Raw genomic sequence first — 115,343 nt, forward strand, 5'->3', positions numbered from 1 at the left:
CCCCCCGCGCGCGTCCAGATCGCTGCTGATCCGGCTGTGCCGCCAGTCGTGAATCCGGAAGTCCCTGGTGAGCCTGCGCAGCCGGAAGGTGCTGCCCTCCTCCCCCACCCATTCCAACTCGATGGCACCCCGGTCCCAGCGGAGGACCATGGTGGCAGGGACCGCACTTGCTGCTGCCATACGGAGGCGACGAACCGTGACGTGTCGGTGTCGTCCACCCGCTCGGCCTCCGACGGCCGCATGGACGGCTCAGTCACACGTAAACGACATCCTTCACAAATAATCCGTGTACATCGCCAACACGCTGGACCTTGGATTCACTTTCTCTTGCCGTGTACGGTGGCGCTATGAAGGAGGACACTCGCCCTGCCACCGATCCGCTGATCACCGGAGCCGAGATCGCTCGACTGGCCGGCGTGACCAGGGCCGCGGTCTCCAATTGGCGGCGGCGCTACGAGGACTTCCCCGCGCCAGCCGGGGGCGGGGCAACCAGCCCACTGTTCGACCTCGCCGAGGTGCGGACCTGGCTCGCCAGACAGCACAAAGGGCAGGACGTGTCCGACGACGTCAGGCTGTGGCAATCCCTTCGGGGGACTTACGGGGACGACATAGTCAGCGGTCTCGTGGCGGTGGGTCGACTCCTCGCACACGGCGCGCCGCCAACGGGCCTCGCATCCGAAATCGTCGGTCAAGCTCTGGAGATCGTAGACCGGACCTCGAAGGCCGAGCTGATCACCGCTCTCACCGAGCGCTTTCTCGACGCCACCCGCCGCACCGGATCCGACCAGGTCTCCTCCCCTGCAGTCATCCGTGCAGTGCGGCATTTCGCGGGCTCCGTCCCCACGTCGGCGCGCATCCTGGACCCTGCCTGCGGAATTGGCGCCCTACTTCTCTCCATCGGCCCCACTGCCGGGCCAACCCGGCACGGCCAAGAGGTCGATGCGTCGATGGCGGAGTTCGCCCGGCTCCGTGCCGGTCTTACCAACCGCGTGCCCACCGACATCCGGAACGGCGACTCGCTCCGCGACGACCAGTGGAGCGACTTCAAAGCTGATCTGGTCATCTGCGACCCGCCCGTTGCCTCGCCCGACTGGGGGCGCGAGGACCTCCTCCTCGATGCGCGCTGGGAGCTCGGGACCCCATCGCGCGCGGAGGGCGAGCTGGCCTGGCTCCAGCACGCCTACTCGCACACGGCGCCCGGAGGCAAGGCCATCATGGTGATGCCGGCCTCCGTCGCCTACCGGAAGGCCGGTCGCCGCATCCGTGCGGAGCTCGTCCGGCGGGGCATCCTCGCCGAGGTCATCGCCCTTCCGGCCGGAACGGCGACGGCCCACGCGCTGCCGGTGCACCTGTGGGTGCTCAAGCGTCCCGACGGTGCCGCGCCGACGGTAGTCCGCATGGTGGATCTCACCGCGAACGCTCCGGACGCGCCCCTCGACCCCTCACCCGGGCAGGTCGTCGATGTCCCGCTCATCAACCTCCTCGACGACACCGTCGACCTCACCCCCGGCACTCATGTCGGTGCCGCACGGCGCGACTACATCGGCGACTACGTGGCGCTGCGCCGGCGGGTGCAGGAGCAACTTCGGGCGCTCAACGACCTGTTGCCCCCCCTACTTCCCGGTAACAGCCTCGGCGCGCTCGACACTGCGTCCGTCAGCATCGCCGACCTCGCCCGGGCCGGGCTCGTCGAGTACTCCGAGAGCGGGCCCCTCTCCGTCAGCGACCAGCTCGACACCGACTATCTGAAGGGCTTTCTGGTCGGCCCCGCCAATCGGCGCCGCTCCACCAGTGCCAGCGGCACCTACCGTCTCGACGCGCGCGGCTCCCGCATTCCGCAGATGGGCATCGAGGAGCAACGTCGTTACGGGACCGCGTTCCGCGCGCTTCAGGAGTTCGAGGACTGCACCAGGCAGCTCGCCGCACTCAGCGAACAAGCCGCCACACTCGCCCGTGAAGGGCTCACCAACGGCGGCCTGTACCCGAGGAGCAACGGCGACTGACCCTGCCGGTCACCCTCGCGCGGGCAGGAATCCGCTCGGCGCTCCGCTCCAGGAGACGGCGAGTGCCTCCCGAGCCCGCGTGCAGGCCACGAACAGCAGGCACCGCTCGCGCAGCAGATCCGTCTCGTACTGGAGCCTGTCCACCTCGACCGGAGTGATCTCGCGGGCGAAGGGCATCGCACTGGCCGTCGCCCCGAGGACTGCCACCGCCCGGAACTCCAGGCCCTTCATGGCGTGCATGGTCGCAAGCCGCACGCCGTCTGTGTGGGGAGCGGGGTTGTCCCGGACCCGTACTGCCGGCACACCGGCGGCGGACAGCCTGTCGTGGACCTTGTCGAGAAGCAGATTGAAGCGCGCGCAGACCCCGATCTCGGCCGGGCGGATACCCTGGGCGATCCAGCCCTGCACCCGCTCCACAAGGGCGACGACCTCGGCATGCTCGGAGCCATGACCGTCGACGTGCGGCCTACGACCGTGCAGCAGCGACCGGTAGCCGGCGAGGCTGTCGTTCCCGTCGCCGCCGAGGTCCTCGACCGGGGCCGGGCCGAGAATGCCGGTGGACCAGCCGAGGATCTCCTCCGTGCTGCGGTAGTTGATGCGCAGACGGCTGCTGCGGCCCTTGACGGTGATCCCGAGCGATCCCAGCGACACCCGGGAGTCGTAGATGCGCTGGTGCGGGTCACCGGCGATGAACAGGTCATCCGGGCCGGACGCGGCAGCCGCCCGCAACACCCTCCACTGCGCGGGGTGGAGGTCCTGCGCCTCGTCGACCACCACGTGGTCGTGGCGCGCCCCGGCCTCGTCGAGCAGTCGGGCCGCCTCTGCGCACACCTGAAGATGTGTCACGCCGCCATGTGCGTTCATCTCCGTGCCGAAGAGCTCCACGGCCGACCAGAGCAGCTTCCGCCGCAGTGGCATCAGCGGCGTTCCCCGCCCGCGCCGGTCGGTGGCGAGATAGTCCTCCAGGGTCCGCAGGTCGTGGGCGAGCACCACGTTCCGGTACTCCTGAGCGAGGAACTGCTCGGTCCACGGCAGGTCGAGGCGCTTCCTGACGCGCTGCCAGATTTGCCGCTCCTCCTGGTCGCCGATCGGGGCGGGCACCCGGCCACCAAGCTCGGTGGCAATCCGGTGCGCGTAGGCGTTTACCGTCGTCACGTCGACCCGGGCGAGCTGCCTGTCGTCACCATCGAGGAGCTGCGCCAGATTCTCGCGCAGGGTCGCGGCGAGCGCATTGGTGTAGGTGGTGAGCAGGACGCGGGTGTCAGGCGCGCGGGACAACAGGTGTTTGACGCGGTGCAGTGCCACGACGGTCTTACCCGTACCTGGCCCGCCGGTGACCTGGACAGGCCCGGCGTAGGAGGCCCGGTAGGCGACCCGCCGCTGCGAGGGGTGCAAGAAAACCCGCCAGGCGGCGAAGGGCTTGTCCAGGATGTCGGTCAGCTCGTCGGGCCCCGAGACGAGAGTGATCCGGCTGCTGGTATTGGCGATGGCCGCTGCCAAGTCCTCGGTCGGCTCCGGGCGGACGTCGGCGGGCCGCCGTTCGAGGACTACGTCCCGGTAGACGTCCTCCGGGCTGAAATCGTCGGCCAGGAACTGCAGGACCTCGAACTGGTCTTCAGGCAGCAGCGTCCCAAAGGCCTCCAGCTGCGGCTTGTCGATGACGGTCCGCACGGCCCGCAACACCTGGTCGTCGATGCCGAGCTCACGCAACACCGTGTCGGAGTGCTTGGCGAACAGCAACGCCGGAGCAGCCTCCGCGGCCTTCTCCAGCGCTGGTGTCAACTGCTCGATGGCGATTACGTTGCGGACTTCCAGGGCCCGCGTCGCCGTGTTGACGGTATAGAGCCGTTTGGCCGCCCAGGTGTAGGCGTCGTCGTGCGGCACCACGTTGATCAGGAGGAAGACGTCGCTGCCGTCGTCTGGGGCGAGGACGACGCCGCGCCAGAAGTCGTTGATCCTGATAGTGCGCATCCGCGGATCGCGCGCCTTCTCCACCGACTCCAGGTGCAGGCCCTTGTCGGCATGCAGCTCGGGCACGGTGAGTTGCTGGAACTTCGCCATCGCCTTGCGCACGCCAGATTTCACCGGCCTCTCCAGGATGTCGTAGCTCTCCCAGAAGCTGTTCGCGAACGCGAGCTGCGGCACCTGCGGACTCCCTACCCCCTGGCGGACGTTCCGATCGTGATCATACCGTCCCGTCAGGCGCCATCTGCCGTGCCAATGAACGAACTTCGCCCAGCAGCTCGGTCGGCGGCCGGTCGAGGTCCAGCGCATGTTGGTGGATGACGATGCCCGCGTGCCGGACCCGGTGAGCCGCGTGCGGGGCGTTCCCCTTCGCGTACACGAGGTGCCCCTCCGGCAAACCGAGGGCAGTGCAGTAGGCGAGTATCTGGTAGAGGTCGCTGTCCGGGTAGCCGTCGGATTTCTGGGCCTTGTACTTGGCGTCGGCCACCGCCTGCGGACTGCCCTCCACCCCGTACAGCACGAAGTCAGGCCTCATCCGAATCCGGGCCGCTTCGTCGAGATGGTGCGGGTCCTGAAGGCGGCAGGCACGGCCCGAGCCCCGGTACGCCTCGCGCAGGGCGACCGTCACGAAGTCCTCGAAGAGCTTGTTCATATTGAACAGGAAGCCGTCGATGCGCAGTTGACCGGCGAGGTGCTCGGGTGAGGAGCCATCCAGCACGACGCGGGCTAGGCGGAGCGCATGGTGGTACCGGGAGTTGAGCCGCGTGGGGTGCCAGGTCGGGAGCAGCTGGCCGCGTACGAGCGGAGTGATGTCGGCGAGGCGGGCGCGCTGGTGCAGCAGGCGGCGGCGTACGTCGCGCGGCACGCCGGGGAGGCGCAGCAGCCGGTCGACGGCGGCCCGCAGGATGCGGTTCTCTGCGATGTCGATGGTGAACTCGTCGTAGGCGATCTCGACCGGCAGGGTCGCGCCGAACCGGCGGCGGATCTGCTCCGCCTCCCGGATGCGGCCCCGGACGACGAGTGAACTGTCCTCGACGGCGCGGTAGCCCTGTAGGAGCCCCTGACGCAGCGCCATGTCGACCTGGCGCTCCACCGCGTGGGCGAGCGCCGGCAGGAGGTCGTCGTGTTCACCGACCTCTATCTGGCCGTCCCGCCAGCCATGCGGGTTGAGGCTGTAGCCGATCAGGAAGAAGAGCCGAGCGATGGGCACCTTGGGGGTAATCCGTACGGTCACATGGGCACCGCCCGACACGTCCAGGGCCACCGCGCCGACCTTGCTGCCCGCGCGGAGCATCCAACGACCCGGGACGTACGGGTCAGGGGCGGCTTCGACGATGCGGGAGGCGGCAAGGGCCCGGCCGACGGCGTCCGGGAGCGGACGGCTGACGGCCGGGGCGTGCTCGACCAGGTCGACGACGACGGCGTCCGTCACGCGAGGGAATCCCGGAGGGTGGCAAGGCCGTACTGCTGCTCGACGTCCATGCCCTCCCCGTAGTGGTACTCCTCCAGCAGCGGGAGGATCTTCGTCCGCCAGGTGCGCTCCAAGCCGCCCTCCCGGTAGACGCCCGGCTTCATCAGGTAGGAGGGCCCGATCCGGAAGTCGTGGTCGTCGATCCGGGAGTTGAGCGCGTCCAGCAGGTCGGCCGGCTCGGCATCGTGGCCCTTGGCGGCGAGCCAGCGCCGCAGCAGGCCGCTGGTCGGCTCGATGCGCGGCGACAGTTCGACGAACGCGAACCGGCGCCGCATCGCCGCGTCGACCAGGGCGATCGAGCGGTCGGCGGTGTTCATGGTGCCGATCACGAACAGGTTCGGCGGAAGCGCGAAGTCGTCGCCCGAGTAGGTGAGCCGCACCGACTTGTTGCGGTACTCCAGCAGGAAGTACAGCTCGCCGAAGACCTTCGCCAGGTTGGCCCGGTTGATCTCGTCGATGATCAGGAAGTGCGGGACGTGCCGGTTCCCTTCGCGGGAGGCGAGATCGGCCAACTCCCGCAATGGTCCGGCGGTCAGCCGGAAGGCGACCTCGCGCGTCTTCGGGTCTTCCTTGGGGCGGAAGCCCTCGAAGAAGTCCTCGTAGGCGTAGGAGGGATGGAACTGCACGAGCTTGACCCGCTCGGGCCCGCCACCGAGGAACTCCGCGAGCTTCAGCGCGAGGTGCGTCTTGCCCGTACCCGGCGGCCCGTAGAGCACCAACTGACGGTCGTCCCAGAGGAGATCGCGCACCTCCTGCAGCCAGTTCAGATCGTGGACGAGCAAGTCGTCGGCGAGTTCAGCGGTCGGTGCGGGGAGCTCCACCTCGCGGCGGGCCGCGATGGCCGGGATCTCCACGGACGGGTCGCGTTCGGTGACCTCGGCAGTGTCGGTGAGGTCCTCGTCGCTCAACCCGAGCCCGGCCAGTAGGGCCTGCACTGCCGTCAGATCGACGACATCGTGCTGCACGGAGAGCTTCTGCTGCAGCTCCTCGGGCAGCTCCTCGTACGCGTACCCGGAGCTCTGCCACTCGACCGGCCGACGCAGGTTGGCTCGCCCGTCCTCAGAGACCGTCTGCTCCACGGGCCCGGTCACCTCGCCCACGTACAGCTGCCCTGCCGAGATGGTGCACACGGTGTCCCCGGGCTTCATTCGGGACAGGAAGGCGTGCAACTCCTCCAGCATCTCCTGCTTCTGACTGTACGTCGCCGCGGACTCGTAGTCCTCATGGACGAAAGTGCGCAGCTCGTCCTTGCTCGTCCCCTGCTCGACCCCCTGTCGCAACCGGGACGCGGAGAGGGTGACCCGGTTCTCGGGCAGCCAGAGCCGCTGGACGAGATCGAGCCCGGAGACATTGGAGCCACGGACGAGCCAGGCGCGATTGGGGCCGGACCAGACTCCCGCCATGAAGTCCGACAGCGGCGCCCCGTCCTCCGTCTTCCACCACACCCAACCGTTGCGGGGAGCGCCCACCAGCAGCTCCGCAGCGAACGACGGCGACCCGCACTCCACGTCCTCCGACAGCTCCAGCCAACCCGGCCAGCGATCGGAGGGACGTAGTACGCCGGTGGCCTGGAGCTCCTCGCGCCGCCGGAAAGTGCCGCTGAAGTGCTTCTTGAACGAGGGCATCACATGGTTGCGAGCCGGCGAGCCAGCGCGGAGCAGGAACTTACGGCTCCCGTTGGTCCCCACCTCGTCCAACAGGACGCCACGCGCCCGGTCGACGTCGTCGCCGTTCGGCAGCCGCAGCTGGAACTCCTGGTGCTCATCGGACACCGGTCTCTGCTCCCATCACTTGCACTCGAAGACGCTGTGGGCACCGTAGCGTCCGGAACTGACGGCACCTCACCTCAGTGGATCTCGCCACTCGCCATGGGCGCCGAGGTCAGCTATCGCTCCCAGTGGTGAGCTTGACCTCATGGCGTGGGCCAAGGCCCGGGGGCGGAGTGAGGGTGGAGGTGAAGTTTTCGCCATCCACGAGGGGGACGGCGAGGGTGGCCCCGGCAGCGGCCATGCGGTCGTAGGCGAGGAGAACCAAGTCCTTCGTTCGGTAGATACCGTACTTAGCGATCTCGTTGTTCTTGAGACCACCACCCGAGTCGGACTGGAAGGTTTCCAGGATGTAGTCAGCGTCGTCGCGGCTGATGCCGTAGAGGCGGAAGAAGTACGCGTCCAGCTCGGCGCGGATATGGGCGCGGCGGGTCTCGTCCCAGCGGAAGGGCGCGCCAGTGTCACCGAGGTCGCGAGCGAGGGGGGCCATATCGCGGGCGGTGTAGACGAGTTCAAGGACGCGCGAGGAAACGAACGGCGTATGTGGTGCGAGTGCTTCGGGGGTGGGGACGGGGAGCTGCTTCCAGATGAAGAGTCCCATGCTTGTGCTGCCAATCTTCTGGCGACTGACGTAGTCGAAGACCAGCGAGCTTTGGGCAGCAACGAGAGCCGCAGTGAGGGCAGGTGCGACGCGCGGCAACATCAGGGGAAACTTGTGTCCGACCGCTGCGCGTGGGAGAAAGGCCGGAATAGCCGTACGCTGATTGGTCGATGCGGTGACATCGCACCAGCCGCAGAGCCAATCGTTGTCCCAATTCGTGTCGTCGAGGCGCAGAGAGACACCAGGAACATCGACATCCTTACCGTTCCTACGCGTCGCAATGGTGCCGCTCTCAGCGATCCAGTTAAGGGGGATGGCGAGCCGCTCCGAGTTTTGGAGATCATCTTCCGTCAGATACCGGGGCTGGTTTTGACGGTTAACCGCCGTCGCGCTCTTAACGACATCGGCAGCTCGATGGTTGAAGAAATCGGCCATCTTTGCCTCATACAGCGGCAGCATTCGCTGCCCGCCCCGCATGAAGACGTTTCCGTGGAGCTCCCATCCCTCAGATTCCAACTCCTCCCACTTACGGAAGAGGTCGGAGTCGTCGGTCATGTCGAAGAGACGCTTGAAGCTGATACCCCAGGGATTTCCGTGCTTCTCGCCCTCATTCCATAGGACTGGGATGCGGCGATAGATCGCAGCCGTGAGGTCGGCGTCGCGGCGGGTACGGAAGATCGGGAGGGTCCCGGTATTTGGGTTGATAAAGATAATCTCGTCGGGGCTCAACGCAAAGACGCGATCGGTATCGTCGAGGTCAGTGGTTTCTTCGAGGAAGAAGGCAAACTTCGCTGCGGGTTCATGCAGATCCCGCCCAGCCAAGGAGAAGAGGCAGAACTTGTAGCTAGAGTGCACCCCAACAAAGAGCGGCTTGCGGTTCTCAAAGTCGTACAGGGAGGTGATAGCACCACGCCTAGTGAAGTCACTGAAGAGATGTTGCGCACCCGCGCCGGTCGCAATTGCAGTGGGGATGATGCATCCGAACCGACCCTCAGGCCCGGCAATGGAGGCAAAGCGCTCAGCGAAGAGCTGGTCGGTCTGGAGCGAGTTGACGCCCTTGACCGTAAGGCCCTTGCCACACAGCGGAAATGCGCCTGACCCGCCCGCGAAGAGGAAAGTGGACTTCACCTTCCTCCGCTCAGCACGGTAGCGCTCACCAGCCTCGGGATCCTCCGTCTCCCACTCGGAGATGCGATTGCGTCGCGCCGTACCGGCGATCGCGGCGATCGACGGCTCCACAATGCTGAAGTACTTCTTGTCCTCGAAGTCGACCTTGTCCCATGGTGGGTTGCCGACCACACAGGAGAATCCGCCTGCCCAGCCAGTCACCCCGACCACGTCACCACCCGTACCGTTGTCACCTTCCGGAACGCTGAAGACCTCGGGGAACTCCAGGTGCCAGTGGAAAAAGCGGTACTCGGCACTAAGCCGCACGATCTCGTCGTGGGTCGCCGTTGAGGCGGCGGTCGCCTGCGGATCCTCAAGGGCGCGGAACAGGTCGTGAGTGATGGCAGGCGGCGCGTCCTTCGCCTTGTGCCACATGAACGCGGCGCACCAAGCGTCCGCCACGTGCAGCGCCTGCACATATGCCGCCGAGGTCTCCCAAGCGCGATACGCAGAAGCCTGACGATGAACGTCCGACAGTGTGTCAGCACGGGCACCCGTGATTCGACGCAGGTCGGACGCGAAAGCCATGTTCGCCACCTTCGTCTCGACCGCCAGATCGAAGAGCCCACCCTGCCCCTTGCGCTCCTCGGTGTTCTGCTTCTCCAGGAAGGCGGCGTACTTGGGGTCGTCCCCCTCCACCGCCTTGAACGCCTTGCTCGGGATTCCGTCCCGCATCAGAGCGGGCGTCGCCCCGATCAGCCCGTTGCCGAGCTTGACGTGTGCGTCGAGGAAGCCCAGCGGCTTGCCCGGCTCCAATGCCTCCAACCACAGCGAGACCTTGGCCAGTTCGACGGCCATCGGGTTGAGGTCCACACCGTAGACGCACCGCGCGATGACCTCGTGCAGAGCATGCCGGACCGCGACCGGTGTGGGCTCCGGGTTGCTCTCCCGCACGGCCGCGACCCGCTTGGCGATCCGGCGAGCAGCCGCAACAAGAAAGTGGCCGGAGCCGCAGGCCGGGTCACAGACCGTCAGGGACAGCAGCTCACCGACGATCGCCTCAGTGGCGTCCGACTGCCCGGCTGCTGCGGCCCGTTGCTCGCCGCGCTTCTGTGCGTCGTCGATTACCGGGTCGAGGGTGGAGTCGAGCAGGGTGTCGATGAGCGAACGGGGTGTGTAGTACGAGCCGGTCTTCTTGCGGTCGTTGCCCAACCGGTTGACCAGCTCGAAGGTGCTCTCGGTAGCGCTGTGCTTGGGGACGAGCTCCAACAGCGACTCGTAGATGGAGCCGAGCTCCTCGGAGCCCATGTTGCGGTAGTCGACCGGACGCCAGCGGGCCGAGTTCGTGTCCCGTACGCGCGAGAGGTGACGCACTGCCTCCAGCAGGTAGGTGTTGGAGAGCGACAGTCCCCGAAGCGGGCTGTCAGCATCGGTGTCGTCAAAGAGGCCGCCCAAGCCCGGCAGCCCGAGCTCCGGACGCCCACTCTCGTCGCCGAGGGCGTCGAGCACCAACTTCAGAGACTGGTAGAGATCGGCGTGCGCCGTACCTCGCCGACGGCCGGCCTGACGTCGCAATCGGCCGGAGGAGAAGTAGGTGGCATAGCGTCGGCGGGCTTCCTCAGTAGCCGTGGGCGGGTGCAGAGCATCCCTGTCCTCGGCCACGAACAGGAAGATCAACCGATAGGCAAGGCGCAGCAGCGCGGCATGGAGAGCCTTGACGTTCACGTCCTTGCGCAGCACCGCATTGTCGCGATGCTTGAGGAAACCGGTCCCGAGGGTCGTGATGGCCCGCTGGACACCATCGCGGTGATGGTCCAGGGCTCGCGTCCCCGACACGATGGCCTCGGTGCGCCACTTCTCCAGCCAGCACCCGGACGGCGCCGCACCCTCCCCCACCTCGAGGCGGGAGACGTGTAGCAGCCGGTACAGCAGCACGAACTCACTGAACAGCTCGCCGTCAAAGATGGCCTCAAGATCGAACTCCACGTACGAGGCCGTGGCCAGCGCACTGGAGTCCCGGAGCAACCGGAGCTGCCGACCATTCGTCAGAACCGCCCACAGGTGGGCCTCGGCACGGTTCAGGCACTCCTGGACCATCGACTGTGGCGGTACAGTGCCAGCACCGCCCGGGCGCTTGTCGAGATCCGCATTCCAGGCCGTCAGCTGGACGAGCGCGTGCTGCCAGCGGTGGCTGATCGGGAAGAGCTTCCCGGGGTCACTGTCGGCAGGGATGCCGGCCCTACCGACAGCGGTGAGGCGTCCAAACCCCAGCTCCGCGAAGAGTGGCTCCAACCACTGGGCGACAGCGAGGCCGGTCGGGTCGGCGGCCGGAGCTCCCGTCGCCTCGTCCTCAGGGAGGCGGACGCGCAGCTCACGCCAGATGGCCTTGAGGTAGTCCCAGTGGCGTTCGGCGTCGTCGCGCACCGAGCGGGAACCGATGACGCCGTAGTCGGCGGGCTTGGAGCCGGAGACGTCCTTGCCCTCGGAGATCCGGAGCAGTATGTCGACGGGTAGCAGGGCACCGACGGTGTGGACGGCGGAGAAGACCTGGTTGCGGGTGGTAGCGGACATCAGGCGGCTTCTCCGGTCGGCGTGGTCGCGGGCAGATAGACGTAGGCGCCGAGGACGTCGGCCGGCTTCTGTGCACTCACGCGCAGGCCTCGGACGATCTCGCCGGAAGCAGAGCGGACCCGCCGGTGGGATTCGTCGAGATCAGCCGCAAGCTGATCACCGAACTCCTCCAAGTGACCCACCACATCGCTGAGTTGACCGAGAATTCGGGTCATCGTGCGCTCGCCGAAGTGCGAGTCGGTGTTCCTGGAGGCCTCGGCGTCGAGCAGACCGATCGCCTCCTCCTGGGGCAGCCAGACGGCGTTCTTCGGGGCCCCCTGGAAGGCCACCAGCCGGGCGTCCTCGGCGACGAGCTGCTTGTCCCCGGTACGGGAGGGGAGCGTCAGATGGAAGCGGTAGCGCACCAGCAGCAGCGTCGTCCGGACCTGGACGGCGTCGGTGGTGATGACGCCACAGCGGCGGGCCGGACGGTTGCCGTCGGCCTGCAGGTCGAGCGCCGCGTCGAGGACGTGTCCGGCCAGCGCGCCGACAACCGGGTCAGTGCGGACCAGGGCGGCCTCGCCGCGTGCAACTGCCGGGTCGGTGCGGAACGGGATCGGCTTGCCGGTCTCGACGGCGTCACCGCCGACGACCGGTGCGAGGGCGTCGCGCAGGCCGGCTGGGGTGCCGCTCACCTCTGCGGTGAAGTCACCGTCCGAGGAGTCGCGCAGCACCCCGCCGAGCGCGTTCAGTGAGTCCCGCACGAAAGTGCGGATCTCACCGGCGCTGCCCAAGGCGTCCCGGATGGCGCCGACTTCGCGTGCCACCTCCTGCGGATGGATGGATCGCTGGGCGAACCGGGAGCGGGACTCCTTCTCGCGTTCGGCCGCGGAGTTCCAGTCGTTCTCCAGTTGGGCGGCCTTGGCGTCGACGATGTCGTCGACCGCGAACAGGCCCTCCTGCTGGCTTTCCCTCCCCCGCATCAGCAGCCACTCGACGATTGCGTCCGTCACACCTGCTGACATCTCGTCAGGGATCGAGACCGAGACCCCGAGGTCCTTGCGAATCTGACGGTGCTTCTTGATCAGGACTTCGAGGACCTTGCCGTCGATGCCGTTGTCCGCGCCGTACAGGGTGATGACCCGGACTTCGTCCTTCTTCTGACCGTAGCGGTCGACCCGGCCCTCGCGCTGGTCATGGCGGGTCGGGTTCCAAGCGAGGTCGTAGTGGACAACGGCATCGAAATGGTGCTGGAGGTTGACGCCCTCCGACAGGCAGTCGGTGGCAATCAGGACCCGGCGAGCGGCCTGGTCGACCCCGGCCTCCTCTGCGAGCCTCTCGATTCGCTCGATCCGCTGCTGCGGGGAGATGGTGCCGGTGACGGCGGCGATCTTCGTCTTGGCACCGAGCTTGCCCTCCAGCTGCTCGGCGATGTACTCCGCGGTCGGGATGTAGCGGCAGAAGACGATCGGACTGTATCCGTCGGCGAGGAGTCCCTTGAGGTGCTTGGTGAGGTCCTTGAGCTTGAGGTCACCTGCCGGTCCCTCAAGCGCTGTGGCACGCTCGGCGAGTGCGGCCAGCCGAGCACCCGCGCCGTCCGTCTCCGCTCCGGGGGCCACGTCCATGCCCTCCAGGATGTCGCTGTCGGCCGCGTCGCTGTTGAGCGGCGCGCCGAGCCGGTCGGCCTCCTCCGCGCTCGCGGCGACCGCAGCGGCCGAACGGGTCGTCAGCGTCTGGGCGGCGGCACGCGGTGAGGAGACCAAGGAGCGCAGCAGGGCGATCGCGGACCACCAGGCGATCCTGGCCTCGCGCTTGCCCTGGGTGCCCGCGGCCTCGACGCGGTCGCTCGCGTAGGCGATGGCGTCGTCGAGCAGCGCGCGGTAGGCCGGGGAGAGCTTGTAGGTCTCGTCCTTGAAGTAGCGATCCGAGGGGAACGCGGTCTTCTCCGTGAGGCTGTCGTCGCTGAGACCGTCCTCCTTGGTGAGGTACTGCCGCACGTCGGCCCGCTTGCGCTGTACGAAATGCTGGGCGAGCAGCTTCCGGCCGCTCTCCGCGTCGAGGTTGACGGTGGCCAGCTCGGGCTTGACCAGGCCGAGGAGGTTGCGGAAGGCAGACTCCTTGCCGCTGTGCGGGGTCGCGGTCACCAGCAGCAGGTGCCGGTCGGCGTCCTTGGCAACGCGGCGCAGCAGCTCGTACCGCAGCTGGCTCTGCGAGGACGTACTGGTGTCGTCGGCCGCGACGCAGGTGTGCGCCTCGTCGACGATGACCAGGTCGGGGCAGTGACGGACGAAGTCGTCGCGGTGGCGCGGGGACTTGATGAAGTCGGTGGAGACGATGACGTTCGGGTACTTGTCGAAGATCGACTGGCCGAGGTCGAGGCCACGCTCCAGACGCGAGATGGTGGAGGAGAGGACGAGTTCGGCGTCGAGGCCGAACTTGGTACGCAACTCCTCCTGCCACTGCTCGGCGAGCGCGGGCGAGCAGAGCACCGCGAGGCCGGTCGCCTCGCCCTGGGCGAGGAGTTCGCTCGCAATCAGGCCGGCCTCGATGGTCTTGCCGATGCCGACGTCGTCGGAGATCAGCAGCCGGACAGTCTTCTGACGCAGCGCCATCATCAACGGCACGAACTGGTAGGCGCGCGGCTCGACCGCGATTCCGGCCAGGGAGCGGAACGGACCGGCACCGGAACGGAACCCGATCCGCAGGGCCGAGCGGAGCAGACCCGCAGCTCGCTGGTCACCGAGATCGGTCGGCGAAGGGGGTGCGAACTCGGCACCCTTAACCTCCTCGAAAGCGGGGAAGACGGCGGCGATGTCGTCGTCGGAACCGCCGAGGGGACGCAGCACGAGCATGTCCGCGGCGCTCTCGGGCAGTACGACCCATTCACGGCCGCGGGCGGTGACCAGGGAACCGGCGGAGTAGCTGAGTGTCATCAGATGAGGTCCTCGTCGAGTGGTTCGTCGGTTCCGTCGGTCAGCTGGTCGGGTGCGCGGTGCCGAAGTAGCGGGCATGGCCGGCCACGACGGCGTCCCAGTCGCCACCGTACGGGAAGCGGATCACGTCCCAGGTGGCGTCGAGCAGACGCTCCTCGGCGTCCTCGTCCCGCAGGGCGGAAACCTCGTTATCGGCGTTGTCGACGAAGACGGCGAGCTTCACACCGGGCATGCGGTAAATGAAATCGGGCATGGCGTTCGCCTCGGTGACCAGGGTCTGCGTCTCGTCGGGGAGCCGGAGGCCACGGTCCTTGAGCCAAGTCAGCAGCTCGCGTTCCCGCGGGGGCTCCTCCTGATCGGCCGGCACGGCTGGCGCGGCCCGTGTGGGCTCCGGGGGTGAGCTGGTTGCCGTACGTCAGCAGGCACTCGTAGCAGCCCCGCTCGCACTGGCGGTCCGGGTGCGGCCCGCCCAGGTCGACGCCGTGCTCGTCGAAGTGACAGATCGCCAGTGCCTGGCGGGCGGCCTTGGCGAGCGCGTCGGGCTCGGACTGGAGGCGGCGGAGCACGCCCGCCCCGCCTTCGGCCGCCTCCGTGAAGAGGATGCGGTTGCGCGGGCCGTCGTTCGGCGGGAGGAGTTCGCTGCTGAGCTCGGAGTCCTCCAGTTCGAACGCGGCCTCGACACCGCGTTCCAGGGCGTACATCAGTGAGAGGGCGATCGGTTCGGGCAGCGGCTCATCGAGGGTGACGACGAGGATGTTGCGACTGTCCTGCACGTAGGGGATGACGCGCTTCTTGCGACGCTTCTCGTTGCCGTCGGAATCGACCACGGGCAGCTCGCCGGAGTCGCCGGAGGCATCGGAGGCATCGCGGTCGTTCATCCAGCGGCCGTCGGCGACGTCGAGCCAGTAGCCGGCCGGGTCGTCCTTCTTCGCCCGCAGTCGGCCGACGTTGGTGATCCGGACAGTCGCCGAGTCGCCGTACGCCAGCAGGGCGAGCGGACCGGAGTCGTCTGAGAGCCTGGCATCCTGGCGGCCCTTGCGAGTGCCGTGGTCCTGGAAGGCGTACGAGGTCTCCAGCTTGAAGCCGGCCCTGCGCCGCTCCTCCTCGTCGGAGGAGATCCGCTCACGGCGCTGGGTGTAGACGGTGTGCAGCTGGAGCAGGCCGTAGGTGGCCGAACCGAGCCGTTCGCCACACATCTCACAGCGGTCGGCCCGCTCACGCGGGTCGTGGTGGTACCCGCAGTGATCGCAGCGGCGGGCCTCACTGGTCGTCACATCACCGGCGGTGTCCGGCGGTAGCTGGATGCGGGTGACCTGATAGCGGGCGCCCTCGTGGTAGATCAGCGCGCCCGGGCCGAACTCGCGGATGGCGAGGAAGCGAGGGCGCTGCAGGTAGTCGCCCTCGCCCTGGCGACGGCCGGTCGTCGGGATGTAGGCGGCGAGCGGCAGCCGGGGGAAGGAGTAGCCGGGCAGGAAGCCCTCGGACGCGAGGTAGCGGTACGGGTTGAAGTCGGAGAGGACGGATCTGTTCTCCACACTCTCGTTCTTCAGCAGATTGAGCTGGGTCTCGGCCTCCCGGCGGCGGCCCACCGCACGCTTGTGGTCGCCGTCGGTGAGGCTGTGGTCCAGGACGCGCTTGTTCTGGACGTACTGGTCGTCGAGAGCCGCGCGGAAGAGGTCGCGCCAGCGGTCGAAGGCTTCGTTGAACCGCACGGGGGCGGTCCGCACCCGGTCCTCGATCCACCGCTCGTCCCACCAGGTGGTGCCAGCGAAGTCGGACAGCAGCGGACCGAGGACCTGGTAGGCGGCGGCGATCGTCCGGGTCTGCGCATCGGCGTCCCACGAGGCGGCATGGATGCCGGGGTGCAGCTCCAGGGCCGGCTTGGGGCGGTCGCCGGTCGCCGGATACGAGACGTCGAGGACCTCGGTGACCGCCCGGCCGAGCTTGAGCCCGGCCTCGGCCAGCCAGATGCCCTGGAGGTGCGAGAGGACGAGGTCCTCGTTGGCGAGGTCGAGACGGGGCGGGGCGACCGCTCCTGCGACCATCCGCTCGGAGCGGCGGAAGTAGTACTGGTCATGACTGTTGCCGGTGGCGCAGTACGTGGTGACGAGAGCGGGCTGGCCGCTGCGGCCCGCTCGGCCGGAGCGCTGCGCGTAGTTGGCGGGCGTCGGCGGGACGTTGCGCATCATGACGGCGTTGAGCGAGGAGATGTCGACGCCGAGTTCCATCGTCGGCGAGCAGTACAGCAGCTTCAACTCAGCCTTACGGAAGGCCTCTTCACGCTTCTCCCGCTCCTTAGGATCCACCTGGGCGGTGTGCTCGCGGGCGAACAGCCCGGCGAGCGCTCCGGCCGCGTTCTGGTAGAGGTCACGGAAGAAGGTGTTCACCCGGGGACCGTCACCGCTGGCGTAGGTGCGGGTGAGCGGGTCGTGGGCACCACGCTCACCCTTGCCCGCGCGCCAGATCAGCGACTGGGCAGCCACCCGGTACCCGGTGACGGCCGGCCCGGAGGGACCGCGGAAACGGCCGGAGCGCTGCGGCGCCGCCGAGACCTCCTTGACCAGGCCGGCCTTGCTGAGCACCTTCAGCAGCTCCTCGATGACGAGCTGCAGATCGGCCTTGTCGAGCTCCTGGAACACCCGGTCGGTACGCCGCAGGTACTTGCCGAACTTGCCCGCGGCCGACAGGAACAGGCCGGACCGGTCCAGACCGGGGCGCGACGGCTGAGGGTAGGCGGTGCCGACCTTGGGGCTGTCGGTCTTCGTCAGCACCCACGGGTCGATGAGGCGTTCCTCACTGGCCCGTTGCAACGAGTCGAAGTCGTCGCGGAAGTACTGGACGTCGATGGCAAGAGAGCGGCGCATCTCGTCGAGGAGCGCCTTCATGATCTCGGCGCGCAGCGCCGGGTCGGCGTCGCGCAGCGCCCGGTGGGTGCGGTCCCAACGCTCCTGACGCTCCGCCACCCAGACGAGGTCCGCGTAGTCGATCTCCAGAAGGCCGGTCTGCTCCAGATTGGGCATGGTGATACGCCAGCCCCGCTCCAGGTCGAGATAGAGCCGGAAGGCGATCACGTCGCGCAGTGTCTTGGCCGCGTTCCGGGCCAGCGCCGGCGGCAGGTCCACCGCATCGCCGGCGTACTCGGTCGGATCCAGCGCGAGCGCGTTCGCGACCGCGGAGGCCAGCTGCTCGTGGTTGACACCGTCCTCGCCCGCTTCGGAGGCCGCCCTGAAGAGGGCTCCGCGCAGCTGGGTGATCTGCACGAAGTCGTTGAAGTGACCGGCCTGGAGGGAGGCGTCCTGACGGTTGTCGACAAACGTGAGGAGCTTGCGCGCCTCCTTCTCCAATGCCTCCTCGGGCACCGATTTCAGCGAACGGACCACTGAAGCCGAGATCAGCGAGGTCGCCGACGACCGGCCCTCCTGGTCAAGGGTCGCCAGCTTGGCGAAGTCCTTGCCGCGCGTCTGCTCGTAGGCGACGCCACAGTGCAAACAGAACAGGAACGGGGACGGGATGAAGGCCGCCTGCAACTCGCCGTAGCCCTCGGTCCCGTACGGGTCGACCGTGACGGCACGCGGCACCCGGTCACGGTGCGACTTCCTGACGACCTCTTGCCCCTTGTCGTCGATCTCCAGCCAGGACTCCGGAAGTCGACGGTCCGCGATCGCCACCTCGGGGCTGAAGGGCCAGGGGCGGTCATGATCCACGTAGAGGTAGCCATCGCCCTGGCGACCGCCGGTGGCCGCGGTGTCACGGCGCGCCTCGTAGCGGACCTCGCCGTCCTTCTCCGTCCGCCATACCGTCAGATACTCCTGCCCGCACTCACGGCAGAACGCGAGCGGCATCAGCAACTTGCCACCGGATCCGGGCTGTTCGAGCTGGTAGGCCCGAGTACGGTGCCGGGAGAGCTTGTCCTCCAGGGTGACGTACACGGTGTCGCCCTTGGAGAGGAACTGATGCAGCCGGAACGCGAACAACGGCCGCTCGGTGACGGGATGAAGAGCCCGCGAGCCGGCCTCCAAGGTGGCCCGGATCGCGGCTGCGCACTGCTCGGCGGGGACTCCGCTCTGCTCGGCCAGGTCGGCGGCGGCTTCCTCGATCTTGGCGGGCCGCTGACGGACGAGCCGGCCGGTGGCCTCGTCGGTGGCCAGACCGAAGCGGGTCTCGACCCAACGTGCGAGCGGGTCGCCGGTGAGCTCGGTGTACGCGCGCGGAGCCGCCGGGGCCGTCAGCCGCTCGGGGGCGACCGTCTGCGGAGCCTCACCGGTGGCCCGGACCAGGGTCTCGCCGATGACGTGTGCCGGATCGACCCTGATACCGAAGAGGGTGGAAGCGACATGCGCGACGACCTTCTTCTGATCCTCCGACGTGCCCTCGGTGGACATGGTCGCGGAGGTACCCACACACTGCAGCTGGTCGGCCTGGCAGGCCTCGCGGACGCGGCGGATGAGCAGCGCGACATCAGCGCCCTGACGCCCGCGGTAAGTGTGCAGCTCGTCGAAGACCAGGAACTCCAGGCCCTTGGCCATCGCGACCAGGCTCCTGCGATCATCGGGCCGCGTGAGCATCAGCTCCAGCATCACGTAGTTGGTCAGCAGGATGTCCGGCGGGTTGTCCCGGATCTCCTTGCGGCGGACATCGTCCTCCTGCCCGGTGTAGCGGGCGAAGGTGACGGGCTCGCGGCCCTCGCCGTAGCCGTCCCGCAGGTACTTCTCCAGTTCCTTGAGCTGACTGTTGGCCAGGGCGTTCATCGGGTAGACGATGATCGCCCGCACTCGCTTGGCGACGCTCCGACCCTCGGCCTGACGGTCCTTCAGGACCTTGTCGACGATCGGCACGATGTACCCGAGCGACTTGCCGGAGCCGGTACCGGTGGTCAGCACGTACGAGGCCCCGGCCTGGGCCGCATCCACTGCTTCACGCTGGTGCTGATGCAGCGTCAGCGGGCGGCCGTCGCAGACCGTACCGCCCTCGGTCTTCCGTGCCTGGAAGATCCGCGCGCACTCCTCGTGCAGCACCCCCTGGCCGGCGAGCTCCAGGACGGTGCCCCCGCCGGCGAAGAACGGGTTCAGCGAGAGCCACGGGTCAGGCCACTGCGACTTGGCGTTCAGGTCCTCCTCGACGAACTCGGCGATCCGATCGTCGCGAATGACCGTCCCTCCCTCGGTGAAGGAGCGATAATCCTCGATGAGCTTGCGGTGGACACCGAAGACGTCCATTCCGCCGGTGACGGCAGGCCTGCTGCCTTCATCGCGGGCGGGCAACCCGACGGGACCGACAGGTCCGGCGGGCTGGGCCGTGCGCAGCACGCGGACGGGGTCGAACGCGCTCCAAGAGGGCAGCTGCGAGATTTCGCCTTCCGGACCGACCAGCGGCAGGAGAGCGTCACGGACATCGATGGCATCGGCAGGACGGTCGACCGGCTGCTTGGCGAGCAGGCGCTCGACAAGTCGCGCCAGCTCGGTGGGGACGTCCTGCCGGATCAGCCGTACCGGGGTCGGCGCATCCTCGATGTGCTTGCGCATCAGCTCGTACGCCGCCTCGCCGACGAACGGCGCAACACCGGTGAGCATCTCGAAGAGCAGGCAGCCCAGGGCGTAGAGGTCGGCGGCCTGGGTGACCTGCTCGGCCTTGAATTGCTCGGGGGCCATGTAGCGGGCGGTGCCGACGGCGACGCCCGTGCTGGTCAGCCGGGCATCCTCGGGGTCGTCGACGATACGGCCCATGCCGAAGTCCAGAACCTTGACGACACCGCCCCTGGTCAGCATGACGTTGGCGGGCTTCAGATCCCGGTGGACGACGCCGGCCGCGTGGGCGGCGGACAGCCCGTCGGCGATCTGGGCACCGATCGCGGCCACCCAGGCGACCGGCAGCCGGCGCTCCTCCTCGATGAGGTCCCGGAGGACCTCACCGTCCAGGAGCTCCATCGCAAGATAGGGCAGGCCACCGTGGGAGTCGTCCACACCGCCATCGATCAGGCGAGACAGGTGCGGGTGGTCCAGGCGGCGCATGATGCGCACTTCCCGGGCGAAACGCTCGACAGCCTTCAGGTCGCCACGGGTGTCGACGGCGACACCGGAACGGCGGCGAAGGATCGTCTTGACGGCGACCACACGTTCCGGGGCTCCCTCGGGGAACCGAAGGTCCTCGGCTCTGTGCACTTCCCCCATGTTGCCGGAGCCGATCACCCCTACCAGGCGAAACCGGCCGCCGATCAACTCCACGTCCACTGCCGCTCCTCCGTACGTATGCCCACCGGATCCACGCCGCACCGCTCGCCGCACACCCGCGGCGGCCGGAGAGCACTCACGGCGGGACGGCGACACGACGAACCGTACACGAGCATGGGGTGCGCACACCAGGAGTTCAATCCGTTGACGCCGTCAACGGATAATGAGTAGGGTTCCCGTGTACTCCTTGAGGACAATGTCCCTGGATGCACTTGACCTACCGGGCCGCCGGCCTGGGCCGCCGCCGTGCGAGAGGCAGAAGAATGGATCGCCAGGTCCCGAGCCTGAAGGCTGCCCTCGGCCGGCTGTACGTCGATCTTCAGGCGAAGCAGGTGGGCGGGGCCGTGCCGTACCAGGTCTTCCGCGACGAGACCGAGAAGCTCGGCCTGAGCCAAGAAGAGCGCGCCCGTCTGGCTACCGCGCTCACCGGAATGAACCTCCGAATCAGTGAGCCGCCCAGGCCCGTCAGTCCTCCCGCACCCGCCCAGGAGCAGGCTTCGTCGTCCCGCCTCGACACCGCGCGCCGCCTGCTCGACCGCTATGCCGACGGCCAAGGGCAGGCGTCCGCTCGGGCAGTTGAAGGCGTCGCCAGGTTGGCCGGGCTCTCCGCACAGGAGACCGCCGAGCTGCAAGCCGGAGGGCCTGCCACCCGGCCGTCCGGGGGGCCTGCCTTGTCTCGGCCCACGCGTGAGATGCCGACGGTGGCGCCGGCAGCGGCCGTACCGCTCACACCCGGCGACCTCCGGGCCGCCATGGACGCCGCTCGGGCCGTGCTCACGGACGACTACTTCACCCGTCGCCCGGCGAAGCGCATCCTCACCGCAGCGGAGGAGATCGGGCTGAGCGTGCTGTTGCGTGGCGGAACGAAGCAGGCACACCGGGAACCGACGGACGCGGAGTTGGCCGAGCTCCGGCCGACGGACGAGCGCCGACGGGCACGCGACTGCCTGGTCACGCACAACCAGGGCCTCGTCCATTCGATGGCACGGCAGTTCCCTGATCAGGGCCTGGACTACGAGGACGTCGTCCAGCACGGGATGCTCGGTCTGCTGCGCGCAGCACGGAAGTTCGACCCACTCATGGGCTACAAGTTCTCCACCTATGCCACCCAGTGGGTCCGCCAGATGATCAGCCGAGGTGTCGCCGACGAGGGCAGCATCATCCGCATCCCCGTACACATGCACGAGTTGATGCAGAAGGTGGCTCGCACGGAGCGTACTCGTCTCTCCAGCGGGCTCTCGGTACGAGCCGCCGACGTGGCGGTAGCCTGCGATCTCAGCGTCGCGAAGGTGGAGCAGATCCGGCGGCTCAGCCGCCGCACGGACTCACTGGACCGGATCGTCGGCGACGGCGTGCACCTCGGTGATCTCATCGAGGCCCGTACCGCGATTCCGAGCGTTGAACACACCGTCATCGACGCGCTGAGCAACGGAGAAATGCGGGAGGCCGTCGCCGCACTGCCCGAGCGCTACGCCCACATCATGACCAGACGCTACGGCCTGGACGGCCAGGACCCCGCCACGTTGGACGAGATCGGCAAGGACTTCGAGGTCACCCGGGAGCGGGTCCGCCAACTGGAGCTGCGGCTCAAGCCCTTACTGCAGATCGCATTCGCGGACCCGACCGGCGATCCGTACCGCACGCTCCGGACGATGCTGACAGACCGGCGGCTCGACGCCACCGGTTCCAACCCGGTGCACGCCATCTCGAAGGACCTCGCGGCCAAGGACTGGAGCGCCGGCCTGGGTGCGCTGCAGGCATTCCGCCGACGCGAGGGCGCATGTCTCCCGCCGCCCGATCACGTGGAAGCGACGGTCCGGCTCGGTGAGTGGATCGAGCACCAGCGCCGGGTCGGTGGCGTCAACGGCGCCGGGCTGCTCACCCATCGCCGGGTCCTCCTCGAGTCGCTGGGTCTGCGCTGGGAGCGCGGGCCGCGGGCCGCGCGGCCCTCCCTTCGTCGGCGCTCGCTGCGCCGAGTAGTCCATCCGCAGCCCGTGACGCCACCATCGCTGCCAACCGCGATCCCCTCGCCCCGACCTCCGGTCCCGACAGCTGCGGTGGGCGACACCCAGCTCAGCCTCTGGTAGCAGCGCACCTGACCAAGACCCTCCGGCAATCGAGAACGGACAGCAGCGTGGAACCCAGAGACGAACTCGTCGACTACCTCCGGCGCCAGCTCGTCGGCCCTGCCCACGGGCCCGACGAGGTCCTCGACGCACCACCCGACCGCCAGTACCTCATGGGCACGCTCTACGCCCAGGATGCCGATCTCCACAGGCAGTTGACCGTCTCCGCCGAGGAGACGGACGCCCCCGGCGCGGAGTCCGCCAGCACGGACACGAACCCGGCCACCGATCCGGTGCCCGAGTCGAACGCATGGCTGCCCTCCTCGCTCGGCCTCAGCTTCTACACCGACGCCTCGGTCATCGAGGTCAGCTGCGTCGGCGCCCGCTACGTGACCCAACAGGGCGAACGGGGCCGACGCTGGCAGCGGGTGGCGCTGCCGGAGGAGTCGCACCTGCTCGGGCCGGACCGCGACCAGATCACCGTCCTCGACGGCCGGGCCGAGATCCGGCTGCGCCGGCGCGCCTTCGGTTCCGGGCAGTTGGTGACCGTCGCCCTGGTGAACACGGCCCACGCCGAGCAGGCACTCGGCCGCGCGGCTCAGTGGGACCGGATGCTCTTCCAGGTCGGGCTGCACGCCAAGCCGCTGGACGGCTCGGTACTGCAGTACCCGAGTGTGCGCCTCGCCAGTCGGGACCTGGAGGAGCAGGAGCTCCGCCTCCAGTACCGCCACGTGCGCACCTACGCGGTCGGTCACGGCTGTGCGGTCGACGAGGAGTCGGACGGGAGCGGGCTGATCACCGGACTGCGGGCTGCGGTGATGCCGGAGGCAGACGTACCGGCCACCCGGGCGGCCGGTCTGACGGAGACACCGGTCCTGAACGTCCTGCATCTCGCAGACCCCGAGCTGCCCGCAGAGCAACTGCGGACCGACCTCACCGCGTTCACGGCGGACTACCGCTCGTGGTACGAGCAACAGTGCCGCACCACTCTCCCCGACTGGGGGCGCGAGGCAGCAGACCGCATCCTGAACCGCGTCGGTGCGGCAGTCTCCCGGATGGAAGCCGGGGTGCAAACCCTCTGCGATCCGTCCCGCCCCGAGCTGCTCCACGCGTTCCGGACCGCCAACCGCGCGATGGCCCTCCAGATGCGCCACTCCGCCAGGGATCTGGCCGGGGAGCGCCGCAGCCGCCGCGACCCCGTGCCTCTCGATCCGGAGCCGGCGAAGGAGACCTCCTGGCGCCCCTTCCAGCTGGCGTTCTTCCTGCTGTCGCTGGACGGTGTCGCCGACCCCCGGCACCCCGACCGGCGGATCACCGACCTGATCTGGTTTCCCACCGGCGGTGGAAAGACGGAGGCCTACCTCCTCCTCGCCGCATTCACGATGGTGCTGCGCCGCCGCGAACCCGACGGGGGCGGCACAGCGGTGCTGAGCCGGTACACGCTGAGCCTCCTGACAACCCAACAGTTCCAGCGCGCGGCCACCACGGTGTGCGCGCTGGAGTCGCTGCGCCGAACCGCCCCGGACGTCTACGGCCGGGAGCCGTTCTCCGTCGGACTGTGGGTCGGTGAAGCCACCTCGCCGAACTCGTACGAGGCCGCGTGCAGCGCCTTCAATGACGTGCGCGGCTCCGCCCGTCCGGAGGACGTGTTCATCCTGGACCGCTGCCCCTGGTGCGGCACCCGCATCCTGCCGTCCCACCGGTCGCCGGACAACGGCGACTACGGTGTGCGGGCCGCCCCCGACTCCTTCGCCTTCTACTGCCCCCGCGACGAGTGCACCTTCCACGACGAGCTGCCGATCGCCGTGGTGGACCAGCAGCTGTACGACCGCCCTCCGACGTTCGTACTCGGCACCGTCGACAAGTTCGCGCGCCTCGCCTGGGAGGCCCGCGCCGGCCGGCTCTTCGGCGCGGACAGTCGGTGTCAGCCGCCCTCGCTGGTCATCCAGGACGAGCTGCACCTGCTCACCGGGCCGCTCGGCACGACGGTGGGACTGTACGAGTCGGCCGTGCTCGGCCTGTGCACCGACGCCGACGGCATCGGTCCCAAGGTGGTCGCATCCACCGCGACCATCCGCCGCTCGGGCGAACAGGTCCGCGCCCTGTACGGGGGCGAGGTCCAACTCTTCCCCCCGGCCGGGCTCGATGCCCGCCACTCCTACTTTGCCGAGCCCGACACCTCCCGCCCCGGACGCCGGTACGTCGGCGTGATGGCACAGGGGCACACCGCCGGCCGGGCAGCCGTGACCACCGCTGCCGCCATGCTCCAAGGCGCGTGGGAGCTTCCCGACGAACACCGGGACGAGTACTGGACACTCGTCGCCTACCACCACAGCCTTCGCGAGCTGGGCCGTACGGTCACCGCGGCGGCCGACGACATCCCTGCTCAGCTCGCCGGACTCGATGCCGGCTTCGGCACCCGAAAGCTGACTGATCATCAGGTTCAGGAGCTGACCAGCAACCTGCCACGCGCCGAGCAACCCGTCCTGCTCGACCGGCTGGAGAAACCCTGGGACGACCCGCAGGCGGTTTCCTTTTTGCCGTGCACCAACATGCTGTCGGTCGGCGTGGACGTGAAGCGGCTCTCGCTGATGCTCATGCAGGGGCAGCCCAAGACGACAGCCGAGTACATCCAGGCCACCAGTCGCGTCGGGCGTCACGCCGTGCCCGGTCTGGTCGTCGCCTTCTTCAACGCGACCCGGCCCCGCGACCGGTCGCACTACGAGACCTTCGACGTCTACCACCGTTCCCTGTACCGGCACGTCGAACCGACCAGCGTCACACCGTGGTCCGTCCCCTCACGGCGACGTGCCCTGCACGCCGCACTGGTGATTCTCGTACGCCATCAGCTCGGCCTCTCCGCCGAGAATCAGGCCGGACGCATCCTGGACGTATTGCCGGCGACGGAGACCCTTACCGAGGTGCTGGTGGCACGGGCCGCCGCGTGCGATCCGGACGCAGCGGCTGGCATCCGCGAAGAGCTCGCCCACCTGCTCGCCGAATGGGAACAGGCGGCGCACACGGCACGGGCGGACGGCAGAGAGCTGTACTACAGCAGTCAGGGCAAGGGCCAGACCAATCTGCTGAAGAGTTTCGAACAGTACGGCGGTCTGTGGGAGACCCCGAACTCCATGCGCAGTGTCGACCGGGAGTGCCAGGTGACAGTGAAGGGAACCGACCAGTGAGCAGGCGCCTGAGGGTCCGTCAGTCACAGACAGTGCTGCCGTTCGGGGTGGGCGCGGTCCTGGACGTCCAAGGCGAGTCGTTCGTCGCCGCCGGGATCGGCGACTGGCCCAGGCAGCGCCAGATCGTCGAGTCGCCCCGGCTCGCTGCCAGGCTCGGCGTGACCGGCTTCTACGCGGCCCCACCCACGCTGAACGACCGCTACGACCGACCGGACGCACCCGGTGCGCCGTACATCCGCTTCCCCACCTGGCTGTTCTGCGGGTCGTGCCGGCGTATGGTGCGCTGGCGCATCGCCAACGAGAAAGCCGGCACCCCACCGCGCTGTCCCGCGTGCTCACCGGTACGTCAGCTGGCTCCCATGCGCTTCGTGCAGATCTGCGCGGGAGGGCACCTCGGGGATGTGGACTGGTGGTTCTGGGCGCACTCGCGCCGCACCCCGACCGAGCGTCAGACCTGCACCTCCCGCGAGCAGTTGCGGTTCCGGGTGTCCGAGCGGGCGGCCGGACTGGAGGCGCTGTCCGTCGAGTGCACGGCGAAGGGATGTGACGGCGCCTCACAGGACCTGCTGGACATCCTGGGGACTCATGGGATGCGCTGCTCAGGACGCAACCCGTGGCAGCGGGTCGGGGAGGCGGTGTCGTGTGTCCAACCGGTGCAGATCGTGCAGCGCACGGCGGGCAACCTCTACTACCCGGTAGTGCATTCCGCCCTCGACATTCCGGAGACCGACACCTCCGCCAGCACGGACCAGACCCTCGCCGCCCGCGTACGCGACAACGACCTGTGGATCCCCCTGTGCCGTGCATCGCAGGGCCCTCGGTCCGGCACCTACCGCGACATCATCAAGGAGGAGACGGGAGCCGATGACGCGCTCCTTGACGCGCTCCTCGCCGAGGAGACGGGAAGTGTGCCAACGCCCGCCGACCAGGTCGCGACTCCGGCCGCCCGCCCCGATCTCAGCCGCGAGGAGTGGGAGGCGTTCACCTCCCCCGCCCCACCAGTCACCCGGGACTTCGCGATCCGGGACACCACGCTCGGCCTGGCCCACGAGAACGCCGAGCCCTGGTCCGGTCTGCACCGCCGGATCGGCCGAATCGTGCTCGCCGACCGGCTGCGTGAGGTCCGGGCACTCTCCGGCTTCAGCCGTGTGTCGCCGGACGCTGCCTTCGTACCGGCTGACACCGCGCGGCGACTCAAGTGGCTGCCTGCTGTGGAGGTGTTCGGGGAAGGTCTCTTCCTCACCCTCGACAAGGTCCAGCTCAACGGCTGGGAAGGAAACGACCACGTGCGTCGACGGGTCGCCGGGATGCGCGACGACCTGCATGGCTCGTTCCAGCAGGACCGGTTGGCAAGCCTGACCGGCAACGAACTCTCGCCTCGGTTCGTCCTGCTCCATACCCTGGCCCATCTCCTCATCCGCCAGCTGGCGTTCGAGTCGGGATACACGACCGCCAGCCTGCGCGAGCGGGTCTACGCACGACCCGAGCACGACCAGTACGGGATTCTCGTCTACACCGCTGCAGGCGACGCCGAGGGCACTCTCGGCGGACTCGTCCAGCAGGGAGAACCTCCCCGACTGGCCGAGACCCTTCTGCGGACGATCGAAGCCGCCGCCTGGTGCTCCGCCGACCCGCTCTGTGCCGAACACACCGGTCAGGGCTTCGGCAACCTCAACCGAGCCGCCTGCCATGCCTGTGCCCTCCTGCCGGAGACCAGCTGCGAGACCGGCAACACTCTCCTGGACCGGGTACTCGTCGTCGGCGGCGAACACGTACCCGGCTACTTCGAATCCGTCATCTCCGCCGCCCGCGTCGCGGCGGCCGCCACCTTGGAGTGACCGCCGTCATGACCATCACGTACCTCGACCTCACCAGCGCCCAGCGCGCTTCGCTGGACTCCCTTCCCTTCCACGGCAACCACCTGCTCAGCGGCCCGCCCGGCAGCGGCAAGAGCCTGCTGGCAGTCCAACGCGCGGTCATGCTCGCCCTCAACGGCGCGAACCCCGTCCTCCTCACCCGCTCCAACCTGCTGCGCCAGTCCCTTGCGCCGACCGTCTCCGCCCTGGGCCCGAAGGATGAGGGAGTGGAGGTCTCAACCACGCACTCGTGGTTGGCCCAGTGGTACGGCTCAGACGCACCGCGCGCGGAGAACGGCTGGTACGACTGGCCGGCCTTCTACGAACGGGCCGCGCTCACTCCACCGGATGAGGCTCTCGCCTTCGTCGTGGACGAGGGTCAGGACATGCCACCCGGCTTCTACCGACTGTGCCGCGTCCTCGGCATCCCCACGACGGTCTACGCCGACGAATGCCAGCGGCTCACCACGACTCACTCCACGCTCGCCGAAATCGGCAGCGGCCTCGGAGACTGCACGCGCCACGAGCTCGGCGGCAACCACCGCAACACCCGCCAGATCGCGGAGCTCGCCTCGGTCTTCCACACAGGCGCCCACCCACCCCCACTCCCCGACCGGAATGGGCCCCTCCCGCGCTTGCACCACCTCACCCGTCCCGGCAGCCTCACTGATCTGCTCGTCACCCTCGCCGAACGCCACCCCCGGCACAGCATCGGTGTCATCCTCGACTCCACTCAGGCCCAGTTCGACCTGCTGACGCGCCTGGAGCGCCGGGCTCCCAGCTTGAAGCCGCAGCTCTACACTTCCCGGGCCACGGGCGGCCGCTACCGCAACCTCGACCTCACCCGACCCGGCATTGTCATCATCAACCGCGCCAGCGCAAAGGGCCTCGGCTTCGACACCGTCGTCATCCCCGACATCCACACCGACGCCGCCGTCGACCCCACCTCCGCAGCGCTCAGGATGACCTACTACGTTCTGGCCACGCGAGCTCGGCAGGAGCTGCACTTCGGTTATGAGGGTGCAGTAGAAACGCCGTTGTTCGCGGGGGTGTCCCCAGGCAAGCTGCTCCGCCCATAGGACGTCAGGCGTACTGGGTCAGGTCGATCGCGTGGATGCTCAGCCGGTGGCCGGTGACCGGGTCGGTGGTCTCGTGGTCGAGCTCCATGCCGAGCTTGCGCATCACGTTCTCGGAGGCGTCGTTGCCGACCCGGGCGATGCTGATCACCCGGTCCAGGCCACGGTCCTCGAGGGCGAACTCCAGTGCGGCGTGGGCTGCTTCGGAGGCATAGCCCTGACCCCAGAACTGTCGGCCGAGCCGCCAGCCGATCTCCACGGCGGGGAGCACCTCGGGCAGGAACCACGGCACCGAGAGCCCGGCGAAACCCGCCAGCTCGCCCGAGCTGAGCAGCTCGACGGCGAACAGGCCGAAGCCCTCGTCGTCCCAGCCGTCCTCCCAGCGCTCGATCGCCTCCGCCGTCTGCTCCAGGTCCAGTACGGAGCCGTCGCCGATCCACTCCATGACCACCGGGTCCGCGTTGATCTCGGCCATCGGCGCGAGGTCGTACTCGGTCCAGCGGCGGAGCAGGAGTCGGGGGGTGCGAATCTCGGTCATACCCCCATCCTGTCGAACCCGGGCCCGATGCGGTAATCGGCCGTGTTTCAGCCGACCACTGCGGGTACGACCCGGCAGACCGGGCAGCGCTCCCGGCCGTCCCAGGCCTCCCAGCCGAAGGCCGCCGGGGTCAGCGCCCTGCCCTCCAACTCCGCCCGGACCGCGACCCGGTAGGCCCAGACCGCCTCGATGTAGGGGTGGTAGGCGTCGTGGAAGGCCGCCGAGGACTGCGGCGCACCGGTGGCCACCACCCGGCGCAGCCCGCGCAGTTGCTCGAACATCCGCTGGCCCGCACCGGCCACGGGTTCACTGGCGTCGATGTACAGCCGCTCGCGGACGTCGTAGATCCCGGAGTCCACCAGTACGGCCCGGCTGGCCGCCTCGGCCTGACCCGCCAGTACGGAGTCGGCCGAGTCCTGGGCGAGCTGGACCAGCTGCGCGTGTGCGGTGCCCGCGGCGGCGATGAAGGCGGTGTACACCTCCCGGCGGCGGGCGCCGAGACCACGGTCGTCCTCGTGCCGATTGCGCAGCCGGTCGGCCAGCACCGTGCCGGATATCGCGATCACGGCGCCGCCCAGCGTCGCGACCAACGTCCCCCACTCCACCCGTACTCCCCCTGCCGGCCGACGGTGCTGGCACCGTAGCACCCGGGCAGACCGGGTCGGCCAGGAAGCCTGGCGCACCGTCACCGACCTGCGGATCGACCCGATCGAGCGCACCGTCCGGGCCCTGACCATTCGAGGACTGACGGGTTGTCACCGGGGGCTTCGGCCCGGCCGATGCGCAGTTGATACCTGCCGGACTCTTTCGCAGGAAGTGTGATGTGTGCCATTTTACATGTCACACATCAAGTGACCGCGCCCCAAGCACGCGGCCACCAACCGGCCCGGAGGCCCCCACCGTGCGACCCTCCCGGATACCGATGGCCCATCTGGGCCGTCTGCTCACCCTCGCGTTCGCGTTCCTGCTCACGCTCGGCTTCTTCGCGCCGCAGAGCAGCGCCGCCGCCGGAAACACCCCCGCCACCCCGGCCGCCCCGGCCGCCCCCACCGGCCAGCCCTCGTCCCGGGCCATCCCGGTACCCAAGTCCTCCGAGGTGCCGAAGGACAGCCGCCCGACCCCGGGCGACGCGACCGCCGCCGCCGACGCGCCGAAGGCCGCCGCCACGCTGCCCGCCGTCGCGCAGAAGAAGTCCAAGCAGCTGTTCTCGGCTCCAGGCGCCGCCGACGCGGTCGCCGCCGCCTGCAACTTCACCACCAGCACCGGCAGCGCACTGGTCCAGCAGGTCAAGGCCGCGAGCCTGGACTGCGTGAACTCGCTGTTCACCCTCACCGGCACCGACGCCCAGAGCACCTTCCGCGAGTCGCAGATGGTGACCGTGGCCAACGCCCTGCGGGACAGCGCCGCCTCGTACAACGGCACCAACTCCGGCTCGGCCGGCCAGCTGGTGCTGTTCCTGCGTGCGGGCTACTACGTGCAGTGGAAGTACCCGGACGCCGTCGGCACCTACAACTCCCCGCTGCAGACCGCGATCCGCGGCGGCCTGGACGCGTTCTTCGCCGCTCCCCGCTCCAAGGACGTCACCCAGGCCAACGGTGAGACGCTGGCCGAGGCCGTCACCCTGATCGACAGCGCCCAGGAGAACGCCCGCTACACCGGCGTGGTCAAGGGCCTGCTGAACAGCTACAACAGCAGCTACACCGGCGCCATGTACGACGCGGTGAACAACACCAAGACGGTGATCGAGCGCGGCACCGAGCTGCCCGCCTTCATCGCCGCCCTGCAGGCCGACGCCGGCTTCGCCGGTGCGATGTCCGGTTTCGTCACCCGCAACAGCGCGATGATCAACGGCGGCGACCTGGCCACCGACATCGGCATCCAGCTCGGCAGCCTGCTCTCCTTCCCGGAGCTCAAGGCGCAGGCCCGGCCGCTGGTCAAGGACCTGGTCAACCGCTACTCGCCGGTCGGCGCGACCGGGCCGCTCACCATGAACCTGGCCTGGTTCACCGAGAAGCGCGACACCGGCAACTGCTCGTACTACGGCCTCTGCGACCTGCCCACCCGGCTGGTCCCGCTGGTCCTGACGATCAACCACACCTGCAGCCCGAGCCTGAAGATCCGCGCGCAGCAGATGACCGCCACCGAGCTGGCCGACACCTGCACCAGCCTGGCCAACCAGGACGCGTTCTTCCACCAGCTGGTCAAGGACAGCGGCCCGGTCGCGGGTGACGTGAACACCGCCCTGGAGGTGGTGGTCTTCGACGCCTACTACGACTACAGCCTCTACGCCTGGTCGATCTACGACATCGAGGTCGACAACGGCGGCATGTACCTGGAGGGCGACCCGTCCAAGGTCGGCAACCAGGCCCGCTTCATCGCCCACGAGGCCAGCTGGCTGCGCCCGGCGTTCTCGATCTGGAACCTCAACCACGAGTACACCCACTACCTCGACGGCCGCTACAACATGCTCGGCGACTTCGACGCCGGCATCTCCACCCCGACCATCATGTGGGTCGAGGGCATCGCCGAGTACGTCTCGTACAGCTACCGCAACGTCCGCTACGACGACGCGATCGCCCAGGCGGCCCAGGGCACGTACAAGCTGAGCCAGCTGTTCGACACCACCTACGACAACGCGGACTCCACCCGGATCTACAACTGGGGCTACCTGGCGGTCCGTTACATGCTCCAGTCGCACCCGCAGGACATGACCACGCTGCTCGGTTACTACCGCACCGGCAACTGGGCAGCCGCCCGCACCCTGCTGACCTCCACCATCGGCACCCGCTACGACGCCGACTTCACCACCTGGCTGACCGCCTGCGGCGCCGGCAACTGCGGCACCCTGCCGCCGGTCCAGGCTCCGCTGTGCACCAACGCCGACGCCCGTCAGTTCGACAAGAACTGCCGCCGCGACAACGCGACCGCCGCCACCGGGAACTACAGCTACAGCTTCCTGTACCTGCCCGCCGGGGTGCAGAGCCTGACCATCACCACCGCCGGTGGCACCGGCAACGCCGACCTCTACTACAACGGCGGAAGCTGGGCCACCACCGGCTCGTACCTGCAGAAGTCCACCAACAGCGGCAACAGCGAGACGCTGACCATCAGCAACCCGCCGGCCGGCTGGGTCTTCTTCAGCCTGTACGCCCAGCAGGGCTTCTCCGGCACCACGGTCACCACGCAGTACTAGACCGGTAGTTCACACGAAGACAGCAGAGCCCCGCAGGCCGTCACCGGTCTGCGGGGCTCTCTGCCTGCTACTCCACGGCGCGGGCCACCGCCGGGCTGCCCAGGGTGCCGGTGGGGTTCAGGTCGACGCCCAACTGGCTGATCAGGAAGCCCGCGTGCAGTCTGCTGCGGGCGCCGAGCTTGTCCATGATGTCGGAGACGTGGCGCTGGCAGGTGCGCAGCGACATCCCCATCCGGCGGGCGATCGCCCGGTCCTCCAGACCCTGGACCAGCATCCGGACGATGGACAGCTTCATGTCCTCGGAGATCGCCAGCACCCGCTCCTGGCTGTAGTTCTCCGGGAAGGGCGTGGCGCTGGTCCAGGCGCGCTCGAAGGCGCCGATGGCGAAGTCGACCAGGCTCGGGTCGCGGAGCAGCAGGCAGCCCGCGTCGCTGTCGCGCAGCGCGATCACGGCGGCCGACTGGTCGAAGGCCAGCATTCGCATGAATCCGTCGCCGAGGGTGCGGATCTCGGCGCCGATCCGGGACACGTGGTCGACGTACTCCACCGTCACCGTGCTGAACTGGGCGGTGTGTTGGTACAGCGTGCGCATCCGGACGCCTCGCCGCAGCACCCGCTCGGTCTTCTCCAGCGACTCCTTGAGCACGTCGTCCTTGCGGGCGCCGCCCGGCTGCGAGGTGAGGATCTCGTGCTCGGCCCGGGCGGCCAGCTCGGTGATGGTGGCCCGGACGACGTCCAGGTCGGTCAGCCGCTGTACGCCGCCGGCGTCGCCCGGGGTGAACCTGGCCTGCTCGTAGACGGCCTGAAAGACCGTCAGCCGCTCCCTGGTCGCCTCGACCGCGCGGCGGCGCTCCTCGATCTCCTGCAGGGCCGGGGCCAGCAGCTCGCTCGCCGCCGCCTCCGGCAAGCCGGCCACCACCATGCCGGGCCGGGTGGCCGAGCGTTTGAGCAGCCTGAGCTCCAGCAGCCGGTCGACCCGCGCCGGGCCGGCCGGGCCGGCCCGCAGCTCGTCGCCGTCCACCTGCTGCCGCTCGACCACGTACTGGAACAACTCCAGTTCCTCCTGGCCGAGTTGGCCAACTAACGAGGAGATACCAGGTGCTACGGAGGCCAAGATCACAGTCCCATCCCGGTCGAATGTGCATGCGAGGAAGCGTCCGCAATCGTAACGTGCGCCGGGCGCACGAGCACCTGATGAACCCTCGATTCCTTCACTGCGCAAGCACATCGGGACCACTCTGTCCGACTATGTCAGGTATGGACCCCTCGTGTCTGCGTCATGGCGTACTCACGACCCCTGGAGGGGCCTTACCGGCCATTCTCCGGGGCGCCAGACTCCAGGTGTCGGGATAACCCGGAGAGCACCCGGATTCTGGAGGGGAAACCATGGACCGCAAGATTCTCACCACCGCCGCCGTATTCGTCGCCGCGACTGTCGCCGCCCTCGCCGCCACCCTGACGGTGGGCTCGGCCGCCGCCGACTCGGTCGCCGGCAGCGACACCCAGACCCCCGCCGTCACCGGCCTGCCTTCGCCCAGCCCGACCGCCGCTGACCTGGGCTGGGGCTGACCCGTCCGCCGGAGTCGGACCACGCCGGACGGCCACCCGACCCGGGCGGCCCCGGCGGCGCAGGACGGCTCGGGACACCCCACCCGAGCGGCGGCAGGGGCCCACCCCTAGCACCCCACTATTACCGCCGGACCCGCAGGACACCATCATTCCGGACAGAGAGACGTGGTGAACGGAAACCGTGGACGAAACGATGATTTCCGTCCGATTCTCCGGGCTGCTCCGGGAATTCCGCAGGAACTCCGGACTGACCCAGCAGGAACTGGCCGACCTCTCCGCGCTGAGCGTGCGCGCGGTACGGGACCTGGAGTCCGGCCGGGTGCACCGGCCGCGCCGGGAGACCGTCCGGCTGCTGGTCACCACCCTGCGCCTGGAGGGCGCCCGCCGGGCCGCCTTCGAGGAGGCCGCGGCGGCCGAGCCCGCCGAACCCGCCCCTCCCAACAGCCCGTTCACCATGCTCGGCCGGGCCGACGAGGTCCGCACGCTGCTGGAACTGCTGCGCTCCGGCGGGCAGCGGCTGATCTCGCTCACCGGACTCCCCGGCGTCGGCAAGACCCGGCTCGCCACCGAGGTGGCCGATCGGCTGCGGGCGAGCGGCTGGCAGATCTGCTGGAGCCCGGACAGCCGGCCCCCCGTCGGCGATGCCCTGCTGGTGCTCGACGGCGCACCGCCGAGCGACCCAGGAATCGGTGAACTCCTGCGCAGGCACCCGGGGTTACGCGTACTGGCGACCGCCACCGGACCGCTCAGGCTGCCGGGGGAACGGGTGATGCCGCTGGCCCCGCTGGCAGCTCCCCGGCCGGCGCCCGGCGCGGACCCGGCGGCGCTGCTCCGGCAGGACGCCGTACAGCTCTTCCTCTCTCATGTCCGCCGGGTCCGGCCCGGCTACCGGTTCGCCGCGGGTGAGGTGGCCGTGGTGGCCGAGCTCTGCAGGCGGCTCGACGGGCTGCCGGCCGCGATCGAGCACGCCGCCGACTGGTGCCTGATCCACTCGCCGCACCGGCTGCTCGCCTGGGCCAGGGAGGACCCGCTCGCGGTGGCCTGCTCCCCGGTCGCCGACGGCACCGGGCCCGACCTGCGCACCGCCGTCCGCGCGGCGGCCGAGGAACTCGGTTCAGGACCCGGACAGTTGCTCCGCCTGCTCGCCGTCAGCGGTCGTCCCCGTACCTTCGAGGAGATCGTCGGGTACGTCGGCAGGCCGGCCGCCGAGGTGGCCAGGAGTGTGCACGCGCTGCTGCTGCGCGGGCTGGTCCGCAGCACCCCCGGGGGCGGCACCGAGTGCTTCACCGTGCCGCGCCTGGTCCGTCGCGCGCTCGCCGAACTCCCGCTGCCGGGCGTCCGGTTGCTCGCCGCGGTCTGAACCTCGCCGCAGTCTGAGCCTCGGACCGAGCTGCCGCCCGAGCGGCAGAGTCCGAACCGCCGCTCTGCTGCCGGTCCCAACTGCCTGGCCCGCCCCGCTCCGCTGCCTAGCGTCTGCTGCTGGCGCCACCACCGGAGCGCCTCCGCCGACCAGGCCGGTGCCCTGCGCCCCGCATCCCGCACCCCGCCGCTCGGCGAGCCCACCATCACCCCTGTGAGAGTCGATCATGGAGCTGGACAATCACCCCTGCCCACCCGCCCTCGGACCGGGCACCCAAGGCCTGGACGTCGTGGTCACCAGCGTGGCCTCCGACGCGCACACCTGGAACCTGATCTACCTTCAGCTGCTGCTGGAGGAGCTCGGCCACCGGGTGACCAACCTCGGCTCCTGCGTGCCGGACCAGCTGATGGTCGACGAGTGCCGGTCCCGCCGCCCCGACCTGATCGTGCTCTCCACCGTCAACGGCCACGGCCTGAACGACGGCCGCCGGGTGATCGGGCAGCTCAGGGACTGCGCCGAGCTGCGCACCACCCCGATCGTGATCGGCGGCAAGCTCGGCATCTCCGGTGCCGAACAGGGTTCGCACGTCGGTGAGTTGGTGGACGCCGGCTTCGACGCGGTGTTCGAGGACAGCGCGGGCATCGTCGGCTTCCACGAATTCGTCCGGGCGCTGCCGGGCGCCCGCCGGGCCCTGCCGGCCGGGGGTGTCCGATGACCCCGCCCGTGCTGCCCGCAGGATCGTTCGGCGGCTTCGTGCAGGCCGCCCGCCGCTCCGGCCACCTGGTGGTGCAGCCCCGGATGGGGATGAGCGACCCGTACCTGATGCGCGAGGGCCTGCTGGCCACCCGGCGGGCCGACGCCAGCACCGTCGGCACCATCACGCTGGACAGCTACACCCGGGTCGGCGACCACGAGGCGGCCCGCCGGGCGCTGGCCGACGGCGTACCGCTGAACGGCTACCCGATCGTGGCGTACAGCACCGCCACCACCCGGGCCGTCACGGACGGGATCGCCGGTACCGGCTTCCCGGTCCAGGTCCGGCACGGCTCGGCCGCGCCGCAGGACATCCTGGAGGCGGTGGTGGCGGCCGGTCTGACGGCCAGTGAGGGCGGGCCGATCTCCTACTGCCTGCCCTACAGCCGGACCCCGATCGAGCAGTCGGTGGCGAACTGGGAGGCCAGCTGCGCCATCCTGGCCCGGCTGCGCGAGCACGGCGCCGAGCCGCACCTGGAGACCTTCGGCGGCTGCATGATGGGCCAACTCGCCCCGCCCGGGCTGCTGGTGGCGATCAGCGTGCTGGAGGCGCTGTTCTTCCGCCAGCACGGGCTGCGCAGCGTCTCGCTGAGCTACGCCCAGCAGACCCACCCGGAGCAGGACGAGGAGGCGGTCACCGCCCTCGGCCGGATCGCCGCCGCCCTGCTCGGCGACCTTGACTGGCACCTCGTCATCTACGCCTACATGGGCGTCTACCCGCGCACCCCGGGCGGCGCCCGGCTGCTGCTCGAGGAGGCGGCCAGGCTCGCGGTGCGCACCGGCGCGGCCCGGCTGATCGTGAAGACCTCCGCCGAGGCGCACCGGATTCCCACCATCGCCGAGAACGTCACCGCCCTGGAGGCCGCCGCCCGTGCCTCCGAGCAGGTCAGGCCCACCGCGAGCGTCCAGGACACCGGCATCCACCAGGAGGCCCTGGGCCTGGTCCAGGCCGTGCTCGACCTGGACCGGGATCTCGGCCGGGCACTCACCAAGGCGTTCGCGCTCGGGGTGCTGGACGTCCCGTACTGCCTGCACCCCGACAACGCCGGCCGGGCCCGCAGCTACCTCGACTCGGCCGGGCGGCTGCACTGGTCCGACACCGGCGCGATGCCGGTGCGCGGCACCGGGCGCGGCGTCGGCCGGATGACCTCGGCCGGCCTGCTCGGCTCGCTCTCCTACGTCCAGCAGCGGTTCGACCGGCTCGCGGTCGAGACCGCCGGCCTCCGCCAACTCACCACCCCCGCCCCGCAGAAGGAGTACGCCCGATGACCACCACCGCCGACGCCCCGACCACCCGGGGGCTGCTGCTCCCGCCGGCCGACCCCCGGCAGCACCTCACCTCGCCGACCACCCGCACCGTGCTCCGGCTCCAGCAGCACATGCTGGCGGCGGCCCGCGAGTACCTGACCGGCGCCGGGTTCGCCGAGATGCTGCCGCCGATCATCGGCCCGGTCACCGACCCGGGCGGGCGCGGCTCCAAGCAGGTGGACGTCGACTTCTACGGCCACAAGTACAAGCTGATGACCAGTGCGATCCTCTACAAGCAGGCTTCGCTGCTGGCCTTCCCGAAGATCTTCTGCATCGCGCCGAACGTCCGCCTGGAGCCGCTGGAGACCGCCAACACCAGCCGCCACCTGGCCGAGTTCCACCAGATCGACGTGGAGATGGCCGGGGCCTCCCGGGACCAGATCACCGCCGTGCTGGAGGAGTTGGTCCGGCACATCGTCTCCCGGGTGGTCACCGACCTGCCCGCCGAGTTCGCGGCGCTGGGCCGGGACACCTCGGTCTTCACCGCCCTGCTGAACCAGGCCTTCGGCCGCCGCACGCATGCCGAGGCGGTGGCCGAGCTGATCGGCCTCGGGCACCCGCAGAACCCGGACGCCGAGATCGACTGGGAGGGCGAGGCACTGCTCTCCGGCCGGGCCGCCCAGCCGTTCTTCGTCACCGACTACCCGAAGGGCTCGCGCGGCTTCTACGACCGGGAGAGCGCCCAGGACCCGGGCGTGCTGCGGAACTTCGACCTGCTGGCGCCCGAGGGCTACGGCGAGCTGTGCAGCGGCAGCGAGCGCGAGTACGACTACGCCCGGATCGTCACCCGGATGCGGGAGACCGGCGAGAACCCGGCCAAGTACGGCTGGTACCTCAAGCTGGTCCGCGAGGGCATCCCGGCCAGCGCGGGCTTCGGCATCGGGGTCGAGCGGTTCACCCGCTACCTGGCCGGTCTGGACTGTGCCTGGCAGGCCAACGCCTTCCCCAAGCTGCCCGGGGTGGTGTCGCCGTGACCGGCCTGAGCAGCAGGGGCTTCCCGGAGCGGGCGGTCCGCGAGCGGGCCAGGCTCGGTGCGGCCGCCGCCTTCCCGGCAGACGCCCACTACGGCCACACCCTGTTCGGCGCCGATCCCGCCCGCTCGGACGACCCGCTGGACCAACTGCGGATCACCCCACCGGTGTTCATGCCGCAGCGGCTGGAGAAGCTGATCGAGCTGGGCCGCGAGCCGCTGCACACCGACGTCGCACTGGCGACCGTGATCGGCGGCCTGCGCTCCACCCTGCCGCTCTACCTCTCCGCCTTCGGCTCCACCCGGGCGGCCGGCACCGGCCAGGTGCTGGCCGCCAGCCGGCAGGCCGGGCGGCTGGGCATCCCGATGGTGATCGGCGAGAACATCGTGCCGATGAGCGGCTACGGCCGGGGCGGCGAGCAGACCCGGCGTACCGCGCTCGGCCGGATCGCCGCCTACCTGGACGAACTCCCGGACGGGCTGGGCGGGGTGGCGGTGCAGCAGAGCACCGAGGACGCCGACGCCGAGGTCTGGAACCTGGTCTACAGCGACCCCGCCGCCCAGCCGCTGCTGGACAGCGGCCGGCTGGCCTTCGAGCTGAAGGTGGGTCAGGGCGCCAAGCCGGGTCTGGGCGGGATGACCGTGCTGGACCGGTCCGCCGCCGCCCGGGTGGACGAACAGTTCGCGCTGGACGAGGTGTTCGGCCCGGACGCCGACCGGGTGCTGCGGTGCAGCAGCCCGGGCACCTTCACCGAGGAGATCCTGCGTCAGCAGATCCGGCTGATGCGCAACAACTACCCCCGGGTCAAGGTCTGGGTGAAGCTGCACCCCGGCCGCGACGTCGCGCTCGCCGCCGACATCGCCTGGACCGCCGGAGCCGACTCGGTCACCGTGGACGGCGCCGAGGGCGGCACCGGCTGGGCGCCGGTCGCCACCATCGCGCACTCCGGGCTGCCGCTCGGCGAGTGCCTGGCCCGGATCGGCCCGCGGGCCGACTGCCTGCTCACCTCGGGCCGGTTCTGGGAGGGCAGCCGGGTGGTGAAGAGCCTGGCCCTGGGCGCCACCGCCGCCGGTCTCGGCCGGGCCGCCCTGCTGGCCACCGACGAGGACCCGGAGGCGGGCCTGACCAGGCTGGTGGACTGCCTGGCCCTCGAACTGCGGCTGCTGATCAGCTCGCTCGGCAAGTACGCCCCCGCCGCCCTCGGTCCCGAGGACGTCTGGCCGACCCCCGCGCCGTTGGCCGAGGCCCCGGCCCACCGAATCCCGGAGGTACTCCGCCATGGCTGACACCCTGCCCCGCACCGAGAACGAACCGGTGCCCAAGCGCGCCGACGGGCCGCTCGGCCTGAACTACCTGTCCTTCACCGGGGCGATGAGCCTGTCCCAACTCGGCGACTCCGCCTGGTACGTGGCACTGACCTGGACCCTGATCCGGGACGTCAGCCCGGCAATGACCGGCACCGTGCTGATGCTGGCCAGCCTGCCCCGGCTGATCGGACTGCTCGGCGGCGGCGTGATCGCCGACCGGAGCGGGCCGCGCCGGGTGATGGTGATCACCGACCTGCTGCGCGGCGTGGTGATGCTGGCCGCCGCGCTCGCCGTCGGCCTGAGCACACCGTCGGTGCCGATCCTGCTCGGCGCCGCACTGCTGCTGGCCTTCATCAGCGCCTTCTTCATCCCCGCCTCGGGCTCGGTGAAGCCGCTCATCCTGGCCGACAAGGACCTGGTCCGGGGCAACGCGCTGTTCGTCTTCGGCATCCGGGGCGGACAGGCGGCCGGCGGCCCGATCGGCGCCTGGCTGATCGCCCTCGGCGGCGTCCCACTGGTGGCCGTGGCCAACGCGGCCAGCTTCCTGCTCTCCGCCTTCGCCTCCTCCCGGGTGCGGTACACCCGCGAGCCGGTCGCACCGGCGGCACCCGCCGGGGAGAAGCCGCCGTTCAAGGAGATGCTCCTGGACGGGCTGCGCTACCTGGGCAAGGAGCGCCGGATCCGGCTGGTGATCCTGGTGATCGCGCTGACCGAGCTGGCCTGCGCCCCGCCGGTCAACATCGGCCTGGTGCTGCTCTCCAACCGGCTCGAGGCGGGCGCCACCGGCGCGGGCCTGCTGCTCACCGGCTACACGGTCGGCGCGGTGGCCAGCTCGGTGGTCACCATGGCCTGGCCGCCCGGCCGGCGCGGCGGGCTGGTGCTGACCCTCGGGGTCTCCGCCTCGGCGGTCTGCCTGACCGCGATGGCCTTCATCGACTCGCTCCCGCTCGGCATGCTGCTGTACGGCATCCTCGGCCTGGTGACCGGTCAGTTCGGCCTGGTGCTGGTGTCGATGGCGCAGCGTTGGACCGAGCCCGCGATGCGCGGCCGGGTGATGTCGGTGCTCTCGCTGGCCATCTTCGCCTGCGCCCCACTGGCCAACGTGGCGGTCGGCACCATGGTGACGCTGCTCGGCTTCAGCACCGCGATGACGGTCTTCGCCGCCTTCGCGGTCGCCGCCGCCCTGATCGTGGTCGGCGCCCCCAGCCTGCGGGGTGTCCGCCTTGACTGACACCGAACACCTGGACCGCAGCACCTCGACCTTCCCCGAACTCCCCGATCTGCACCGGAAGTTGCGCGCCGGAGAGCTGACCAGCGTGTCGCTCACCCGGCGCTGCCTGGACCGGATCGAGCTGGTCGACCCGCTGGTGCGGGCGGTCCTCGCGGTGGACGACAGCGCCCTGGAGCAGGCGGCCCAGGCCGACCGCAGATACGCCGCCGGGACCGAACGCGGCCCGCTGGACGGTATCCCGGTCCTGGTCAAGGACAACATCGACACCGCCGGTCTGGCGGGCACGGCGGGCTCCCGGCTGCTGGCCGGGAACCCGCCCCGCCGGGACGCCGGGATCGTCAACCGCCTGCGGGCGGCGGGCGCGGTGGTGCTCGGCAAGACCAACCTCTCCGAGTGGTCCAACTTCCGCTCCACCCAGGCCACCGAGGGCTGGTCCGGAGCCGGCGGCCAGACCCGCAACCCGTACCGGCTGGACCGCAGCCCCGGCGGTTCCTCGGCCGGCTCGGCGGTGGCGGTCGCCACCGGAATGGCGCCGTTGGCGCTCGGCACCGAGACCGACGGGTCGATCGTCGGCCCGGCCGGACTGTGCGGGGTGGTCGGGGTGAAACCCGAGACCGGACTGCTGCCACTGGACGGCATCGTGCCGATCTCACCGGTCCAGGACACCGTCGGGGTGCTGGCCGCCCGGCTCGGCGACGCCGCCCTCGCGCTGGCGGCGCTGACCGGGCGGCCCCCCGCCGAGCCCGACCGGGCGATGCTCCGGGTCGGCCTCTGGCGGGTGCCCCGGATGCCCGGCGCGGTGGACGCCGTACTCGACTCCGCGGTACAGGCGCTGCGTTCGGCCGGGGTCGCGGTGGTGCCGATCGACCTGGCCCTGGAGCGGCAGACCGTCGAGGACGGGCTGCTGGCGATGTACGCGGAGTTCCGCCCCGGCCTGGAGGCGTACCTGCGCGGCCGTCCCGGCTGCCCGCAGACCCTGGCCGAGCTGATCGAGGGCAACCGGGCCGACCCCGTGGAGCTCTCGCTCTTCGACCAGGACCTGTTCGAGCAGGCCCAGTTGATCGGCGAGGCGGAACGGGCCAAGGCCGGACAGGCCCGGCAGAGCTCGCGTGAACAGGCCAGGAAACTGCTCGACCGCACCATGCGCCGGTACGGCGTCCAGGCCGTGCTGGCGGCCACCAACGAACCGGCACCCGTCCTCGACTACGAGCTCGGCGACCCCGGCACCCCCGGCAGCTCCACCCCCGCCGCACTGGCCGGCTATCCGAACATCTCGCTGCCGGTCGGCCACTTCCGTGAACTCCCGGTCGGCCTCTCGGTGTTCGGCCCGCCCACGCTGGACCGGCTGCTGCCGGTGGCGCTCCGGCTGGCCGAGACCTGCGCCGTCCGGCGCACCCCCGCGCTGCGCTGAGACGGCCGGCGGAACTGCCGGTCAACTGCCCTGCGCTACTTCCCCGAACGGCCCGGAAACGCTCATAGCGTTTTCCCCGTCAGCGAATTCGACAAGTCCCAGGAGGACGAGATGAGCAACCCCTTCGAGAACGAGGACGGGCAGTTCCTGGTCCTGGTCAACCACGAGAACCAGCACTCCCTGTGGCCCGCCACCATCGAGGTCCCGGCCGGCTGGAACACCGTGCAGGACGCCGCTCCCCGGGCCGCCTGCCTCGCCTACATCGAGGAGCACTGGACCGACCTGCGGCCCGCCAGCCTGATCGCCGGCAGCCCGTACGCCAAGAGTTCCTGACCTTCACTCATCCGCACGAGGGCGGGACCGCGTGAGGTCGAATGCCCTGGCTCCGGGAGGCCCGATGATTCCGCTGTCCTTTGCCCAGGCCCGCCTCTGGTTCCTCAACCAGCTCGAGGGTCCGAGCCCGACCTACAACGTCCCGCTCACCGTCCGACTGCGCGGCCCGCTCGACCAGGAGGCGCTGCGGGCCGCGGTCACCGATCTGACCGACCGGCACGAGGCGCTGCGCACCGTGTACGTGGAGCGGGACGGCAGCCCCTGGCAGCAGGTGCTGGACCGGCCCACGCCGGTCTGGTCGGTCGCCGCCCACACGCCGGAGGCGGTCCGCACCGCCGCCGCGCACGGGTTCGACCTGGCGACCGAACTGCCGCTCCGGGCCCACCTGTTCCGGGCCGGGCCGACCGATCACACGCTCCTGCTGGTGCTGCACCACATCGCGGCCGACGGCTGGTCGCTGGGCCCGCTGGTCCGGGACCTGGCGACCGCCTACCGGGCCCGCAGCGCCGGCGGGGCGGCACCGGAGTGGGAGCCGCTGCCGGTGCAGTACTCCGACTACACGCTCTGGCAGCAGGAGCTGCTCGGCTCGGCCGACGACCCGGAGAGCCTGCTCGCCCAGCAACTCACCTACTGGCGCTCGGCGCTGGCCGAGCTGCCGGAGGAGCTGACCGTCCCGGCCGACCGGGCCAGGCCCGCCTCGCCCTCGTACCACGGTGACGTGCTGGCCACCCGGATCGGCCCCGAACTGCACGGCCGGCTCGCCGAGTTCGCCCGAGGCAGCGAGGCCACCCTGTTCATGGTGGTGCAGGCCGCGCTGTCCGCCCTGCTCTCCCGGCTGACCGGGAGCACCGACGTGCCGCTCGGCACGCCGGTGGCGGGGCGGACGGACCGTGAACTGGAGGACCTGGTCGGGTTCTTCGTCAACACCCTGGTGCTGCGCACCGACCTGTCGGGAGCGCCCAGCTTCCGGGAGCTGGTGGCCCGGGTCCGCGCCTCCGACCTGGAGGCGTTCGCCCACCAGGACCTGCCGTTCGAGCGGCTGGTGGAGGAGCTCAACCCGACCCGCAGCCTGGCCAGGCACCCACTGTTCCAGGTGATGCTGGTGCTCCAGAACAGCCCCGAGGCGGCGGCCGACTTCCCCGGTCTGACCGTCGATACCGAGGTCATCGACCTCGACGTGGCCAAGTTCGACCTGATCGTGGAGCTGGCCGAGGGCTCGGCGGGCGAGGGCATCAGCCTGCTGATGAAGTACGCCACCGACCTGCTCGACCGCGAGTCGGTGGTCGCGCTGACGGACCGGCTGCTCCGGCTGCTCGACGCGGCCCTGGCGGCACCGGACCTGCCGGTGGGTCAGTTGGACCTGCTGTCGGCGGCGGAGCGGCAGACGCTGGAGTCGGACTGGGCCGGTGCGCCCTCGCGGGTGTCGGCGGAGCGGACGGTGCACGAGCTGTTCGCCGAGCAGGCTTCCCGTACTCCGGACGCGACTGCGCTGGTCTTCGGTGACGAGCGGGTCAGCTACCGCGAGTTGAACGAACGCTCCACCCAACTCGCCCACCACCTGGTCGCCGCAGGGCTCCAGCGCGGCGACGTCGCCGGGATCTACCTGGAACGCTCCAGCCAGCTCGTCACCACCGTACTGGCCGTCCTCAAAGCCGGCGGCGCCTACACCATGCTCGACCCCGAGTTCCCCGTCGAACGCATCAACTCCCTGGTGGCGAGCACCCGGCTGGTGGTCACCCGCGCCGCACTCGCCGGCCGCCTGGCCGCCGACGAGATCCTGATCGAGCCCGCCGGCCTGTTCCCCGCCACCCCGCTGCCGCCGATCGCCGGACCGCTGGACGCCGCCTGCCTGATGTTCACCTCCGGCTCCACCGGCACCCCGAAAGGAGTCCTCTCCCCGCACCGAGCCGTCGTCGGCACCCTGCTCGGCCAGGACTTCGCCACCCTCGATCCTCAGCAGACCTGGCTCCAGTGCTCCCCGGTCTCCTGGGACGCCTTCGCCCTCGAACTCTTCAGCCCCCTGCTCTCCGGCGGCACCTGCGTCCTCCAGTCCGGCCAGCGCCCCGAACCGGCCGTCGTCGCCGAGCTGGTGACCCGCCATCAGGTCACCTCCCTGCACGTCTCCGCGAGCCTGCTCAACTTCCTCCTGGACGAGTACCCGCAGACCTTCACCGGCCTCCAGCAGGTGATGACCGGCGGCGAAGCCGCCTCCCTCCCGCACATCACTCGGCTGCTCACCGACCACCCCGAGATCCACCTCGTCAACGGCTACTCCCCCGCCGAGTCGATGATCTTCACCGTCGCCCACCACGTCACCCCCGCCGACACCACCCGCACCAGCGTCCCCGTCGGCCGCGCCCTCCACGGCAAACAACTCTGGGTCCTGGACGACCGGTTGGCCCTGCTCCCGCCCGGCGTCACCGGCGAGCTCTACATGTCCGGCCTCGGCCTGGCCCACGGCTACACCGCCCAGACGGCCCTCACCGCCGAACGCTTCGTCGCCTGCCCCCACGGCAACCCCGGCGAACGCATGTACCGCACCGGCGACCTCGTCCGCTGGCTCCCCGACGGCACCCTCGAATTCCTCGGCCGCGCCGACGACCAGGTCAAGATCCGCGGCTTCCGCGTCGAACCCGGCGAGGTGCAGGCCGCGTTGACGGCCCACCAAGCCGTCCGCCAGGCCGCCGCCGTGGTCCGCGAGGACACTCCGGGCGACAGGCGGCTGGTCGCCTACGTCGTCACCGACCATCCCGTCGACCCGACCACGCTGCGCGCCTTCGTCGCCGCCCGCCTGCCCGAGCACCTGGTCCCGTCGGCCGTGGTCGTGCTGGACGCCCTCCCGCTCACCCCGACCGGCAAGCTCGACCGCCGCGCACTGCCCGCCCCCGACCACACACCGCGCGAGACCGGGCGCCCGCCCCGGACTCCGCAGGAGGCCCAACTCTGCGATCTGTTCGCCGAGATCCTGGGCTTCGACCGGGCCGGGATCGAGGACGACTTCTTCGAACTCGGCGGCCACTCCCTGCTGGCCGCCCGCCTGATCGCCCGAATCCGCTCCGCCGCAGGCGTCGAGCTGACTGTCCGAGACCTGTTCGAGGCGCCGACCGTGTCGCGCCTCGCCGAGCGAATCCGTGGCGCCCACAGGGCGCGAAAGGGGTCCTACGTCATGGAGCGTCCCGAAGAGATCCCGCTGTCGTACGCGCAGCGCAGGCTCTGGTTCCTGAACAAGCTGGAGGGGCCGAACAGCACGTACAACGTGGCGCACACCATCCGGCTGCGCGGCCGCCTCGACGTGGACGCGCTGCACAGCGCGGTGTCCGACGTGGTCGGCCGGCACGAGGCGCTGCGCACCGTCTTCCTGGAGGTGGACGGCGAGCCGTACCAGCGGGTGGTGGCGCCCGGTGTGGCCCGGCCGATGGTGACGGTGCTGGACACCGACCCGGACGAGCTGCCGCTCGAACTCGACATGGCCTCCCGGCACTCCTTCGACCTGATGGTCGAACTCCCCATCCGCGCCCACATCTTCGCGGTCGGCCCGGAGGAGCACGTGCTGCTGCTGGTGATGCACCACATCGCCAGCGACGGCTGGTCGCTCGGCCCGGTGATGCGCGACCTGGCCACCGCGTACGGCGCGCGCTGCGACGGCGCAGCCCCGTACTGGGAGCCGCTGCCGGTGCAGTACGTCGACTACACGCTCTGGCAGCAGGACCTGCTCGGCTCGGCCGACGACCCGGACAGCCTGCTCTCCCAGCAACTCGCCTTCTGGCGGCAGGCGCTGGCCGACCTGCCGGAGGAGATCGCGCTCCCCGCCGACCGTAGCCGTCCCGCGCTGCCGACCAACCAGGGCCAGGTCACCACCGCCCGGCTCGGCGAGGGACTGCACCGCCGGCTGCTGGCCTTCGCCCGGGAGAACAACGCCACCCTCTTCATGGTGATGCAGGCGGCGCTGGCCGGGCTGCTCACCCGGCTCGGCGCGGGCACCGACATCCCGCTCGGCACCCCGACGGCCGGCCGTACCGACGACGCGCTGGAGGAGTTGGTCGGCTTCTTCGTCAACACCCTGGTGCTGCGCACCGACCTCTCCGGCGACCCGAGCTTCCGTCAGCTGGTGGCCAGGGTGAAGGAGGCCGACCTGGACGCCTACGCCCACCAGGACGTCCCGTTCGAGCGCCTGGTCGAGGAGCTCAACCCGGTCCGCACGCTCTCCCGGCACCCGCTGTTCCAGGTCATGCTGGTGGTGCAGAACAACGCCGAGGCCAAGCTCCGGCTGCCCGGTCTGGACACCGAGATCGCGCCGGTCACCACCGACACCGCCAAGTTCGACCTGACCCTCGGCTTCACCGAGACCTTCGGCCCCGACCGCGAGCCGGCCGGCATCCGGGCGATGGCGGAGTACGCCACGGACCTGTTCGACCGGAGCTCGGTGGAGGTGATCCTGGACCGGCTGGTCCGCCTGCTGGAGGGTCAGCTCACCGAACCGGACGTCCCGGTGGGCCGGTTGGAGATCCTCTCCGGCGACGAGCGGCAGGCGCTGCTGGTGGACTGGAACGACACGGCCATCGAGTTCCCCGCCGACCGCTGCGTGCACGAGCTGTTCGAGCAGCAGGCCGCCAGGCAGCCGGACGCCACCGCGCTGGTGTTCGGCGAGGACCGGGTGAGCTACCGCGAGCTGAACGAACGCTCCACCCAGCTCGCCCATCACCTGATCGCCGGTGGCTTCCGGCGCGGTGACGTGGCCGGGATCTATCTGGAACGCTCTGTCCAGCTGGTCGCCGCCGTACTGGCCGTCCTCAAGGCCGGTGGCACCTACACCATGCTCGACCCGGACTTCCCGGTCGAGCGGATCTCCACCGTGCTGACCCACACCGACGCCCGGCTGCTGCTCACCGTCGAGGAGCTGTCCGGCCGGCTGCCGGGCCCGCACCGCGAACTCGCCCTGGACACCGAGGCCGAGCTGATCGCCCGGCACCCCGTCACCGGCCTGCACGGACTGGCCGACCCGGGCGACGCCGCCTGCGTGATGTTCACCTCCGGCTCCACCGGCGTGCCGAAGGGCGTGGTCTCCCCGCACCGCGCGATCGTCGGCACCCTGGTCGGCCAGGGCTTCGTGGACTTCGACCGGGCCCAGATCTGGCTGCAGTGCGCCCCGGTCTCCTGGGACGCCTTCGCGCTGGAGCTGTTCGGCCCGCTGATGTCCGGCGGGATCTGCGTCCTGCAGCCCGGCCAGCGCCCCGAGCCGGCCGTCATCGCCGAGCTGGTGACCCGCCATCAGGTCACCTCGCTGCACGTCTCCGCCAGCCTGCTGAACTTCCTGCTCGACGAGTACCCGCAGACCTTCGCCGGCCTCCAGCAGGTGATGACCGGCGGCGAAGCAGCCTCCATCCCGCACGTGATGCGCCTGGTGCACAGCTTCCCGAAGATCCGCCTGGTGAACGGCTACTCCCCCGCCGAGTCGATGATCTTCACGGTCTCGCACGAGATCACCCCGGCCGACGGCACCCGCCCGTCCATCCCGGTCGGCCGCCCGCTCGGCAACAAGCGGCTGTACGTGCTGGACGAGGGCCTCGGCCTGGTCGCCCCCGGCGTCACCGGCGAGCTCTACATGTCCGGCGTCGGTCTGGCCCACGGCTACGCGGGCCAGGCGGCGCTGACCGCCGAGCGGTTCGTGGCCTGCCCGTACGGCGAGCCCGGCGAGCGGATGTACCGCACCGGCGACCTGGTGCGCTGGCGTGGCGACGGCATCCTGGAGTTCCTCGGCCGGGCCGACGACCAGGTGAAGATCCGCGGCTTCCGGGTCGAGCCGGGCGAGGTGCGGGCCGCCCTGGCCGGCTTCCCCGGGGTCGGCCAGGCCGCCGTCCTGGTCCGGGAGGACCGGCCCGGCGACAAGCGGCTGGTCGCCTACGTGGTCACCGACGGCTCACCCGAGGCCCTGGCGGTCGACGCCTCCGCCCTGCGGTCCCACGTGGCCGAGCGGCTGCCCGAGTACATGGTGCCCTCCGCGGTCGTCTTCCTGGACGCGCTGCCGATGACCCCGACCGGCAAGCTGGACCGCAGGGCGCTGCCCGCCCCCGACCACCTGCACCGGCCGCAGGGCCGCGAACCCCGGAACGCCCAGGAGGAGTTGCTCTGCGGTCTGTTCGCCGAGATCCTCGGCCTGGAGTCGGTCGGCATAGACGACGACTTCTTCGACCTCGGCGGCCACTCGCTGCTGGTCACCCGCCTGGTCAGCCGGCTCCGCTCGGTGCTCGGCGTCGAGATCGGCATCCGTGACCTGTTCCAGGCGCCGACGGTGGCCCGGCTCGGCAAGCGGGTGGATCGCGCCCAGCACGCCCGCCCGGCGCTCCGCGCGGTAATCAGGCCGGACCGGCTGCCGCTCTCCTTCGCCCAGCAACGGCTCTGGTTCCTCGGCCAGTTGGAGGAGCAGGGGTCGGCGTACAACGTCCCGGTCACCATCCGGCTGCGCGGTGCGCTGGACACCCGGGCACTGCGGGCGGCCGTCGCGGACGTGGTGGCCCGGCACGAGGTGCTGCGGACCGTCTTCCAGGAGTGGGCCGGCGAGCCGTACCAGCGGGTGCTAGCGCCGGAGCAGGCCGAGATCCCGTGGAGCGAACTGACCGTCGACGAGGCCGGGCTGCCCGGGCTGATCGCCGGGGCCGCCAACCAGGGCTTCGACCTGTCGGCCCAACCACCGCTCCGGGTACACCTCTTCGAACTCGACCCCGAGCAGCACGTGTTGCTGCTGGTGATGCACCACATCGCCAGCGACGGCTGGTCGATGGGCCCGCTGGTCCGCGACCTGGGGGCCGCGTACGCGGCCCGGAGCACCACCGGCGAGGCACCCGACTGGCAGCCACTGCCGGTCCAGTACGCCGACTACACGATCTGGCAGCAGGAGCTGCTCGGTGCGGCCGACGATCCGGGCAGCCTGATCTCCCAGCAACTCGCCTTCTGGCGCTCGGCGCTGGCCGAGCTGCCGGAGGAGCTGACCGTCCCGTCGGACCGCCCGCGCCCGGCCGCACCGACCAACCTCGGCGACGCGGTCAACGTCACCGTCGGCGCCGAGCTGCACGGCAGACTGCTCAGCTTCGCCCGGGAGAACCAGGCCACGCTCTTCATGGTCCTGCAGGCCGGTCTTGCCGCCCTGCTCTCCCGGCTCGGCGGCGGGACCGACATCCCGCTCGGCACCCCGGTCGCGGGCCGGGTGGACGAGGCCGCCGACGACCTGGTGGGCTTCTTCGTCAACACCCTGCTGCTGCGCACCGACCTCTCCGGCGACCCCGGCTTCCGCGAACTGGTGGCCCGGGTACGGGAATCCGACCTGGACGCGTACGCCAACCAGGACGTGCCGTTCGAGCGGCTGGTGGAGGAGCTCAACCCGGTCCGTACGCTGGCCAGGCACCCGCTGTTCCAGATCATGCTGGTGGTGCAGAACAACAGCGCCGCCGAGCTGGTGATCCCCGGCCTGGCCGCCGAGATCGTCCCGGCCGGGGTCGACACGGTGAAGTTCGACCTGACGGTGGCCGTCACCGAGCGCCGCGAGGACGGTGTGCCGGCCGGGCTGCGGATCAACGTGGACTACGCCTCCGACCTCTACGACCGGGACACGGTCGAGGAGTTGGCGGCCCGGCTGGTCCGCCTGCTGGAGGGGGCGCTGGCCGCGCCGGAACTTCCGGTCGGCCTGGTCGACGTCCTGTCGGGGGCGGAGCGGCGGACGCTGGAGTTGGACTGGGCCGGTGCGCCCTCGCGGGTGTCGGCGGAGCGGACGGTGCACGAGCTGTTCGCCGAGCAGGCTTCCCGTACTCCGGACGCGACCGCGCTGGTCTTCGGTGACGAGCGGGTGAGCTACCGCGAGTTGAACGAACGCTCCACCCAACTCGCCCACCACCTGGTCGCCGAAGGGCTCCAGCGCGGCGATGTCGCCGGGATCTATCTGGAACGCTCCAGCCAGCTCGTCACCGCCGTACTCGCCGTACTCAAGGCCGGCGGCGCCTACACCATGCTCGACCCCGAGTTCCCCGTCGAACGCATCAATGCGGTGCTCGCCCACACCGGGGCCCGACTGGTCGTCACCCGCTCCACCCTGGCCGGGAAGCTCGACGCACCCGAGGTGCTGACCGACCGGCTGCCCGCCCTGCCCACCACCCCGCTGCCGCCGATCGCCGGACCGCTGGACGCCGCCTGCCTGATGTTCACCTCCGGCTCCACCGGCACCCCCAAGGGCGTGGTCTCCCCGCACCGCGCGATCGTCGGCACCCTGCTCGGCCAGGACTTCGCCACCCTCGACCCCGAGCAGGTCTGGCTCCAGTGCTCCCCGGTCTCCTGGGACGCCTTCGCCCTCGAACTCTTCAGCCCCCTGCTCTCCGGCGGGGTCTGCGTCCTCCAGCCCGGCCAGCGCCCCGAACCCACCGTGATCGCCGCCCTGGTCCGCGAACACGCCGTCACCACCCTGCACGTCTCCGCCAGCCTGCTCAACTTCCTCCTGGACGAGTACCCGCAGGTCTTCACCGACCTCCAGCAGGTGATGACCGGTGGCGAAGCAGCCTCCCTCCCGCACGTACAGCGCCTGGTGACGGACTTCCCGAAGATCCGCCTGGTGAACGGCTACTCGCCGGCCGAGTCGATGATCTTCACCGTCGCCCACCACATCACCCCCGCCGACACCGGCCGCACCAGCATCCCGGTCGGCCGCGCCCTGCACGGCAAGCAACTCTGGGTCCTGGACGCCCACCTCAACCTCGTCGCCCCCGGCGTCACCGGCGAGCTCTACATGTCCGGCCTCGGGCTGGCCCACGGCTACACCGCCCAGACCGCCCTCACCGCCGAACGCTTCGTCGCCTGCCCCCACGGCAACCCCGGCGAACGCATGTACCGCACCGGCGACCTCGTCCGCTGGCTCCCCGACGGCACCCTCGAATTCCTCGGCCGCGCCGACGACCAGGTCAAAATCCGCGGCTTCCGCGTCGAACCCGGCGAAGTCCGCACCGCCATCGGCAAGTTCCCCGGCATCGGCCAGTCGGCGGTCGTGGTCCGCGAGGACCAGCCCGGTGACAAACGGCTGGTCGCGTACGTGGTCACGGACCGCCCGGTCGACCCGGCCGCCGTCCGCGCCTTCGTCGCCGAGCGGCTCCCGGAGTACATGGTCCCCTCGGCCGTCGTCCTGCTGGACGCGCTGCCGATGACCCCGACCGGCAAGCTCGACCGCCGCGCACTGCCCGCCCCCGACCACACCGCCCGAGCCGTCGGCCGAGGCCCGCGCGACGAGCGGGAGGAGAAGCTCTGCGGCCTGTACGCCGAGATCCTCTGCCTGGACACCGTCGGCATCGACGACAACTTCTTCGACCTCGGCGGCCACTCGCTGCTGGTCACCCGCCTGATCAGCCGGGTCCGCTCGGTGATGAGCGCCGAACTCACCATCAAGGCCGTCTTCGAGGCGCCCACCGTCGCCGATCTGACCAGCCGTCTGACCACCGCCACCCGGGCCCGGCCGGCCCTGCGGGCCCGCACCAAGGAGGTCTCCTCGTGATCCCGCTCTCCTACGCGCAGACCCGGCTCTGGTTCTACGAGCAGATCGCGGGCACCAGCTCGGCCTACAACCTGCCCTACGCGCTGCGCCTGACCGGCAAGTTGGACACCGAGGCACTGCACCTCGCGCTGACCGACGTGCTCGACCGCCACGAGGCACTGCGCACCACCTACGGCGAGGCCGACGGACAGCCGTACCAGCGGGTGCTGCCGATCGAGGACGTCGTCCCGGTCTGGACCGTCACCCCCTGCACCGAGCAGAGCCTCACCGCCGTACTGGCCGAGGCCTGCAACCTGGCCTTCGACCTGACCACCGATCTGCCGATCCGGCCCTTCCTGTTCCAGATCACCGAGCAGGAGCACGTGTTGCTGCTGGTGATGCACCACATCGCCACCGACGGCTGGTCGCTGGGCCCGCTGGTCCGCGACCTGGCCACCGCCTACCGGGCCCGCCGCCGGAGCAGCGCACCCGACTGGGAGCCGCTGCCGGTCCAGTACGCCGACTACACCCTCTGGCAGCACGAACTCCTCGGCACCGACGAGGACCCCGAGAGCCTGCTCAGCCAGCAACTCGCTCACTGGCGCGAGGCCCTGGCCGGTCTCCCGGACGAGGTCGCGCTGCCGCTGGACCGTCCCCGCCCGGCCGTCCCCTCGCACAAGGGCACCGCCGTCTCGACCGTCAGCACGCCCGAGCTGCACACCCGGCTGCTCGCCTTCGCCCGGGAGCGGAACGCCACCGTCTTCATGGTGGTGCAGGCCGCGCTGGCCACCCTGATGTCCCGACTCGGTGCGGGGACCGACATCCCGCTCGGGTCCGCCACGGCCGGCCGCACCGACGAGGCACTGGACGACCTGGTCGGCTTCTTCGTCAACACCCTGGTGCTGCGCACCGACCTCTCCGGCGACCCCGGCTTCGGCGAACTGATCGGCCGGGTAAGGGAGTCCGACCTCGCCGCCTTCGCCCACCAGGACGTCCCGTTCGAGCGCCTGGTGGAGGAACTCAACCCCACCCGCAGCCTGGCCAGACACCCGCTGTTCCAGATCATGCTGCTCGCCCAGCAGGCGGGCGAGGGCACCGGCTCGGGACCGGACTTCGCCGAACTCGCCACCGCCCCCCTGCCGGTGGGCACCGACGCGGTCAAGTTCGACCTCACCCTGGCGGTCGGCGAGTCACACCGCGACGGCCGCCCGGCCGGGCTGCGCCTCAACGCCGACTACGCCACCGAGGTACTGGACGGTGACTCGGTCCGCCGGCTGCTGGCCCAGCTGCTCCGACTGCTGGGCTCCGCGCTGGCCGCCCCCGAGCTACCCGTCAGCCGCCTCGACCTGCTCTCCGAGGCCGAGCGGCACACCGTCCTGGTGGAGTGGAACGACACCGCCGTCCCGCTCCCGGACGGCCGCCCGCTGCCCGAACTGATCGCCGAGCACGCCCGTCGCACCCCGACGGCAATCGCACTGGAGCACGGCACCGAGCGCCTCACGTACGCCGAACTCGACACCCGGGCCAACCGGTTGGCCCACCATCTGATCACCCAGGGTGCCGCACCCGGGGTCCTGGTCGGGCTCTGCCTGGAGCGCGGCATCGACCGGATCGTCACCCTGCTGGCCATCCTCAAGACCGGCGCCGCATACGTCACCCTGGACGCCTCGTACCCGGCCGACCGCCTCGCCTTCATCGCCGAGGACGCCGCGCTCCCCCTGCTGGTCACCGAGCCCGCCCTGCTCGACCGGCTGCCCGTCACCTCCGCCGCCCTGGTCCTCCTCGACAGCGTGCCCGACGGCCCGGACACCGCACCCGCCGTCACCATCCGGCCCGGGGACGCCGCGTACGTCATCTACACCTCCGGCTCCACCGGCCGCCCCAAGGGCGTGGTCTGCGCACACGCCGGGCTGAGCGACCTGTGCGCCTGGGCGGTCCGGGAGTTCGGCCTCGGTGCGGCCGACCGGGCGAGCCAGCTCTCCACCCCGGGCTTCGACTCCTCGGTCATCGAGCTCTGGCCGGTGCTCACCGCCGGCGGCACCGCCGTCCTGCCCGACAGCCGTCTGCTGGAGGACGCCGAGGCACTCACCCACTGGGTCGCCGACTCCGGCACCACGGTCTGCTTCATGCCGACTCCCCGCCTGGAGGCCGCACTTGACGACCTGACGGCGAAGCCGGGTGCCCTGCGCCAGGTCTACGTCGGCGGTGACACGCTGCGCCGCTGGCCCGCGCCGGACTCGCAGTTCCGCCTCTCCAACCAGTACGGGCCGACCGAGTTCACCGTCGGCGCCACCGCCGCCGACCTCGGCCCCGAGCCCACCCCGGGCGCCCTGCCGCCGATCGGCGGCCCGAACGACAACACCCGGCTGTACGTGCTCGACCAGCACCTCGCACCGGTCCCGGCCGGTGCCACCGGCGAGCTCTACCTGGCCGGGGCCGGACTGGCCCGGGGTTACCTCAACCGCCCCGACCTGACCGCCGAGCGCTTCGTCGCCTGCCCCTACGGCGCACCGGGCGAGCGGATGTACCGCACCGGCGACCTGGTCCGCCGCCGCCCCGACGGACAGCTCGCCTTCGCCGGACGGGCCGACCAACAGGTCAAGATCCGTGGCCTGCGGATCGAACTCGGCGAGATCGAGGCCATGCTCACCCGCCACCCCGACGTCACCCAGGCCGCCCTGGACCTCTACCAGGGCCCCGGCGATCGCAAGGAACTGGTCGCCTACCTGACCGGCAGTCAGCCGCTCGACCCGGCGGAGCTCCGCCGGCACGCGGCCCAGTGGCTGCCCGACTACATGGTCCCGACCGTGTTCGTGCAGCTCGACGCGCTGCCGCTGACCCCGAACGGCAAGCTCGACCGGCGCGCCCTGCCCGCTCCCGAGCTCCCCGAGCGGCAGGCCGGACGAGGCCCCCGGAACGCCCGGGAGGAGCTGCTCTGCGGCATCTTCGCGGACCTGCTCGGCCTGGAGACAGTCGGCATCGACGAGAACTTCTTCGACCTCGGCGGCCACTCCCTGCTGGTCACCCGCCTGATCAGCCGGGTCCGGACGGTGATGAGCGCCGAACTCACCATCAAGGCCGTCTTCGAGTCACCCACCATCGCCGAGCTGGTCAACCAGCTGGTCACCGACGGCGGCCGGCGTCCCGGTCTGCGCCGCACCGACCGGGACACCGCGATTCCGCTCTCCCCCGCCCAGGCCAGACTCTGGTTCTACGAGCAGGCCCAGGGCGCCGACAGCACGGCGTACAACTTCCCGTACGCGATCCGGCTCCAGGGCGAACTGGACGGCCCGGCCCTGCAGTTGGCCCTGGACGATGTGATCGCCCGGCACGAGACGCTGCGCACCACCTACCAGGAGGTCGACGGCGAGCCCCGGCAGCGGATCGTACCGGTTGAGGCGGCGCACCCCGCCTGGACCTTCGGCCGCTGCGCCGAACCGGATCTGAGCGCCGAGCTGGCCCGCGCCTGCAACGTCCCCTTCGACCTCGCCACCGACCTGCCGATCCGGCCGCACCTGCTCCAGATCACCGAGCAGGAGCACGTGTTGCTGCTGGTGCTCCATCACATCGCCACCGACGGCTGGTCGCTCGGCCCGTTCACCCGGGACCTGGCCACCGCCTACCGGGCCCGCCGGGACGGCGCCGCGCCCGACTGGCAGCCGCTGCCGGTCCAGTACGCCGACTACACCCGCTGGCAGCACGAGCTGCTCGGCACCGACGACGACCCGGAGACCCTGCTCTCCCGTCAACTCGCCCACTGGCGCGAGGCGCTGGCCGGTCTTCCGGACGAGGTCACGCTCCCGCTGGACCGCCCCCGGCCGGCCAAGCCCACCCACCAGGGCGCAGCGGTCACCCTGACCAGCTCGCCCGAGCTGCACGCCCGGCTGCTCGCCTTCACCCGCGAGCAGCATGCCACCCTCTACATGGTCGCCCAGGCCACGCTGGCCGCACTGCTCAGCCGGCTCGGTGCGGGCACCGACATCCCACTCGGCTCCGCCACGGCAGGCCGCACCGACGAAGCACTGGACGACCTGGTCGGCTTCTTCGTCAACACCCTGGTGCTGCGCACCGACGTCTCCGGCGACCCCGGCTTCGGCGAACTGGTGGCCCGGGTACGGGAGTCAGACCTCGCGGCCTTCGCCCACCAGGACGTCCCGTTCGAGCGGATCGTCGAGGAACTCAACCCGACCCGCAGCCTGGCCAGACACCCGCTGTTCCAGATCATGCTGCTCGCCCAGCCACCCGGCGACAGCCAGGGGTCCGGCAGCGGCCAGGGGCCCGAGTTCATCGGCCTGGCCACCGAGCCCGTCCCGGTCGGCACCGACGCGGTGAAGTTCGACCTGACCCTGGCCGTCGCCGAGACCCGACTGGACGGTGCCCCCGCCGGGTTGCGACTGAACGCCGACTACGCCACCGAGCTGCTCGACCAGGACACCGTGACCCGGCTGCTCGGCCAGTTCCTCCGGCTGCTGGAGGCCGCGCTCGACGACCCCACCCGGCCCGTCAGCAGCCTCGACCTGCTCTCCGAGGCCGAGCGGCACACCGTGCTGGTGGAGTGGAACGACACCGCGGTGGCGTTCCCGACCGACCGCCGGGTGCACGAGGTGATCGCCCGGCACGCCCGGCTGACCCCGACCGCGACCGCCCTCGAGTGTGGTCCCGAGCGGCTCAGCTATGCCGAACTCGACGCCCGTGCCAACCAGTTGGCACACCACCTGATCGACCACGGGGTCACCCCCGGCGCCCTGGTCGGCGTCTGCCTGGACCGGGGCACCGCCCAGGTGGTCACCCTGCTGGCGATCCTCAAGTCCGGCGCCGCGTACGTCCCGCTGGACGCCTCCTACCCCGCCGAGCGGCTCGCCTTCATCGTCGAGGACGCCGCGCTGACCCTGGTGGTCACCCAGGCCGAGCTGGCCGACCGGCTGCCCGGCACCACCGCCGTCCTGTTCGGCAGCCAGCACGGCCCGGACACCGCACCGCCGGTGACCGTGCAGCCGAGGGACGCCGCGTACGTCATCTACACCTCCGGCTCCACCGGCCGCCCGAAGGGCGTGGTCTGCGAACACGCCGGGCTCGGCAACCTGGCCGCCTGGATGATCCACGAGTACGGGCTGACCGCCGCCGACCGCTCCAGCCAGCTCGCCACCCCGGGGTTCGACTCCTCGGTGATGGAGCTCTGGTCGATCCTCTGTGCGGGTGGCACCGCCTGTCTGCCGACGCCTCATCTGCTGGACGACGCCGAGGCGTTGACCCAGTGGGTGGCCGACAGCGGGATCACCGCCTGCTACATGCCGACCCCCCGGATGGAGGCCGCCCTCGACGACCTGACCGCCAACCCGGGTGCGCTGCGGCTGATCTACCTCGGCGGCGACACGCTCCGCCGCTGGCCCGCCCCCGGGGTCCCGTTCCGGATGTCGAACCAGTACGGGCCGACCGAGTTCACCGTCACCACCACCGCCGCCGACCTCGGCCCGGAGCCGAGCCCGGGCGCCCTGCCGCCGATCGGCCGGCCCGCCGCCAACACCCGGGTCTACGTCCTGGACGGCCACCTCAACCCCGTCCCGGTCGGCGCGGTCGGCGAGCTCTACCTCGCCGGGGCCGGTCTGGCCCGGGGCTATCTGAACCGGACCGGACTGACCGCCGAGCGGTTCGTCGCCTGCCCGTACGGCGAGCCCGGCGAGCGGATGTACTGCACCGGCGACCTGGTCCGGCTCCGCCCCGACGGTCAGCTCGCCTTCGGCGGACGGGCCGACCAGCAGGTCAAGATCCGTGGCCTGCGGATCGAGCTCGGCGAGATCGAGGCCCTGCTCACCCGCCACCCCGAGATCACCCAGGTCGCCCTGCTGGTCCGCGAGGACCGCCCCGGCGACCGCCGCCTGGTCGCCTATCTGACCGCCGGTCAGCAGCTCGACCCGGACGGGCTGGCCCGGTACTCCGCCCAGTGGCTGCCGCAGTACATGGTCCCGTCCGCCTTCGTCCAGCTCGACCGGCTGCCGCTGACCCCGAACGGCAAACTCGACCGCCGTGCCCTGCCCGCCCCCGAACTGCCCACCGGTGAGACCGGCCGGGAGCCCAGGGACGAGCGGGAGCGGGTGCTCTGCGCGATCTTCGCGGAGGTGCTCGGACAGCCGGCCGTCTCCATCGACGACAGCTTCTTCGACCTCGGCGGCCACTCCCTGCTGGTCACCCGGCTGATCAGCCGGGTCCGCACCACGCTGGGCGCCGAACTCACCATCCAGGCCGTGTTCGAGGCACCCACCATCGCCGAGCTGGCCGGCCGGCTGACCGGCGAGACTCGCCCCGCGCTCCGCCCGGTCGAGCGCGACGCGGCCGTCCCGCTGTCGCACGCGCAGCACCGGCTCTGGTTCCACGAGCAGATCCAGGGGCCGGGCCCGGCCTACAACCTGCCCTATGCGCTGCGCCTGACCGGCGAGTTGGACACCGAGGCGCTCCGCCTCGCGCTGACCGACGTGCTCGACCGCCACGAGGCGCTGCGCACCACCTACGGCGAGATCGACGGCGAGCCCCGGCAGCGGGTGCTGCCCGTCGGCGCCACTCCGCACTGGACCTACGCGGACTGCGCCGAACCGGCCCTGGACGCCCTGCTGGCCGAGGCCTGCGGCCACGTCTTCGACCTGACCGCCGACCTGCCGATCCGGCCCTTCCTGTTCCAAGTCACCGGACAGGAGCACGTGTTGCTGCTGGTGATGCACCACATCGCCACCGACGGCTGGTCCCTCGGCCCACTGCTCAGCGACCTGGCCACCGCCTACCGGGCCCGCTGCACCGCCGCCGCACCCGACTGGCAGCCGCTGCCGGTCCAGTACGCCGACTACACCCTCTGGCAGCACGAACTGCTCGGCACCGACGAGGACCCCGAGAGCCTGCTCAGCCGCCAACTCGCCCACTGGCGCGAGGCTCTGGCCGGCCTCCCGGACGAGGTACCGCTGCCGCTGGACCGCCCCCGCCCGGCCAAGCCGTCCTTCCGCGGCGCAGCGGCCACCGTCACCAGCAGCCCCGAGCTGCACGCCCGGTTGCTCGCCTTCACCCGCGAGCAGCACGCCACCCTCTACATGGTCGCCCAGGCCGCCCTCGGCGCCCTGCTCTGCCGCCTCGGCGTGGGCACGGACATCCCGGTCGGCTCGGCCACGGCGGGCCGCACCGACGAAGCCCTGGACGACCTGGTCGGCTTCTTCGTCAACACCCTGGTGCTCCGCACCGACGTCTCCGGCGACCCGACGTTCCGTGAACTGGTCACCCGGGTACGGGAGTCGGACCTCGCCGGGTACGCCAACCAGGACGTACCGTTCGAGCGGATCGTCGAGGAGCTCAACCCGACCCGCAGCCTGGCCAGACACCCGCTGTTCCAGATCATGCTGCTCGCCCAGCCACCCAGCGAGGGCCACGGCGCGGCCTTCCACGGGCTGACCACCACCCCGCTGACGATCGGCACCGGCGCCGCCAAGTTCGACCTCACGCTGGCCGTCGCCGAGACCCGGCAGGACGGCGCCCCGGCCGGGTTGCGACTGAACGCCGACTACGCCACCGACCTGCTCGACCACGACACGGTCACCCGCCTGCTCGGCCAGTTCCTCCGAGTGCTGGAAACCGCGCTCGCCGACCCGGAGCTGCCGGTCAGCCGGCTCGACCTGCTCACCGAGGCCGAGCGGCACACCGCCCTGGTGGAGTGGAACGACACCGCCGTCCCGGCCGTCACCGACCGGCCGGTACCCGAACTGATCGCCGAGCACGCCCGCCGCACCCCGGCCGCGACCGCCCTGGAGCACGGCACCGAGCGCCTCACCTACGCCGAACTCGACACCCGGGCCAACCGCCTGGCCCATCACCTGATCGAGCGGGGCGTCACGCCGGGCGCGCTGGTCGGAGTCTGCCTGGACCGGGGCACCGAGCTGATCACCACCCTGCTCGCGGTCCTGAAGGCCGGCGCCGCGTACGTCCCGCTGGACTCCTCCTACCCCACCGAACGGCTCGCCTTCCTGATCCAGGACGCCGCACTGACCCTGGTGGTCACCCGGCCCGAACTGGCCGACCGGCTACCGGACATCCCCCTCGTCCTGCCCGGCCACCCCGACGGACCCGACACCGCACCCGCGGTCACCGTCCGGCCCAGGGACGCCGCGTACGTCATCTACACCTCCGGCTCCACCGGCCGCCCCAAGGGCGTGATCTGCGAACACGCCGGACTGACCGACCTGTGCGCCTGGATCACCGGCGAGTACGGCGTCACCGCCGCCGACCGCGCCAGCCAGCTCGCCACCCCGGGCTTCGACGCCTCGGTGATGGAGCTCTGGCCGGTGCTGACCGCCGGTGGCACCGCCGTCCTGCCGGACACCCGACTGCTGGACGACGCCGAGGCGTTGACCCGCTGGGTGGCCGAGGCCGGGATCACCGCCTGCTTCATGCCGACCCCCCGCCTGGAGGCCTCGCTCGACGACCTGACCGCCGACCCCGGCGCCCTGCGTCTGCTCTACCTGGGCGGTGACACGCTGCGCCGCTGGCCCGCCCCCGGGGTCCCGTTCCGGATGGTCAACATGTACGGGCCGACCGAGTTCACCGTCGCGGCCACCGCCGCCGACCTCGGTCCCGAGCCGAGCCCCGGCGCCCTGCCGCCGATCGGCGGGCCGGTGCACAACACCCGCGTCTACGTACTCGACCAGCACCTCGCACCCGTCCCGGTCGGCGCGACCGGCGAGCTCTACCTCGCCGGGGCGGGCCTGACCCGGGGTTACCTCAACCGCCCCGGTCTCACCGCCGAGCGCTTCACCGCCAACCCCTACGGCGCGCCGGGCGAGCGGATGTACCGCACCGGCGACCTGGTCCGCCGCCGCCCCGACGGACAGCTCGCCTTCGCCGGACGGGCCGACCAGCAGGTCAAGATCCGCGGCCTGCGGATCGAACTCGGGGAGATCGAGGCCCAGTTGGCCCGGCACCTGGAGGTGGCCCAGGTCGCCCTGGACGTCCGGGAGGACCAGCCGGGCAGCCGACGCCTGGTCGCCTACCTGACCGCCGCTCACCCGCTCGACCCGCTGGACCTGGCCGGGCTGCGGGCCTTCGCCGCCGAGCAGCTGCCCGACTACATGGTCCCGGCCGCCTTCGTCCAGCTGGACGCACTGCCGCTGACCCCGAACGGCAAGCTCGACCGCCGCGCCCTGCCCGCCCCCGACCTCCCCACCCGGCAGGCGAGCCGGGGCCCGCGCGACGAGCGGGACCGGACGCTCTGCGGGATCTTCGCCCAGGTGCTCGGGCAGCCGGAGGTGGGCATCGACGACAACTTCTTCGACCTCGGCGGCCACTCCCTGCTGGCCACCCGCCTGGTCAGCCGGATCCGCTCCGCACTCGGCGCCCGGCTCAGCCTGCGGGCCCTGTTCGAGGCTCCGACCGTGGCTGAACTGGCCGAACACCTGGACTCCGGCGAGGAGTCGGACTCGCTGTCCGTCCTGCTGCCGCTCCGGCCGCGCGGCTCGCGGACCCCACTGTTCTGCGTCCACCCGGCCGCCGGGGTGAGCTGGGTGTTCTCCGGCCTGATCGGCACGCTCGATCCGGAGCAGCCGGTCTACGGCCTCCAGTCCCGGGCCTTCGCCGACCCGGAGGCGGCGCCCGCGAGCATCGAGGAGATGGCCAAGGACTACCTGGAGCAGATCCGGCAGGTCCAGCCCACCGGCCCGTACCAGCTGCTCGGCTGGTCGTACGGCGGCGCGGTCGCCCACTCGATGGCGGTCCAGCTGCAAGCGGCGGGCGAACAGGTCGCGCTGCTGGCGATGCTGGACGGCTACCCGCCGATCCCGGCCCAACTCCGGGACTGGTCCCCGGAGGACGGCGAGACGCTGGCCGCCCTGCTCAACACCCTCGGCTACCCGCTGGACGGTTACCGCGACGGCCGGCCGACCCCGGACGAGTACCGGACGGCGGTGCAGCAAGCCGACGGCCCGCTGGCCGGGCTCGAACCCGAACTGCTGGCCGCCCTGCCCCGGGTGTTCGCGGGCAACCTCAACCTGCTGGCCGACCACGAACCGGGCCACTTCGACGGCGAGTTGCTGTTCTACCTGGCCACCGCCGACCGCCCGGCCGACGCCCCCGAACCCACCGTCTGGCAGCCGTACGTCGGCGGCGGGCTCACCGTGCACCCGATCGACTGCGCCCACGCCTGGATGACCGGGCCCGCACCACTCGCCGCGATCCGCCCGACCCTGACCGCCGCCCTGCTTTCTGGAGACCCCCGATGACCACTGCCCCGCCCGCCACCGAGAGCGCCTTCGCCGTCCAGGTGGTCCGCCACTTCTACGAGTTGGTCGACCGCGGCGACGCCCCCGGCCTGGCCGCGCTGTTCGCGCCGGACGCCGAGTACCGCCGCCCCGGCTACGGGCTGATGACCGGCCCCGAGGGCCTGCTCGGCTTCTACGGGCGGGACCGCACCATCCGCGAGGGCAACCACACCCTCACCACCGTGCTCGCGGACGGCCCGACGGTCGGCGTCTTCGGTGAGTTCCACGGCGTGCTGCACTCCGGCGAGCCGGTCGACCTGCGCTTCGCCGACAGCTTCACCGTCCGCCCCGACGGGCTGTTCGCCACCCGCGACACCTACTTCTTCGCTCCGCTCGTCTGACCGTCCGTCCACCCCTCTTGCATCCCTCCCAGAAGGAGAGTCCCACCATGACCACCACCCTCGAGCCCACCACCCAGGTCGTCGCCAACCCCGGCCACGGCGAGTCCTTCACCGAGCACATGATCAGCATGGAGTGGAACGAGCAAGACGGCTGGTCCGCCCCGGAGCTGACCTCCCTTCAGAACCTCTCGATCCACCCCGGCATGATCGGCCTGCACTACGGCCAGGTCGCCTTCGAGGGCCTCAAGGCGCACCGCCGGGCCGACGGCGCGATGGGCGTCTGGCGCTCCGCCGACCACGCGCTGCGGTTCCAGCGCTCCTGCGCCCGGCTGGCCATGCCGGAGCTCCCGGCGGACGTCTTCGTCTCGGTGATAGACCAGCTGATCAACGCCGACCAGGGCAGCCTCTCCGACGACCCGTCACACAGCATCTACCTGCGGCCGATGATGTTCGGCACCGACACCTCGCTGATGCTGCGGCCCTCCCGCACGTACCGCTTCCTGCTGATGGCCTTCGTCGCCGGCGGCTTCTTCGGCGAGAACACCGAGTCGGTCTCGGTCTTCGTCAGCCACGACTACGTCCGGGCCTTCCCGGGCGGCACCGGCAACGTGAAGATCGCGGGCAACTACGCCCCGTCCTTCCTGGCCCAGCGCGAGGCCGAGGCGGCCGGCTGCCAGCAGGTGGTCTGGCTGGACGCGGTGGAGCGGCGCTACCTGGAGGAGATGGGCGGGATGAACATGTTCCTGGTCCGCGGCCAGGGCGCCGACGCCCAGGTGATCACCCCTCAGCTCACCGGCACCCTGCTGCCCGGCGTCACCCGTAACACCATCCTGACCCTGGCCGAGCGGCTCGGGCACCGGGTCGGCGAGGAGCGGATCACCCTGGAGCAGTGGCGCCGCGAGTGCGCCGACGGCACCATCTCGGAGGTCTTCGCCTGCGGCACCGCCGCCGTGGTCACCCCGGTCGGCCGGGTCCGCGACCGGGACGGCGACTGGACCATCGGCAACGGCACCCCGGGCCCGGTGACCCGCTCCCTCCGCACCGCCCTCACCGACCTGCACCACGGCCTCGCCGCCGACCCCGAGGGCTGGCTGCACCCCACCCGCTGACGACCCGAAAACAGGTGGGCCAGGGCATGCCCTGGCCCACCTGTTTTCGTTCGGACACTACCTTGAGCAGAAAACTCCGGACTTGCACAGGACATGCACATTCTTCACCTGATCAGGCGAGCGGACGACCGGACCGAGGCTTCCGGACGCCCTGACGATCTAGTGTCGTCAGTGACCGGGGAACAGGGTCGGCGCGACTGCTGACATCATCAACCCCGGTTTCTTCACGCATATTTGACGACCTGTCAGGACGACAGGCGGTCGCTGTGACCATATGAAGGAGACCCGGCAGATGTCCGTCGACGCAAGCCTGGAGAGCACCCAGGCCCAGGAGAAGCAGCTGAGCCTCGGCACAGCCGCTGCGCGCAATCTCGCCACCACGACCAAGTCCGCCCCGCAGATGCAGGAGATCACCTCCCGCTGGCTGCTCAAGGTGCTTCCCTGGGTGCAGACCGCCGGTGGGGCCTACCGGGTCAACCGCCGCCTGACGTACACGGTCGGCGACGGCCGGATCGACTTCGTGAAGACCGGCTCCGAGGTCCGGGTGATCCCGGCCGAGCTGGGTGAGCTGGCGCTGCTGCGCGGCTTCGACGACCCGGACGTGCTGCTTGCGCTGGCCGGCCGGTGCGTCCAGCGCGAGTTCCGGGCCGGTGAGGTGCTGGCCGAGCTCGGCGAGCCGATCGACCAGCTGCACCTGCTGGCGCACGGCAAGGTCAGCCGGGCCGGTCTGGACGCGTACGACGCGCCCACCCAGCTCGGTGTGCTGGCCGACGGCGACCGGTTCGGCGAGCAGAGCCTGACCGACGACACCGCGCTGTGGGACTACACCGTCAAGGCCGTCACCAACGGCACCGTCCTCTCGCTCTCCCGGGCCGACTTCCAGACCATCCTGGACGCCTCGCCCACCCTCCAGGCGCACGTGCAGGAGTTCCTGACCCTCCCCCAGCAGCGGCAGAACGAGCTGGGCGAGGCGGAGATCGCCCTCTCGGCCGGCCACTGGGGCGAGGTCCAGCTGCCCGGGACCTTCGTCGACTACGACGCCGCGCCGCGCGAGTACGAGCTGAGCGTCGCGCAGACCGTGCTCCGGGTGCACACCCGGGTCGCCGACCTGTACAACCAGCCGATGAACCAGACCGAGCACCAGCTCCGGCTGACCGTCGAGGCGCTGCGCGAGCGCCAGGAGCACGAGCTCATCAACAACCCCGAGTTCGGCCTGCTGAACAACACCGACTTCAAGCAGCGCCTGCAGACCCACTCGGGCCCGCCCACCCCGGACGACCTGGACGAGCTGCTCAGCCGCCGCCGGGACACCGACTTCCTGCTGGCCCACCCGCGCACCATCGCCGCCATCGGCCGGGAGTTCAACTCCCGTGGCCTGTACCCGGACCACGTGGACCTGCACGGCTCCAAGGTGCCGTCCTGGCGCGGCGTGCCGATCCTGCCCTGCAACAAGATCCCGGTCAGCAAGGACCGGACCAGCTCGATCATCGCGATGCGGACCGGCGAGGACAACCAGGGTGTGATCGGCCTGCACCAGACCGGCATCCCGGACGAGTACCAGCCGAGCCTGTCGGTCCGGTTCATGGGCATCGACGAGAAGGCGATCATCTCCTACCTGGTCACCGCCTACTACTCCGCCGCCGTCCTGGTGCCGGACGCGCTGGGTGTGCTGGAGAACGTCCAGATCGCCAACGGACGCGACTAGTCCATCGGTTGAGCAGGCATCGGGCGGTCCGGCCGCATGGCCGGGCCGCCCSGTGCCATGACCCACGAAAGGCTTGGCACACCGATGGCGCCGCAACCCTTCCAACTGCCGGACTTCTACATGCCGTACCCGGCCCGGCTGAACCCCCATCTGGAGAGCGCCCGCGAGCACTCCAAGGCCTGGGCCCGCGAGATGGTGATGATCGAGGGCTCCGGGATCTGGGACGAGGACGACTTCGACCGGCACGACTACGCGCTGCTCTGCTCGTACACCCACCCGGACTGTGACGCCGCCGAGTTGGCGCTGATCACCGACTGGTACGTCTGGGTGTTCTTCTTCGACGACCACTTCCTGGACATCTTCAAGCGCAGCGGCGACCTGGTCGGCGGCAAGGCCTACCTGGACCGGCTGCCCGCCTACATGCCGCTGGACGACAGCCGGGGCTATCCGGAGCCGACCAACGCGGTCGAGGCCGGCCTGGCCGACCTCTGGGCCCGGTCCGTGCCGACCATGTCGATGGACTGGCGGGAACGTTTCGCCGTGGCCACCAAGGCGCTGCTGGACGAGTCCATGTGGGAGCTCGCCAACATCAACGAGGGCCGGGTCTCCAACCCGATCGAGTACATCGCGATGCGCCGCAAGGTCGGCGGCGCGCCGTGGTCGGCCGGTCTGGTGGAGCACGCGGCGGGCGCCGAGGTGCCGGCCGTGATCGCCGCCAGCCGCCCGATGGAGGTGCTGCGGGACAGCTTCTCGGACGGGGTGCACCTGCGCAACGACCTGTTCTCCTACCAGCGCGAGGTCGAGGGCGAGGGCGAACTCTCCAACGGCATCCTGGTGTTGGAGCGGTTCCTGAACTGCTCCACCCAGGAGGCCGCCGAGCGGGTCAACGACCTGCTGACCTCCCGGCTCCAGCAGTTCGAGCACACCGCGCTGACCGAAGTCCCGATGCTCCTGATCGAGAACGGGCTGGACGCCAAGGCCGCCGCCGACGTCTTCGCCTACGTCAAGGGCCTGCAGGACTGGCAGTCCGGCGGCCACGAGTGGCACCTGCGCTCCAGCCGGTACATGAACGAGTCCGCCAACGCCGGGTCCGCGCTGCCCGGCTTCCTGAGCGGGCCTTCCGGGCTCGGCACCTCGGCCGTCCGGTTGTTCGGCTCGGTCGCCCGGACCATGCCCGCCCGGCTGCGCAGCTTCACCCGGACACCGTTCGAGCAGGTCGGCCCGACCGAACTGCCGGACTTCTACATGCCGTTCAAGAACGCCCTGAGCCCGCACCTGGACCAGGCCAGGGAGAACGTGATCGGCTGGGCGCACCGGATGGGCCTGCTCGACCTGGTCCCCGGCGTGCCCGGCTCCGGGCTGTGGACCGAGGAGAAGCTGCGCGCGTACGACTTCGCGCTCTGCTCGGCCGGCATCCACCCGGACGCCACCCTGGAGCAGCTGGACCTCACCACGGCCTGGCTGTCCTGGGGCACCTGGGGCGACGACCTCTATCCGCTGGTCTACGGCCGCACCGGGGACATGCTCGGCGCCAAGCACCTGCACCAGCGGATGCTCGGCCTGATGCCGGTCGAGGGGGCGTCCGCGATCACCCCGCTGCACCCGATCGAGATCTCACTGGCCGACCTGTGGCAGCGTACGGCGGGCCCGATGCCGGTCGAGTCCCGCCGGGCCTTCCGGGGCGCGGTCGAGCGGATGCTGGAGAGCTGGCTCTGGGAGCTGGCGAACCAGATCCAGAACCACATCCCGGATCCGGTGGACTACATCGAGATGCGCCGGCAGACCTTCGGCTCGGACCTCACCATGGCCCTGGCCCGGCTGGCCCGGGGCAACAGCATCCCGCCGGAGGTGTTCGCCTCCACCCCGATCGTCGAGCTGGAGGCCGCGGCCGCCGACTACGCCGCGATGATGAACGACGTCTTCTCCTACCAGAAGGAGATCCAGTTCGAGGGTGAGCTGCACAACGCGGTGCTGGTGGTGCAGAACTTCCTCGACTGCGACCGGCACCAGGCGCTGGACATCGTGAGTGATCTGATGACCAGCCGGATGAAGCAGTTCGAGCACCTCACCGAGATCGAACTCCCAGCACTCCTCGACGAGTTCAACCTCGAAGCGGAGGCCAGGCGGGAGCTGGAGGGTTACGTCCAGGAGCTCCGGCACTGGCTGTACGGAATCCTGGTCTGGCACTCCGAGTGCGACCGCTACAACGAGGCCGCGCTGCAGCGGCACTTCGCCCCGACCACCACTCCGGTCCGGCAGCCGCTCGGCGGACCGACCGGTCTCGGTACGTCGGCCGCGAGGGTGCTGGAGCTGATCGGCGGCAGCTGATCGTGATCTGGGGGTGGGGGGGGGGGGGCCCTGGCTGACGATCGGTTAGCCCTTTCGAGGTATTCAGTGCCCAACTGGAGAACCTATCCACCCGGTCGCTCGGTGATCATCCACGTGAGCGACAACTCCCCTTCGACAGCGCGCCGATGGCTCTGGCGAGCCGTCACGGTCGCGGGCGCGACCGCGCTCTGCTCCGCTCTGGCCGGGGCCGCTCCCAGCGCCCCACAGGACCACGGGAACGACGGGAACCACTACGGGTGGTGCGTACGGGTCGAGTTGGACCTCGCACCGGTCTCGGTGGAGGTCACGACCGAGTTCGCGCTCGGCAGCGGCGGCGACAAGGGACACGGCCACGACCACTGGCCCTTGCCGTGGCCCTGGCCCCCGCACCACCACCCGTGCCCGCCGAAGCCCACTCCCACGCCTACCCCTTCGCCTACGCCGAAGCCGACGCCCAAGCCGTCCCCGTCGGCGAGCCCCAAGCCCTCGCCGACCCCGACCCCGTCTCCGACACCGCCACCGCCCGCCGCACCCACGCCGAAGGTGACGCCGCGTCCGACCCCGTCGCCGACGCCGCCTCGCGCGGTGATCCCGCCCCCGGTGGCCACCCCGACTCCGACGCCCACACCGACGCCGACGCCCGCCGTGACGCCGCCACGCCCGCTACCCGCACCTGCCGTAACGTTCCGCCACCCGGCCCGCGTGGCGGCGGTCGACCCGCCCAAGCGGACCACCATGCCGACGACCAGGACCGTGCTGCTGGTGACCGTCCCGGCCGTGCTCGCGGCCGGCGCCCTTCGGCCACGCGGCCGCTCGTCCGGTGGCGGCCGTGGCCGCTCCTGAACTCCCGCTCACGGCAAGCCCCCTGAACGCATCTCCCCTTCACCGGAAAACCGAATTGGAGCTCTCTCATGTCTGAGTGGGTGGCACTCCTCATCGCCATGGTCGCGGTCTGCGCCGTGGTGCTGGCGGTCGTCGTACTACGACAACGTCGGGTCGGTGAGGACGACGACCCGTCGGAGACGCCGGATGTCATCGAGTACATGACCATGATGATCGGCGTGGTCTATGCGATCGTTCTCGGCCTCGCCATCGCCGGCGTCTGGGAGGGCATGGGGGCGGCGCAGGCCGACACCCTCCGCGAGGCCCAGGCCCTGCACGAGGTGAGCGCCCGGGCCGAGGTGCTCCCGCCCGACGCCCGCGACAAGGTCCGCAGCCAGGTCGACGCCTACGTCTCGTACGTGGTCGACACCGAGTGGGCCTACATGGCGACGAACGAGGAACTCTCCCCCAAGGGCACCGAGTTGCTCGACCAGCTGCGCCGCACGGTGACCGAAAGGGCCCCGGAGAACGAGCTGGAGAACCAGGCCTACCAGCCGATGCTCGAGCGCATCGCCACCGCCGACGAGGCCCGCAACTCCCGTGGCCAGAGCGTCGGCCCGACCATGCCGGGCGTGGTCTGGTTCGGCCTGCTGACCGGCGGTGCGGTCACCGTCGGCATGCTCTTCGCCCTCCAGATCCGCCGCTCCACCCGCGAGTTGCTGCTGGCCGCCGCCTTCTCCGCCCTGATCGCCTTCCTGCTCTTCCTGATCTGGGACTTCGACAACCCCTTCGGCCGGGGCATCTCGGTCACCGCCCAACCCTTCCTCGACCTCTTCCCCCACCTCGGCTGACACGTGCGTCCCGGGTCCGTCACAGGAAGCGCCACCAGTCGTCCTGCCCACGGCTCCACGGATCCGGACGGACCCGGGCCAGGTAGACCAGGTCCACCTTGCCCACCACCGAACGGAGTTCCCGGGCGGCCCGCAACGGCAGTGCACGGATGGCCCGTTCGAGCAGGATCCGACTGTCGAGGTCCGCCTCCTCGCAGCACGGGCAGAGGGCCTGCTCGCGGTTGTCGTACGGCTCATGCCGAGGTCTGCCCCGGACGAAGCGTTCCCAGCTCTCGACAGCGGCCGCGACGCCGCCGGGCCGGTCCCGCGCGAGCTCGAAGGCGGCGACCGCCCGTTGTGCGGCCCCCGAGAGGCCGGGCACCACCCGGCGCGGGTTGCGGTTGTGGGGGTTGGCCCCCCGGGCGAGGCCCGCGCGGACGCGGGCGGGCGGCTTACGCGCCATGGGCCTTTCGTCGGCTGTTCATGCCAGCATTCTGTCCACCCGCCCCACCCTCGGCCACCGAATTTCCGGGGCGTGTCGGTGCAGCGGTGCAGGATGCCGCTATGACGATCACCAACCAGCAGGTGGCTGCGTACCCGTTCCTGCGCGTGCTCTACCAGGACGACTACTACCCGGACCCGGTCCTCGATCAGGGCAAGGCGATCCTGCTGCGGCTCTGCGAGCGGATCGAGGCCGAGCGGCCGGCGGATCTGCCCGCGCTGTACGTCCTCACCGGAGCCGCGACCGAGGAGTTCAACGCCCTGGAGGCCGAGTTCGAGGCGGCGGACAGCGAGATCGAGACGGTGGCCCGGGAGGAGATCGGCGGCGACTTCTGGTTCGTGGCCAACGCCTACGGATTCACCGACGCGGACGCAGAGGAACTGATCTCCGGCCGGAACTGGTGACACCGGGCCCGACACGGCTGGATCGACAGACACCCTCAAACTCCGCCGCCCCGCCGAGTGAGGCACCGACAGGCGCTGCGGGTGCCTCGGAAGGGCCCGGGTAGGCTGCCGGGTGCCCCTTCCGACCTGCGTGTTCCCCGCCGAGGAGTCCGTGTTGAGCAGCGTCCTGCCCGTTCTGCCGCCCGGGCCGCCGATTGTGGTGGCGGGGATCGGGGCCGACGGCTGGGCCGGGCTCGGGGAGCAGGCCAGGGCGGCGTTGCGGGCGGCCCGGGTGGTGCTCGGTGGGCCGCGCCAACTCGAGCTGCTGCCTGCCGAGGTGACGGCGGTCCGGATCGCCTGGCCCACGCCGCTGCGGCCCGCCGTCCCCTCGCTGCTGGCCGAGCATGCCGGGCAGGGCCTGGCGGTGCTGGCCAGCGGCGACCCGATGTTCTTCGGGATCGGCCGGGCCCTCGCCGAGGTGGCGGGCGCCGAACGGCTGAACGTCCTGCCGCATCCCTCCTCTCTCTCGTACGCCTGCGCCCGGCTGGGCTGGCCGCTGGAGTCCACCGAGGTGGTCAGCCTGGTCGGCCGGCCGCTGGAGACGCTGAACCTGGCGCTGAACCCCGGCCGCCGGGTCCTGGTACTCAGTGCGGACGCCGCCACCCCCGCCGCCGTTGCCGGTCTGCTGACCCGTCAGGGCTGGGGCGCGTCCCGGCTCCGGGTGCTGGAGCAGCTCGGCGGCCCTGCTGAGCACCAGGTGACAGGCACCGCCGCCGACTGGCCGCACCCACCCGGCGACCCGCTCAACGTGATCGCCCTGGACTGCGCCGAGGACGGACCCCGCAGCTCCGTGGTGCCCGGCCTGCCCGACGACGCGTACGAGTCGGACGGCCAGCTGACCAAGCGTCACGTCCGGGCCGCCACCCTGGCCACCCTCGCCCCCGCACCCGGCGAACTGCTCTGGGACATCGGCGGCGGCTCCGGCTCGATCGCGATCGAGTGGCTGCGCGCACACCGCGACTGTCAGGCCGTCAGCGTCGAACGCTCCCCCGTCCGGGCCGAGCGGATCACCCGCAACGCCGCCGCCCTCGGCGTGCCCCGGCTCCGGGTGGTCACCGGCCCCGCGCCTGCCGCGCTGGACGGCCTGCCGACCCCGGACGCGATCTTCGTCGGCGGCGGCCTCACCGCCCCCGGCCTGCTGGACGCCTGCTGGGCAGCGCTGCCGCCCGGCGGACGGCTGGTCGCCAACACCGTGACGCTGGAGTCCGAGGCGCTGCTCACCGAGTGGTACCGACGGCACGGCGGCGAACTGCTCCGGCTGGCGGTGTCGCACGCCGTCCCGGTCGGCGGCTTCACCGGCTGGCGCCAGGCAATGCCGGTCACCCAGTGGTCGGTGGTCAAGGAAAGGACCAACACAACGTGACCGTCTACTTCATCGGCGCGGGCCCCGGCGCCGCCGACCTGATCACCCTGCGCGGCCAGCGCCGGATCGCCGCCAGCCCGGTCTGCCTGTACGCGGGCAGCCTGGTGCCGCGCGAGCTGCTCGCCGAGGCCCCGCCCGGCGCCCGCCTGATCGACACCGCCGACCTGAACCTCGATCAGATCGTCACCGAACTGGTCCGCGCCCACCAGGCCGGCCAGGACGTGGCCCGGCTGCACTCCGGCGACCCCTCCGTGTTCAGCGCGGTCGCCGAGCAGATGCGACGCCTCGACGCGGCGGGCGTCCCGTACGAGGTGATCCCCGGCGTCCCCGCCTTCGCCGCCGCAGCAGCCGCGCTCAAGCGCGAACTGACCGTGCCGACGGTGGGTCAGACCGTCATCCTCACCCGGGTCTCCCGCCAGGCCACCCCGATGCCCGAGGGCGAGGACCTGGCCACCCTGGGGCGCAGCGGCGCCCTGCTGGTACTGCACCTGGCGACCCGCTACGTGGAGAGCGTGGTCGAGGAACTGCTCCCGCACTACGGCGCGGACTGCCCCGCCGCCGTGGTGGCGATGGCCAGCCGCCCCGACGAGCTGGTACTGCGCGGCACCCTCGGCGACATCGCGGCCCAGGTCAAGGAGGCAGGCGTGCTCCGCACCGCCGTCATCCTGGTCGGCCGCACCCTGGGCGCCTCGCAGTTCCCCGACAGCCACCTCTACTCGGCCGACCGCGACCGCAACCACGTCTGCGACTGAGCTCGGGCACTCCGCCCAGGGCGTCTGCCGGTCCGATGACGCCCCGCCACCCTCTCCGCAGGAGTAGCGAATTCTCGGGGGCAGCTATGCGGCAAGACGGGTCGGGACTAGCGACCGGGCTCGCTCGTACAGGTCACGCGCTTCGCCGTTGGTGGGGTGGCTGCTCAAGAGGCCAAGCATGTTCCGAATCTTGGCGTCTGCCCGCCCAGACTGAACCAGAGGATAGTCGTCAAGCACCGAATGCCAGGTAGACCACGCACCTTCGAACTGCCCTGCCTTTAGCTGCCATTCGGCGAGCAACGCCCCGTATCGAACGCGAGTCCTGCGGTACACGTCGTGACGTAGCCTGCCCGACAGCGCGAGAGACTCGACGGCACCGGGCAAGTCTCCCAGCTCGTAGCGGACTTGGCCGATGTGGTAGCTGAGCGAGGAGGGGTCATACGAGCCAAATGCTCGGCTTTCGGACTCCGCTTGGTCCATCGCACGCTCTGCCTCGCTGATCAGGCGGTGAGCGCTTGCAGCGTCCCCAATTTGAGCCGCCGAGTGCGCTTGTTGGCCAGCAAGGAACGCCCGCATGCGAGGCCCTGCCAGGGGCGAGGCTGCCGCAGCAGCGTCGGCGAGCTGCATTGCCCGCCGACCGTGTCCGAGGTCGACGGCCTGAACACTCATGCCTCGGAGCGTGGTGCAGTAGGTCAAGTGGTCCTCTGCAATCCCTGCCAACTCCAACGCCTTGACGTAGTAGCGCTGCGCGAGCCCGTGCAGCCCTTCGTCCACCGCCATGTACCCAGTGAGATAGCAGAGATCCGAGGCGGCCGACATCAGCGCCCTTCGCACGCTCTCTGGAGCCTCGGCCCGCAGGTAGGGGCCTACGGTGTTCACCAGATAACTAGCTGACATGGGGCGGGCAGCCCGCCCGCCGAACTCATCATCAATACTGGACAGCCGCCCAGTCATGGCAACCACGGATGCTACTTCGGGCAGCCCTATCCGAATGGTTTGGCCCCGCTGGATCGACTCGGCGCGCGCTAGTACGTCCTGCCACCCCGGGACGGTCAGTGCAACAGCGAAGAGAGACGCGCCGAGCACGCTCCGCCGCGAGGGGTCCATATCTTGCCTCCCCAACTCCATCAACCCTTCGACCGTACCTGTCGGGGTTGCGGGCTGGTCGCGCGGCGGCGGGAAGCCCGCTTCGGAGTGGGTCACCAGGCGGCCGAGCCGGCGGGCAAGCACTTCGAGGATCGCAGCTTGGGCCGGGGCCTCGGGTTCCGTCCCAGTAAGCCATTGCGACACAGACGGCTGGCTGTAGGTCGACGGTCTGTTGTTCTCGGTCCCAACGGCGTTGACGGCCCGCGCGAACGACCCTTGCGTGAACTGAGCTTCCGTCAGGAGTGCAGCTAGGGAACCGTTCGGCTGCCGCTTGGCCATGATTGGAACTCCCCGCTCCGCTCTTATGGGTCTTATATCCCCTCGGTGTTGCGAGACTACCGCTCTCCGTGTTGGTGCGGTTGCGTAGAGGTAGGTCGGAAGCGGCCCGCCGAACCACCGACTACGGCGGCTCGACTACCGGCCCCATGCGTTGCCATGCCCCGAGGAGGCATTGTGTCCACCAAGTTGGCCGTACCGCCCCCGCCGAGGCTCCGCCCCCGTTCGAAGGTGTCCACCGCCTCCGAGGCGGACCCCGGCCAACCGTTCCCGAAGTCGGCCCCGCCGGCGATCAGCCGGCGCAGCGTGACGTGCAGTTTGGGTTCATGTGGCTGCCCGAACCCCGCATGCGGTGCTGGGAGCACGGCGTGAGCCGGCCGAGCTTCGCACAGGTTGCAGCGGTCGGCCTGGTCGTCGCAGCCGGGGTCAGTGCGGCGTTCGCCGCTCAGACGGTGGTCACCCCCGGACAGGTCGGAGTGCGCGGGCTGGTCTGGTGGCTGGTCGCCGGGACGGTGTGCGCCGGTATCCCGTACGCCTACGACGGGGTGACCAGGTGGGAACGCCGAAGACGAGCGACCGTCCGGGTTCGCCGCATCCTCGCCAATCCGCCCTCGGGGCAAGTCGAGCCGTGAACGTGTTCGGTCCCGATGCCCAGCGTCCTGACTGGCGCGTCCCGCACGGACTGCGTTGGGTGCTCGGCTGGTGCTACCCCTGCGGTGCACCGCAGGACGTGACTTCGATCGAATCGTTCGGCATGCGGCCGTGGATCACTGTCTGCCACATGCACTACCGCCAGTGCCAGAAACTCCCTCCACGGGCAGCACAGTTGGGGACGTGGTCCCAAGCCCCTTCCCGCGCATGCCAGGCGACATTGCCCGCCCTCTCATCTCCCGTCCCGACCGACCTTCCGTGGAGTGGTCAGGGCGGGCTTGCCTGGAACTCTGCTCTCCCGCAGGGTGGTTGAACCTACTTGGCACCACCGCGACAAGGAGGAACAGCACAGATGACGACGACACCCGCACCGTGGGGTACGCAGCGAATGGCGCCGTACGCGCCGACCGCCATCGTTCCGCAGTACACGCCCGTGATCGACCCCGAAACCCAAATCGCGGTGATCGTGGATAAGCACGGCCGCACAGTCGAGATGGGCGCGCACGGAACCAGCACCAACACCAGCACGCCCACCAACACGGGCGGTGGTGACGGTCAGGGCGGCGGGCAGAACGCTCCCACGGACATGGACAGCATGCCCGCGAACGACCAGGACCAGGGCACGGGCTGACATGGCCGCTCGGCACCGGGCCGTACTGGTCCTGACCAACCCGTACGACGCGACAGCGGACGTGGTGCTACGCGTCTTGGCTGACCGCCGAGTACCTGTCGTCCGTGTGGACCCCGGCGCCGATCTGCACACGGGTGCCTCACTGACTACCCGGTACAGCACGGGTATGCAGTGGGGCACCCTCCGCACGTCAAGCCGGATGCTCGACCTGTCAAAGGTTCGGGCGGTGTGGGTCCGCAGGCCCTCGCCCTACGATGCGCTCCCCGGCATGGCGGAGCGTGACGGCAAGTTCGCCGCCGCACAGGCGTTCTGGGGTACCGGGGGCATCCTGGCCTCGCTGACCGGCGCCCATTACGTGAACCACCCGTGGCATATCCGCAATGCCGAGTACAAGCCGGCACAGCTCGCCGTGGCGAGCCGTAGCGGGTTCCTGGTGCCGAACACGGTCATCACCACGGACCCGCAGGAGGCCCGGGAGTTCTGCGCCTACCAACCCGGCGGCGCCGTCTACAAGCCGTTGTGGGACAGCCGGTACCGTGACGCCGAGGGAACGGCGCAGCAGGTATGGGTGCGGGGTGTCGACCCTGCCGAGATCACCGACGCCGTGTCCCTGTGCCCGCACCTTTTCCAGGCGAAGGTACCGAAACTGTTCGACGTGAGGGTGACCGCCGTGGGCGACCGCCTGTTCGGGGTCCGCATTGACAGCCCCGATCTCGACTGGCGCCACCGGCAGGACCTGATGACGTGCGCGCCGGTTGAGGTCCCCGAGCCGGTCGCGCGTTCGGTCGCCGCCTACCTCTCCGAACTCCGTTTGGTGTACGGCGCGTTCGACTTCGCCGTGACCGCCGACGGTTCCTGGTACTTCCTTGAGTGCAACGCAAACGGGCAATGGGCCTGGCAGCCGGCGGAGACCACCGCAGCAATCGCCGCAGCCCTCGCCGACCAGCTAGAGAAAGGCCCCGAGACGTGAGTACATCGGCCGAACTCCGCGCCGCCCTGGTGGAACAGCTCACCAAGGACGGCACACTCACCGAACCCGAGTGGCGCAGCGCTGCCGAGAACGTCCCCCGGGAACTGTTCGTCGGGTCGTTCTTCCTGCCGGTCCCCGGAAGCAACCCGACCGCCTATCGGCCTGTGCACAAGGACGAGCCCGGATGGCTCGAACAGATCTACTCGAACGAAACGTTGGTCACCCAACTCGACGGCCGTATCCGGCCCGAGGACGTGACCGAGGGCACCGTGACCGGTTCCCCGTCGTCGTCGTCCACTCTGCCGTCGCTGGTGCTGAATATGTGGCAACAACTCGACGCCCAACCAGGGCACCAGGTCATCGAGATCGGCACGGGCACCGGTCTCTCCACCGGCTTCGGCTCGCACCGCCTCGGGGACGCCCACATCACCAGCATCGAATACGACCCGGTGGTGGCCAGGGCCGCCTCCGCCGCACTCAGGGCAGCCGGGTACGCACCCCGCCTGATCATCGGTGACGGACTGCTCGGCGACCCGGACGGGGGCGAGTACGACCGGCTGATCGCCACCTGCTCGGTTCGCCACATCCCGCAACCGTGGCTCTACCAGGTCAAGCCGGGAGGCAAGATCCTCGCCACCCTCTCCGGCTGGTCGTTCGCGTTCGGCCTTGCGCTGCTCACCGTGACCGAGCCCGGAAGTGCCTCGGGCCGCTTCCTGCCGGGGTACGTCAGTTTCATGATCGCCCGACCGCACGACCGGCCGCCCCGTCAGAGTCTCGCCCTGCTGCCCGGTGACGAGCGGCCGACCAGGATCGACCCCGAGATCATCAGCACCTGGACCGGCAGTTGGGTCGCGCAACTCGCTGCGCCCTCGGCCGAGCGGATGGGGGCTGGCGGGCAACAGATTCTCTCGGACGTGGCCACCGGTTCGCAGGCCCGGACTATGCCCAACCCCGACGGAGGGTGGACCGTGGTTCAGCGCGGACCGCTCCGGCTCTGGGACCAGGTGGAGAGCGCCGTTGAAGCCTGGCAGGCAGCCGGCGAGCCGCACCAAGAGGGTTTCGGCATCACGGTGTCGCCCGCAGGTCAGCGCGTCTGGATCGGCACCGAAGACGGTCCGAGCTGGAACCTGCCGATCTAAGGCCGACCGGAAACAGGCAGCCGCTGCCGAGTGCTGGGGCGGGGTGGATGGTCAGTGCCAGTCCGGGTGTTCGCGGGTGGCCCAGGCCCGGTCCACGCTGCCGGTGCGCATGCCGCGTCGGGCCTCCGGGTCCTTGACGGCCAGCCGGATGTGCCCGGCCACCGCGATCGCCACGGCCACCGCGAGCCAGTCGTGCACGAAGGTGGCGCCGGTCCGCCAGAGCAGCGGGGCGAGGTGGGTGAACCACATCAGCAGACCGGTGCCGAGCATCACCAGCACCGCCCCGGCCGTGAACGCCGCGTACAGCTTCTGGCCCGCGTTGAACTTGCCCGCCGGGCGACGGTACGAGCGCTGCCGGACCGCCCGCAGCCAGTCCCGGTCGACGGCCGTGAAGCGGTTCAGCCGGGTCAGGTCGGCGCGCAGTGCGCGGGAGACCAGACCGAGCAGCAGCGGCACCGGCAGCAGCAGCCCGGACCACTCGTGCACCAGCACCACCAGCCTTCGGCGGCCGACCAGTTGGGACAGCGGCGGGTAGTACAGGAAAGCCGCCGTCACCAGACAGCTCAGCATCAGCGCGGCCGTGGCCCGGTGGACCCGCCGCTGTGCCGGGCCGAACCGGGGGACTCGATCGGTCTCAGGTGGTCGGGGCATCATCACGTCCGTTCGACTTGCCGACCCAGGCGTCGACGTCGTAGCCGAGCCGCTCCCAGTAGCCGGGCTCGACCTCGGAGGTCACGGTGATCCCCGAGAGCCACTTCGCGGACTTGTAGAAGTACATCGGCGCCACGTAGAGCCGAACCGGCCCGCCGTGGTCGTGGCTCACCGGGGCGTCCTGCATCCGCAGCGCCACCAGGACGTCGTCCCGGCGGGCCTGATCGAGTGTCAGGCTCTCGGTGTACGCCCCGTCGAAGCAGCTGAAGCGGACCGCAGTGGCACCGGACCGGACACCGGCGGCGTCCAGCAGATCCGCCAGCCGGACACCCTCGAACGGGGTGGCGGGCACCCGCCAGCCGGTCACGCACTGCACGTCGCGGACGATCCGGCGCTGCGGCAGCGCCTGCAGCTCGGGCAGCCGGTAGCTCGCCGGACGGTCCACCAGGCCGTCGACGGTCAGGGTGTAGTCGGCCGCCGTCCGGGGCCGCACCGAGCTGACCACCGAGTAGTAGCGGAAGCCGCCGCCCCCGGGCAGCAGGTCGGTCAGTCCGGTCGGGTCCTTGCTGGTCACGGCCTCCACGCCGCGCTGCAGGTACGGCCCGGCCGCCACCCCGGCCACGCCGAGCCCGAGCATGGCGAGCACCACCCGCCGCCCGACCGGCGCACCTCGGCCCGATGTCCCACCGTCATCCGTCACGCCCCCGATTCGACCAGCTCCGGAGCCCCCTGACCAGGGCCGGCGGCCGGACGTCAGACTCTCGTCATCTCTCCCGAGTACCCGAGCGCCGCGCCCCGCCMCCGGCGGCCGGCTCGGTCAGCCCGCGGTACTGACCGGCAGCAGGGCCGGGCGACGGGCGGTGCGGCCGTCGCCGGAGGAGCGGCCGCGGATGCGGCGGGCGAGCCAGGGACCGAGGAAGGCGCCGGCCCAGCGGAGTTCGGCGGCGGTGGCCCGCAGGGCTCCGGGCACGGGCTGCGGGGGCAGCCCTCGGGTCCAGCTGTCGTCGCTGCCGGGGAGGCCGAGGGCCTCGGCCACGGCGTCGGCGATCCGCTGGTGGCCGAGCGGGGAGGCGTGCAGTCGGTCGGTGCTCCACATCCGGGGATCGGTGGTGGCCTCCGGGAGGGCGGTCTCGGCCACCGCGACGCCGTGCCGGGCGGCGGCGGCCCGGATCCGGTCGTTCAGCTCCAGGACCCGGGGGCGCAGCGGCTTGGCCAGGCTGACGATCCGTCCGACGTCGGGGAAGGTCACCGTCGCGACCTGCGCCCCCGCCCCGGTGAGGGCGGCGAACATCTCCTCCAGCTCGCCCGCCACCCGTGCCGGGTCGAAACCGGGCCGGAGCAGGTCGTTGACGCCGGCCACCACGGTGGCCAGGTCGGGGCGGAGCGCGAGCGCGGGGCCGAGCTGTTCGGCCCGGACCTGCCCGGCGAGCCGGCCCCGGACGGCCAGGTTGGCGTACTGCACGGCGGGGTCGGCGGCGGCCAGCTGCTCGGCCAGGCGGTCCGCCCAGCCACGCAGGCCGACGGTGTCGTCCCCGTCGCCGACGCCCTCGGTCTGACTGTCGCCGAGGGCGACGTAGCGAAGGTAGGTACGGGGCCGGGGGTCAGGCGTGCTCGGCATGGTTCTCCTGTCGCGCTGTCAGGACGGCCGCGATCCGCAGGCACCAGTCCCGGGTCTCCTGTTCGAACGCCACGCCGCGCAGGCAGGTCAGGTACGGCCCGATCCGCTCGCCGTGACGCAGGTACTCGTCCTCCTCCGCGCCGCCGCGCAGCGTCCGGAGCAGCTCGGTCAGGAACTCGACCTTGCCCTTGCACACCTCCGCCCGCTCCAGCAACTGCGCGATCACCGCCGCGGTGCCGATCCGGTCGGCGGCCTGCACCTTCACCATCAGGTCGTCCCGGATGAACGAGGGCTTCGCCACCGTCTCCGCGAACGCCTCCAGTTCGGCCCGGCCGGCCTCGGTGACCTGGAAGAGGCGCTTGTTCGGCCGCCCCTCCTGGAGCACCTGACGCCCCGACAGCAGGCCCTCCTTCTCCAGCTTGGCCAGCTCGGCGTAGAGCTGCTGGGGCAGCGCGTGCCAGAAGTTGGCCACGCCGATGTCGAACGCCTTCGCCAGCTGGTAACCGCTGTACTCGCCGTCCAGCAGCGCGGCCAGTACGGCGTGCCGCAGTGCCATCTCCGTCGCCCCTTCCTTTCCGAGGTCCGTGGCTGCATCATACTCAAGAAAGTGACTAGTCAGATTGATGACTATCGAGGAGGACCCGTGGGGTCGACCGCCGACCGTTTCCGCACCGCCGTCGAGAAGGGCGACCACACCGCCCTGGAGGACCTGTTCAGCGAGGACATCCGCTTCTACAGCCCGGTGAAGTTCACCCCGTTCGAAGGCCGCCCGCTGGTGCTCGGGCTGTTCGGCGTCCTGCTGCGCACCTTCGAGGACTTCCGCTACCTGGGCGAGTTCGAGGGCACCGCCGAGACCACCGGCGGCGGACCCACCGCCCCCTCCGTGATCCTGCCGTTCCGCACCACGATCGACGGCCGGCAGATCCACGGCATCGACCAGCTCCACTTCGACGCGGACGGCCGGATCAACGAGTTCACCGTCATGGTCCGGCCCCTGACGGCCGTTCAGACCCTCTCGGAGGCGGTCCTGCGCGGCCTGGTCGCCGACGGCCTGATCCCCGCCCCGTTCCCTGCCCCGTCCCCCGAGCGGTAGCCGCCGGCGGCGCTCAGGCCCGGCCCACGATGACCCCGGCCCGGTCGATACAGATCACGTCGACGGCGACCGGGGCGCCGCGCAGCACGTCCAGCGCCGTGGCCCGGGCGCCCGCCGCGACCAGGTCACCGAGCGGCACGCCGGCGGCGGAGCAGAGCTGGATCGCCTCCAGCGCGGTGTTCGCCGACGCCACCGCCGCCGTCAGCTCCACGGAGGCGCCGCCCTGCCGGGCCAGCGAGGCGAGGTAGCCCTTGTCGACCTGGGAACGGGCCGAGTGCAGGTCGAGGTGCCCGGCCGCGAGCTTGGAGAGTTTGGCGAAGCCGCCCGCGATGGTGAGGCGGTCGACCGGGTGGCGCTTGACGTACTTGAGCACCGCGCCCGCGAAGTCGCCCATGTCGAGCAGGGCGTCCTCCGGCAGGCCGTGCACCGCGACGGCGACCTTCTCCGAGGTCGAGCCGGTGCACCCGGCGACATGGGTACGGCCGGCCGCCCGGGCGACGTCCACGCCGCGCCGGATGCTGTCGATCCAGGCCGAGCAGGAGTACGGCACCACGATGCCGGTGGTCCCCAGGATGGAGAGTCCGCCGAGGATGCCGAGCCGGGGGTTCCAGGTGGAGCGGGCGATCTCCTCGCCGTGGTCGACCGAGATCTCCACCTCGACGTCCCCGGCGCCGCCGTGCCGGCCGGCCACCTCGGCGATGTGATCACGCATCAGCTGCCGGGGCACCGGGTTGATCGCAGGTTCGCCGACCGGGATCGGCAGTCCGGCCTTGGTGACCGTGCCGACCCCGGGACCGGCCCGGAAGACCACGCCGCTGCCGGGCGGGCCGAGCCGTACGGTGGAGCGGATCAGGGCCCCGTGCGTGACGTCCGGGTCGTCCCCGGCATCCTTGACCACTGCGGCCATCGCCCGGCCGTCGGCGAGCAGTTCGGCGGCCAGCGCGAAGGCGGGCTGCTGCCCCTTGGGCAGCGTGATGGTCACCGGGTCGGGGAACTCGCCGGTCAGCAGGGCGGTGTAGGCCGCCGTGGTGGCGGCGGTCGCGCAGGCGCCGGTCGTCCAGCCGTGCCGCAGGCCGCTGCTCTTCAGCTGCCCGGCCCGGCCTCCCGTAGTCTCACCAGCCACGTACGTCCCCTGGAGTTCCGTTGCACATCCTGATCCTCGGCGGCACCACCGAAGCCCGCGAACTCGCTGCCGCGCTCGCCGACCGTACCGGGCCGGTCGGTCCAAGGGTCACCAGCTCGCTCGCCGGGCGGGTGGCGCAGCCCCGGCTGCCCGAGGGCGAGGTCCGGGTCGGCGGCTTCGGCGGGCCGGCCGGACTGGCGGCCTGGCTGCGGGCCGAGGCGGTGGACGCGGTCATCGATGCCACCCATCCCTTCGCCGGCACCATCAGTCGGAACGCGGCCGAGGCGGCCGCCGAGGTCCATGTTCCCCTGTTGGCCCTGCGTCGTCCCAGCTGGGTGCCGGTTTCCGGGGACCGCTGGCACCCGGTCGGCTCCCTGGACGAGGCGGCCGCGCTGCTGCCGACGCTCGGCAGCCGGATCTTCCTGACCACCGGACGCCAGGGACTGGCCGCCTTCGCCGCCCTCGACGGCCTGTTCTTCCTGGCCCGTTCGGTGGATGCACCCGAGCCGCCGATGCCCGCGCACACCGAGGTGCTGCTCGACCGGGGCCCGTTCACCCTGGACGGCGAGCGGGCGGTGCTGCGCGAGCACCGGATCGACGTCCTGGTCACCAAGGACAGCGGCGGCGCGGCCACCGCCCCCAAGCTCGCCGCCGCCCGCGAACTCGGCCTGCCGGTCGTGGTGGTGAGCCGTCCGGAACCGCCGGCCGGTGTGCCGACGGTCCCCGACGTCCCGTCAGCCCTGGGCTGGCTCGCGCAGCTGTGAGAGCGCGGTCTCCAACGCCTGCTCGGCCGGCACCGCGACCTCCGGGACGACGCCGACGCCCTCCCAGTTGGTCTTGGTGATCGGGTTGATCGAGCGGGCGGTCGGCACCGTCACCGTGACGTGCGGGGTGAGCGCGAACCGGTCGGTGGGGTGGGCGCCGCCCCGGGTGGTCTCGCCGATCAGGGTGGCGCGCTTGTTGGCCTGCAGGTTGTAGGCCAGCTCCTCACCGCCGGAGAAGGTGAAGGCGGCGGTCAGCACGGTCACCGGGCGGCCCAGGTAGCGCGGCGCCGGGAGGTGCGGGTAGGTCCAGAACTGCCGGGTGGAGTCGGTCTCCCGGTCGTAGATGTCGTTCAGGTGCACCTCGTCGTCGCCGAAGAAGAAGCTGCACCAGAGCGCGACGCCGTTCGGCGAGCCGCCCCGGCAGTTCCGCAGGTCGATCACCAGGCCGTCGGTGTGCGTGACCAGTTGCATGGCCGCGCCGATCGCCTGGTAGCCGGCGGCGGCGTCCGGGATGAACCGCAGGTCGAGGTAGCCGACGTTGCCGTCGAGGTGCTCGACCCCGGCGATACCGAAGTTGCCCTTGCGGTAGTACTCCGCCCAGCGTTCCTTCTCCTCCTCCGGCGAGTCCTCCTCCTCGACCGGCACCGCCTCGTCGCTCCAGAGCAGCCGCAGGTGCTTGTCCGCTCGGACCTCCTGGAGGTGCGCGGTCACGGCCGCGCACAACTCGGGGCCGCCGAGCCCGTCGTACTCACCCTTCGCCGCGCGCCCACGCAGCGCCTCCTCGATCCCGGCGGTCAGTTCGGGAAAGACGTACCGGTCGTTGATCTTGGTCAGGGCCGCGTCGAGAATCTCGCTGTTTGAGGTCATGAGCGCGAATCGTACGAGCTGCCCCAGGTGATCACGACTGGTTTACCCCTCCGCCCGGTTTGCCGGTCGGACAGTCGGAAGAGATCATGATGGCCGGTCGGGCAGTCCAGCCCACCGCTGCCACGGGGGAGTTCGATGAACATCAGCGTCACCGACCAGCTGACCAGCAGTGAGCTGCTCCGCGGATTGAAGCTGGCCAGAAGGCCGCAACGGGTCTTCGGCTGGATCGTCACCGCGCTCGCGCTCGCCGCCGGATCGGCCAACCTCGCGCTGGGCAAGCACCCGATCGGGGTGGTAGCGCTGGCGGCTGGAACCGTCTACACCCTGCTGCTCACGGTCGGCTACCGGGCCGCCGTCGCCCGGCAGGCCGACCGGATCTGCCGACCGGGCCGGGCGACCCTGACCGACGAGTGGTATCTGGTGGAGAACGATCTGGAGCGGGTCGAGGTCAGGTGGTCGACGCTGCGGCGGCTCCAGGAGACCGACGAGTTCGTGCTGCTGCACGGAGCGAAGGGAGCGGTGGCGGTCGTCCCCAAGCGGGCCTTCGAGGCGTCCGAACTGGCGGAGTTCAGCGCCTTCGTCGCCCGGCACGACAAGGCCGCCAGAACCGGCGCCCGCTGACGGCGGATCGGCTCGGCAGGAGCCGCAAGGCCGTGCGGCTCCTGCCTGCCCCGGTCAGGCCTCCGGGTAGCGGCGCGGGGTCCAGACCACCTCGGTGCCGTTGTCCCGGGCCACCGCCTGGGTCTGCGAGGAGCCGATCAGCAGGATGGTCCGCATGTCGACCTCCGCCGGGTCCAGCTCGCCGAGCTTCACCGTACGGACCCGTTCGGTCGGGCCGCCGACGTCACGGGCCATCACCACCGGGGTGTCGGCGGCGCGGTGCTCAAGGAGCAGGTCGCGGGCCAGTCCGACCTGGGTGGTGCGGGACTGCGAGCCGGGGTTGTACAGCGCCAGCACCAGGTCGGCGACGGCCGCCGCGCGCAGCCGGGCCGCCACCACCTCCCAGGGCTTGAGCCGGTCGGAGAGCGAGACCACCGCGTAGTCGTGACCGAGCGGGGCGCCGGCCCGGGAGGCGGCCGCGTGGGCGGCCGTCATACCGGGGACGATCCGCACCGGCACCGAGCGGTACGGGTCTGCGCAGGCCGCCTCGAGCACGGCGGTGGCCATCGCGAAGACGCCCGGGTCACCGGAGGAGACCACCGCGACCCGGCGGCCCCGCCGGGCCAGGTCGAGGGCGAACTCGGCGCGCTCGGCCTCCACCTTGTTGTCCGAGCCGTGCCGCAGCTGCCCGGCCCGGACCGGCACCCGGTCCAGGTAGGTGGTGTAGCCCACCAGGTCGGTGGCGGCGGCGAGTTCACCGCGTGCCTCGGGCGTCAGCCAGAGCGGTCCGGCCGGACCGGTGCCGATCACCACCACCTCGCCGGGGCCGTCGTAGACCGGCGCCGAGGCACCGGCCGCGACCCGGCTGGGCAACACGGCCACCGAGAAGTACGGCACGGTCGACGGGTCCACCTCCGCCAGCGGCGCGGTGCGCTCGCCCGGCATGGTGGCTCGCTCGACGTAGTGCGCCTCGGCCAGTCGGCCCGAACGCTCCAGCGCCCGGCGCACGGTCGGGAAGGTCCGGCCGAGCTTCATCACCACGGCCGAGTCGGCGGAGGCCAGACGGGCCGTCAGCTCCTCCTCCGGCAGCGTGCCGGGCAGGATGGTGAGCACCTCCTCGGCCTCCACCAGCGCCTTGCCCAGCCGGGCGGCGGCGGCGCTGACCGAGGTCACCCCGGGCACCACCTCGGTCGGGTAGCGGTGCGCGAGACGCTTGTGCATGTGCTGGTACGAGCCGTAGAACAGCGGATCGCCCTCGGCCAGCACCACCACCGTGCGGCCCGCGTCCAGGTGGGCGGCCAGCCGGTCGGCGGCCTGCTCGTAGAACTCGTCCAGCGCGCCCCGGTAGCCGCCGGGGTGGTCGGTGGTCTCGACCGTGATCGGGTAGACCAGCTTCTCCTCGATCACGCCCTCGGCGAAGTACGGCGCCGCGATCGAGCGGGCGATCGAACGGCCGTGCCGGGCGCTGTGGTACGCCACCACGTCGGCCTCGCCGATCAGCCGGGCGCTCTTGACGGTCACCAGCTCCGGGTCGCCGGGACCGAGCCCGACGCCGTACAGGTTCCCAGTCGTACGTTCCGTCATTCGACTTCGCTCGCAATCGCGTTGATCGCCGCGGCGGCTATCGCGCTGCCACCGCGACGGCCCCGGACCACCAGGTGCTCCAGGCCGGACGGGTGCGCGGCCAGCGCCTCCTTGGACTCGGCCGCGCCGATGAAACCGACCGGGACACCGATCACGGCGGCCGGGCGGGGAGCCCCGGCCTCGATCATCTCCAGCAGCCGGAACAGCGAGGTCGGTGCGTTGCCGACGGCGACCACCGCGCCCTCCAGGTGCGGCAGCCAGAGCTCCATCGCGGCGGCGCTGCGGGTGTTGCCCATCTCCTTGGCCAACCCGGGCACCGACGGGTCGGACAGCGTGCAGATCACCTGGTTGTCGGCGGGCAGCCGCTTCCGGGTGACCCCGCTGGCGACCATCGACACGTCACACAGGATCGGCGCCCCGGCCCGCAGCGCGGCCCGCGCGTCGGCGACCACCCCGGGCGAGTACAGCACGTCCTGCACCAGGTCGGTCATGCCGCAGGCGTGGATCATCCGCACCACGACCTGGGAGACGTCGGCCGGCAGGTGGGCCAGCTCGGCCTCGGCCCGAATGGTGGCAAAGGACTCGCGGTAGATGGCCGCGCCGTCCTTCTCGTACTCGATCACGTGGTCCTCCGGGCCTCGGCTACCGCCTCGGCCATCTGCTCCGTTGTCAGGTCCTGCGAAGTCTGTCCGTCACTGTGATGCACCGTCACCCGGTAGCCCTGCCCCGTGGCGAGCACGTCCACCCACTCGCCCGTCGGGTGTCCGCAGCGCCGCTCGCAGCCGGACCAGTGCACGGGGGCCCCGGGCACAACCGCGAGGTCCAACGCCAGCGCCGCATCCGCCCGTACGTCGGCCAGCGACTTGGCGCAGCCGGGCGTACCGGTGCAGGCGGTGGCCCGCTCCCAGGCCGATCCTGGCTCGGCTCGCAGCCCGTCCGGGGCCGGGCCGGTGGCGCCCGGGAGCACCACGCTGCGCCAGGGGGTGATCCGCAGCTCAGGGGCAGCGTCGGCGAGCTGCCGCAGCTGACCGGCAGTCAGCCGCCCGAACCGGGTGCCGACCACCAGGCCGCCCACGAACGGGCCGGGCTCCGGTGGGGCGCAGGTCACGACGGGCAGCGCTTCGGCGCCGGGGTCGAGCAGCTCGGGAGCATCCCGGACGAACCAGGCCCTGGTGCCGGTCGACCGCAGCGCGGAGAGGAAGTCCTCGGCGACGCCGAGCGCGGCCGACGCCTCGTCACCCGGCGCCACCCGCCGGGCGGTGACGGCCCGGCCGAGCCACAGCAGAGCCCCGCCACCGGGCGTTGCGATCAATGTCACATCGGCGTCCAGCGCCGCGACGTCGCCACGTCCGTCGTCCAGCGCGAACAGGAAGAGCCCGGCCAGGCCCGCTGCGAGCGGACTCGCACAGAGCAGCCGGTCCAGCTCCCGGGCCCAGCCCCGGACGTCGGCATACCCGGCACCGTCCAGCCCGGACCGCGGGGAGGCGACGATGTTGCGGACCCGCTCGTGGGTCTCCGACGGCAGCAGCCCAGCGGCCCGCAGCACCAAACCCAGCTCGGGGCCCGAGTCGGCGGGCAGGCCCCGCAGTTGGACGTTCCCGCGCGAGGTCAGCTCCAGCGCGCCGTCGCCCAGCCGCTCGGCCAGCTCGGCCAGCACCAGCGCCTGACGGTCCGTCAGCACTCCGCCGGGCAGCCGGACCCGGGCCAGCGCGCCGTCGTCGGCCGTATGCAGACGGAGCGCCCCCGGGCAGGCGTCGCCACCCGCCCGGTCGGACGGACCGGGACGTGGTTCGGCAGCGGCAGGCGTGGGTGGCATGGCGGCGAGCATACCGACGATCAGGCGGTTTGCCGCTGTCCGGTGCATCACGTAGCCCTGGCCCTTTCCCGGGCCGTACCCCGTACGATGCTCACCGGACGGGCCTCGCGGTCCGGCCACCGCCAGCGACGGCAAAGTGGAGGAAACCGGTGCGAACCCGGTGCGGTCCCGCCACTGTGACCACGGCTCAGCCGTGGAAGCCAGGAACTCCTGCCGTCCTCACACTGCCCGGGGCGCGGACCTCGAGGAAGGCTTCACCATGCGCTGTTCCTCGCGGTTCCTGCCTCCGTCCCGGGGCGTCGTCACGGCCGGGAGGGCCCTCGCATGATCCTGCTCCTCTCCACCTCAGACACCGACCTGCTGAGCGCTCGCGCTGCGGCAGGACCGGTCCCGTACCGGCTGGGCAACCCGGCCCGGCTCGGCGTCGAGGACCTGCCCGAACTGCTGGACGGCACCGAGCTGGTGGTGGTCCGGCTGCTCGGCGGCCGCCGGGCCTGGCAGGAGGGCCTGGACGCACTGCTCGCCGGGCCGCGCCCGGTGATCGTGCTGACGGGTGAACAGGCCCCGGACGCCCAGCTGATGGAGCTCTCCACCGTCCCGGCCGGCCTGGCCGCCGAGGCGCACGCCTACCTCGCGCACGGCGGCCCGGCCAACCTGGCCGAGCTCGGCGCCTTCCTCTCCGACACCGTGCTGCTCACCGGCCACGGCTTCGAGCCGCCCGCCTCCGCCCCCGCCTGGGGTCCGCTGGAGCGTCCGGCCGCCGAGAACGACGGCCCGCTGGTCACCGTGCTCTACTACCGCGCCCACCACATGAGCGGCAACACCGCCTTCGTCGAGACGCTCTGCCGGGCGATCGAGGACCAGGGCGCCCGGGCCCGCGCCTTCTACTGCGCCTCGCTGCGCGGCGCCGAGCCCGAGCTGCTGGCCGAGCTCGGCCAGGCCGACGCGCTGGTCACCACCGTGCTCGCGGCGGGCGGCACCCGCCCGGCCGACGCGCAGGCCGGTGGCGACGAGGAGGCCTGGGACGCCGGTGCGCTGGCCGCGCTGGACCGCCCGATCCTGCAGGCGCTCTGCCTGACCTGGTCCCGCGCGCAGTGGGAGGCCAGCGACGACGGCCTGTCCCCGCTGGACACCGCCACCCAGATCGCGGTGCCGGAGTTCGACGGCCGGCTGATCACCGTCCCGTTCTCCTTCAAGGAGCTGGACCAGGACGGCCTGACCGTCTACGCCGCCGACCCCGAGCGCGCCGCCCGGGTCGCGGGCATCGCGGTCAAGCACGCCCGGCTGCGCCATGTCCCGGCCGCCGAGCGGCGGTTGGCGCTGGTGCTGTCCGCGTACCCGACCAAGCACGCCCGGGTCGGCAACGCGGTCGGCCTGGACACCCCGGCCTCCGCGATGCGCCTGCTGGCCCGGCTGCGCGCCGAGGGCATGGACATCGGCACCGCCGTCCCCGGCCTGGACCTCGACACCGAGGACGGCCACGAGGGCGACGCGCTGATCCACGCCCTGATCGCGGCCGGCGGCTACGACCAGGACTGGCTGACGGAGGACCAGCTCGCCCGCAACCCGGTCCGGATCCCGGCCGCCGACTACCGCCGCTGGTACGCGGACCTCCCGGCCGGCCTGCGCGCCAAGGTCGAGGAGCACTGGGGCCCGGCCCCCGGCGAGCTGTACGTGGACCGCTCGCAGAACCCGGACGGCGACATCGTGCTGGCCGGTATCCGCTCCGGCAACCTGCTGGTGCTGATCCAGCCGCCGCGCGGCTTCGGCGAGAACCCGGTGGCGATCTACCACGACCCCGACCTGCCCCCGTCGCACCACTACCTGGCCGCCTACCGCTGGATCCAGGCGACCCAGGAGGACAACGGCTTCGGCGCCCACGCCGTGGTGCACCTCGGCAAGCACGGCAACCTGGAGTGGCTGCCCGGCAAGACCGCCGCGCTCTCCGCCGAGTGCGGCCCCGACGCCGTCCTCGGTGATCTCCCCCTGGTCTACCCGTTCCTGGTCAACGACCCGGGCGAGGGCACCCAGGCCAAGCGCCGCGCGCACGCCACCCTGGTCGACCACCTGGTGCCGCCGATGGCCCGGGCCGAGTCGTACGGCGACATCGCCCGGCTGGAGCAGCTGCTCGACGAGCACGCCAACATCGCCGCGATGGACCCGGCCAAGCTGCCCGCGATCCGGGCGCAGATCTGGACCCTGATCCAGGCCGCCAAGCTGGACCACGACCTCGGTCTGGACGAGCGCCCCGAGGACGATGGCTTCGACGACTTCCTGCTGCACGTCGACGGCTGGCTGTGCGAGATCAAGGACGCCCAGATCCGGGACGGCCTGCACGTGCTCGGCCAGGCCCCGGCCGGGGTGGACCGGGTCAACATCGTGCTCGCCATCCTGCGGGCCCGGCAGATCTGGGGCGGCGTCAGCGCGCTGCCCGGCCTGCGCGAGGCGCTCGGCCTGGACGAGGCCGCGCTCACCCTGGGTGCCACCGACGCGGCCGAGGCGCAGGCCCGGGCGCTGGTCGAGGCGATGGAGGCCGAGGACTGGGCCCCGTCCGCCGTCGAGAAGGTCGCGGCCGGTCTCCCCGACGCGGTACGCGACGTACTCGACTTCGCCGCCCGCGAGGTGGTCCCCCGACTCTCCGCCACCACCGACGAGTTGGACGCCGTACTGCACGCGCTGGGCGGCGGCTTCGTCCCGGCCGGGCCCTCCGGTTCGCCGTTGCGCGGTCTGGTCAACGTGCTGCCGACCGGCCGCAACTTCTACTCGGTCGACCCGAAGGCCGTCCCCTCCAAGCTCGCCTGGGAGACCGGGCAGGCGTTGGCACAGTCCCTGGTGGACCGCTACCAGGCCGACAACGACGGCCAGTTCCCGCCCTCGGTCGGTCTCTCGCTCTGGGGCACCAGCGCGATGCGGACCGCCGGTGACGACATCGCCGAGGCGTTCGCGCTGCTCGGCGTCCGCCCGGTCTGGGACGACGCCTCCCGCCGGGTGACCGGCCTGGAGGCCATCCCGCTGGCCGAGTTGGGCCGCCCCCGGATCGACGTCACGCTGCGGATCTCCGGCTTCTTCCGGGACGCCTTCCCGCACGTGGTCGCCCTGCTCGACGACGCCGTCCGGCTGGCATCGCGTCAGGAGGAGAGCGAGACGGACAACTTCGTCCGCGCCCACGTCCAGGCCGACCTGGCCGAGCACGGCGACGAACGCCGGGCCACCACCCGGATCTTCGGCTCTCGCCCGGGCACCTACGGCGCCGGTCTGCTCCAGCTGATCGACAGCCGGGACTGGCGCACCGACGCCGACCTGGCCGAGGTCTACACGGTCTGGGGCGGCTACGCCTACGGCCGCGAGCTGAACGGGCGCCCGGCCCGGGAGGAGATGGAGACCGCGTACAAGCGGATCACCGTCGCCGCCAAGAACACCGACACCCGCGAGCACGACATCGCCGACTCGGACGACTACTTCCAGTACCACGGCGGCATGGTGGCCACCGTGCGCGCCCTCACCGGCAAGGCCCCGACCGCCTACATCGGCGACTCGACCCGCCCCGAGACGGTCCGCACCCGCACCCTCACCGAGGAGGCGGCCCGGGTCTTCCGCGCCCGGGTGGTCAACCCGCGCTGGATGGAGGCGATGCGCCGCCACGGCTACAAGGGCGCCTTCGAGATGGCCGCCACGGTGGACTACCTGTTCGGCTACGACGCCACCACCGGCGTGGTCGCCGACTGGATGTACGAGAAGCTCACCCAGGAGTACGTGCTCGACCCGACCAACCGCGAGTTCCTCAGCGGCGCCAACCCCTGGGCCCTGCACGGCATCAGCGAGCGCCTGCTCGAAGCCGCCGACCGCGGCCTCTGGGCCGAGCCCGACCCTGCCCTGATCGACGCGCTGCGCACCGCCTTCCTGGAGACCGAGGGCGACCTCGAAGGCGACAGCTGACCCAACACGGCCCGCTCCTCCTGCGCCGAGGGGGGAGCGGGCCGGACAATCGGGGTATGAAGCTGCCCGCGTCGCTCCGCCAACCCGCCCGGTACGCCTCGTCGGTGGCCGGGGCGCTGCCCGTGCTGAGCTTTCCGGCGGCCGGGTGGGGGTGGCTGGCCTGGGTGGCGCTGGTCCCCGGGCTGGTGCTGATGCAGCGGGCGGCGACGGCACGGGAGGCCGTGGTCCGGGGGTGGTGGTTCGGGGCGGGGTTCATCCTGACCGCGATGTACTGGCTGGTGCCGTCGATCGGGCCCGGGCTGCTCGCACTCGCCGTGGTCTTCGGCTCGCTGCAGGGAGCCGTCGGGCTCGCCGTGCACCGGCTGCTGCACCCGCCGGTCACCCCGGGCCGGGCCGCGCTCGCGCTGCTGGTGGTGCCGTCGGTCTGGGTGAGCACCGAGTTCGTCCGGTCCTGGCACGCGCTGGGCGGGCCGTGGGCGCTGCTCGGCGCGAGTCAGTGGGAGCACCCGGCGGTGCTGGGGCTGGCCTCGGTGGGCGGGGCGTGGCTGGTGAGCGCGGCGGTCGTGGCCGCCAATGTAGGGGTACTGATCCTGCTGACGGGGCGTCGGCTCCGGGTCCGGGCGCTGGCCGTGCTGGCGGTGACCGGGACGCTGCTGGCCGGCCCGCTGCTGTTCGCCGCCCAGCGGGCCCCGGCTCCAGCCGTGGCTCCCGGTGACACCGCGACCGTCGCCCTGGTCCAGCCCGGCCAGACCCCGGGCCCCGAGGAACGCCTGGCCACCGGTGAGCGGATCACCGCCGACCTGGCCGGGCAGCCGCTCGACCTGGTGGTCTGGGGCGAGAGCAGCACCACCGCCGACCTGGACCGCTCACCCGGGACCCTGAGCCAACTACGGCAGCTGGCCTCGGTGACCGGCGCCCCGCTGCTGGTCGGCGAGGACGCCCGGAAGGCGGACGGGAAGATCTCCAAGGACGCCGTGCTGGTCACCCCCGACGGCGTGACCGAGCGCTACCGGAAGATCCGGCTGGTCCCGTTCGGCGAGTACGTCCCGCTCCGGCCGGTGCTCGGCTGGCTGACCGGGGTGAGCAAGGCCGCGGGCGAGAACCGGGCCCCCGGCGCGGGCTTCCACCTGCTGCACGCCACCGACCGGGCAGGCCGTCCGCTCCCGTTCGGCGCCCTGATCTGCTTCGAGTCGACCTTCCCCGACCTGTCCAGGGTGGCGGCGGCCGACGGCGCCCGGATGATCGTCTTCCAGTCCGCCACCTCGACCTTCCAGTCCTCCTGGGCCCCGCAGCAGCACGCCKCGCKCGGCGCGCKGCGGGCCGCCGAGACCGGCCGCCCGGTGGTGCAGGCGGCGCTGACCGGCGAGTCGGTGGCGTACGACCGGCAGGGCCGCCGGCTGGCCTCGCTCGGCACCGGCGGCTCCGGGGCGCTGACCGTCACGCTGCCGCTGGCCGCGCCGGGCGCCGAGACCTGGTACCTCCGGCTCGGCGACTGGGTCCCGTACACGGCGGCGGCCGTCACGCTGGCCGCCGCCGCCTGGGAGCTGCGCCGCCGCCGGACGGCGGCGCAGGAGCTGACCGAGCGTCAGCCTGAGGTGTCGGCCAGGTAGATCCCGAACACCGCGCCGAGCGGGTCCCGGAGCACCGCGAGCCGGGGCCCGTCCGGCACGTCGGTGGGCGGCAGCATCGCCTCGGCGCCCAGCGCCACCGCGCGCTCCGCCGACAGGTCCACGTCGGCGACCGAGAAGTACGGCATCCAGTACGGCGGCAGGTCGGCCGGGAACTGCTCGCCCATGTCCAACACCCCGCCGAAGTCCCGGCCGTCCAGGCCCCACTGGGTGTACGACTCGCCGGGGCTGACGCTCCATCCGAACACCCGGGGGTAGAACTCCAGCGCGCCGGACACGTCCCGGGTGGCCAGCTCGATCCAGCCCAGCGCGCCCGGCTCGGCGAACAGCGCGGCGCCCCGGAAGGCCCCGGCCTGCCAGACCGAGAAGACCGCACCCGCCGGGTCGGCCAGCACCGCGAACCGGCCCTCCTCGAAGACGTCCGTCGGCGCCATCAGCACCGCTCCCCCGGCGGCCGTCGCGGCCACCGCCGTGGCGTCGGCGTGGGCGGTGGCGATCACCACCGTCCAGGCCGTGGGCTGCTCGGGAGCGGGCAGCGGGGAGACCGAGGCGACCGGGTCCTCGCCGAGCAGCATCATGGTGTAGCCCCCGGCCTCCGGGCGCGGGTCGGTCTCGGCCCGCCAGCCGAACAGCTCGCCGTAGAACGCCTGCGCGGCCCTGGGGTCGGCGCTGCCGTGCTCGGCCCAGCAGGGGGCACCCGCCCGGCTCTCGGTGATCTTCATCTCGGACGCCCTCTCAGCGGATCTCGATGACGCACTTGCCGCGCGCGTGGCCGGACTCGACCGCGAGCATCGCCTCGGCGGCGTGCTCCAGCGTGAAGGTCTCGGAGACGTGCGGCTCCAGGCCGCCGTTCGCCACCAGGGCCGCCAGCGCGGTCAGCACCTCCCCGCTGTGCCGCCGCTTCACGGCTTCGCCGCCCAGACCGACGGCGGTGACCGGATCGGCGGTGGAGACCAGCCGGCCACCGGGGCGCAGCGCGGCCGCGGCGGCCCGGACGTCCTCGCCGCCGACCAGGTCGAGGATGCCGTCCACGCCGCCCGGCGCGGCCGCCTGCACCCGCCCGGCCACCCCCTCCCCGTACGCGATCTGGGTCGCGCCGAGGCTCGCCACGTACTCCCGGTTCTGGTCGCTCGCGGTGCCGAGCACCTTGACGCCCCGGGCCGCCGCGATCTGCGCGGCAGCGCTGCCGACCCCACCCGCCACACCGAGCACCAGCAGGACCTGACCGGGGGTCAGGGCCAGCTGCTCGACCGCGTCGTACGCCGTGGCGGCGGCCACCGAGAGGGTGGCCGCCTGGGCGAAGGACACGTCGTCGGGCACCTGGGCGGCGTTGTCCGACTCCAGCAGCGTGTGCTCGGCGAAGGCCCCGCCCGGCGTGGGCCCGAACACCGGGTCGCCGACCACCAGTCCGGTCACCCCCTCCCCCAGGACCTGGACCACCCCGGCCGCCTCCAGACCGAGCACCCGGGGCGTCGGCTCCGCGGTGCCGAACAGGCCCTGCCGGATCTTCCAGTCGGCCGGGTTGACCCCGGCCGCATGCACGGCGATCAGCAGCTGGCCCGGCCCTGGGACGGGTACGGGCCGGTCCAGGAACTCCTGGTGCTCCGGCCCGCCGTACGCCACGAATCCGAATGCCTTGGACATGTTCTTCCTTCGCTCGGGGCTCACCTGCCTCCACCAGCTTGCGGGCGGCGGGCCCGGTACGGATGGGGATGCTGAGCCGAACGGGATGCCCGGGAACTATGTTGTTCAAATTGGAACAACGGTGTACGGTCGGTCGAAACAGCCCGAAGGAGGTCCGGCATGGCGGATCAGCTGAGCCCCGCGACGGTACGGTCGAACGTCCAGATCCCGTTGGTATTCCCGGACGGCTACCGGGTCGACGCCGAGGTCTTCACCTTCCACGGCCTGACCGACGGCGCGGAGCACCTGGCGCTCAGGATCGGCGACCCCGGCGACCGGACACCGCTGGTCCGGCTGCACTCCGAGTGCCTCACCGGCGACGTGTTCGGCTCGGCCCGCTGCGACTGCGGCCCGCAGCTGCGCGAGGCCGTCGAGCGGATCGCCGGGGCGGGCGGCTACCTGCTCTACCTCCGCCAGGAGGGACGCGGCATCGGCCTCTACAACAAGCTCGACGCCTACCAGCTCCAGGACCAGGGCCTCGACACCTACGCCGCCAACACCGCCCTCGGCCTCCCCGAGGACGGCCGCGACTACACCGCCGCCGCCCAGATGCTCCGCACCCTGGGCGCCACCGGCATCCGGCTGCTCAGCAACAACCCCGACAAGGCCGCCCAACTGACCGCCCTCGGCATCGAGGTGACCGAGCGGGTCCCCACCGGCGTGCACGTCTCCGCCAGCAACGTCCGGTACCTGCGCGCAAAGGTCGAGCACACCAACCACGCCATCCCGCTGGCCGAACTCGTGGGCTGAAGGATCAGCGCACCGCCCGCCGCAGCCGCTCCGCCACCGTGCCGGTGAAGCGGACCGCCTCGCCGAACGCGGGCAGCGGGTCGTCCCGGCAGAGCCAGCCCCGTTCGGTGCCGGCCCGGGGCAGCACGTCCTGCGGCAGCCGGCGCTCCCGCCAGGAGGTGACCAGGGCGGACGGCAGGTCGAGCTGGCCGACCCCGAAGCTGCGGACCAGCTGTGGGCCCGCCGGGACCTGACGGCCGGTCAGGTCCAGGTGCAGGGCCCGCACCACGTCCACCCCGTCGGTGCTCTGGAACAGCCGGAACTGCGCCCCGGTGCGCGGGTTGAAGTCGACCAGCTTGTACTGACCGTCCCGCCGGTCCAGCCGCCAGTCCAGGTCGGCCACCCCGTGGTAGCCGATCCGGGCACAGAACCCGCCTGCCAGCTCCGCGAGTTCGCGGTTGGGCAGTGACTGCGCCCGGGTGGTCACCCCGGCGCCCGGCGGCCAGGAGCGGAGTTTGCGGCCGGTGAAGACCAGCGGTGCGGCGCCGTTCTGGCCGCAGTACAGGTGGGTGATCCAGTCCTCGGCCTGCTCCGGCGGCAGATACTCCTGGACCAGCACCGAGGGCACCGGACCCGGCGGGCAGGCGGCCCGCAGCTCGGCCTCGTCGCGCACCACGGTGGTGTGCCCGACCGCGGGTGCCCGCAGCCTGGTCCACGCCTCCAGGTTCTTCAGCACCAGCGGGTAGCCGTACTCACGGCCCACCGCCAGCAGCTCCCGGTAGTCCTGCGGCGCCCAGGCCTCCGGGCTCGGCACGCCGTACCGGCGGCACAGCTCGAACAGCCCGGCCTTGCTGGCCAGCCGCCGGGGCAGCGCGGGCGGCACCGGCGGGAGCAGGAAGTACCGGGAGAGCTGGTCGGCGTGCTCGGCCAGCAGCACGGCCGCCTCGTCGTCGGTGGTCACCGCCACGCTCGGCCGGCCGATCGCGGCGCCGATCTCCAGCAGCGTGGCCAGCAGTGCGGCCGGTTCCTCCGTACCGTCGCTGGGACGGACGAAGGCACCGGTGAGGTAGTGGGAGAGCGCAGCCGGCGTCCAGCGGTCCTCGACCATGGCGTAGACCGGGACACCCAGCCGGCCGAGGGTACGGATCACCCCGACCCCGCCGTGGTGCTGCGGGTAGTGCCCGATCTTCACCAGCAGGGCGGGGGTCGCGCGGTCCGGCTCGATCCGGGCTAGCGGCATGACGGCCTCATCGCTGGTGCAGTCCGGTGCCGAACGGGCGATGCCCCCACCTCCCGTACCGGACCGGTCAGGACAATTCTTGCGCTTCCGGGGCCGGTCGGGCCAGTGCAGGAGCGTACGAGTACGCAGCGGCACCGGCGGTGACCCGAATGGGGGTGTTCGCGATCCGCTCCACGGGTGCACCCTGGGTAAAGGGGTGCTCCGTTCGAGGAGGGCGCCGAATGTTGACCAACCGTCTGTTGACCGCCTGCCGTACCGAATCGGCGTGGTCGCCGTGAGTCCCGCCGACGCGGTGCCGGTCACCGTGATCGGGGCGGGCCCGTACGGGCTGGCCGCCGCCGCCCATCTACGCGGGCGCCGGGTGCCGCTGCGGGTCTTCGGCGAGCCGATGGAGAGCTGGCGGTCCCGGATGCCCGCCGGGATGTACCTCAAGTCCACGCCCTCGGCCTCCTCCATCTCCGACCCGGCCGAGCTGCACCGGCTGGACGACTTCCGGGCCTTCGACGGCCGGGTCACCGGTGGCGACCTCTACCCCGTCCCGATCGGGGAGTTCATCCGGTACGGCCTCTGGTTCCAGGAGCGCTGCGTGCCCGCGCTGGAGCGCACCGCGGTCCAGCGGATCGACGCCCGGCGGACCGGTTTCCGGATCGAGCTGGCCGACGGCGAGGAGTTCACCAGCCGTCAGGTGGTCATGGCCACCGGCCTGGGCGCGTTCCCGCACCTGCCCCGGGAGTTGACGCCGCTCGCCGAGGCGGGGCTGGTCTCGCACTCCTCCGAGCACCGGGACCTGACCCGGTTCGCCGGCCGACGGGTGGTGGTGCTGGGCGCCGGGCAGTCCGCGCTGGAGAGCGCGGCGCTGCTGCACGAGGCCGGGGCCGAGCCGACCGTGGTGGCCAGGACGGACACGCTGCTGTTCGGCACCCCGCCGGAGAACGACCACAGCGGCGACCGGTCGCTGACCGTCCGGCTGGTCAAACCGGGTTCGCCGCTCGGGCCCGGCTGGTCGCTGTTCGCGTTCAGCCGCGCACCCGCCGTCTTCCGGCACCTGCCGGACCGGACCAGGCTGCACCTGGTCCGCACCGTGCTCGGTCCTTCCGGCGCCTGGTGGCTGCGGGACCGGGTGGAGGGCCGGGTCCGGCTGCTCACCGGCCACCGGCTGGGCTCCGTCCAGGAGTCCGCCGGGCAGGTCAGGCTGTCCTTGCACCGGCCCGGCGGCGGCACCGAACTGCTGGACGCCGACCACGTGCTGGCCGCCACCGGCTACCGGGTGGACGTCGACCGTCTTGGCCTGCTCGGGCCCGAACTGCGGCGCGGGCTGCGCCGGATCGAGGGCGCGCCCCGACTGGACGAGACCTTCCAGTCCTCGGTGCCCGGCCTGTACTTCACCGGGCTGGCGTCAGCCGCCACCTTCGGCCCGCTGATGCGGTTCGTCTGCGGCACCGGCTTCGCCTCCCAACGGATCTGCGCCGCCGTCGCCGAGGCCGTCCGGTGAACCGGCCGGGGCGGCCCGAGGTACCCCCGTGCTAGGGCCTGTCTGGCCATTCCCGTCGGGTCCGGCCCGCCCGGCACGCACGCACCGAACGCCCCGGCCTGATCCGACGCCAACCAGACAGGCCCTATCCACCGCGGCCGGCACCGGGGAGGACGCCGCTGACGGCTGGTCAGCGACCGGCCGGCGGGCCAGGAGGCTCGCACCGTACCTGGTACTGCCGCTCGCACTGCTGCTCTGGCTGCTCTCGCTGCGCTCGGTCGACCTGGCCGCGATGAACGACCTCGGGCTGCTCCAGGTGCTGCCGCCGCTGTACTGGATCGCGGTGGTGCTGCTGACCGCCGGCTTCTGGCTGGCGCTGCGTGACCGCCGGGTCCGCACCGGGTGGCTGACGGCGTATCTGCTCGGGCTGATCGCGATGATCCACGCCACCCCGAGCCTGCTGTACCCGACCCTGCGGTACTCCTGGGCCTGGAAGCACATCGCGGTGCTCGACGCGATGATCCGCAACAACGGCCCGGTGCCCCACCCCGGCGGCTTCGACATCTACAACCAGTGGCCCGGCTTCTTCGCGCTGAACGGACTGTTCCTGCGGGTCACCGGCATGGAGTCGGCGCTCGGCTACGCCGCCTGGGCCCCGGCCGCCACCAACGCCCTGCTGCTGGCGCCGCTGCTGCTGCTCTACCGGACCTTCACCACCGAACGGCGGCTCGTCTGGGGGGCAGCGTGGATCTACTACTGCTGTGCCTGGGTCGGCCAGGACTACTTCGCCCCGCAGGCCTTCGCCTTCCTGCTGTTCGTCACGGTGCTGGTGCTGGTGGCCGGTCAACTCCCGAACGGCGGTACGGGGCCGGGTGGCGCCCGGCCCTCGTTGGCCCCGGCCCGGGCCGCGCCGAGCCTCGGCCGGCTGCTGGCGATCCTGCTGCTGGAAGCCGCGATCGTGGTCACGCACCAGCTCACCCCGCTGATGCTGCTCTGCGTACTGATCGCCCTCGCGCTGCCCCGCCGCAACCGGCGGGCGGTGCTGCCCGCGCTGGCCGGGCTGCTGGTGCTGAACGGCATCTGGTACGCCACCGTGGCCCGGCCGTTCCTCTCCGCGAACCTGCGGGAGTTCGTGGCCGGGCTGACCGCGCCGGAGGGCAACATCCTCTCCGGGCTGGTCGGCCTCGGCGCCGCCGCGCCCGGCCAGGTGGTGGTTGCCTGGGTGGACCGCGGACTGTCGGCGACGGTGGTCCTGCTCGCGCTGGCGGCGATCTGGCGGCGTCCCTGGGTCCGCCGGACCGCGCTGCCGCTGCTGGCGATGGCGCCGATGCCACTGCTCGCCGCGAACAGCTACGGCGGCGAGATGGTCTTCCGGGTCTACCTGTTCGCGCTGCCCGCCTGCGCCTTCCTGATCGCCGCCCTCCTGCGCCCCGGGCGGCTGTCGGGACTGCGCTCGCTCACCTCCATGGTGGTGACGCTGGCCCTGCTGGGCGGCCTGTTCTTCGGCTACTACAGCAAGGAGAACATGAACTACTTCACCCCCGGCGAGGTCACCGCCGCCCAGCGGATGATCGCGCTCGCCCCGCCCGGCGCGGTGATCGTCTCGGTGACCGGCAACCTGCCCGGCGGCGTCGCCGAGTACGACCTGCACCCGCGCATCCAGCTCTCCCAGGAGAGCCGGGAGACCCAGCAGTTGCTGCTCGCCGACCCCCTGGCCGGGCTGGCCAGGGCCGCCGACTCCACCGAGGCCGGCACACCCGCCTACCTGCTGCTGAACCGGACCCAGGCCGCCGAGTGCTACCTGACCGGCGTGCTGCCGGCCGACACGGTGGCCCGGCTCGGCACCGCGGTGGACGGGGCGTCCCAGTTCACCGTGGTCTACCGCAACGACGACGCGGTGGTCTACCGCTTCGTCCCGAACCCGGCCTGAGGAGGTGTCACCGATGGCACCGAGGATCCTCGCCTCGAAACTGGCGACCTCGAAACTGACGGTCCCGCTGCTGCTCGCCTCCTCCGGCTGGGTCGCGCTGGGGGCGCTGGCCCTGCCGACGCCGGTCCGACTGCCCGTCACCCTGGCCTACCTGCTGGTCGGTCCCGGCCTGGCCCTGACCGGCCCGCCCCGCGCCGGTCGCGGCCTCCTGGCCACGGCGGTACGGGTGGTGGCGCTCGGCCTCGCCGTCGAGACGCTGCTCGCCGTGGCGCTCTTCCTGGGCGGCTGGTTCACCCCCTTCCGGGCCGTGCTGGCGCTCGCCGTGCTGACCACGCTGGCCGTCCTGGCCCGGCCGCCGTTCGGCCGGGCGGCACTGGCCGCGCTGATGCTGGTCACCGCCTGCGGGACCGGCAGCGGCACCGGCCACGAGGTGTGGAACACGCCCGGCGCAGCGTCCGCCGTCAGCGGTCCGGCCGACCCCGGTACACCGGCCGCGCCCGGGTCCTGGCAGCTGGTCTTTCAGGACGAGTTCGACGGCGCCCGGCTGGACCGCAGCCAGTGGGCCACCTGCTACGACTGGAACATCCTGGGCTGCACCAACCGGGGCAACCACGAGTTGGAGTGGTACCTGCCGTCCCAGGTCTCGGTCGGACGCGGCCTGCTGACCCTGACCGCCGAGCGGCGCGCCACCGACGGCAGCGACGACCAGCGCTACCCCTGGACCTCGGGCATGGTCACCACCGGCCGGGACAGCTGGGACGCCCAGCCCCGGTTCACCTTCACCCGGGGCTACTTCGCCGCCTCGATCCGGATCCCGGCGGAAGCGGGCATGTTCCCGGCGTTCTGGCTGATGCCCGCCACCCGCACCACCCCGCCCGAGCTGGACGTGGTCGAGTTCCTCGGCCCCACCAACGCCACCACCGCCCAGCTCACCGTGCACTGGTCCGGCCCGGACGGGTCCGACCAGCACGACTCGGCGTACGTCGGCCCGGCCGACTACCCGGCCGGGTTCCACGTCTTCGGGCTGGCCTGGGAGCGCGACTCGCTCACCTGGTACATCGACGGAGTGGCCCAACACCGGGAGACCGACCCGACCAGGATCCCGGACCAGCCGATGGAGGTACTGCTCAACCTGGCGGTCGGCTACCCCACGGCCCCGCCAGACGGCGTGGACACCGCCCGGCTCCAGGTGGACTGGGTGCGGGTCTGGCAGCACTGAGCCTTCAGGCTCAGCGGCAGCGAACTGTTCGTCGACCACCTAGACCTCTCGGTCCGCGTCGACAGCGTCAGATCTCCGGCGGCCCGCCGACCGGGCTGCCGACCGCGGCCCTGGCCCGGCGGTAGAACCGCCAGCCCTTGGTCCGCAGGCGCTCCGGGAGCGGCGCGACCGGGGCGCCCTCGCCCCGCGTCCAGCTCCGGAACTGCTCGGGCGGGGTGTCCGCCCGCACCATCAGCCGGGCGATCCGTAACGGGTCGTCATTGCCCGAGCTGAAGGCGTTCAGCACCGCCGTGGCGGAGCTGAAACCGGCCTCGGAGACCTGGCGGCGGACGGTGGCGCTGGAGTAGCCGTGCGGGTACGCGAAGGAGGTCACCGGGTGGCCGAGCAGATCCTCCAACTCCTGGCGGCAGCCAACGATCTCGCTGGCCAGCCAGCGACCCGGCAGGGTGTCCAGTTGCGGGTGGGTCCGGGTGTGCGCACCGATCTCCACGCCGCAGGCGTCCAGGGTGACCACCTGACGCCAGCTCAGCATCGGGGCCGGGGGCAGCAGGCTGCCGGCCGCCTCGCCGCCCGGCGGGTGGACGGCGCCGGTGGTGACGTACAGCGTGGCGGGCAGGCCGCGTTCGGTCAGCAGCTGGGCCACCGTCCAGTAGAAGTCGGCGAAGCCGTCGTCGAAGGTGAGCACCGCCGAGCCGGCGGGCAGCGCCGGGCCGCCGCGGATCGCCGCCACCAGGCGGTGCAGCGGGACGACGGTGCGGCCGGCGTCGGCGATCCGGTCCAGTTGCTCGGCGAAGACGTGCGGGGTGACGGTGAACGGTGCGATCCAGGGCGGCGGGTCGTCGGACACCGAGTGGTACAGGAACACCGGGACGACGGTCATGGCGCACCGCCCGGGTCCCTGGCCCGCCGCACCGGTCCGACCAGTCGGCCGAGGGCGCCGGACCGGCCGAACCGGCCGGTGGTGTAGCCGGTCAGGGTGGCGGCCACACCCAGCGCGAGGGCCGCGAACTCACGCGGGCCGCCGCCGCCCGGGCCGATCGCCCTGGCCATCCCGCGCGGCACCGTGCTGCGCAGGTAGCGGCGTTCGCTGGCCAGCGCCGGGCCGCGCCCGGTGTACCGGGCGACCACCGCCTTGGACAGGCCCTCGGCGTAGCAACGGGCCCGGAAGTACGCCCAGTTGGTCCGCCCTTCGGGGACCCGGTGGCTGACGCCGGCGGCCGGTTCGTAGCGCAGTTCGGCCTCCGGCCGGCCGGCCGCCAGCCGGATGCACAGTTCGGTCTCCTCGCAGCCCAGTGGCCGGCTGCCGATCCGGCCGAGGTCGGGGCGGAAGCCGCCGGCGGCCACCAGTTCGGCGCGCCGGAAGGACATGTTGGCACCGATGAAGTTCCGTACCCTGGCGGCCTGTTCCGGCATGCCCCGGTAGGAGCAGCCGACCACCCAGTCGAACTCGGGCGGGAACCAGGACGGGCGGGCGGTCTCCCAGCGCGGCCTGACCAGGCCGCCGACGCCGAGCACCCGGGCGTCCAGGTACCCGGCCAGCAGCCGTTCGGTCCAGTCCGGGTCGGCGGTGGCGTCGTCGTCCAGGAAGGCCACCACATCGCCGTTGGCCAGTGCCACCCCGGTGTTCCGGGCGCCGGACAGACCGGCCTGTTCCCGGTTCGCCACCACCCGCACGCCGGCCAGTACCCCGGCCGCGCGGACGGCCAGTTCGGGACAGTGGTCGACCACCAGCAGCACTTCGTCGGCGGGGCTGCGCTGGCGCTGCAGCGAGTTGATGGCGGCGACCAGATCGGGCCAGCGGGCCATCGTGTACGAGCAGACCACCACGCTCAGGGTGAGCCGATGCCCCGTCAGCTGTTCACTGGTCCCCTCGCGGACCGGGTCGAGTCGGTCGGTCATCGTTCTCGCCTTCCCTTCGTCGTCCGGGGGACCGTCTCCCGGGGCAGTGCCGTTCCGGGCGGGGTCGTTCCGGGCAGCGTCTCTCCGGGCGCTGTCGCGCTCGGAGCCGGCGCCCGAGGCAGCCAACGCGGCAGGGTGAGCAGCAGCGGCAGCGCCAGCAGGCACTCCGCGATCAGCCAGGCCAGGCCGACCCCGGTCAGGCCGTACAGCGGGAGCAGCCAGACGGTGAGCGACAGGACGACGACCAGCAGCGCGGCCTGCAGGCCGATCACCCAACGCATCGCGCGCCGGGCCCGGCAGACGTCGATGGCGACGCCGAGCACCAGGTTGGGCAGGGCGGAGAGCGCCAGCAGGCGCAGCAGGGCGGTGCCGTTCTCGGCGTAGCCCGGGCCGAAGGCGGCCAGCACCCAGGGAGCGATGACCACCAGCAGCGCGACGCCGGTGCCGACCAGCAGCCCGGCGTGCCGGAGCACCCGGCGCCCGTGCTCGGCGAGCCGTTCGGGTGCGCGGGCGGCCTCGACGACCAGTGAGCTGCCCATGTTCACGGTGGCCAGGTAGCAGGTGTAGGCGATCACCCAGGCCAGCGAGAAGTAGGCGTTCTGTTCGGCGCCGAGCTGCCCGAGCACCAGCAGCGGCATCAGGCTGTAGGCGGCGGTCCGCAGCAGCGCGCCGACGTAGTCGGCGGCGGCGTACCGTACGAACCGGGGCGGCGGCGCCCCGTCCCGGTCGGCCTTGACGTGCGCGGGGACGGCCCGTCCGAAGAGGTAGCCGTTGGTTACCACCAGTGAGATCACCAGCGCGCCGCTCCAGGCCAGCATGATGCCGGAGTGCAGCGCCAGCACCGCGCAGGCGGCGAGCAGCCCGGCCTTGGCGACCGCGAAAATGGTGTTCTCGCCGAGCACCCAGCCCGGCCGGCGCAGCCCGGTGAGCGCGCCGTCCTGGATCACGAACAGGGTGTACCCGGCGGTGGCGGCGATGAAGGCGACGGCCATCTCCGGGGAACGCAGGAAGTCCAGGCCGGGGGCCAGCAGCGGGATCAGCAGCAGGAAGGCCACCGCGGCGAGCACACTGGCCGCCGAGCTGACGGCGTAACAGCGCAGCAGCACCCGCCGGGTGTGCCGCCCCGTGGTGGGGACGAAGCGCATCAGCACGTCGCCGAGGTTGAACTGGCCGACTCCGGAGAGCAGCGCGGCGGCGGACAGTGCGGCGTAGCTGCGGCCGACCGTCTCGGGGCTGTACCAGGCGGTGGCGAGCAGCCAGAAGAACGCGCCGAGACCGGCGGCCACTAGTGAACTGGCGGTCAGCACATGGCCGTTGTGCAGCAGCGGCTCGGCCGAGACGGCGGCCCGGAGCCGGGCCTTGAGCAGCGTGCGGTAGGAGCACTGGCAGGGCAGCGGCAGTGGGCAGCCGCAGCCTGCGGTGCGGGTCCCGGTGACGAAGGTGGCCATCGCGTTCACTCCGTCCGAGCCTGGTGCAGCGCGCGGAGGTAGCCGACCGGCCCGTACAGCATCCCGCGCAGCTCCAACGCGGCCAGCCGGGCGGACTGTTGGCCGCTCGGCAGGGTACGGCGCTTCGCCTGCGCGGCTGCGTGCCGCAGCCCGCCGGGGACCCGGCGCAGCAGTGCGGGCAGCAGCCGGGGCTCGGCGGCGACGGCGGCGGCCAGGTAGGCGCCGAGGCCGGCGCCGTAGCCGTAGAGCTGGGCGGGCAGCGCGTCCGCGGTCCGGCGGTGCCGGTGCCAGACGATGGCGTCCGGCTGGTAGCTGAGTACGTGCCCGGCGGTGACGATCCGGAAGAAGGCCAGCAGGTCGTCGCCGCCGTGCGCCGGGGTGCCGACGCCGGTGGCCGGGTCGAAACCGCCCAGCGTGCGCAGCAGTTGGGTCCGGAAGGCCATGTTGGCACCGGAGCCGAACTGCCCTGCGGTGAACGGGAACAGCGGGTCACCGGGCGGCAGGTCGAGCGACCAGCGGCGCGGGTTGAAGCCCTTGTCGTAGCCGCCGTGCTGCTGGAGCGCGGCCTGCGCCGCGGTCTGCAGCTCGGCGGGCAGGATCAGGCCGGTCACGCAGCCGGCGGCCGGATCGTCGGCGAAGGCCGCGACCAGGGAGCTCAGCCAGTGCCGGTCGACCAGCGTGTCGTCGTCCGTGAAGGCGATCAACTCGCCCCGGGCGACGGCCAGTCCGAGATTGTGTGCTCGGGCCAGGCCCGCCACCGGCTCACGCAGGTAGCGGACCCGGTCGGCGTACCGCTCGCGGATCAGGGTCTTCGCGTCATCCCCGGCCGGAGCGTTGTCGACGACCAGCACCTCGTACTGCGGGCTGTCGATCCGCAGGACGGAGTCCAGGCACTGGCGGAGCAGCTCGGGACGGTTGTGGGTGGCGATCACGACGCTGATCCTGGGCGGTTCCGCTGACGTCCGGGCGCCGCCGACCCGTCTGAGGGGCGCCCTGATCGTCGCGGTGGTCAACTGGTGTGCGGTGATGCGGATCTCGCTGAAAGCGGCCTCGACCAGCGCCCGACGCAGACCGACCGGATCGTCGGCGCTGCCGGTGGCGGTGACCAGTCCGAGCGGGTGTCCGTGCAGCCGCACCAACGCCAACACGCGGCCGTCCGGAGTGGCCGGCCCGGTGCCCCCGGGCGAGCGGAGCTCACCGGGTTCGGCCAGGTCCAGTTCGACCACGTGGACAGGGGTGTAGAGCGAGTCTCGGGCGGCGGGGCAGGGGCAGGCCGTTGCGGCGCGCCGGTCGGTGCCGTTCATCACCGCTCCCCCGTGGCGTGGTGGGCCGTTCCGCTGCCGCCAGGACGTTCGGCGAGCAACGTCCGAAGCACCCGGCGGCCGTCCGAGACGGCGTGCAGGTGCGAACGGCCACTACGGCGGGGAAGTTCGAGGCTCGGCACCTCGGCGATCCGCAGGCCGGACCGCAGCGCGTGCGCGATCATCTCGGCCTCGATCTCGAACCCGGCCGAGCGCAGGTCGAGTTGGTCCAGGAAGCTGCGGCGGAAGGCACAGAATCCGTAGCACAGGTCGGTCAGCTTGGTCTGGTAGAGCCGGTTCACCACGGCCAGCAGCGCCAGGTTGCCGAGCGCCCTGATCGGGGTCAGATCCAGCGAGCCGCCGCCGGCGATGCACCGCGAACCCTTGACGAAGTCGTAGCCGTGGTCAAGGAAGTGCAGGTAGTGCGGGATCTCGCCGGGCCACATCGAGCCGTCGGCGTCCATCATCACCACGTACTCGCCGACGGCGGCGGCGAAGCCGGTGCGGAGCGCGTTGCCCTTGCCGGGAGCGCTCTGCTGGACGCTGCGGACGGTGGGCAGGCAGTGCTCGGCCATCGCCACGGTGGCGTCGGTGGAGGAACCGTCCACCAGGATGACCTCGTCCACGCAGTTCGGGATCTGCTCGAACACCCAGGGGATGTTGCGGGCCTCGTTCTGGGCGGGGACGACCAGGCTGACCGAGTGCCTGGTCCTGGTGCCGTCGTCGATCCGGCGCATCGGCCGTTCGAAGGGCGGCCGGTCGGAGGCACGTCGCCTGGGCCGGTCGTCGTCACGGGTCGGGTAGGGGAGGACGTTGGGGGGCAGCGTGATGCTCATCGCGAAACGGCCTTCTCCGAGGCTGCGGGCACGCGGGCCCCCCACAGGCGTGACCCGGGAGACGGGGCGGCCGGGCCGCGCTGAGCGCGGGGCGGGCCCCGGTTGGAATGAGAACGACGTACGGCACGGCGGGCTGGTACGGACTCCCCCGAACCCCTCCGAAATGCGCCGGTCGGTCTCGGGCGGCTTGACGCCGACTGTCACGGGCAACTGGCTAATGAACTGGTGCCAGGGCCTCATCGTCCGCCCGGAGCATGCCCCGTGTCAACCCTTATGTCCGCTTTGTCGACTCTCGTCCCACGGGCCGGGCTACGCGGTGCGGCGGGCCTACGGGGTGCGGCGCGCCTCGGCGATCCGGCGGGAGATCTCGTCCGGGCGGACCGGACGGCCGAAGTGCCAGCCCTGCGCCCAGTCGCAGCCCATCTGCCGCAGCCGCTCGGCGTCCGCGCCGCTCTCCACCCCTTCGGCGGTCACGGTCAGGCCGAGCGTGTGGGCCAGCGAGACCAGCCCGCTGACGATCCGCCAGCCGGTGTGCGCGTCCTTGGTCGGATCGTGCAGGTCGCCGACGAAGGAGCCGGCGATCTTCAGGCAGGAGACCGGCAGGTCCCGCAGGTAGGCCAGGTTGGACCAGCCGGTACCGAAGTCGTCCACCGCCAGCGAGACGCCCAGGTCGCGTACGCCGTGCAGGGCCTTCAGCGCCTCGTCCTCGGGGCCCACCACGGTGGACTCGGTGATCTCCAACTGGAGCTTGCCCGGCGGCAGTCCGGTCTTCCGCAGGATCCGTTCGACATCGGTGACCAGCCCGGCGTTCCGGGCCTGCCGGACCGCCAGGTTGACGTTGATCTGCGGTGCGTCCGGGCCGAACTCCCGCACCCAGTCGGTGGCCTGGCGGCAGGCCTGCTCCAGCACCCAGCGGCCGAGCGGCATGATCAGGCCGGTCTCCTCGGCTACCCCGATGAACTCGTCCGGGCCGAGCACCCCCAGCTGCGGGTGCCGCCAGCGCACCAGCGCCTCGACCGCGACCAGCGAGCCGTCGGCCAGCGAGCAGAGCGGCTGGTAGTCGATGAAGAACTCGCCCCGGTCCAGCGCGGCGGGCATCCGCACCGACACCGCGTACCGGCTGACCGCGCGGGCGTTCTCCTTCGGGTCGAACAGCGTCCAGCGGCCGCGCCCGGCCTCCTTGGCCCGGTACAGCGTGAGGTCGGCGGCCCGGACCGCGGCGCCCGGCGTGGTGGTGGCCACCCGGCGCTCCAGCACGCCGACGCTGGCGCCGACCGCCAGCGAGTGGTCGCCGACCTGCACCGGCCTGGCCAGCGCGGCCAGCACCGTCTTGGCGGCCGCCACCGCCTCCTGCTCGCCCCGGCAGTCCTCCAGCAGCACCACGAACTCGTCGCCGCCGAGCCGGGCCACCAGGTGGCCGAGCGGGGTCAGCGCGGTCTCGAGCCGCTGCGCGACGGCGGCCAGCAGCTGGTCGCCGGTGTCGTGGCCGAGGCTGTCGTTGACCACCTTGAAGCCGTCCAGGTCCACGTAGCAGAGGCCGAACCTGGCCCCGGGCTCCGGCTCCTCGAACAGCTTCTCCAGCCGCTCGAAGAAGGCCACCCGGTTGGGCAGCCCGGTCAGCGGGTCGTGGGTGGCCTGGTGCCGCAACCGCTCCTGCAGCCGGTACCGGTCGGTGATGTCCTCCAGCATGGCCACCTGGTAGAGCGGCACGCCCTCGTCGTCCCGGATCAGCGAGACGGTCAGGTGGGTCCAGACCACCTCGCCGTCCTGCCGGTAGTACGGCTTGTCGAACTGGAAGTACTCCCGGCGCCCGGCGATCAGGTCCTCGTACGCCTCCCAGACGCCCGGGGTGTCCTCGGGGTGCACCAGCTCGTCCACCCGACGGCCCGTCATGTCCATCGAACCGGTGCCGAAGATCTCGCCGAGCGCCCGGTTGACCGAGATGATCTTGCCTTCGGTGTCCCCGATGCCGATCCCGATCGCGGCGCTCTCGAACAGCGCGCGGAACTTGTTCTCCGACTCCCGCAGCGCCTTCTCCACCTCCCGCCGGGCGGTGTCGGCGGCCAGCCGGATCGCCTCCTGCTCACGCAGGGTCCGCTCCCGCAGGGCCTCCGCCCAGCCCGCCGCGAAGGCGCCGGACAGCGCCGGGCCCCGGCCGTCGCCGACCGGGCCGAGCTGGAGCAGCTCGACCGCCCTGGCCAGTACGGCCGGGTCGGTGAAGTGCGCGTCCACCAGCTGGGCGCCGGCCCGCCCGGCCAGCTCGGGCCGGAACGGATCCTCGTGCTGGGCCCGGTGCAGCAGTACGGCCGTCCGGGACACCAGGCGGCTCAGGATGCCCGGGTGCACGGCCATGCCGTGGCCACCGCGCAGCAACCGCTCCCACTCCTGGTGGAACCAGGTGGGAGCGTCCACCCGGCCCTCCCCGTCCGACCCTGCGGTCACGGCAGCAGTCCGACGCCTGCCAGGCCGGTCATCCGCTCGGGGTGCGGACCGACCGACTCCGGGTCCTCGGGACGCCACTCGGGCAGGAAGACCAGGCCGGGTTCGAGCAGCTCGAACCCGTCGAACAAGGGGGTGATCGCCGCGCGGTTGCGCATCGTGATCGGGGTCGGGGTGCGCCTGTACAGGTCCTGGTGGGCCCCGGCCTGGTCCGGCCGGCCCTCCAGCGAGGCGTGGCAGACCACCAGCGCGCTGCCCGGCGGCAGCGCGTCCCGGAGCACCCGCACCAGCCGGTACGGGTCGTCCTCGTCGGAGATGAAGTGCAGCACCGAGACCATCAGCAGGGCAACCGGTTCACCCGCCGCCAGCAGCGCGGCCACCTCGGGCCGGGCGAGCAGGTCCTCGACCTGGCGCAGGTCGGCCTCGACCACCACGCTCTGCGGGTCGTCCTTGAGCAGCAGGCGGCTGTGCGCGACCGCGATCGGGTCGTGGTCCACGTAGACCACCTGGCTGTCCGGATTCACCGCCCTGGCCACCTCGTGCACCGGGCCGAAGGTCGGTATGCCGGAGCCGATGTCCAGGAAGCGGCTGACGCCCTGTTCGGCGAGGTGCTGCACGGCCCGGCGCAGGAAGGCCCGGTTGGCCCGCATGATGGCGGGCAGCTCGGGCCAGAACTCCATCGCCTTCCGAGCCATCGCCCGGTCGACCTCGAAGTTGTGGGAGCCGCCGAGGTAGTAGTCGTACACCCGCGCCGCGTTCGGCTTCTCGGTATCAGTGCCGGCGGGGACCCAGTTCGCTTGCTGCATGGAGGCATCCCTACCGGAGCTGGAGTGGACTACAAAACATGAGGATCTTCCTATCATCGCCTGTCCCCTGCAAGYAGTGAAACCCATGAGACTGCTGTGACGGAAGGGGCTCGCTGGCCGACGGGGCGCCGTTCCGGGCCGGGCGGGCGAGAATGGGACCCTCATGGCTGGACCCATCGAGGACTACGCGCTCCTCGGAGACCTGCAGACCGCCGCCCTGGTCGGCCGGGACGGATCGGTCGACTGGCTGTGCCTGCCCCGCTTCGACTCCCCCAGCTGCTTCGCCGGACTGCTCGGCACCGACCGGCACGGCGGCTGGCGGCTGGCCCCCAGTACCGGCGGCCCGTGCACCGAACGCCGCTACCACCCGGCCAGCCTGGTGCTGGAGTCCGTCTGGCACACCCCCACCGGTTCCGTCCGGGTCACCGACTTCATGCCCCGGCGGGACCGGCTGCCCCGGCTGGTGCGGATCGTCGAGGGCCTCTCGGGCACCGTCCGGATCCGCGGCGAGCTGCGGCTGCGGTTCAACCACGGCCGGATCGAGCCCTGGGTGCGCCGCACCGACCACCACCGGATCGCGGTGGCCGGGCCCGACTCCGCCTGGCTCCGGGTGCCCACCGGCGTGCACACCTGGGGCGAGGACGGTGCGACCGTCTCCGAGTTCACCGTGCGGCCGGGCGAGCAGGTCCCGTTCGTGCTGACCTGGCAGCCCTCGCACCGCACCGACACCCCCCGGGTGGACCCGGCCGAGCTGCTGAGCCGCACCCTGGCCGGCTGGCAGTCCTGGGCCGACGGCCTGCGCTACCAGGGCCCGTACCGCGAGCAGGTGCTGCGCTCGCTGATCACACTCAAGGCGCTCACCTACGACCCGACCGGCGGCATCGTGGCCGCCCCGACCGCCTCGCTGCCCGAACATCCGGGCGGGGAACGCAACTGGGACTACCGGTTCTGCTGGCTGCGGGACTCCAGCATGACGCTGGCCGCGCTGCTGCGCGGCGGCTTCCGGGACGAGGCGGCGGCCTGGCGCAAGTGGCTGCTGCGGGCCATCGCGGGCGACCCGGGCGACCTCCAGGCGGTGTACGGGGTGGCCGGCGAGCGCACCCTGCCGGAGACCTCGGCCGACTGGCTGCCCGGCTACCGCGACTCCACCCCGGTCCGGTTCGGCAACGCGGCCGTCCGGCAGCTCCAACTCGACGTCTACGGCGAGGTGCTGGACACCCTCGAGCTCGCCTACCGGGCGGGCATCCCGATGGAGCGCAAGGTCTGGGGGCTGCTCCGCAGCCTGATGGACTTCCTCGCCCTGCACTGGCGCGAACCGGACGAGGGACTGTGGGAGGTCCGGGGCTGCCGACGGCAGTTCGTGCACTCCAAGGTGATGGTCTGGGTGGCCGCCGACCGCGCCGTCCGGCTCGCCGAGGCCACCGGGCTGCCCGCCCCGGTGCAGCAGTGGCGGACCCTGCGTGACACCGTGCACGCCGAGGTCTGCGAGCACGGCTACGACGCCCGCCGCGGGATCTTCGTCCAGTCGTACGGCGCCGAGGAGTTGGACGCCGCCACGCTGTTCATCGCCAAGTCCGGTTTCCTGCCGCCCGACGACCCTCGGCTGGTGCGCACCGTGGACGCCGTCCGGACCGAGCTGGACCAGGACGGCTTCGTCCGCCGCTACCGGGCCGCCCCCGACACCGACGGGCTGCCGGGGACCGAAGGGGCCTTCCTGGCCTGCTCGTTCTGGCTGGCCGACGCACTTGCCCTGACCGGACGGCGGGCCGAGGCCAGGGAACTGTTCGAGCGCTCGCTGGCAGTGGCCAACGACCTGGGTCTGCTGGCCGAGGAGTACGATCCGGTCTCCGGCCGCCAACTCGGCAACGCCCCACAGGCGTTCACCCATGTCGCGCTGGTGAACACCGCGTTCGGGCTGGCCGACGGCGAAGCGGCCGACCCCACCGCCGTGGGATCGGCCGCCGCTCACTGAACCGCCGTCAGCTGGTGGCGGTGCAGCTCAGGGTCGGGACGCCGTTGCTGCCCGAGTAGTTGGCGCCGAAGCCGAAGCCGGTGCTGCCACCGGCCGCCACGGTGCCGTTGTAGCCGAGGTTGGTGACCGCGACCGCCGTACCGCTCTGGGTGACGCTGCCGTTCCAGAGGTTGGTGATCTGCTGGTTGCCGCCCCAGGTCCAGGTGACCTTCCAGGACTTGGTGGGCACGGTGCCGGTGTTGGTCACCGTGACATCGGCGTTGAAGCCGGAGCCCCAGTCGTTGCTCACCTTGTAGGTCGCGGCGCAGCCCGCGTTCCCGCCGCCACCACCGGTCTGGGTGGTGACGCTCAGCGCGGCCGAGGCCGCCGAGACGTTACCGGCCGCGTCGCGGGCCTTGACCGTGTAGCTGTAGGCCGTGGCTGCCGTCAGACCGCTGTCGGCGTACGAGGTGGTGGTCGAGGTGCCGACCTGCACACCGTTACGGAAGACCTGGTAACCCGTCACACCGACGTTGTCGGTCGAAGCGGTCCAGCCCAGGGTCGCACCGGAGGCGGTGACGTTGCTCGCGACCAGCCCGGCCGGGACGGAAGGAGCGGTGGTGTCGCCGGTACCGGCCGAGGTGGTGACGCTCAGCGCGGCGGAGGCCGCCGAGACGTTGCCGGCCGCGTCGCGGGCCTTGACCGTGTAGCTGTACGCGGTCGAGGCGGTCAGGCCACTGTCCGTGTAGGAGGTGGTGGTCGAGGTGCCGACCTGCACACCGTTACGGAAGACCTGGTAACCCGTCACACCGACGTTGTCGGTCGAAGCGGTCCAGCCCAGGGTCGCACCGGAGGCGGTGACGTTGCTCGAGGCGAGCGCGGTCGGAGCGGTCGGAGCGACGGTGTCGCCGGTGCCGCCGCCGACCGGCGGGTAGGCGTTCTGGAGCAGCTGGCGGAACTGGGCGGAGAACCAGGTGCCGGCCAGCGGCGAGTCCGGCAGCGCGCCGGACATGTTGTTGTTGTTGCGCGGGTTGCCGGTGTACGTGGGGTCGCACATCCGGTCGAAGCCCTTGCCCTGGTCGTTCGCGATCTCCTTGCTCGCGCCGTCCGACTCACCCGGAGGCTTCACCCAGACGTAGGCGTCGATGCCCGGCTCGGGCGCCGCGGTCGGCCGCTCGCCGAGGCCCGCACCGGACTGGTTGCACCAGTTGCCGGTCTGGAACCGGCGGTCGAGGCGGCCACCGTCCACGTACGCGTCACCGCTGGTCTGCGGGCCGGGACCGGTCGGACGGTTGGCGCCGCCCCAGCCGTTGCGGGAGGTGTCGATCAGCATGCCGACGTTCGACTGGAAGCCGACCTCGACCGCCTTGGCCCGGAACGCCTGGGCGTACGACAGCTCGTCGACGTAGCGGTTCCAGTCCACCCACTTGGAGGTGCCCCGGATCGACTGGCCACCGACCGTGTCGTTGATGGTGAAGTAGGGCTCCTTCAACGTCGAGTAGTTGGCGGTGTTCACCACGAAGCCGTGCACGTTGGCGGCGGTGGAGCCGGAGGCGTTGGCGGCCTGGTAGAGCAGGCTCGCGGTGGGGCCGAAGTTGGAGTCCCAGCCCAGCCAGCCGTGGTGCCCGGCATCGATGTAGTTGTAGACGTTGGAGATCGCGCCCAGCTTGTTCAACGCGTAACCGACGCCGGCCACGTAGTTGCCGTTGGCCTTCATCACGTCACAGGTCGGGGTGGCGGTGGCGGTGCCGCCCGCGTTGGTGATCAGGTTCGGCAGCGAGTCGAGCTCGATCGTGGTGACGATCCGCAGGTTCGCGTAGGCCGGGTCGGCCAGGATCGCGGCGATCGGGTCGATGAACTCGGTCTTGTAGCGGCCGATCTCGGTCGGGCCGAGCTCACCGTTGGACGACAGCGCGGCGCAGTCGCGGCCGGGCAGGTCGTAGATGACCACCTGGAAGACGAACGGCTTGCCCGCGGCGTTGGCCTGGCTGACGGCGGAGTTCAGGTGCGCCCGCAGGCCCATCGAGCTGCTCGAGCCGTTGATCGCGGCGATCCGGTCCAGCCAGACGTAGGTCGGCTGGTTGGAGACGGCCGAACCGCCCGGCTCGGCTGCGGCGTTGGCGGCCCACTCGGGGTTCACGTAGACGCCGGCGCCGACATAGGGGTTGTCGACCTTGGGGGTCGCGGCGTGCGCTGTGCTCGCCATCGGAAGCAGGGTTGCCGCGCCGAGAGCGGTCGCGAGGGCGACCGTTCGGAGGCGACGGAGGAGCTGTCCTGACACGTGCGGATTCCTTTCGGGTGGGGGAAATCCGGTGGGGCTGGGGTAACGGAGAAGCTCAACCAACTGTGGGAGCGCTCCCACATGACTGGAGCGGACTGACACCACGGGAAGGGCTGGTGGGGTGCGGTGGCGCCGGTCCGACTCGGCGGGTGGATGACTCCCCGCATCTCAGGGCGGCCCCTGAGCTCACGGCATATCAACCCATGAAGGCGCTGAGGCGTCAAGCATTCTGACCGACTTCAGTAAGTGAACACGGCGCTTCCCATGGGAGCGCTCCCGAAACGGAGTTGACGGTGTCTCATGAGAACCTCGGGGTCCCACCACCTCGGAGGCCGCCTGATGACCGCCCGCCCCAGGATCGACGACCGGCAGCGCCGCGCCCGCCTGGCGACCCGTCAACTCCTCGCCCCCGCCCACCGGGCCGACGCCCCCGAGCAGGTCGTCGAGGCGCTGGTGGCCCTGCACGCCACCGACCCCGCCACCGTCTTCCTGTCCACCGCCGCCCGGCTGGCCCGGCCCGAACCGGCCGATCTGGAACGGGCGTTGTACCAGGACGAGACCCTGCTGCGGATGCACGGCATGCGGCACACGCTGTTCGTCGTCCCGGCCGACCTCGCCCCGGTGGTGTACGCCTCCAGCACCCGCAAGGTGGCCGAGAAGGAGCGGCGCGGGCTGCTCGCCTTCGCCGCCGAGGGCGGCTTCGACGCCGACTGGCTGGCCGGGGTGCAGCGCCGCACACTGGCCGCCCTGGCCGGGGCCGGCCAAGCCACCGGCAGCCAACTGGGCGAGCTGGTCCCCGAGTTGCGCGAGTCGATCACGGTCGCGGTCGGCAAGCCGTACCAGGCGCAGCAGACCAT

At 71.3% G+C, this 115,343-nt stretch carries 72 protein-coding genes, 1 pseudogene and 1 riboswitch (1 of these 74 running past the window's edge); of the genes and pseudogenes, 41 read left to right on the forward strand and 32 right to left on the reverse strand.

Going from position 1 to position 115,343, the window contains the following annotated elements; translation table 11 throughout:
* On the reverse strand, window positions 1-180 hold a 180-nt coding region (locus ACXJMZ_RS00005; protein WP_457027841.1), incomplete at its 3' end, for a hypothetical protein.
* Between the two features lie 167 nt (window positions 181-347).
* On the opposite strand from ACXJMZ_RS00005, the gene ACXJMZ_RS00010 reads away from it, so the two are divergent.
* Window positions 348-2,003: an N-6 DNA methylase gene (locus ACXJMZ_RS00010; RefSeq protein WP_457027842.1), complete on the forward strand. Its 1,656-nt coding sequence runs from the start codon at window positions 348-350 to the stop codon at window positions 2,001-2,003.
* 9 nt (window positions 2,004-2,012) lie between these two features.
* Here ACXJMZ_RS00010 and ACXJMZ_RS00015 read toward each other — a convergent pair whose 3' ends face one another.
* The 6 genes and pseudogenes from ACXJMZ_RS00015 to ACXJMZ_RS00040 all read right to left on the reverse strand — a co-directional run bounded on the left by ACXJMZ_RS00015 (window position 2,013) and on the right by ACXJMZ_RS00040 (window position 20,563).
* Window positions 2,013-4,148, reverse strand: a complete 2,136-nt coding sequence (locus ACXJMZ_RS00015; protein WP_457027843.1) for a UvrD-helicase domain-containing protein — start codon at window positions 4,146-4,148, stop codon at window positions 2,013-2,015.
* 40 nt (window positions 4,149-4,188) lie between these two features.
* Entirely contained in the window at window positions 4,189-5,400 is a 1,212-nt protein-coding gene (locus ACXJMZ_RS00020) for an McrC family protein (RefSeq protein WP_457027844.1), read from the reverse strand.
* Complete coding sequence (locus ACXJMZ_RS00025; RefSeq protein ID WP_457027845.1) at window positions 5,397-7,211, reverse strand: DUF4357 domain-containing protein; 1,815 nt, start codon at window positions 7,209-7,211, stop codon at window positions 5,397-5,399. Before ACXJMZ_RS00025 ends, ACXJMZ_RS00020 begins: the two co-directional genes overlap by 4 nt.
* A gap of 109 nt (window positions 7,212-7,320) precedes the next feature.
* Window positions 7,321-11,484: an Eco57I restriction-modification methylase domain-containing protein gene (locus ACXJMZ_RS00030; protein WP_457027846.1), complete on the reverse strand. Its 4,164-nt coding sequence runs from the start codon at window positions 11,482-11,484 to the stop codon at window positions 7,321-7,323.
* The gene (locus ACXJMZ_RS00035; protein WP_457027847.1) at window positions 11,484-14,396 is read right to left on the reverse strand and encodes a helicase-related protein; all 2,913 of its coding nucleotides are present in this window, start codon (window positions 14,394-14,396) and stop codon (window positions 11,484-11,486) included. Before ACXJMZ_RS00035 ends, ACXJMZ_RS00030 begins: the two co-directional genes overlap by 1 nt.
* Window positions 14,397-14,436: 40 nt before the next feature.
* Window positions 14,437-20,563, reverse strand: a pseudogene (locus ACXJMZ_RS00040) (protein kinase domain-containing protein).
* A gap of 272 nt (window positions 20,564-20,835) precedes the next feature.
* Here ACXJMZ_RS00040 and ACXJMZ_RS00045 point away from each other — a divergent pair.
* The 4 genes from ACXJMZ_RS00045 to ACXJMZ_RS00060 are packed head-to-tail and all read left to right on the forward strand — an operon-like array spanning window position 20,836 to window position 28,809.
* On the forward strand, window positions 20,836-22,710 hold the full coding sequence (locus ACXJMZ_RS00045) for a sigma-70 family RNA polymerase sigma factor (RefSeq protein WP_457027848.1): 1,875 nt from the start codon (window positions 20,836-20,838) through the stop codon (window positions 22,708-22,710).
* A gap of 47 nt (window positions 22,711-22,757) precedes the next feature.
* Window positions 22,758-25,874, forward strand: a complete 3,117-nt coding sequence (locus ACXJMZ_RS00050) for a helicase-related protein (RefSeq protein WP_457027849.1) — start codon at window positions 22,758-22,760, stop codon at window positions 25,872-25,874.
* Window positions 25,871-27,712, forward strand: coding sequence for a DrmB family protein (gene drmB / locus ACXJMZ_RS00055; protein ID WP_457027850.1), 1,842 nt, complete (start codon window positions 25,871-25,873; stop codon window positions 27,710-27,712). Before ACXJMZ_RS00050 ends, drmB begins: the two co-directional genes overlap by 4 nt.
* A gap of 8 nt (window positions 27,713-27,720) precedes the next feature.
* Window positions 27,721-28,809 (forward strand): DNA helicase, encoded by a 1,089-nt coding sequence (locus ACXJMZ_RS00060; protein ID WP_457027851.1) that lies wholly within the window; start codon window positions 27,721-27,723, stop codon window positions 28,807-28,809.
* A 4-nt stretch (window positions 28,810-28,813) separates the two neighbouring features.
* On the opposite strand, the gene ACXJMZ_RS00065 is transcribed toward ACXJMZ_RS00060, so the two are convergent.
* Both ACXJMZ_RS00065 and ACXJMZ_RS00070 read right to left on the reverse strand, forming a co-directional pair.
* The gene (locus tag ACXJMZ_RS00065) at window positions 28,814-29,344 is read right to left on the reverse strand and encodes a GNAT family N-acetyltransferase (RefSeq protein WP_457027852.1); all 531 of its coding nucleotides are present in this window, start codon (window positions 29,342-29,344) and stop codon (window positions 28,814-28,816) included.
* Window positions 29,345-29,391: 47 nt separating this feature from the next.
* Window positions 29,392-29,949 (reverse strand): CchlQ, encoded by a 558-nt coding sequence (locus ACXJMZ_RS00070; RefSeq protein WP_457027853.1) that lies wholly within the window; start codon window positions 29,947-29,949, stop codon window positions 29,392-29,394.
* 317 nt (window positions 29,950-30,266) lie between these two features.
* Between ACXJMZ_RS00070 and ACXJMZ_RS00075 the strand changes: the two genes are divergently transcribed.
* Complete coding sequence (locus tag ACXJMZ_RS00075) at window positions 30,267-32,537, forward strand: M9 family metallopeptidase (RefSeq protein ID WP_457027854.1); 2,271 nt, start codon at window positions 30,267-30,269, stop codon at window positions 32,535-32,537.
* 67 nt (window positions 32,538-32,604) lie between these two features.
* Here ACXJMZ_RS00075 and ACXJMZ_RS00080 read toward each other — a convergent pair whose 3' ends face one another.
* Window positions 32,605-33,588, reverse strand: a complete 984-nt coding sequence (locus ACXJMZ_RS00080) for a helix-turn-helix transcriptional regulator (protein WP_457027855.1) — start codon at window positions 33,586-33,588, stop codon at window positions 32,605-32,607.
* Window positions 33,589-33,923: 335 nt separating this feature from the next.
* On the opposite strand from ACXJMZ_RS00080, the gene ACXJMZ_RS00085 reads away from it, so the two are divergent.
* The 17 genes from ACXJMZ_RS00085 (at window position 33,924) to ACXJMZ_RS00165 (ending at window position 69,721) form a co-directional block, all read left to right on the forward strand.
* The gene (locus tag ACXJMZ_RS00085) at window positions 33,924-34,106 is read left to right on the forward strand and encodes a hypothetical protein (RefSeq protein ID WP_457027856.1); all 183 of its coding nucleotides are present in this window, start codon (window positions 33,924-33,926) and stop codon (window positions 34,104-34,106) included.
* Window positions 34,107-34,299: 193 nt separating this feature from the next.
* Window positions 34,300-35,466, forward strand: a complete 1,167-nt coding sequence (locus ACXJMZ_RS00090; RefSeq protein WP_457027857.1) for an AAA family ATPase — start codon at window positions 34,300-34,302, stop codon at window positions 35,464-35,466.
* A 226-nt stretch (window positions 35,467-35,692) separates the two neighbouring features.
* The gene (locus ACXJMZ_RS00095) at window positions 35,693-36,181 is read left to right on the forward strand and encodes a cobalamin B12-binding domain-containing protein (RefSeq protein ID WP_457027858.1); all 489 of its coding nucleotides are present in this window, start codon (window positions 35,693-35,695) and stop codon (window positions 36,179-36,181) included.
* Entirely contained in the window at window positions 36,178-37,488 is a 1,311-nt protein-coding gene (locus tag ACXJMZ_RS00100; protein WP_457027859.1) for a methylaspartate mutase, read from the forward strand. Before ACXJMZ_RS00095 ends, ACXJMZ_RS00100 begins: the two co-directional genes overlap by 4 nt.
* Window positions 37,485-38,501, forward strand: a complete 1,017-nt coding sequence (locus ACXJMZ_RS00105) for an asparagine synthetase A (protein ID WP_457027860.1) — start codon at window positions 37,485-37,487, stop codon at window positions 38,499-38,501. The genes ACXJMZ_RS00100 and ACXJMZ_RS00105 overlap by 4 nt, the downstream gene beginning before the upstream one ends.
* Complete coding sequence (locus ACXJMZ_RS00110) at window positions 38,498-39,784, forward strand: glutamate synthase-related protein (RefSeq protein ID WP_457027861.1); 1,287 nt, start codon at window positions 38,498-38,500, stop codon at window positions 39,782-39,784. Before ACXJMZ_RS00105 ends, ACXJMZ_RS00110 begins: the two co-directional genes overlap by 4 nt.
* Window positions 39,777-41,036, forward strand: coding sequence for an MFS transporter (locus tag ACXJMZ_RS00115; protein ID WP_457027862.1), 1,260 nt, complete (start codon window positions 39,777-39,779; stop codon window positions 41,034-41,036). Before ACXJMZ_RS00110 ends, ACXJMZ_RS00115 begins: the two co-directional genes overlap by 8 nt.
* Window positions 41,029-42,447, forward strand: coding sequence for an amidase family protein (locus ACXJMZ_RS00120; RefSeq protein ID WP_457027863.1), 1,419 nt, complete (start codon window positions 41,029-41,031; stop codon window positions 42,445-42,447). The genes ACXJMZ_RS00115 and ACXJMZ_RS00120 overlap by 8 nt, the downstream gene beginning before the upstream one ends.
* A 111-nt stretch (window positions 42,448-42,558) precedes the next feature.
* Window positions 42,559-42,780 carry an MbtH family protein gene (locus ACXJMZ_RS00125; RefSeq protein WP_184912013.1) on the forward strand — a complete coding sequence of 74 codons (222 nt, stop codon included), beginning with the start codon at window positions 42,559-42,561 and terminating at the stop codon, window positions 42,778-42,780.
* Window positions 42,781-42,844: 64 nt separating this feature from the next.
* Window positions 42,845-52,303, forward strand: coding sequence for an amino acid adenylation domain-containing protein (locus ACXJMZ_RS00130; RefSeq protein WP_457027864.1), 9,459 nt, complete (start codon window positions 42,845-42,847; stop codon window positions 52,301-52,303).
* Window positions 52,300-62,526: an amino acid adenylation domain-containing protein gene (locus ACXJMZ_RS00135; RefSeq protein ID WP_457027865.1), complete on the forward strand. Its 10,227-nt coding sequence runs from the start codon at window positions 52,300-52,302 to the stop codon at window positions 62,524-62,526. Before ACXJMZ_RS00130 ends, ACXJMZ_RS00135 begins: the two co-directional genes overlap by 4 nt.
* On the forward strand, window positions 62,523-62,906 hold the full coding sequence (locus tag ACXJMZ_RS00140; protein ID WP_457027866.1) for a nuclear transport factor 2 family protein: 384 nt from the start codon (window positions 62,523-62,525) through the stop codon (window positions 62,904-62,906). Before ACXJMZ_RS00135 ends, ACXJMZ_RS00140 begins: the two co-directional genes overlap by 4 nt.
* A gap of 47 nt (window positions 62,907-62,953) precedes the next feature.
* On the forward strand, window positions 62,954-64,015 hold the full coding sequence (locus ACXJMZ_RS00145; RefSeq protein ID WP_457027867.1) for a branched-chain amino acid aminotransferase: 1,062 nt from the start codon (window positions 62,954-62,956) through the stop codon (window positions 64,013-64,015).
* 292 nt (window positions 64,016-64,307) lie between these two features.
* Window positions 64,308-65,720: a family 2B encapsulin nanocompartment shell protein gene (locus ACXJMZ_RS00150; RefSeq protein WP_457027868.1), complete on the forward strand. Its 1,413-nt coding sequence runs from the start codon at window positions 64,308-64,310 to the stop codon at window positions 65,718-65,720.
* A gap of 84 nt (window positions 65,721-65,804) precedes the next feature.
* Window positions 65,805-68,048, forward strand: a complete 2,244-nt coding sequence (locus ACXJMZ_RS00155) for a terpene synthase family protein (protein WP_457027869.1) — start codon at window positions 65,805-65,807, stop codon at window positions 68,046-68,048.
* A 114-nt stretch (window positions 68,049-68,162) separates the two neighbouring features.
* Window positions 68,163-68,891, forward strand: coding sequence for a hypothetical protein (locus ACXJMZ_RS00160; protein ID WP_457027870.1), 729 nt, complete (start codon window positions 68,163-68,165; stop codon window positions 68,889-68,891).
* Between the two features lie 68 nt (window positions 68,892-68,959).
* Entirely contained in the window at window positions 68,960-69,721 is a 762-nt protein-coding gene (locus ACXJMZ_RS00165; RefSeq protein ID WP_457027871.1) for a bestrophin-like domain, read from the forward strand.
* 19 nt (window positions 69,722-69,740) lie between these two features.
* Here ACXJMZ_RS00165 and ACXJMZ_RS00170 read toward each other — a convergent pair whose 3' ends face one another.
* A complete protein-coding gene (locus ACXJMZ_RS00170) occupies window positions 69,741-70,163 on the reverse strand; it encodes a hypothetical protein (protein WP_457027872.1) in 423 nt (140 codons plus the stop codon).
* A 101-nt stretch (window positions 70,164-70,264) separates the two neighbouring features.
* Here ACXJMZ_RS00170 and ACXJMZ_RS00175 point away from each other — a divergent pair, with 101 nt between their 5' ends.
* The 3 genes from ACXJMZ_RS00175 to cobM all read left to right on the forward strand — a co-directional run bounded on the left by ACXJMZ_RS00175 (window position 70,265) and on the right by cobM (window position 72,760).
* Window positions 70,265-70,606 carry a DUF5713 family protein gene (locus tag ACXJMZ_RS00175; RefSeq protein ID WP_457027873.1) on the forward strand — a complete coding sequence of 114 codons (342 nt, stop codon included), beginning with the start codon at window positions 70,265-70,267 and terminating at the stop codon, window positions 70,604-70,606.
* A gap of 154 nt (window positions 70,607-70,760) precedes the next feature.
* Complete coding sequence (gene cbiE, locus ACXJMZ_RS00180) at window positions 70,761-72,008, forward strand: precorrin-6y C5,15-methyltransferase (decarboxylating) subunit CbiE (protein ID WP_457027874.1); 1,248 nt, start codon at window positions 70,761-70,763, stop codon at window positions 72,006-72,008.
* Entirely contained in the window at window positions 72,005-72,760 is a 756-nt protein-coding gene (cobM, locus tag ACXJMZ_RS00185; RefSeq protein WP_457027875.1) for a precorrin-4 C(11)-methyltransferase, read from the forward strand. The genes cbiE and cobM overlap by 4 nt, the downstream gene beginning before the upstream one ends.
* Before the next feature lie 84 nt (window positions 72,761-72,844).
* On the opposite strand, the gene ACXJMZ_RS00190 is transcribed toward cobM, so the two are convergent.
* Complete coding sequence (locus ACXJMZ_RS00190) at window positions 72,845-74,185, reverse strand: tetratricopeptide repeat protein (protein ID WP_457027876.1); 1,341 nt, start codon at window positions 74,183-74,185, stop codon at window positions 72,845-72,847.
* A 365-nt stretch (window positions 74,186-74,550) separates the two neighbouring features.
* Between ACXJMZ_RS00190 and ACXJMZ_RS00195 the strand changes: the two genes are divergently transcribed.
* The 4 genes from ACXJMZ_RS00195 (at window position 74,551) to tgmC (ending at window position 77,573) form a co-directional block, all read left to right on the forward strand.
* Window positions 74,551-74,814: a hypothetical protein gene (locus ACXJMZ_RS00195; RefSeq protein ID WP_457027877.1), complete on the forward strand. Its 264-nt coding sequence runs from the start codon at window positions 74,551-74,553 to the stop codon at window positions 74,812-74,814.
* Window positions 74,815-75,185: 371 nt separating this feature from the next.
* On the forward strand, window positions 75,186-75,464 hold the full coding sequence (tgmA, locus tag ACXJMZ_RS00200) for a putative ATP-grasp-modified RiPP (RefSeq protein ID WP_457027878.1): 279 nt from the start codon (window positions 75,186-75,188) through the stop codon (window positions 75,462-75,464).
* Between the two features lies 1 nt (window position 75,465).
* A complete protein-coding gene (gene tgmB / locus ACXJMZ_RS00205; RefSeq protein ID WP_457027879.1) occupies window positions 75,466-76,434 on the forward strand; it encodes an ATP-grasp ribosomal peptide maturase in 969 nt (322 codons plus the stop codon).
* On the forward strand, window positions 76,431-77,573 hold the full coding sequence (gene tgmC, locus ACXJMZ_RS00210) for an ATP-grasp peptide maturase system methyltransferase (RefSeq protein ID WP_457028042.1): 1,143 nt from the start codon (window positions 76,431-76,433) through the stop codon (window positions 77,571-77,573). Before tgmB ends, tgmC begins: the two co-directional genes overlap by 4 nt.
* A gap of 51 nt (window positions 77,574-77,624) precedes the next feature.
* Here the strand turns inward: tgmC and ACXJMZ_RS00215 are convergent, their stop codons facing one another.
* The 4 genes from ACXJMZ_RS00215 to ACXJMZ_RS00230 all read right to left on the reverse strand — a co-directional run bounded on the left by ACXJMZ_RS00215 (window position 77,625) and on the right by ACXJMZ_RS00230 (window position 80,398).
* Window positions 77,625-78,227: a cytochrome b/b6 domain-containing protein gene (locus tag ACXJMZ_RS00215; protein WP_457027880.1), complete on the reverse strand. Its 603-nt coding sequence runs from the start codon at window positions 78,225-78,227 to the stop codon at window positions 77,625-77,627.
* Window positions 78,208-78,924 (reverse strand): molybdopterin-dependent oxidoreductase, encoded by a 717-nt coding sequence (locus tag ACXJMZ_RS00220; RefSeq protein ID WP_457027881.1) that lies wholly within the window; start codon window positions 78,922-78,924, stop codon window positions 78,208-78,210. The genes ACXJMZ_RS00215 and ACXJMZ_RS00220 overlap by 20 nt, the downstream gene beginning before the upstream one ends.
* Window positions 78,925-79,041: 117 nt before the next feature.
* Complete coding sequence (locus ACXJMZ_RS00225) at window positions 79,042-79,842, reverse strand: SGNH/GDSL hydrolase family protein (RefSeq protein WP_457027882.1); 801 nt, start codon at window positions 79,840-79,842, stop codon at window positions 79,042-79,044.
* Window positions 79,826-80,398: a PadR family transcriptional regulator gene (locus ACXJMZ_RS00230; protein WP_457027883.1), complete on the reverse strand. Its 573-nt coding sequence runs from the start codon at window positions 80,396-80,398 to the stop codon at window positions 79,826-79,828. The genes ACXJMZ_RS00225 and ACXJMZ_RS00230 overlap by 17 nt, the downstream gene beginning before the upstream one ends.
* A gap of 87 nt (window positions 80,399-80,485) precedes the next feature.
* On the opposite strand from ACXJMZ_RS00230, the gene ACXJMZ_RS00235 reads away from it, so the two are divergent.
* Window positions 80,486-80,935 carry a nuclear transport factor 2 family protein gene (locus ACXJMZ_RS00235; RefSeq protein WP_457027884.1) on the forward strand — a complete coding sequence of 150 codons (450 nt, stop codon included), beginning with the start codon at window positions 80,486-80,488 and terminating at the stop codon, window positions 80,933-80,935.
* Window positions 80,936-80,948: 13 nt separating this feature from the next.
* On the opposite strand, the gene ACXJMZ_RS00240 is transcribed toward ACXJMZ_RS00235, so the two are convergent.
* On the reverse strand, window positions 80,949-82,058 hold the full coding sequence (locus ACXJMZ_RS00240; protein ID WP_457027885.1) for a cobalt-precorrin-5B (C(1))-methyltransferase: 1,110 nt from the start codon (window positions 82,056-82,058) through the stop codon (window positions 80,949-80,951).
* A gap of 20 nt (window positions 82,059-82,078) precedes the next feature.
* Between ACXJMZ_RS00240 and ACXJMZ_RS00245 the strand changes: the two genes are divergently transcribed.
* Window positions 82,079-82,822 carry a cobalt-precorrin-6A reductase gene (locus ACXJMZ_RS00245; protein WP_457027886.1) on the forward strand — a complete coding sequence of 248 codons (744 nt, stop codon included), beginning with the start codon at window positions 82,079-82,081 and terminating at the stop codon, window positions 82,820-82,822.
* On the opposite strand, the gene ACXJMZ_RS00250 is transcribed toward ACXJMZ_RS00245, so the two are convergent.
* The gene (locus ACXJMZ_RS00250; protein WP_457027887.1) at window positions 82,793-83,689 is read right to left on the reverse strand and encodes a S41 family peptidase; all 897 of its coding nucleotides are present in this window, start codon (window positions 83,687-83,689) and stop codon (window positions 82,793-82,795) included. The genes ACXJMZ_RS00245 and ACXJMZ_RS00250 overlap by 30 nt on opposite strands.
* Window positions 83,690-83,824: 135 nt before the next feature.
* Between ACXJMZ_RS00250 and ACXJMZ_RS00255 the strand changes: the two genes are divergently transcribed.
* Window positions 83,825-84,310, forward strand: a complete 486-nt coding sequence (locus ACXJMZ_RS00255; protein ID WP_457027888.1) for a YcxB family protein — start codon at window positions 83,825-83,827, stop codon at window positions 84,308-84,310.
* A gap of 54 nt (window positions 84,311-84,364) precedes the next feature.
* Here ACXJMZ_RS00255 and ACXJMZ_RS00260 read toward each other — a convergent pair whose 3' ends face one another.
* Genes ACXJMZ_RS00260 through ACXJMZ_RS00270 form a run of 3 tightly spaced genes read right to left on the reverse strand, consistent with a single transcriptional unit; the run spans window position 84,365 to window position 87,701 of the window.
* Entirely contained in the window at window positions 84,365-85,873 is a 1,509-nt protein-coding gene (locus tag ACXJMZ_RS00260; RefSeq protein ID WP_457027889.1) for a precorrin-2 C(20)-methyltransferase, read from the reverse strand.
* Window positions 85,870-86,496 carry a precorrin-8X methylmutase gene (locus tag ACXJMZ_RS00265; protein WP_057239921.1) on the reverse strand — a complete coding sequence of 209 codons (627 nt, stop codon included), beginning with the start codon at window positions 86,494-86,496 and terminating at the stop codon, window positions 85,870-85,872. Before ACXJMZ_RS00265 ends, ACXJMZ_RS00260 begins: the two co-directional genes overlap by 4 nt.
* Window positions 86,493-87,701, reverse strand: coding sequence for a cobalamin biosynthesis protein CobG (locus tag ACXJMZ_RS00270; RefSeq protein ID WP_457027890.1), 1,209 nt, complete (start codon window positions 87,699-87,701; stop codon window positions 86,493-86,495). The genes ACXJMZ_RS00265 and ACXJMZ_RS00270 overlap by 4 nt, the downstream gene beginning before the upstream one ends.
* A gap of 96 nt (window positions 87,702-87,797) precedes the next feature.
* Window positions 87,798-87,905, forward strand: a riboswitch (cobalamin riboswitch).
* 108 nt (window positions 87,906-88,013) lie between these two features.
* On the opposite strand from ACXJMZ_RS00270, the gene cobN reads away from it, so the two are divergent.
* Window positions 88,014-91,625, forward strand: a complete 3,612-nt coding sequence (gene cobN / locus ACXJMZ_RS00275; protein WP_457027891.1) for a cobaltochelatase subunit CobN — start codon at window positions 88,014-88,016, stop codon at window positions 91,623-91,625.
* A gap of 56 nt (window positions 91,626-91,681) precedes the next feature.
* On the forward strand, window positions 91,682-93,235 hold the full coding sequence (gene lnt / locus ACXJMZ_RS00280) for an apolipoprotein N-acyltransferase (RefSeq protein WP_457027892.1): 1,554 nt from the start codon (window positions 91,682-91,684) through the stop codon (window positions 93,233-93,235).
* Here the strand turns inward: lnt and ACXJMZ_RS00285 are convergent.
* Both ACXJMZ_RS00285 and ACXJMZ_RS00290 read right to left on the reverse strand, forming a co-directional pair.
* Window positions 93,211-93,975: a VOC family protein gene (locus ACXJMZ_RS00285; protein ID WP_457027893.1), complete on the reverse strand. Its 765-nt coding sequence runs from the start codon at window positions 93,973-93,975 to the stop codon at window positions 93,211-93,213. The two genes, lnt and ACXJMZ_RS00285, sit on opposite strands and share 25 nt — an antisense overlap.
* A 13-nt stretch (window positions 93,976-93,988) precedes the next feature.
* The gene (locus ACXJMZ_RS00290; protein WP_457027894.1) at window positions 93,989-94,897 is read right to left on the reverse strand and encodes an NADP-dependent oxidoreductase; all 909 of its coding nucleotides are present in this window, start codon (window positions 94,895-94,897) and stop codon (window positions 93,989-93,991) included.
* A 159-nt stretch (window positions 94,898-95,056) separates the two neighbouring features.
* On the opposite strand from ACXJMZ_RS00290, the gene ACXJMZ_RS00295 reads away from it, so the two are divergent.
* Window positions 95,057-95,686 (forward strand): GTP cyclohydrolase II, encoded by a 630-nt coding sequence (locus ACXJMZ_RS00295; protein WP_457027895.1) that lies wholly within the window; start codon window positions 95,057-95,059, stop codon window positions 95,684-95,686.
* 4 nt (window positions 95,687-95,690) lie between these two features.
* On the opposite strand, the gene ACXJMZ_RS00300 is transcribed toward ACXJMZ_RS00295, so the two are convergent.
* Window positions 95,691-96,905, reverse strand: a complete 1,215-nt coding sequence (locus ACXJMZ_RS00300; RefSeq protein ID WP_457027896.1) for a carboxylate--amine ligase — start codon at window positions 96,903-96,905, stop codon at window positions 95,691-95,693.
* A gap of 265 nt (window positions 96,906-97,170) precedes the next feature.
* Between ACXJMZ_RS00300 and ACXJMZ_RS00305 the strand changes: the two genes are divergently transcribed.
* From ACXJMZ_RS00305 to ACXJMZ_RS00315, 3 genes are all read left to right on the forward strand, one after another.
* Entirely contained in the window at window positions 97,171-98,397 is a 1,227-nt protein-coding gene (locus ACXJMZ_RS00305) for an NAD(P)-binding domain-containing protein (RefSeq protein ID WP_457027897.1), read from the forward strand.
* A 271-nt stretch (window positions 98,398-98,668) separates the two neighbouring features.
* The gene (locus ACXJMZ_RS00310; RefSeq protein ID WP_457027898.1) at window positions 98,669-100,306 is read left to right on the forward strand and encodes a glycosyltransferase; all 1,638 of its coding nucleotides are present in this window, start codon (window positions 98,669-98,671) and stop codon (window positions 100,304-100,306) included.
* 13 nt (window positions 100,307-100,319) lie between these two features.
* On the forward strand, window positions 100,320-101,525 hold the full coding sequence (locus ACXJMZ_RS00315) for a glycoside hydrolase family 16 protein (protein ID WP_457027899.1): 1,206 nt from the start codon (window positions 100,320-100,322) through the stop codon (window positions 101,523-101,525).
* A 67-nt stretch (window positions 101,526-101,592) separates the two neighbouring features.
* Here ACXJMZ_RS00315 and ACXJMZ_RS00320 read toward each other — a convergent pair whose 3' ends face one another.
* From ACXJMZ_RS00320 to ACXJMZ_RS00350, 7 genes are all read right to left on the reverse strand, one after another.
* On the reverse strand, window positions 101,593-102,405 hold the full coding sequence (locus ACXJMZ_RS00320) for a polysaccharide deacetylase family protein (protein ID WP_457027900.1): 813 nt from the start codon (window positions 102,403-102,405) through the stop codon (window positions 101,593-101,595).
* Window positions 102,402-103,424, reverse strand: coding sequence for a glycosyltransferase family 2 protein (locus ACXJMZ_RS00325; protein WP_457027901.1), 1,023 nt, complete (start codon window positions 103,422-103,424; stop codon window positions 102,402-102,404). The genes ACXJMZ_RS00320 and ACXJMZ_RS00325 overlap by 4 nt, the downstream gene beginning before the upstream one ends.
* Complete coding sequence (locus tag ACXJMZ_RS00330; protein WP_457027902.1) at window positions 103,421-104,872, reverse strand: lipopolysaccharide biosynthesis protein; 1,452 nt, start codon at window positions 104,870-104,872, stop codon at window positions 103,421-103,423. The genes ACXJMZ_RS00325 and ACXJMZ_RS00330 overlap by 4 nt, the downstream gene beginning before the upstream one ends.
* A 5-nt stretch (window positions 104,873-104,877) precedes the next feature.
* On the reverse strand, window positions 104,878-106,176 hold the full coding sequence (locus tag ACXJMZ_RS00335) for a glycosyltransferase family 2 protein (protein ID WP_457027903.1): 1,299 nt from the start codon (window positions 106,174-106,176) through the stop codon (window positions 104,878-104,880).
* Window positions 106,176-107,009, reverse strand: a complete 834-nt coding sequence (locus ACXJMZ_RS00340) for a glycosyltransferase family 2 protein (RefSeq protein WP_457027904.1) — start codon at window positions 107,007-107,009, stop codon at window positions 106,176-106,178. Before ACXJMZ_RS00340 ends, ACXJMZ_RS00335 begins: the two co-directional genes overlap by 1 nt.
* Window positions 107,010-107,336: 327 nt before the next feature.
* Entirely contained in the window at window positions 107,337-109,421 is a 2,085-nt protein-coding gene (locus ACXJMZ_RS00345) for a putative bifunctional diguanylate cyclase/phosphodiesterase (protein WP_457027905.1), read from the reverse strand.
* A 26-nt stretch (window positions 109,422-109,447) separates the two neighbouring features.
* Complete coding sequence (locus ACXJMZ_RS00350; RefSeq protein WP_457027906.1) at window positions 109,448-110,254, reverse strand: SAM-dependent methyltransferase; 807 nt, start codon at window positions 110,252-110,254, stop codon at window positions 109,448-109,450.
* Window positions 110,255-110,417: 163 nt separating this feature from the next.
* Here ACXJMZ_RS00350 and ACXJMZ_RS00355 point away from each other — a divergent pair, with 163 nt between their 5' ends.
* Complete coding sequence (locus tag ACXJMZ_RS00355; protein ID WP_457027907.1) at window positions 110,418-112,226, forward strand: glycoside hydrolase family 15 protein; 1,809 nt, start codon at window positions 110,418-110,420, stop codon at window positions 112,224-112,226.
* 7 nt (window positions 112,227-112,233) lie between these two features.
* On the opposite strand, the gene ACXJMZ_RS00360 is transcribed toward ACXJMZ_RS00355, so the two are convergent.
* Complete coding sequence (locus ACXJMZ_RS00360) at window positions 112,234-114,411, reverse strand: glycoside hydrolase family 6 protein (RefSeq protein ID WP_457027908.1); 2,178 nt, start codon at window positions 114,409-114,411, stop codon at window positions 112,234-112,236.
* Window positions 114,412-114,825: 414 nt separating this feature from the next.
* Here ACXJMZ_RS00360 and ACXJMZ_RS00365 point away from each other — a divergent pair, with 414 nt between their 5' ends.
* A protein-coding gene (locus tag ACXJMZ_RS00365) for a winged helix DNA-binding domain-containing protein (protein ID WP_457027909.1) crosses the window boundary here: on the forward strand, window positions 114,826-115,343 show its 5' portion. Its footprint extends 646 nt past the window's final position; the window shows 518 of its 1,164 coding nt (coding positions 1-518); the start codon lies at window positions 114,826-114,828; its stop codon lies beyond the right edge, outside the window.

It is taken from the genome of Kitasatospora sp. P5_F3 (assembly GCF_054049135.1).

What these genes read in the sequence shown, in the direction of transcription:
- tgmB (WP_457027879.1), top strand. Translation starts at nt 75,466, where the DNA reads ATGGCCGCTCGGCACCGGGCCGTACTGGTCCTGACCAACCCGTACGAC.
- ACXJMZ_RS00075 (WP_457027854.1), top strand. Translation starts at nt 30,267, where the DNA reads ATGGCCCATCTGGGCCGTCTGCTCACCCTCGCGTTCGCGTTCCTGCTC.
- ACXJMZ_RS00285 (WP_457027893.1), bottom strand. Translation starts at nt 93,975, where the DNA reads ATGAAGATCACCGAGAGCCGGGCGGGTGCCCCCTGCTGGGCCGAGCAC.
- ACXJMZ_RS00150 (WP_457027868.1), top strand. Translation starts at nt 64,308, where the DNA reads ATGTCCGTCGACGCAAGCCTGGAGAGCACCCAGGCCCAGGAGAAGCAG.
- ACXJMZ_RS00105 (WP_457027860.1), top strand. Translation starts at nt 37,485, where the DNA reads ATGACCACCACCGCCGACGCCCCGACCACCCGGGGGCTGCTGCTCCCG.
- tgmA (WP_457027878.1), top strand. Translation starts at nt 75,186, where the DNA reads ATGACGACGACACCCGCACCGTGGGGTACGCAGCGAATGGCGCCGTAC.
- ACXJMZ_RS00065 (WP_457027852.1), bottom strand. Translation starts at nt 29,344, where the DNA reads ATGACCGAGATTCGCACCCCCCGACTCCTGCTCCGCCGCTGGACCGAG.
- ACXJMZ_RS00130 (WP_457027864.1), top strand. Translation starts at nt 42,845, where the DNA reads ATGATTCCGCTGTCCTTTGCCCAGGCCCGCCTCTGGTTCCTCAACCAG.
- ACXJMZ_RS00330 (WP_457027902.1), bottom strand. Translation starts at nt 104,872, where the DNA reads ATGGCCACCTTCGTCACCGGGACCCGCACCGCAGGCTGCGGCTGCCCA.
- ACXJMZ_RS00215 (WP_457027880.1), bottom strand. Translation starts at nt 78,227, where the DNA reads ATGATGCCCCGACCACCTGAGACCGATCGAGTCCCCCGGTTCGGCCCG.
- ACXJMZ_RS00320 (WP_457027900.1), bottom strand. Translation starts at nt 102,405, where the DNA reads ATGACCGTCGTCCCGGTGTTCCTGTACCACTCGGTGTCCGACGACCCG.
- ACXJMZ_RS00315 (WP_457027899.1), top strand. Translation starts at nt 100,320, where the DNA reads ATGGCACCGAGGATCCTCGCCTCGAAACTGGCGACCTCGAAACTGACG.
- ACXJMZ_RS00300 (WP_457027896.1), bottom strand. Translation starts at nt 96,905, where the DNA reads ATGCCGCTAGCCCGGATCGAGCCGGACCGCGCGACCCCCGCCCTGCTG.
- ACXJMZ_RS00085 (WP_457027856.1), top strand. Translation starts at nt 33,924, where the DNA reads ATGGACCGCAAGATTCTCACCACCGCCGCCGTATTCGTCGCCGCGACT.
- ACXJMZ_RS00325 (WP_457027901.1), bottom strand. Translation starts at nt 103,424, where the DNA reads ATGACCGACCGACTCGACCCGGTCCGCGAGGGGACCAGTGAACAGCTG.
- ACXJMZ_RS00035 (WP_457027847.1), bottom strand. Translation starts at nt 14,396, where the DNA reads ATGACACTCAGCTACTCCGCCGGTTCCCTGGTCACCGCCCGCGGCCGT.
- ACXJMZ_RS00095 (WP_457027858.1), top strand. Translation starts at nt 35,693, where the DNA reads ATGGAGCTGGACAATCACCCCTGCCCACCCGCCCTCGGACCGGGCACC.
- ACXJMZ_RS00350 (WP_457027906.1), bottom strand. Translation starts at nt 110,254, where the DNA reads ATGCAGCAAGCGAACTGGGTCCCCGCCGGCACTGATACCGAGAAGCCG.
- ACXJMZ_RS00165 (WP_457027871.1), top strand. Translation starts at nt 68,960, where the DNA reads ATGTCTGAGTGGGTGGCACTCCTCATCGCCATGGTCGCGGTCTGCGCC.
- ACXJMZ_RS00170 (WP_457027872.1), bottom strand. Translation starts at nt 70,163, where the DNA reads ATGGCGCGTAAGCCGCCCGCCCGCGTCCGCGCGGGCCTCGCCCGGGGG.
- ACXJMZ_RS00190 (WP_457027876.1), bottom strand. Translation starts at nt 74,185, where the DNA reads ATGGCCAAGCGGCAGCCGAACGGTTCCCTAGCTGCACTCCTGACGGAA.
- ACXJMZ_RS00030 (WP_457027846.1), bottom strand. Translation starts at nt 11,484, where the DNA reads ATGTCCGCTACCACCCGCAACCAGGTCTTCTCCGCCGTCCACACCGTC.
- ACXJMZ_RS00355 (WP_457027907.1), top strand. Translation starts at nt 110,418, where the DNA reads ATGGCTGGACCCATCGAGGACTACGCGCTCCTCGGAGACCTGCAGACC.
- ACXJMZ_RS00310 (WP_457027898.1), top strand. Translation starts at nt 98,669, where the DNA reads ATGAACGACCTCGGGCTGCTCCAGGTGCTGCCGCCGCTGTACTGGATC.
- ACXJMZ_RS00175 (WP_457027873.1), top strand. Translation starts at nt 70,265, where the DNA reads ATGACGATCACCAACCAGCAGGTGGCTGCGTACCCGTTCCTGCGCGTG.
- ACXJMZ_RS00340 (WP_457027904.1), bottom strand. Translation starts at nt 107,009, where the DNA reads ATGAGCATCACGCTGCCCCCCAACGTCCTCCCCTACCCGACCCGTGAC.
- ACXJMZ_RS00145 (WP_457027867.1), top strand. Translation starts at nt 62,954, where the DNA reads ATGACCACCACCCTCGAGCCCACCACCCAGGTCGTCGCCAACCCCGGC.
- ACXJMZ_RS00100 (WP_457027859.1), top strand. Translation starts at nt 36,178, where the DNA reads ATGACCCCGCCCGTGCTGCCCGCAGGATCGTTCGGCGGCTTCGTGCAG.
- ACXJMZ_RS00250 (WP_457027887.1), bottom strand. Translation starts at nt 83,689, where the DNA reads ATGACCTCAAACAGCGAGATTCTCGACGCGGCCCTGACCAAGATCAAC.
- ACXJMZ_RS00090 (WP_457027857.1), top strand. Translation starts at nt 34,300, where the DNA reads ATGATTTCCGTCCGATTCTCCGGGCTGCTCCGGGAATTCCGCAGGAAC.
- ACXJMZ_RS00140 (WP_457027866.1), top strand. Translation starts at nt 62,523, where the DNA reads ATGACCACTGCCCCGCCCGCCACCGAGAGCGCCTTCGCCGTCCAGGTG.
- ACXJMZ_RS00360 (WP_457027908.1), bottom strand. Translation starts at nt 114,411, where the DNA reads ATGGCGAGCACAGCGCACGCCGCGACCCCCAAGGTCGACAACCCCTAT.
- ACXJMZ_RS00260 (WP_457027889.1), bottom strand. Translation starts at nt 85,873, where the DNA reads ATGACGGAACGTACGACTGGGAACCTGTACGGCGTCGGGCTCGGTCCC.
- cobN (WP_457027891.1), top strand. Translation starts at nt 88,014, where the DNA reads ATGATCCTGCTCCTCTCCACCTCAGACACCGACCTGCTGAGCGCTCGC.
- ACXJMZ_RS00125 (WP_184912013.1), top strand. Translation starts at nt 42,559, where the DNA reads ATGAGCAACCCCTTCGAGAACGAGGACGGGCAGTTCCTGGTCCTGGTC.
- ACXJMZ_RS00230 (WP_457027883.1), bottom strand. Translation starts at nt 80,398, where the DNA reads ATGGCACTGCGGCACGCCGTACTGGCCGCGCTGCTGGACGGCGAGTAC.
- ACXJMZ_RS00270 (WP_457027890.1), bottom strand. Translation starts at nt 87,701, where the DNA reads ATGCTCGCCGCCATGCCACCCACGCCTGCCGCTGCCGAACCACGTCCC.
- ACXJMZ_RS00290 (WP_457027894.1), bottom strand. Translation starts at nt 94,897, where the DNA reads ATGTCCAAGGCATTCGGATTCGTGGCGTACGGCGGGCCGGAGCACCAG.
- ACXJMZ_RS00010 (WP_457027842.1), top strand. Translation starts at nt 348, where the DNA reads ATGAAGGAGGACACTCGCCCTGCCACCGATCCGCTGATCACCGGAGCC.
- ACXJMZ_RS00060 (WP_457027851.1), top strand. Translation starts at nt 27,721, where the DNA reads ATGACCATCACGTACCTCGACCTCACCAGCGCCCAGCGCGCTTCGCTG.
- ACXJMZ_RS00295 (WP_457027895.1), top strand. Translation starts at nt 95,057, where the DNA reads ATGGCGGATCAGCTGAGCCCCGCGACGGTACGGTCGAACGTCCAGATC.
- ACXJMZ_RS00255 (WP_457027888.1), top strand. Translation starts at nt 83,825, where the DNA reads ATGAACATCAGCGTCACCGACCAGCTGACCAGCAGTGAGCTGCTCCGC.
- ACXJMZ_RS00155 (WP_457027869.1), top strand. Translation starts at nt 65,805, where the DNA reads ATGGCGCCGCAACCCTTCCAACTGCCGGACTTCTACATGCCGTACCCG.
- ACXJMZ_RS00225 (WP_457027882.1), bottom strand. Translation starts at nt 79,842, where the DNA reads ATGCCGAGCACGCCTGACCCCCGGCCCCGTACCTACCTTCGCTACGTC.
- ACXJMZ_RS00335 (WP_457027903.1), bottom strand. Translation starts at nt 106,176, where the DNA reads ATGAACGGCACCGACCGGCGCGCCGCAACGGCCTGCCCCTGCCCCGCC.
- ACXJMZ_RS00115 (WP_457027862.1), top strand. Translation starts at nt 39,777, where the DNA reads ATGGCTGACACCCTGCCCCGCACCGAGAACGAACCGGTGCCCAAGCGC.